Source organism: Bradyrhizobium retamae, assembly GCF_001440415.1.
Classification (GTDB): domain Bacteria; phylum Pseudomonadota; class Alphaproteobacteria; order Rhizobiales; family Xanthobacteraceae; genus Bradyrhizobium; species Bradyrhizobium retamae.
Window position 1 is genome coordinate 1 of sequence record NZ_LLYA01000035.1, and the last position, 109,283, is coordinate 109,283.

Below are 109,283 nucleotides of genomic sequence, written 5' to 3' on the forward strand. Positions count from 1 at the left end.
TCTTTCCCGGCGCTCTGACCATTCCAGCGTGAGATCGGCATTCTTCACGGACGACTACGTGCTCACCGTGCACAAATCGCAGGGCTCGCAATGGGACGACGTCGTGCTGTTCGACGAGAGTTTTGCGTTCCAAGACAGCCGAGCGAGATGGCTGTACACCGGTATCACCCGTGCGGCGAAGCGGCTGAGCGTGGTGGTGTGACGGTCGCTTGCGTCATTGCGAGCGAAGCGAAGCAATCCAGAATTTCACCGCGGAGTCAGCCTGGATTGCTTCGTCGCTTCGCTCCTCGCAATGACGGCAGCGGCCTATTTCCCCGCCACGAAGTAGAAATCCTCGCGTCCCGGCAATGAGCCGTAGGTGAACGGCTGCTGCGTGCGGTTGGTCGCCTTCCAGACGTCGTCGCGGACGATGTCGAATAGTTTGCGTACCTCGACCTTCGGCTCCCTGATGACGCGCGCGAGGATAGTGGCAAACGGGCTGTTGAGGGAATCGCCGTCAAGCGCGGTCTCGCCGTGCTTGGCGGCGTAGACCACCATGAAGCCGGCTTCCGGCTCGATGTTGGAGAAGCCGCGGTTGAACAGCTTTAGCGAAATCGTTCGCTGCATGGTCTTTTCGAAGGGATTGTCGCGGCAGGCATCGAGCATCACCAGCCGCAACTTTCGTGCGCCGGCGACCGCGGCGATCACCTGCTCGAGCGCGACCGCCTGCGTCTCCGCATCGCTGTCCGTTTTCAGCCTGGCATCGACCGGGATCAGGTAATTCACGCCGCCGATCTCCATGCCATGGCCGGCATAGTAGACGACCGCCCAATCCGCCTTTTCGGCCTCCAGGCCGAACTCGTGCAGGGCGGTCGAAAAATTTGTCCCGGCCAAGGTCGGGAGCCAGCGTCACCGTGGCAAAGCCGAGTTCGCGAAAGGTCGACGCGATCAGTTTGGCATCGCGCGGCGGATTATCCAGCGGGGCGACATTCTTGTATGCGCCGTTGCCGACGATCAGCGCGACCTTGCGCGGCCCCGCCGGTTGTGGCGTCGACGGCGAAGCCTTGCCCGCGGGCGACGGCGCGGCGGTGCCCAGCAAGGCTTCCAGCCGCTCCTTCGCGATCCCGCGCGCAAGCGTGGTATCGATATCCTCGCGTCTTGCCGCGACGGCGTTGGCCGCCGAGCGATAGTCGGCGCGGGCGGCAGCAAGGTTGCGGCGTTTCTCGAAAAGCTGCCCGCGGCCGACATAGGCGCGGACGTAGTTCGGATTGATCTTGAGCACCCGGTTGTAGTCGCTGAGCGCGGCGTCGAGATCGCCCTTGCCGAGATAGGCGTTGGCACGGCTGGTCAGCGCGTAAATGTTGTTCGGCGACTTGGCCAGCGTCGCATTGCAGTCAGCGAGCGCGTCATCGAACCTGCCCATGCTGGTGTAGGTAACGCACCGGTAGGCCGGAACATGGGGACCATCGGGATTGACCTTTTGCGCCTCGGCATAGTCGGCGAGCGAGGCCTCGTACAGCTTCATCAATCCTTGCAGGCGGCCCCGGTTGTAGTGGTGCAGATAGCGGCTCTGATCATTGAAGATATGCTTGACCGCCAGGTTGAACTCATCGAGCGCACGCTGCAGCTCTCCCCGGCGCATGAAGATGACGCCGCGGTTGTTGTAGGCGCTGCCGAAGCTCGGGCGCAGCTGCAGGCACAGATCGTAGTCGGCGAGCGCGCGCTCGTCGTCGCCCTTGTAGCTGTAGGCAATGCCGCGTGCGTTGATGACGTTGATATTCTGCGGCGCGATCTCGTGGGACGCGGTAAACGCCGCGAGCGCGCCGTCGTAATCGCGTTTCTTCATCAGTGAATCGCCGCGATACCAGAAGGCGGCTGCCCTGGAGGTCCCCGTGATCTTCTCGTCGGCAATCACGCTTTCGCAGGCTGCGAGCCGGGCGGCCGGTTCCGCCGAGTTATTTCGGCAGGTCTCGACATCGCCCGCGGCCCGCACGGGGCCGGCGGCGACGAGCAAAACGAGACCCGGCAACAAGGCCCGCAACATCGGCGGAACGCTCCGGCGCATTGGATTTTTGGTCGCGGCGCGCGACCACCGATTCATTGTGGAAAGACAGGCCCGCACCGGTCAAGTGACGGAGATCACCCCTCCAAAAACTTGGGTAGATGGCCCTATTCACGAACTCGTGTGGCGCACCCTGTAACAATCCGCAGGCAGCGCCGTATGTTGGGCATCGGCGATAATTGAGCCGATTGCGAAACGCCGTTCCCGCTCTAGACTGCCCAACCAACGCCGAAAGAGGAAACCATGTCCCCTCGCCATTTCAGCCGCCTGTCGCTCGCCGCTGCCGCCATCGGCACGCTGGCCGTCGCGGCCTTCGCCGCCGCGCCTTCGCGCGCCTCGGAACAGGCCGTCGTCATTCCGGCCCCTGCCGTCGACGTTCAGGCTGCCGACGGCATCCAGACCGCCGTGATCGCCGGCGGCTGCTTCTGGGGCGTGCAGGGCGTGTACCAGCACACCGCCGGCGTGCTCAACGCGGTCTCCGGCTATTCCGGCGGCAGCAAGATGACCGCGAACTACACCATGATCGGCACCGGCACGACGGGACACGCCGAGGCGGTTGAGATCAAATACGATCCGAAGAAGATCAGCTATGGCAAGATCCTGCAGATCTTCTTCTCGGTCGTGCACGACCCGACGCAATTGAACCGCCAGGGCCCGGACATCGGCACGCAATATCGCTCGGCGATCTTCACCACCAATGACGAGCAGAAGAAGGTGGCGGAGGCCTATATCGCCCAGCTCAACGCCGCCAAGGTCTACAAGAAGCCGATCGTGACCAAGGTCGGCCCGCTGCAGGCGTTCTACCCGGCAGAAGACTATCACCAGGACTACCTGACGCTGCACCCGAACCAGCCCTATATTGTCTTCAACGACATCCCGAAGATCGAGAATCTGAAGAAGATCTTTGCGGAGAACTACGTTGATCAGCCGACGCTGGTGCGCAACGCGAAGGCTACCAATTAAGGAGGGCAAATGTCCGATACCAAGACATCCGGCAAGGTCGTCAAGAGCGAGTCCGAATGGCGCAAGGAATTGACGCCGATGCAGTACGCCGTGCTGCGCGAGAAGGCGACCGAGCGGCCGTTCTCGGGCGAGTATGAGCACGAGCACCGCAAGGGCACCTATACCTGCGCCGGCTGCGGCCAGACGCTGTTCGAATCCGATGCCAAGTTCGATTCCGGATGCGGCTGGCCGAGCTTTACGCAGCCTGCCGTGGACAGCCATATCGATGAGGAGCGCGATTTCAGCCACGGCATGATCCGCACCGAAGTGCTGTGCTCGAAATGCCATGGCCATCTTGGCCACGTCTTCAACGACGGCCCCGGCCCGACCGGCCTGCGCTACTGCATCAACTCGGCGGCGCTTAAGCTGCAGCCGAAATAAGCTCCGATCCGTTCCGACCGACGAGACGAAGAACTGACGACGTCGTCGTCATTCTCCGATGCGCAATCGCGCATCGTAGATGGTCCGAAGGACCAGACCTCGGATGCGCAATTGCGCATCGGGGAATCTCGAGAGTTCGCATCTTCGACGCGCCCCGGAATGACGGGTGTCCCCTTCTCCATTTCGGTGGACCGACCAAGGACTCGCGGCCCGCGATATGCTTTGATCCCGGCCGCGGCCGTCGTTTTCCGAGAGCCTTGGGGGGAGCAAGCGATGTCGCTTGGAACGATACTCATCATTGTTCTGATTATTTTCCTGCTGGGCGGCTTTTCCGGCCGTTTCGGCGGCTATGGCTATGGCGGGGGCCATTCCGCGATGGGGCTCGGTGGCGTGATTTTAATCGTGCTTCTCATCCTCCTCCTGCTCGGCAAGCTGTAAGCCAGGGAACCCATTGAAATGGCGGAACCCATTGAAATAACTTGATTTAATTTACGCATCCCGCAGCCATGCGTGGATTCATCATCACCCCCGATGTCGGGCCTCAGGGGTCGCATTTTCGTCAAAGAAGCTTATATTAGAGAGCGAAATGACGTGCACGGCGTGGCCCGCCACTGTGGCCCACCGTCATCCAATCCCCATTGCTCACACGAAAAGAGCCGAAAAAGATTGAGGTCACCGTCCATGCGTCCATTCAGCTACAACACCGCCGCCGAACTGTTTCCCGCCGCGATCCGCAAGAAGAAGCGGGCCGGGTTTGCCTATCGGCGTTTTGGCACCGCGGCGGAAGCGGTTCGCTTCGCGATCGAGGAGCTGCCTGCGGACTCGCTGAATGGCGCCTATCTCCAGGTCGAGGAAGCGCGCTTTGACCAGAGCGGCATCCGCTCGCTCTATGAAAGCGAGGCGTTCCCGCTGCCGCGCCGTCCGCGCCCGGCCGCCACCGACGACAAGGCCGACGCGGCCTAAAGCTTCCACCTTCTGAAACAGCGCGTCCCCGGAAGTCATTTCGGGGGCGTTTTTCTTTAGCGCGTTTCCTTAGCGCGGCTGCTTGTCGAGCCAGCGCTTGAGCATGCGGACATTGCGTACGTTGGCGCGGAACATGACGTCGAAGGCGTCGCCCGCGACCGGCACCAGGCCAACCGCGCCGTCAACCGCAACATTGGCAAGCATCCGCGCCGTGATGTGCCAGGGGGCGCCAAGCGCGCGCGCCTCGCGCACCACCCACAGCGAAATCGCCGTCGTGATGATGTCGCCGACCACCGGGATCAGGCCAATCAGCCCGTCGATGCCGTAGCGGAAATTGGTGCCGGGCACGATGAAGGCGACATCCAGCAATTTGGCGATGGCATCAAGCCGCGCGATCCGCTGCTCGCGCGTCAGCTCGCCGAACGGATTGGCGGCGGAATGACCGAAATCGAACCGCATTCCCTCGAACCGCGTATGCAGGTTCGGCTCGGGGAGTTCGCGCCCCTCCTGGTCTATGACCGGCCCACGTCCGGGCGCGCGCGTCCGGGAAGATGGTCCGGAACGCGAACGGGGCGGCGTAAAGATATCGTCGTCTGCCATGGCCATCAGATGGTAACGCGAATGCGAGGCGCAAGTTGCGTCATGCGGTCGCTGCTTTGCGTGGGTCGGATCCGAGAGGTCAGCGCTGTCATCACCCGCCAACGGATCTGGAATGGTGGGCATGACGGGCTTTTCCTGACATCCCCGAACGAGGCATGATTCCTAATATGCCTTGGTTGCGCGCGAGGCAGGTGGAATGCGCGCAGCGGTCCGACCCGCCATTGAAACGCCTTCGGACAAATCAACGGCACGAAGTGAAGACAGATGAAGAAATTCGTCCAGCTCGCAACTGGTTTGTTTCTCGCACTGGGAAGTGCGGCGATCGTAGCCTACGCGATGGCGCACCTCGCGCAACATAGCCTGGGCTTTCCCCGATCCATACTTCGAGAGCAGGCGCTGATCTGCGCGGCTATTCTCCTTGGCCTCGTCACGATCGAGTTCCTCGCAAGCCGAGAGAAATAGCAGGATAGCCGACGATGAGGATCATAGACCTGGCTGTCGCCGTCATCTTCTTTATCGCGAGCGCCGGCGTGACCGCACTCCTGATGGCCGTGTTCGTTCACCACGGATTGGGAGTCCCTCCGGCGGCATTGAGAATGAATGCGCTCATCTCGGCCGGCGCCCTCAGCGTTGTGGTCCTGGTAGCGATGGCGGGGGCTCACGAGAGCGAAGACTAGTTCGCGGTGCTACGGGGAACGGGGGCTGGAATGTTCAGTGGCAGGACAATCGATAATCGACCTTTGGCGTATTGCGTTCCATGCTCGGAAAGGACGCCGCACCGGTACGAACGATGGGGCGTCAACCGACGTCTCACTTCGAAAGCCATCTGCCTGGTCTGCAACAATGATTCGCGTGGCGACACGGGTCACAACAGCGCCACCGAAATCGCATCTGCAAAGGCAGGCACAGTGTAAGCATCATTGTGATTGACAGGTTTTTCCTGACGCGCCGGCACAGGATTGCACTCTAGGATGGCGGTCATTCGTTGGGGCGCCGCGTGCGCAATGGGACGAGGAGCAAGAAGGGTGGGTCGAACCAAACGCAAATTGATCAAGCTGTCTCGGGCCGAGCTGCTGCATGAGCGGGCCGTCTTTTGCAAGCGTCTGGCGATTGGCGCGGCCGATCCAGGATTTGCCGAAAAACTTCAGATACTGGTCGACGAATATGAGGCCGAGGCCGCGCAGGCAGCACTACAAGCGAGCCCGCAGCCTGGATTCTGCGAGGCCCTCAACGCTCAGCCGCAGCATCAGACAGGTTGACGGATTGCAGTGCATGCGGCGTGGTGGCGATATCGCCACTCGGAGACTCTCTGGTTCGGTGATTCCGGCATCCGTGTCGATCGACACACAACATCAGCCCACGGCATGGCAACGCGATACGTTCCCGACGACGTGCGGGCCTTCATATTGAAGCACATCGCTTCGGTGGCGCAGATCGAGGCGCTGCTTCTGATCTGGTCCAACCCGGAAGAGCGATGGGAACTGCGCCAGATTGCGGCTCGCATCTATGCCAGCGACACGGAAACCGAAAGCGCGCTGGCCGGGCTTTGCACTGACGGGCTACTGGTTTGCGAGGCTGGCGTCTTCAAGTTGCGAACCTCAGCGGAAAACGCCGAGATGATCCGAAGGCTTCACGAAGTCTACACCCGCTACCTTGTTGCGGTGACTGACGTCATCCATGGCAAATCGCGCAACATGCTCCGGGCCGCCGACGCGTCCGGACCTGGAAAGGACCAATGAAGGTACAAAGGATTTCCTACAAAATGGCAGGCTGGAGTGCGTTCCTGACGGCTTTGTTCATCGCCCAGCCGTGCATGGCCCAGAAGCTCCATTCTTACGAACCGCTGATGATGGATCCATACTCCACCATCTACGTCGATGATGGCTCCTGTTCGGCTGGCAAGGTCTTGAAGGTGCAGGGCGCAGCGAAGAATCATCGCCGGAAAAAGAGCTGCGTGCCGCTGAGTGATCTGCAGCCCGGCGCGCGCACCGGGTCGGCTAAGTAGCCGGCAGCGAGACAAAGCCGTCGTCCCGGCTTCGAACGCCATGGGCCGCGGACCTTCATCCGCGGCCTCAGCACTGTTCCTATGGGCAGGGATGCCGATAGCCGTCATATCCGAGATAAGTGCCGGATGCGGGGTCATAGGAGCGGTATCGTTGTGCGCAGTAGGCCACTGCATCATTTGCCCGGGCCTGACTGTTGGCGATGGCCCCTCCAATGATAGCGCCGGCGGCCAGTCCGCCGAGCACGGCCGCGCCGGTGCCGTGCTGGCGTCGATGCCAGCCGTGGCGGTAGTGCGGCCCACGATGCCAGCGGCGATACTGCACGGCCTCGACCGGCTGAATCGATGCGGCCAGCCGCTCTGCCCCGGCCACCGCCATCATTGGCGATGCCGCGGCCGGCTGGAGCGGGATCAAGGGCGATATTCCGAGCACAATGGCTGCCGAAACAATTTTCCATGATTTCATCTGATTGCTCCTGTTCTGCGCTCTTGTCCAAGCTCGACCGACAACGCACCCGCGGCCGTATCGTTCTGACAGGTTAATCCTGACGCTTGACATGCCGCAGAGCAGGAATTGGTATTTCCTGTCGCGCTCAGTTTGGAGCAGCGAGCCAGCCCCGCCTGATGCCGTAGCGGACGATATCCGCGCGGCTATGCAGGCCCTTCTTTTCCGATGCTCGTGCCTTGTAGGTCTCGACGCTTTTGACGCTCACCTCCAGCTCGCCGGCGATTTGCTTGTTGCTGAACCCTTGAGCGACCAGCTTGAGCACATCCTCTTCGCGCCGGCTGAGTTCGCCGCCATCGCCGTTATCGGCCGACGTCAGTTCGGGAGCGCTCGTTGACGCCTTGTCGGCGATAGCGGGATCGAGGTAGATGGCGCCCTCGTTGACGGCCCTGATCGCGCGAAGCAGTTCGTCTCCGGCGGATCGCTTCAGGAGATATCCCCGTGCGCCAGCTTCGAGTGCCGGATGAATATAGGCGCGGTCTTCATGCACGGTCAGCGCAATGATCTTTACCGCCGGGCACCGCTTGCTCAGCCGGCGCGCGAGTTCCAGGCCGCTGATGTCGGGCAGCGAAAGGTCGATCACCGCAATGTCGGGGGAGCATTCGCAAATGGCTTTCAGTCCCGTTGTCCCCGTATTCGCCTCGCCGACGAGTTCGACCTCGGGCACGCCTTGTAACAGCGCGCGTATGCCGGCGAGCACGACCGGATGGTCATCGACAAGCGCGATGCGGATGGGCGTCATGCGCCGGTCTCCTGCACTTCCATCTCCTGCCCTTCCAGCGGGATCTGGACAAAGATTGTGCTACCTTTTCCGGGCGCAGATTCCACCGCGATCGTGCCGCCGAGCAGCGCGACGCGCTCCTTCATGCCGGAGAGGCCAAGTCCGGACGGTTGACCGCCGCCCATCGCATTGCGGCTGACGCTTTCCGGATCGAAGCCAACGCCGTCATCCTCGAGAACAAGCGCCAGCCCGTCCGATTTCTTCTCGAGCACGATACTGACCTTGCTGGCGCTGGCGTGCTTCAGGACGTTGGTCAATCCCTCCTGGACCAGTCGATACAGCACCGCCGCGACATCGGGAGGCAGCGAATTGTCCCGCCCGAACGTCTGGATATCGATACGAACACCATAACGCTCTTGCCACTCGGCGGCGTAGGCTTCGATCGCCCTGAAGATTCCGAGGTCGTCGATCGCGGTCGGCCGCAGGTCCGACGCGGTGCGGTGAATGTCCCGGCCGATCTGCGCAGCAAGCTGCTCCAGCCATCGCACCTGCTCGGTGGCTGCTTCCGGGTTGCTGCCTTTCGCCAATCCTTGTTCAAGCGCCTTCAGGCCGAGCGACAATCCCGTCACCGTTTGGCCGATCTGATCGTGCAGTTCTCGCGAAATCCGGCGCTGCTCCTCTTCCTGGGCCGAAGCCAGGCGACGAAGCAAGTGAGAACGCTCCGCCTCCGCGCGCTTGAGGATATCGATGTCGGCAAGCACGCCATGAATCACATGACGCCGGTTGGGCGGACCTTCAGCCCTGCCTGCGGCACGCAACCAGTATTCGCCGCGATCGTCGGATTGAACCGGAAATTCGACACTGCCTGATTTGCCGCTTTCGAGACAAGCGCCGCCGAACGAGGCCAGAGCCGCGCGGTGCGCTGGTTCGAGCAACGCAAAGATCCGGTCCGCGGACCATCTGGTTTCGCCCGATCGGGCGCTCGGCAAACCCAGCAATGCGCCAAAGCGGTTGCAACCGCTGAACTCGTTTGCGGTGAGATCCCAGCGCCATGTACCGAGTTCGGCGGCATCGATGGCAAGCGCGCCGCGTTTTTCGCTGTCCAGCAGCGCTGCGGCCGACTGAAGCGCTTCCATGCGACGCCGCTGCGCGATCTCGCGGGCGATCACCAGTCCAAGCGCGATGGCGAGCCCGACACTCGCCGCCGTTCCTCCGACCAGCAGCCGCAACGAGCGGGATACGGGAGCGTTCAGTTCAACGACTGGAACGCCCACGTGAACCGACCATCCTTCCGTTCCCGCCAAGCCGCGATGGACGGTTTCGACATCCATTCCCTCCCGCGTCTGGGTGCGCAGCGAATTCGAGCCGCCGCGGGCAATGGCTTCCTGCACCGCGGGCGTCTTCGCACTTGCACTGGCGGCTCTGGCATCAGGCGTTCGCGCGACAATCTCGTCCTTGGCGTCAATGACGGTGCCGGCCCATCCGGCGGGCAGACCGGCCTGACCGAGAATGGTGCCGATCTGATCGGGCAACAGCCCGACGGTTAGGATGTAGCGAAGTTCGCCCTCTCGAATAACCGGCACACGCAGTGCCACGAGCCGCTTGCCGATCGAAGCCTGGTACGGCCCCAGCCCGCCAAGGGCTGGCTTACGTGTGCGGAGCACGGCGTCGAAGCTTTCGCTGTCGGTCACCGGCCCGAGCGGCGCACCGAGCGGCCGCAATACGTTGAGGACCTGTTCCCGGTCCGGCTTGGTCAGGAAGGCGGTCTCCCACAGCGGACGCGCGGCGACTATTCGTTTCGCCTCGCGATAGAAGTCGCCCAAATTGCCATCGTCGAGCGCGGCCGAGCTTGCAAGCGTCTCCGCGACCTGTATTTCGTGGGAAATTTCGCCCTCGATCCGGTGCGCCACTTGCGTCAGCGCCTCGGTGGCGGCTTGGCGGGCGTAGCTTCGTTCCTGGTCGGCGGTGATATAGGCCATCCATCCCCCGAACAGCAGGACCGGAATGGCAGCCGTCAGAACCAGCGCGGTGAAAAGCCAGACGGCTTCCTTGCTTCGGCCCGAACCGGAGGAGAGCCTGTTACTTAACTCCGCGATCATGGACGCGCGCATGTTGGTTCGCCGGCGAAAACTGACAACTCTGTGGGTTCCCTTACGCCGCACTTCCCGATCGGACCAGCCTGACGTTCGTCTGCCAAGCGCCATGTTGACGGCAGAGGTCAGGTAATTCCTGACGTTCGGCAGTCTCGCTCCCCGACACGGTCATCTGTGCTTAGTTGGAAGCGTCGCCGTTAGGAGGCAGGCGTGGCATTCGAAAGTCAAGAGAGCGTGCTCCCTCCAACAATCCCGGGGGTTGGTCGGCTGGAATAAGCAGTTTCATTCATCCGAATCGTGCGCCCGCCGATTATCCCGCGCGCGTCACAGCGCGTTTATCAGCAACGCCGAGCCGAAGGCCAGAAACACCAGGACGAATGGAGGGTAGAGCACCAGGGCTGCATTGAACCGCAGGAAGCGGGGACTGGCCCCGTCCTTGTCGGGCCTGCCGGCGTACAATAGCATGGCGGCTACCGCCAATAGCGCGACTCCGAAGCCGTAGTTCATCCTCTGTCCTCTCGACCTGCGCCTCAGCTTTCGGCTGCAGCGACTTGGCGGATCAAACCGCCGATGGCGCTCCGCGTGTTCGCCGCGAAAGCTACTCGCGGACACGGCGCTCGGGTATCCAGACCAAGGGACGAGAAGAGACAGGGACTAAAGTCGAACAAACGCCGGAACGAACATCGGCGCGCGGGGTGAATCACGTCGAATGCACTGGCTGCGGCTCGTCCACGTATCGGTGCGCGAGCCACGACGACAGCGCCGCAGGCACCATGCCGACGATGCCGTAGAGCAGAAACTGCACCACGCCGGTATCCGGTCCGCGCGAACCATAGAGCAGTTCTGACGCGGCAAATCCGATGGCGCCCACGATCAGGATTCGCACCACGTTAGGAATGCGCTTGACGTGACAGAGAATGTCGTCGATGGCGCCGATCATCAGCGCAGGCACGATGCCGAACAGGTAGCTGTATTGCAGCGTCTTGGCGAACGCGCCGAGGAATTTCCCGATCTCCGACCAGTTGGTGTCGGTCCAGTAGCCCGAGGCCACCGTGGTCGCTAACAGCATCAGGAATCCGCCGACAAACGGGCCGATGGCTCCGAAGATCAGATAGCGTTTCATGGAACTGCCTCCTGGCGCTGGTTACCCAATACAGCAGCTCAAGGGCCAAGTAAATTTGTCCGGTCCACGTTCCCGTTGCGCGAGAATTGTCGATAGCGCCAGCATCTGAATCCGGCTGCGCCGAGGGGCGGATGAATGAATGTTCAGCAATATGAAACCGGCTGGACGCAAGCCTGAGGCAACTTCCACACGCTTTCGGACTTATGCTGATGGGAAAAAGTGGCAGACGTGGACGGGAGCCTTCGCCTGTAACGGCCGGTCGGTTGGAAAGTAGTTAGGCCAGCAGGTTCCCGCTCGCAGATGGCGCTGAGGCCTGCGATCGCGATTGCGAACTTGTCGAGATTTGGAGCGCGTGAAGCGGCATTGCCGCAATGCAAGAACTCTAGAAGAATCACAGAGGCGACTTCGATGTCCACGCTCACTTCCGCCGTTCAACGGTCCACTCTCGGGCTTCACACGCTCGAACAGTACGAGCCGCTCATCGGCGCTGCGACGGTCGAGCGCATCGCGGCGAAGGCGGATCGGGTGCGCACGATGCGCGTCGCCCATATCAGTTCGACGTTCTACGGCGGAGGCGTCACCGAACTGCTCACGCCGCTCACGCTCATGATGAACGCGACCGGCATCGAAACCGACTGGCATCTGATCCAGGGAACGCCGGGCTTCTTTGGCTGTACGAAGAAACTGCACAATACGCTGCAGGGCACCAGCCTGGAGTTTTCCGACGCTGAAAAGACGATCTACGAAGAGGTCGTGTTCGAAAATGCCACGCGGCTTCATCTCGACGAATGCGACGCAGTCATCGTGCATGATCCTCAGCCTCTGCCGCTCATCACGCATTTTTCCGATCGGGAAATGCCGTGGCTCTGGCAATGTCACGTCGATCTGTCGTCGCCACACGCCTCGGTATGGACTTATCTGAGCCAGTTCATCGAGCAGTATAACGCAACTATCTTTTCGCTGCCCGAATACGGCCAGGATCTTCAGGTCGGACAGCATTTCGTCACCCCGGCGATTGATCCGTTCTCGGCGAAAAACCGGGAGATGTCCGACCGCGAGAGACGGGAATTCCTCGGCAACTACAAAATTCCGACAGATCGTCCCTTGGTAACGCAGATTTCCAGGTTCGATCGGTGGAAAGACCCGATGGGCGTGATTGAGGCTTTCCGCAAGGCGAGAGAGCAGGTCGACTGCACGCTCGTGCTCGTCGGCAATAATGCCTCTGACGATCCCGAGGGCGGACAAATCCTCGAGACGATCGAGAGCGTCGCCGACGAAGGCATCATTGTTCTCAGCGTCGACGATCCAACCCTGGTGAACGCACTGCAGCGCTCTGCCGCGGTGGTCCTGCAGAAGTCGATCCGCGAAGGCTTTGGTCTCACCGTCGCCGAGGCAATGTGGAAGGGCGCCGCCGTCATCGGCGGCGACGTCGGAGGCATCCGGCACCAGATCAAGGACGGATGGAACGGATTTCTGGTGAGCACGCCCGATCAGGCGGCGGCGAGAATAGTCGAGCTATTGAAGAATCCGAACTTGCGGGAGGAGCTCGGTGCGCGGGCGAAAGAAAGCGTGCGGCAGAACTTTTTGATGAGCCGACTATTAGAGGATTGGCTCGACCTGCTGTCCAAATACGAACGGCCGGTGGTTTGACGGTTTGGTTCGATCTCGATGGTAGAAAGTCCATGCGGATTGCCCAGATAGCGCCTCTGGCCGAAAGCGTCCCTCCCAAGCTTTACGGCGGCACCGAGCGCGTGGTGGCGTGGCTGATCGATGAGCTGGTGAGCCTGGGACATGAGGTGACATTGTTTGCCAGCGGGGATTCCGGGACCGCCGCCGAGCTCCATGCCGTTTGGCCGCGGGCGCTTCGTCTTGGCCGGCCGAAGACGGATCCAATGGTGGCGCAGGCAGCCCTGCTGGAGGCAGTTGCGGGCCGCGCGACCGAATTCGATGTCATTCACGCGCATATCGATTGGCTGCACCTGCCACTCCTGAGCCGGCTCGGCGTTCCGTTTCTAACCACCTGCCACGCGCGCATGGACTTGCCTGGCTTTGCGGACGTGGTCCGCAGCTTTCCCGACGCGCCGTTCGTTTCGATATCGGACAATCAGCGCGTTCCCCTAAGCGAGGCCAACTGGATCGGCACCATTTACCATGGCTTGCCGGCCGACCTGTTTCGACCTTCGTTCGAGGCCGGATCCTACCTTGCCTTCCTGGGCCGGCTGACGGCGGAGAAAGGACCGGAAGCCGCCATCCGGATCGCGCGCGCTGCCAAAATGCCGCTTCGTATCGCCGCAAAGGTGCCGCGCGGCGATAGGAGCTACTTCAAGGAACAGCTCGAGCCGCAGATCGATGGCGAGCGGGTGCAGCTCACCGGCGAGGTCAACGATGACGCGAAGCGGCAATTTCTGGCAGGCGCTGCGGCGCTGTTGTTTCCCATCGATTGGCCGGAGCCGTTCGGGCTCGTCATGATCGAGGCCATGGCGTGCGGCACGCCCGTCATCGCGTTCAAGTCAGGCTCGGTGCCCGAAGTCATCGACAACGGCATTACCGGGTTTGTCGTAGCGGATGAAACAGAAGCGGTCGAAGCGATCGGAAGGCTCGCCGAACTCGATCGAAGCCAGGTGCGCGGGCATTTCGAGAAGAGGTTCACCGCCAGGCGCATGGCGGAAGAATATCTTCGCCATTACACAGCACTGGCTCGCGACCGCGCCAATGAAGCCATTCCGGCATGAGGCGGTGCTGGTGGATATGGACGAGCTACATGCGAACCTGACGTGCTCTTCGTCTGTAAGCTACTTTCTGCCGGCCGCCGCTACAGCCGCCACGGGCTCGCTCTTCTTCCCAAGGATCCGGTCGGAGCCGAAACGAATGGTCCACTGCGCCACCGACAGCAGTAGCGATTCATAGATCGCCACGCACTGCTCGAGTTCCCGCTCGGTGGATGGCGGACAGTTCGGACGGTTGCGGACGATCATCGTCGTTGTCGACCAGCTCAGCAGCGCCGCTTTGCACGCGACGATCAGGCCGTATACCCGGTCGGGCTCGAGCAAGGGTTCGATGGCCTCGATCTTGACGTCGGCCTTCAGGGCGAGCGCTGCGACGACGTGGGTGTATTCACCCCGCACCGCAAACCGGTTCACGATCGAATCGTTGAGCTTGCCCGTGCGATTGAGCGCGACGACTTCGCTTTGCGCCTGGGTATAATCAATCGCCTTCCGGGCCGCGTCACCCTGCCCGGCAGCCCCGGCAGAACCTTGGGTTTTCTTCCGCGCAACAGGTCGCGACGCCGTCAAGAACCGGGCGCGGACCACGTCGGCAACTCTGCCCAGAAGCTCCCGAAGCAGGCTGCCCGGAATGTCCAATCGAAGCCCGAGCTTTTCCGCGAGGACTTCATCACGCTCGGCCCGCCCCACCAGCGTCGCGTAACCGCATTCGGAGAAACGCGCGCCGGCGTTGCGCGCGAGCGCGTTGGAGACGTGGACGTCGCCAAATCGCATCAGCGCGTCGGTCAGCGCCTCATTGAGAATCTTTCTGTCCGATATTGCCAGCAAATGCTGCTGGCTGCGGCTTTTGACGATTTCAAGAAGGTCGGCTTCCAACAGGCAGTTGGAGCATCTGAGAACCGGCGCCGCCAGCAAGTGGTTTTCGTGAAATGCCAGCTTGCGGATGGTCTGGCGCGGGGCGCGGTCGATGATGGAAAGGGCCTCGCTGAGCTGGACCAGGGTTTTCGCGTCCACCCGCTCGATCAGGTGGGCGAGAACGCCATCGACGGCAGCGATCTGCGATTCACCGAGACGATCGACATTGGACAGGAACAGGTCCGTCACTTCCCCGAAAATCCGGGCGTCGTGCTCGGGTCCCTCCTTTTCGGCACCATTCAATTCCGCGCGCAAATTCGGCGATGCAGCAGGCATGGCTATGCCGCCTCCGGCCGGGTCGTGCCGGCTCGCCGCGACGCCTTACGCTCCACCGCGCGGATGACCGGCATCTTGGTGAATCCATCGGCAGCGGCATGAACGCGCATTTGAGTGCCATTCGACAGACAGGCTGGGTCTCGGCGGCTTTTTTCACTTCAACGACAGCAATGAGGCGGGTGCGAGCAATAGCCGCTGATCGTACTCAGCCTTCCCTAACGGGTGGTTGTTGCGGAACGCTGATTTTGCGCATTTTTACGGAGTTTTGGGCAGATGAAGGCGGGCCCGGCCATCTGCCTGGCATTCGGGCCGCGCAGCATCCGCTTCGGGAGGGCCTCACCGGATAACCGAACTCATGGTTGCCGCATCATAAACGGGGCGGCCGCGAATGAGGTTTCGGCGCGGAACGTACGCTCCGTTCGCCGGCCTGTTTGATCATGGCTGAGAGGTTGCCGCTTCTGTTCCTTCTCCGGAACCATCGAGCTGGCATAACGACCTGACAATAAGAAGCGCAGCGCAAAACCGAGTTGTCCCACTTCCGCGCTTCGCTCGACGTGGCGCGCACGCAACAGTCACGAGAAGTGTTGACGCCAGCCATTGCAGCTTCGCAGCGAGCCATTGCAGCTTCGCAGCATTGTCGCATAATTCGCGTGGGGCCGCGCAGCACTTTTCGATTCGGACATCGGCAGAAATCGAGCAACCACACCGGGTGAGTTCCCGGTGATGGACGACGTGTGCGGCAGCGCAAACCGCGTGCAGCGCCCCCAATGAAGAGCGGCCAGCACCGCACGCAACCCTGCACGCAACCCTTGGGGAACGGCTCAATGACTATCCATCGCACAAGCAAGATCGCGCTTCTCTTCGCCATCGCCTTTGCGGCGACGGCACTTTCCGCACGCCCAAGCCTCGCCTTCTCGGAGGCGCAGCAGATGTGCACCGGCGACGCCATGCGGTTCTGCGGCCATGAAGTGCCCAACGTCCAGCGAATCACCGCCTGCATGGTCAGGCACCGAGCGCAGCTCAGTCCGGGCTGCCGCGCCGTGATGGAGCGCGAAGGCGCCGCACGGCGACGAGCCGCCTCCGCAGAGCGATAGGCTGCTTCGCTCGAAGACGAACGCAGAACGGCCTCAGCGGGAGCAATGCTGAGGCCGTTTCACGTTGGACTCTTTGGAGCGTTTTCCAGCGAAAGCCTGCGCCGGACTTGATCCGGGGTGGCTCAAGCTCAGGAGCGCATCTCCTGCGCTCGCAACAGCTACTCCCCCCACAGCGCGAAGGCGTCGTTGAACGCACGTTCGCCCGGAGAGCCCTTTTCGATCGCGATGATGGCGCGGCGCTGGTTGACGTAGACCAGCGGCACGTCGAACCAGGAGCGCTCCTTGAGGAGCTGCAAGTTGCGGGCGCGGTCGGAATCGACATTGGAGAGGCCGACCAGGAAGAAGCCGTCGGTGACTTTCACGGCGAGCCCCGCGAGCGGCGTGCCGCGCGCCTGCTCGTTGGACTTCATCAAAATGCCCGGCACGTTGCCGACGCCGCCGCCGGAAAAATCCTGCGGCAGGATGAAGGTCAATTCCGCGGTGTGGCTCGCCGGCAGCGAGGTATCGGTGTTACGGCGGAACGACATCGTCATCTTGAACTTGCGGTCGGGAATCTCGATGTCGGCGCGCACGGCAACGTCCGGCTTCTGATTGCCGCTCGCCTTGATCGGTTCGGTACGCCAGATCACCGAACCGACATATTGCTTGCCCTTGGGATCGGACGGATCCTCGTCATACAGCACGACGCGCTGCGCCACGGGTGCCACGTTCTCGCTCGACGACGGCTGGCCAACGCGGTCGGGAATCTTCGGGCGCGACTGCGGCGCGGCCGGATCCTTCGGCGCTTCCACCACAGATGAGGATTTGAACAGGCCGCTCACGGCTGTCACGATCGACTTGCCCCAGAGGATGCCGGCGCCAATCAGGATGAGCACGATGCCGACCGCAATCGCGCTCTTGAACGGAAATACCGCGCGCTTCTTCGGCGGCTCACGGTCGCGGTCCTGCGACAGCCGCGGACGGTCGCGCAACGGCGGCGGCGCGTAGCGGTCGGCTTCCGCCTGCGATTCGTCATACGAATACGGCACCTCGGGATCGGCGCCGCGGTCTTCCATGTTCGGCTCGAGCCGGTCGAATTCCGGCGAGGGCGACGGCACGTTGGCATAGGTCTTCCGCGCGTTGCGGTTGGCTTGCGCCGCGGCGCGGCCAAGATCGTCGGCGTCGGCTGCGATGTCGCGGAAGCCGCGCATGCCGGGCGGCTGTGGCGGCGTCGGCGGGCCACCATTATCCGGGCCGCGACGGGGGCCGCGCTCGCGAGGCGGCGGTGGCGGCAAGCCAGCATCCTGCGTCGGAATCTGCGGCGGCTGCGGGCGCGGCGCGCCGGGCGGAGGCGCATCGGCGCGCAGATTGCGCGGCGGGCGTGGCTCCTCGCCAAGCGGCGGACGGCCATCGCGCGAGGGGCCTTGAGAAGGCGGACGCGGGCGCGGAGTCCCCGGCGGCGCGGCAGCCGCTTCCGGCGGGCGCGCATTGGCGCGGCGGAAGGCATCGCCGCCACGCGCAGCCCCGCCACCGCCGGGCCGCGAAGCCTCGCGGGCGCGCTGGGCGGCTTCCGATTCGACCTTGCGCACGGCCTCTTCCAGCGACAACCGCTCGCGGGTGATTTCGGATTCGGAAAGCGGCGGCTGAACGCTGCGCAACTGCGCGATCAGCGCGGTACGCGCCCGCTCATAGAGCGCACGGCGGCTCTCACCTGGAGCATTGGGGTCCAGGCCGGCGATAGCGCGTGCGATCAGCGGGTAATAATCAGCCATTTCTCTTCAATACTGCAGCCCCGGCGGTAACATCCCGTTAAGCCTCAAACGGGTTCTGTACCAGGATAGTATCCTCGCGTTCGGGGCTCGTGGAAAGCAATGCGATCGGACAACCCACGAGTTCCTCGACCCGGCGGACATATTTAATGGCCTGGGCCGGCAGATCCGCCCAGGAGCGGGCATTGGCGGTCGGCTCTTTCCAGCCCTCGATGGTTTCGTAGACCGGCACCACCCGGGCCTGGGCGCCCTCGCCCGCCGGCAGATGGTCGATTTCCTTGCCGTCCAGCATATAGCCGGTGCAGACCTCGATGGTGTCGAAGCCGTCGAGAATATCGAGCTTTGTAAGCGCCAGACCCGTGATGCCGCAAGTGCGGACTGTCTGCCGCACCAAGGCGGCGTCGAACCAGCCGCAGCGGCGCGGCCGGCCGGTGTTGGTGCCGAACTCGCGGCCGCGCTCGCCGATCTTGCGGCCGATCTCGTTGTCCTGCTCGGTCGGGAACGGGCCTTGGCCAACTCGCGTCGTATAGGCCTTGCAGATGCCGAGCACGTAGCCGACCGCGCTCGGGCCCATGCCGGTGCCGGTCGCCGCCTGTGCGGCCACCGTGTTGGACGAGGTGACGTAGGGATAGGTGCCGTGATCGACATCGAGCAGCGCACCCTGCGCGCCTTCGAACAGAATGCGCTTTCCCTCGCGGCGCTTGATATCCAGGAGCCGCCACACCGTTTCCGCATAGGGCAACAGCTTTGGCGCCAGCGCGGTAAGCTCTTTCAGAATGCCGTTGCCGTCGATCTCCTCGAGATTGAGCCCGCGGCGCAGCGCGTTGTGATGCGCCAGCAGCCGGTCGATCTTGTGCGGCAGCGTATCGAGGTCGGCCAAGTCCATCAGGCGGATGGCGCGGCGGCCGACCTTGTCCTCATAGGCCGGGCCGATGCCGCGGCGCGTGGTGCCGATCGCGGTGGCCGTGTTGGCGGATTCGCGGAGCGCATCGAGCTCGCGGTGCAGCGGCAGGATCAACGTGACGTTTTCGGCAACGCGCAGGTTTTCCGGACTGACGGCGACGCCCTGGCCCCTCAGCCGCACCACCTCGTCGAGGAAGGCTTGCGGGTCGAACACCACGCCATTGCCGATCACGGCAAGCTTCGAGGGCCGCAGCACACCGGACGGCAGCAGCGCGAGCTTGTAGGTCTCGCCATTGATGACGAGCGTATGACCGGCATTATGGCCACCCTGGAAGCGCACGACGATATCGGCCTGCTCCGACAACCAGTCGACGATCTTGCCCTTCCCCTCGTCGCCCCACTGGGCGCCGACGACGACAACATTGGCCATTTTTAAGGTGTTCCCTGCAAATCTCTTGGTTCCAGCATGACTTCACCGGAGAACCGGTACCTGTGTTTCCGGACCATGCTCTAAGCTCGCCCAGCCATAATCACGGCCGGGGCCGCTCGCGTGCAGGGCGCCCCACCGGATAAAGGAAGCAGGTGATCTAGGCAAGCAAGAAGGCGGCTTTAAGGGGCCTTAGAACGGCTCCAACCCATTGATATCCCCCTAAAATCCTGGCCATCCCGGCCTTGCGCGGGCGAGAAACGCATTAATGTTCGGCAATGATGGAATGGCCATGTCCAAAACCACCCGTGCGACGCTAGCACTGGAAAAACTCGGCGTGAAATTCGCCCTGCACGCTTACGACTACGACCCGGATGCAGCGAGCATCGGGCTACAGGCGGCGGAGGCGCTCGGCGTGCCGCCCGCGCGCGTGCTGAAGACACTGATGGCCGAGGTCGACGGCAAGCCGGTCTGCGCCGTGGTGCCGTCGGACTGCGAGGTCAGCATGAAAAAGCTTGCGGCCGCGTTCGGCGCTAAGGCGGCGAAGATGATGCGGCCGGCGGATGCCGAACGGCTGACCGGTTATCATGTCGGCGGCATCTCGCCGTTCGGACAGAAGAAGCGCGTGCCGGTCGCGATCGAAGAAGCCGCGCTCGGCCATACCAGCGTGTTCATCAATGGCGGCCAGCGCGGCCTGCAGGTCGAACTCGATCCCAACGACGCCGTGAAGGCTGCGGGCGCAATCGCGCGCGCGCTCGTGGCGTGAGCGGCCTTCGCCGCGGCGGACCCCTATTTGGTGAGTTTGGGCTGCGTCTGCGCCCATAGCATCGCCTCGATGATCGCCCCGCGCAGTTTCGGGCGCTGCTCTTCATCGCATTCGATGAACGCCAGAATGGAATTGGCGCGAACGGCAAACTGGTGACGTGTTTCGGCTTCTTCGGCCGATATCGGCTTGTTCAAGGAATGATCCATCATCTGCAATCTGCAAAAATTCGATGTCACGGACAAACGAAACGCTTGAGAGCGGAATAGCCTGCAAACCGTGGTCCCAGCGATCGAACCAACGCCAACACTGAAAGCAGCCCGGAATAACTCACTGCATGCGCCCGCCGAAAAACAAACCAGGGTTGGGTCACATGAATCAATCGTCCTTTGATTGCATATTTGCCTGCCCGCTGGCAACCCCGAACAGCCAGCAAGACGCGCTGCATGGTCGCGATGCATCTGCACCATTGATGAGCGGCGCAAATCGGTGTCTGTGACCGGGGCCGGGCCACATTCCGGCCCGGCGTCGATCGCCGGGCGGACCGCGGCGCCATGAACCGGGCCCAATCTTGGTTTGACGCGTTTTCTTTACGCGAACCGGTGCCCACCTCGCTCGAAAACGCTATGGACCGCGAATGTCGGCCACCGAACAGAGTTCACCCGCATCCTCCGGGAACTGGCTCGCCAATCAGCCTTATCTGCTGCTCAGCATCACCGCGCTGTGCTGGGCCGGCAATGCCATCGTCGGGCGGCTGGCCGCTGGCCACATTCCGCCGGTGACGCTGTCGTTCCTGCGCTGGTCGTTCGCCTTCCTGATCATCCTGCCGTTTGCCTGGAAGCATCTCGTCAAGGACTGGGCTGCGATCCGCGGCCGGCTCGGCATCATGCTCGTGCTCTCGATCACCGGCATCGGCGCCTTCAACACGCTGCAATACTGGGCGCTCGAGCACACCCAGGCGCTGAACACGCTGTTGTTGCAGTCGGCGGGACCGCTGGTGGTCGCGGTGTGGTCGCTCGTGCTGCTCGGCGTGCGGCTGACGCTGGCGCAGGCGGCCGGCGTCCTGCTCTCTATGGCCGGCGTGCTGGTGATCATCCTGCACGGCGATCTCACAACGCTGTCGAAGATCGACTTCAATATCGGCGACCTGATTTTCCTGGTCGCGCTCGCGATCTTCGGGGTCTATTCGGTGCTGTCGCTGAAGCGCCCCGACATTCATGGTCTGTCGTTCGTCGCCTTCACTTTCGGCGCCGGCGCGGCCTGCCTGATTCCGTTGTTCATCTGGGAATTGTTCGCGCGGCCGCTGATGCAGATCGACGCGGCGAACCTCTTGACGCTCGCCTACGTCGCCCTGTTCCCCTCGACGATCGCCTATCTCTGCTTCAATCGTGGCGTGCAGATGATCGGCGCCAACCGCGCAGCCCCCTTCTTTCACGTGGTACCGGTGTTCGGCACCGTCATGTCGATCATCTTCCTCGGCGAGCATCCGCAGGCGTTCCACTTCATCGGCTTTGCGCTGGTGCTGACGGGGGTGTTTGTCGCGTCGCGGAAAGCGTCCGCGTAAGCGCTCCCTCCCCGCGCTTCGCCCGCAGGGGGCGAGGTTGAGGCTCGCGGTGACTTGCCCGACCAAATCCGCTATCTCTAAAGGCAGCTTCACAAGGCATCCTCGATGAAGGTTCGCGCCAGCAATGTAATGATCGGCACCTTGACCCTGGCTCTGATCGCCGGGTCGCTCACGGCGTGGCTCGGCTACCAGAGGCTCGCCGGGATCAAGCAGAAGGTGCCGTTCCGCGTCATCTTCGAAGGCTCGGCTTCCGGCCTGCGCAACGGCGGCAGCGTGAATTTCGCCGGTATCCGGGTCGGCGAAGTGGTGTCGCTGAAGCTCGACCATCCGCGCCGCGTGGTCGCGCTCGCCATGATCGACGGCAACACGCCCGTGAAGAGCGACACCCAGGTCGGCCTCGAATTTCAGGGGCTGACGGGGATTGCCGCGATCTCGTTTACCGGCGGCACCGATGAGGCGCCGCCGCCGTCCAAGGGCGCGGACGGCATTCCGGAGCTCACCGCCGATCCGGAAGGAACGCTCAACACCCAGGAAAAAATCCGCGTGGCGCTGCGCAACGTCGACCGCGTGATTGCCGACAACGAGGTGGCGATCAAGGATACCTTACGGAATTTCGAGACGTTCACCGCCTCGCTTTCACATAATGGCGCAAAGATCACGTCCATCATCGCGACCGCCGAATCCGGCATCGGCGCGGTCGACGGCGCAATGGACAAGACCAGGGATTTCCTCGGCAGCCTCGCCAGCGACAAATATGGCGGCGAACTGCTGCCGACTGTGATTTCGCTGCGCGAGCTGATCGAAAGTTTCGACAAGAAGTCCGGGCGTGTGATCGCCGAGACGCGAAAAATGCTCGGCGACGTCAGCGAATCCGTCAACAAGGCCGGCCAGAAATTTGGCGGGCCGCCTCCCCGCCGCTAACCCGCCGTTCGCATAACAACCAAAAAATGGAACGCCCGCGTGCTCGACAAATCCGCAAGCTTGACTGCGCCGCCTCCGACCGTGACCCGCACCGGGAGCGCAGTGCCGCGGGCTTTGCAAAAATATCTTTCGCTCGACGATTTCGAGCCCGTGGCGCGGCGGCGGATTCCAAAATTTCTCTACGGCTATATTTCCGGTGGCGCCGAGACCGATGCCGCACTGCGCGACAACCGCAAAGCCTTCGACGAATACGGCTTTGTGCCGCGCGTGCTCAACGACGTCTCCGGCCGCGACCACACGACGACATTGTTCGGCAAGACCTACGCCGCGCCGTTCGGCATTCCGCCAATGGGTTCTTCCGCGCTATGCGCCTATCGCGGCGACATCGTGCTGACGCAGGCCGCTAGGTGCGAGAACGTGCCGATGATCTTGAGCGCCTCCTCGCTGATCACGCTGGAGGATGTCCGCGCCGCCAATCAGGCCGCGTGGTATCAGGCCTATCTCGCCGGCCTCCCGGAGCGGATCGAGCCGCTGGTCGATCGCGTGGCGGCGGCCGGCTACGACACTTTCGTCGTCACCGCCGACGTGCCGGTGCCGCCGAACCGCGAGAACAACATCCGCAATGGCTTTCAGGTGCCGCTCGCGATCACGCCGCGCGTGTTCTGGGACACGGTCACGCATCCGCACTGGCTGTTCGGCACCTGGGCGCGCACCGTGATGAACCACGGCATGCCGCATTTCGAGAACATGGACGCGCAGCGCGGCCCGCCGGTGCTGGCGAAAAACCTGATGCGCAACATCGGCGCCCGCGACCAGCTCGCCTGGAAGCATGTCGAATTGATCCGCAAGAAGTGGAAGGGCAAGCTCGTCATCAAGGGCCTGGTCTCGCCGCCCGATGCGAAGGTTGCGCGCGAGAGCGGCGTCGACGGCGTGATGCTCTCCAACCATGGCGGCCGCCAGCTCGATTACACGATCTCCGGCCTGCGCACGCTGCCGGAGATCGCGGCGGAAGCGAAGGGCATGACGATCATGGTCGACGGCGGCATCCGCCGCGGCACCGACGTGATCAAGGCGCTGGCACTCGGCGCCCATTTCGTCTGGGTCGGCCGCCCCTTCCTCTATGCCGCGATCGCCGGCGGCCAAGCCGGCGTGCAGCGCGCGATCGCACTCTTGAAGGCCGAAATCGATCGCGACCTCGCGCTATTGGGCATCCGCTCGATCAGCGAGATCACGCCGGACCTGGTGCGGGAATTCTAGCCCCGATTCTGATTAAAGGGCGTGAATGACCTATAAATTCAGACTGGTCAGTGGACGTCCGCTTAGCGCGCATTCCGGACTCAGGTCAGACATCACCGCGGGTCCGGCAAGTGCCCCGAAGCAGACCTAGCGCTCTCGCATATTCATTGTGGTTCGAGCGCAGGCTGCGGCAAATGCCGGCCCGCTCGACATCGAGCCGGAGCACAAACGGCCCGGCTACTCTGGCTCAAGCCATGGACTCCGAAGCGGCGCGAGCGCTACCGGAAGCCGAGGCCAAGCAAGAATAAGAGGATGCCGCTTTCCGTGATCACACGCGCGGCGCGGAACGGTCGAATTTAGCGCAGAGCACATTAGCCGACCCGCAGCAATAATATAACTGCCGATTATCTTCTTTGGAACGGCCAATCGCGAGACGCGTTGCGCGGGATAGCTCGGTGCTGTTCCCACAGACAGCTCCGTACCCATGTAGATGAAGGGGGCAAGACTGCAGATGACACCCTCGTCCCAAACCGACGCGGAGAGGTTCCGTAAGGAAGCTGAGGAATGCCGTGAGCTGGCGGAGAAGGCCATGAGCCCTCTGGATAAGGAGGCTTGGGTGCGCCTTGCGGAGGATTGGCTGAAGCTTGCGCAAGAGGCGGAACGGGGCGCCAGGTTTGGACGGACGAGATGATCCGGCTTGCGTCACGGACAAGGCAGGCCTTACAGGTTAACATTTGATTTGGTGGACGACGGTCTCTTCTCGATAAGATCGAGATCGAGGCGACGATTTCTTACGACGGGCTAGCAAGGACCCGTCGTCAGGAGAAATCGCGATGACCGTCAAAGAGCTTATTGTTCGACTGCAGGCGCTTCCCAACCAGGATGCACTTGTAATTTTTGCAAGCGGCAATGCAAACGAGTGGCTGGTGGCCACTGGCCTCGTTGAGCGCGGTATTTCACCGTCACCTGCAAACCCGGACTTTGTCGTACCAGGCAACGATCCTGGCGTGGAGATCATCTAGCCGCTTCTCCTTCCAATGGAATACGGAAGAGGCAGCCCTGAGTACTCGGCCACCGAGGTCCAGCTGACAAATCCAACCAAACCGCTCAGTCCTGTAACACTGTCTGCTCCGGGTACGTCGCTTTGCCTCAATGAGGCTGACACGTCGGCTCGACCCGCCGTTTCCGAAAGCGCCGCGAACGGGCTGACCCTAACCTGATCGCTGTGAGAGCGAATGCTCGAGGAAAAAACGCAGCATTTCCCTTGCTGCGTCCGGTCCTTTCGGATCAGTGTAGGAGCCGGCAGGGTTGCCTCCGGACCATGCGTGTCCAGCTCCGTGGATATCCCAGTGCTCCAATATTCCGCGCCCATGCGCGTCGCTCAGGATCGTGCGGGTATAGGCATGCCCTCCAGGTACCTGGCCGCGACCAACCTTCTTTTTCAGGTTCATCGCTCTCACAGACTGCGCAAGAATTTGATCGCTGTTGTTGGGGTGCACGGTAGTGTCGCGGTCGCCGTGAAAAACAATGGTTGGTACAGGTGGCCCGTCACATAAAGTAACCCTGTGACTGGCTCCGCCACCTTGTCGCATGGCGACCAACGCAGATGGAAGGTCAATGGCGGCCCCGCAGGCAAGGCCGGAATGCACGCCGATTGCTGCGTACAGATCCTTATAGGTATTACCCATGATCGCAGCAGCGGCAGCTCCGGCCGATAGTCCACCAACATAGACACGATTTGGGTCGATCGAAAAGTCGCTCATGACTTGGCGAGTGATGCCCGCGATAAGCGAGGGTTCACCTCTGCCCCGCTGCTGGTCGGCTGGGCGAAACCAGTTCCAGCATTTCGCCTGGTTTGCCTCACTGCGCTGGGCCGGATAGACCACAAAACAAGATTTTTCTTCAGCGATGAAGTTCATCCTCGTACCAGCGGCGAAATCGTCTGGGAATTGAGTGCAGCCGTGTAGCATCACGATCAAAGGAAGCGATTGGTCCTGATAGCGGCTGGGGATGAAAAGCTTGTAGGCACGGCTTCCCGCCGAATTGCTGTAGGTTCCTTCGATAAACCTTGTGCCGTCAGGCATGATGTCTGACGGGGAAAGGGGCTTGCGCTCAATCACAGCTCGCAAGCTGAACCCGGGGCGCTGCCTTGTATGATCGAGAAACTCGCGGAGCATGCGAGGTTCAGCGGATGGAGGCCGCACCCGGTCCGCGCTATCGTTCTCCTCAATAGCATTGGCCTTCGCGTCAATGATCGAGGGCTCTTGTCCAACAACTGTGGGGTGACCGATGCGCGATTCCGGGTCTGGCGCGCTTTCGTCGCGCAGCATGCGTTGAAGGAGCGCGGTGGCCTCCATGAGTCGGCCAGCGCGCGTGAGGCGTGTGGCTTCGCCAACTATGTCCTGTCTGAGCATCGCGTTCACCGTGTTCTATCGACGAGGGCGGCCTTGACCGCCGGACTGGCCTGCAAAGCGCCCAGAACACAGACCGAAGCAATTGCGGCGCGAGCAAGCTCGGGCGTGACATCTTGAGCGATACTGGCCAGGCCCAAAACGTTGATGTGCAGCATCTCCCCGGCTCGCCGCGCCGCTTCGAGATCCTCTCGGCTGAAGTGCCTCAGACCCAGATCCAAACTTTTTCGGGTCGTTGACTGTTTGACGACGTCCGCGTGACGTTCGAGCTGGTTGCGGATTGCCGTTCGAATGAAATCGGTACGGTTCGAGTAGAAACCTTCCTGAACCATCAAGTCGACCTGACCAAGATCGACATAGCCGAGATTGATCGTGATTTTTTCGCTTTCCGGGGGCTTTGGCCGGAGTTCGCGGACGTTGCTCGTCATGGCCCTGCTCCATCCTGTTGCCATCTACATGGATGGTATATGGATGTTAAAGGCGCCTGTCAATGGAGTGGAACGCTGGTGGGTTCTCGAATTTGAAATGCACCCCGGGACGCGAGACGATGTTTCCGATTTTTTCGGTTAGCGACGCCTTTAAAAGGTCAGTTGGCGAAATGCTGGAAAGTGCGGGCTACGGGCCGCATGAAACGGCATGGGACCGCGTCAAGCATCCTGGACGAGTTCGCGCCCAGCGGCCAACTGATCCGAGATGTAGTCCAGCTGCTCTACCGTGAAGACCGATTCGCGCGCGACGAGCTTCATTTGCTTGGGCAGGATGCCCGATCCGACTCGCTGGCCAAAATACCCGTCGCGGCAATTGTCGATCATGCAAGCCGAGTGGTCCCATCCTTGTCGGTCTTAGGAGCGTTGAAGAACCCTTCGATATTTTCGTATGAGCGAGAAATCGGAGTGGCGCTTCAGCACGTGGGACCACTTGTGGGCAGGCAGGCGCATCGAAAAATCTGGCCTGAGTTAATTCATTGGATGCGCGGGCGCCAGCGGTGACGCCGACCTAAGGGCAAATTGTCGATTGCCGCTGCTTCGACAGCGGACGTCGCTCAGGATCAACGTCAGGTCGGCTTGGTGCCAAGCCCGGAAATCGCGCCTGATCGCTCAAGATTGATAATTCTGTTCAGATGCCCCTTAACCCGTTTGGGCTAGTAATCGGCAAATAAGAGGCCCCCAACTGGGGCGGTCTTGCACTGGAAGGTACACTCATGTTGGTTGCTGACCTTGTGTTCTGGCCAGCCGTCGCCTTTCTTGCCGGGTGCAATCTTTATTTTGGACCTAGCATCAGGAGCGCTCGCATGGCTATGCAGTGGCGGCTCGACGGCGAGCCTACTTGGTACGCACCCAATGCAGTGGGGCTTTGGGGCATCGTGGCGTTCGCCCTTTCAGTCCGATTGCTGATTTGGGTCGCCTCAACTTACGCGCCGGAAAAGGTTCACGGCGCTGAAATAGGTTTGCTGCTGTTCTCAGTCATCGTGGCTGTGGTCCATGTGCTGACGTGTAGAAGAGCCGCGCGAGCAAACTAGGCATCGCTCAATTCTAGCCCGCGATGCCCATGACGGGATGGGGCAGCCTCAGATGTTATTCAACTCGAATGTCCGTTCCGGTCATTCGCGTCGATTTTGGCGATCCCAACATGTCCGGTCAGTGCGCGATCTCAGCAATTCCGGGTGTCCGGCTTTATCGGTTGAAGGTATCGGTTTGGGCGTGAAAACGCTACGCTCATCGTTGCCCGTCGTGCACTGAGATCGCATCGACCGAGAGCCCGCCGATGCGCGCGTGCGTTCGGCCGCCAGTTGCCATGACGAGCCCGAACACGATCTCGTCGCGCCGCGGCGCGTCCCAGATCGTCATCTCGGCGGTGCCGAAATGGCTGCGGACGTAAGCCGCCTCGATATGGCCGAGCGGGACCATCAGCCGCGTGCCAATCGCGCCGACGGTCTTGGCGGCGGGCACGATCGCCTTGGCCTGCGCGATCACTTCGCGGATCGCAGCGCCACCCGCCTCATGCCAAACCGCGCCGTGCTCAAGCTCGCCGTCGCCTCCGACGATCGCACCCTTGCCATAGGCTTCGACAACATCCTTGCCGCCCAACCGCTCGCACAACGTCCGCGCCAGTTGCCGGCCGAGATCGCGCAGGCCGGCCTGAAACGGCATCAGGTCCGGCTCGTAGCGGCCGGCATGGGGATTGTTGATCACGGCAAGCGCGGTGCCGATCAATAGCGGCCGTGTCCGGCGCGGCCCGCGCTCGTGCCAGACTTCTTCGATCGAGACTTGCGTCTTCCTGATGTCGTAGACCGTCCCTTGGGCCATCACTGCGCGGCCTCATCGATCACGGGGTTACGCAGCACGCCGATCTTCTCCACCTCGACCTCGACGACGTCGCCGGGCACCAGGAACATCGGCGGCTTGCGCGTAAAACCGACACCGGCCGGGGTACCGGTGGCGATGACATCGCCTGGCATCAGATCGAAGATCTCGGAGGCGTAGTTGATCAGCCGTGGAATCGAGAAGATCAGAAACGAGGTGTCGGACTTCTGTACCGTCTTGCCGTTGATACGGGTCTCGAGCTTCAGCTTGGTCGGATCGGGCAATTCGTCCGTCGTCACCATCCACGGCCCGAACGGCCCGGTGCCGACGAAATTCTTGCCGGCCGCGATCTGTTGGGCGTGCATCTGATAGTCGCGGACGCTGACGTCGTTATAAATCGAATAGCCGGCGACATAGGCCATGGCGTCGGCCTCCGAGATATAGCGGCCGGGCTTGCCGATGATGACGGCGAGTTCGCCCTCCCAATCGAGATGCGTCGACACTTTCGGCCGGATCACCGGCGCGTCATGCCCGACCTGGGAACGCCAAACGCGCAGGAAGATCGGCGGAAACGCCGTGATCTCGCGCTTCATGCCGTGGGCCACCGCCTCCTGGTGGTGGTCGAGATAATTGCGCACGGCGCAGACGATCTTTTCGGGTCGCGGGATCACCGGAAGGTATTTGACGTCGGCGAGCTTCAGGTCGGGCTTGTGGCCGGCCACGAGACGATCGCGCTTCTCGAAATCGGGGCTCGCGATGAAGTCCTGCAGCGTGGCGTGGGGCAGCTTGCTGCCGAGGTCGACCACGCCATCGCCGACGATCGCTCCCCAGGTCTCCCTGCCATTGTTCAGAAATGAAAGCAGCCGCATGGGACGTCTATCCTTCTCGGTTGGGACGGGCTGATTGATTGGAATTTCGTCAGGAGCGACTATTTTCGAAAATCTTGCCGAACGCAACCAAAATCCGCTGCCGGGGCGGCATCCACCGAGCACTTTTATGAGAAAGGCGTCCGCTGCCGGCCGCAGGCGATCAGCCGGCGCTGATCACGCCGGAAGCGTATTTTGCGACATTGTTGGAGGTGGTCTGGATGTGGCTGGCGATCAGATTGCACGCCTGATCGGCGTTGCGCCCGATCGCGGCCTGCATCAGCGCGCGATGCTCGCCGGCCTTGTCGCGCGGGTGCGGCCGGAACATGGCCGACAGATTGCGGTAGCGCTCGGCGCGGTCGAACAGCGAGTTTCGCACGGCAAGCAGCGTCGGCGATCCCGATGCCGAGACCAGCGCCTCATGGAACTGGCGGTGCGCCGCCTTCCATTCGGTATTGCTTGCATAATCTTCCGGGGCCCGCTCCTCGATCCTGGCGAGCCGGTGAAGTGACGAGATAACCCTTATTTCCCAGTCGTCGTCGCCCTTTTCGATCGAGCGTCGCATCAGATCGACCTCGATCAGGATGCGGGCATGCGTCAGGTCGTGCAGGTCCTCGAGCGTCACCGGCGCGACCTTGTAGCCACGCTGCTCCTCGGCGACGACGAGCCCCTCCGCCGCCAGCAACGTCAAGGCTTCGCGCAGCGTCGTGAAGCTCGCGCCGAACGACAGGCGCAGCGCATCGAACTTCAGCGATTCATTCGGCTTGAGCTGGCAGGTGACGATCTCGTTTCGCAGCCGGTGTGCGATGTCGGAGGCGAGCGTCTTGCCGAATTCCTTGCGCGCCTTGAGGGCTGTCGTCGTCATTGATTCTCTCGCGACCCCGGAGCCGCGATCCTAGCCAAAAAGAATCCCGTTGCAATGATTTTCGCAATGATACATATTTTCGAAAATATGTAAAATGGGGAGCACACTCGGATGAAGGCTGTACTGGTGCATCGCCCTGGAGGCCCGGAGGCGCTCGACTATGTCGACGTGCCGATGCCGGCGCTGGGCGAGCGGGACGTTCTGATCCGCGCCCAAGCCTTCGGCGTGGGCCAGCCTGACAAACTGATCCGCAGCGGCGTCTACAAATGGATGCCGCCGCTGCCGGCCAATCCTGGCAATGATGTCGCCGGAATCCTGGAAGCCGCGGGTGCGCAGGTGAGCGGCCTTGTCGTCGGCCAGCGGGTGCTCCTGAGCGCGCGCGACCTTACCCAGCGCGGCGGCTGCTACGCCGAATATGTCGCAGCGCCGGCCGACGCGGTGCACGCGTTGCCTGATAATGTCGCGTTCGAGGACGCGGTGTGCCTGCCGAACTACCAGGTTGCCTGGGCGCTGCTGCACAATTGCGGCTCCGCTACGCCGCCCCACTCGGCCCTCGTCATCGGCGCGGCCGGCGGGGTCGGGACGTCGCTGGTGCAACTCGCAAAACTCGCCGGGATGAAGGTGATCGGCACCGTCTCCACGCCGGAGAAGGCCGCCTTCGCGCGAAAGATGGGCGCGGACGAGATCATCTATTATCGCGACGAGGACGTGGTCGCCCGCACCCGCGCGCTGACCGGCGGACACGGCGTTAGTCTCGTCCTCGATCACGTCTGCGGCCCCGAATTCTATTCCTATTTCGGCGCGCTCGACAAATGGGGCACCATCGTCTCCTACAACGCGTTTGCCGGACTGCCGACGGAAAACTTGATGGGCGAGATGCGGAAATACCTCGACATCTGCCCGGCGATCCGCTGCTTCTCCTTCCACATCTACGATAACGACCGCGAAGGCCGGCGCGACATCATGCGAAAGGTGATCGGCTATCTCGCAGAGCGCGCCATTCGCCCGTCGATCTCTAGGCGCTTCAAGCTCTCCGAAGTTCGCGCCGCGCATGAACTGCTCGATTCCGGTGCGGCGTTCGGCAAGATCGTGATGACCCCGGATTGAGCTGATGCCCGCACAGCCCAAACATTCTGCCTGAATTCAGGAGGTCACGAGATGATCAAGGTCAAGCGGCTGCGACACGTCACTTTCACCAGTCCGAACATCGAGGCGCAGCTCGACTATTACCAGTCCATCATCGGGCTCGGCGTCATCCAGCGCAGCGACGGCCGGATCCTGCTCGGCACCGAGTCCGAGGAGCTGACGCTGGTTCTCGAACGCGGCGCGGCCTCGCAATTGACTTCCATCGCCTATGAAGTTGCGCCCAACCTCGATCCGGCCGACCTGCAGAAATCGCTGGCAAGCCTCGGCATCAAATCGGAGATCAGGAGCGACACGGCGCCGGGAACAGCGAAGGCACTCGTCTTCGACGATCCGGACGGACACCGGATCGAATTGTTTTCCCGATGGGAGTTCTGCAAGGCCGTCGAGCCGATCCGTGGCCTTGCCGTCGCCAAGCTCGGCCACGTCGCGCTCCATACGCCCGATCCCGGGCGAACCGCCAAATTCTTCGGCGATGTTCTCGGCTTCCGCGTCTCCGACCGCATCGAGGAAAATTTCGTCTTCCTGCGCTGCGGCCCGGAACATCACGCGATGAATTTTGCCCGGGGCACCGACGGCCGTCTGCATCACCTCGCCTTCGAGCTGCGCGACGCCTCGCACATGCACCAGGCCTGCGACCTGCTCGGCCGCAACAAGTTTCAGATTCTCTGGGGACCGGTGCGGCATGGACCCGGCCACAACGTGGCGGTCTACCATTACAACCCCGACGGCTACCTGATCGAGCTCTATTACAGCATGGATCTGATGCTCGACGAAGAGCTCGGCTATTTCGAGCCGCGTCCCTGGCACCACGATCGTCCGCAGCGGCCGAAGACCTGGATCGGGTTGCCGCGCGACGTCTGGGGCGTCGGCCCGGCCAAGGAAGCAACCGAATTTTCTCCGGAGATGCGCGGCGTGAAGTAATCGCACGCGCCGCCACCAGCCGGAACAGACATTCAAAAAGCAAAACACCAGGGGTGAAACACAAATGGCTCGATCGTTGAACGTCCTGCGCGGACGGTTGCTTGCTCTGCGCTGCTGCATCGCTGCCGCAGCGCTTAGCCTCACCTGCCTGGCGCCTTCCATTGTCGCCGCGCAAACCTACCCCAACCGGCCGATTCGGCTGCTGCACGGCTTTGCGGCGGGCGGCGCCGCCGACACCATGGCGCGCATCGTCTCGGACGGGCTTTCCAAGCGCCTGGGACAGCCGGTGGTGGTGGAAGCCAAGCCAGGCGCCGGCGGCAATCTCGCTGCGGACGCCGTCGCCAAATCCGCGCCTGATGGCTACACGATCGGCCTCGTCACGGGCGCACATGCGATCTCGGGCGCGCTGTATAAGCAGCTCGCCTATAGCCCGATCGACAGTTTCGATACGTTGTCGACGATGGTCTACTACGCGCTGGTGATCGCGGTTCGCGCCGACCATCAAGCCAAGACGCTGGCGGACCTGATTGCGATGGCGAAAGCCAAGCCCGATGCCCTGAGCTACGGCTCCGTCGGTTTCGGCAGCACGCATCATCTCGCGGGCGAGCTGTTGAACGTCACCGCCGGCACCAAGATGGTGCACGTCCCCTATCGCGGTGACTCACTAACCGTCACCTCCCTGCTCGCCGGAGACGTTCCCGTGATCGTCGGGACCACCGTGCTGCTCGCAGGCCAGATCGAAAGCGGCGCCATTCGCGGCCTCGCCGTCACCTCGCCCGCGCGCACCAAATTGCTTCCGAACGTGCCTTCCGTTCAGGAAGCGGGCGTCAAGGACTTCGACGTCCGCACCTGGGCCGGGCTGGTGGCTCCAAAGGGCACGCCGCCCGATATCGTGAAGCGGCTGAACACGGAGATTCAGTCGATGCTGGCCGACCCCGCAACGAAGACGGCGCTGGAGACGGCAACCGGCGGCGAGGTCCGCGGCAGCACGCCGGAGCAAATGCGCGCGCTGATCACGTCGGAGATCGAAAAGTGGTCGAAGGTGATCAACGACGCAGGCATTCCGCGTATCTGAGGGGGTTGCTGCGGGGTTGGCGGAAAGCTCTAGGCGCACCGCGCTGCGACGAGACTGTCGTCACCCGCCTTGTGCGCAATTGCGCACTGGGGCGGGTGATCCAGTATTTCAGAGACGTTCGCGGTCAATCGAGAAGCCGCGGCGTACTGGATACCCCGCTTTCGCGGGGTGTGACAGCGGGGGTGCTTCGCGCAGCGCCGTCGCAATTTCCCAGCGCTAAAGAAGGAACAAGCGCAAACTGATGCGCAAGGCATTGTAGCATTGCGCGCGCAGGACTTGTCGCGCGGCGGAATTTTCGCCCTACTCGCCTCGCGACCATGACCAAACCTGCACCAGCGCCGCCTGCCTTCCATCCGGTCCGGTGGCTGACCAACCAGCCTTACCTGCTGCTGAGCCTGACTTCGCTGTTCTGGGCCGGCAACATCGTGCTCGCGCGCCATGTGGCCGGGCACGTACCGCCGTTGACGCTGTCCTGCGTCCGCTGGATCGGCACCTTTCTGATCCTGCTGCCGTTCGCCTGGCCGCATCTGAAGCGGGACTGGCCGGTGCTGCGCGCGCATCTGCCGATGATGCTGTTCCTGTCGCTGGTCGGTTTCGCCTACAACAATGCGATCTCCTACTGGGCGCTGCAATATACCGAGGCGCTGAACGCGCTATTGATCCAGTCGGCGGGGCCGTTGTTTGTCGCGCTGTGGTCGCTGGCGCTGTTCGGCATCCGCCTGACCGGCGCGCAGCTTGCCGGCATCACCATCTCGCTCGCCGGCGTGCTGACCATCATTTTGCGCGGCGATTTCGGCGCGCTCGCCAACATCAGCTTCAACCGCGGCGACCTGATGTTTGCGAGCTCGCTCGTGTCGTTCGGATTGTATTCGGCGCTGATCCCGCGCCGCCCGGTGACGCACGCGCTATCGCTGATTTCATTCACCACCTGCTGCGGCGCGCTGATGCTGGTGCCGTTCGCGATCTGGGAATTCTCGACCGGCGCGACGTTGAAATTCGACATGATATCGATGGCGACGCTGGGCTATGCCGTGATCTTTCCCTCGACGCTGGCGTACCTGTTCTTCAACCGCGGGCTGGCGCTGATCGGGCCCAATCGTGCAGCGCCATTCTTCCACCTGGTGCCGGTGTTCGGCTCAGCGATGGCGATCCTCTTGCTCGGCGAACAGTTGCGGTTATTCCACCTGGTGGGCTATGCGCTGGTGCTGGCCGGCGTGGTGATCGCTTCAAGGCGGGCTTCGGCGAAGGCATGAGAGCTTGCGCGTCCCGGACGCGGTGCAGCGCGTCAGCGCTGCTACCGGGGGCGCGGCACATGGCGTGGCGTCCTGCGGGCTTCCACTTTGTCCCTCGGCAGGCTAGCTTGCCGGCCATTTCAACAGAAGAACAAACCGAGGAAACAACTATATGTTCGCGTTATTGAAGCGGTATCGGCCCGTCGCCGCAGCGGCTCCCCTGATGCTGGCGATGATCGCCACGGCTGCCGCGCAGGCCCCCTACCCGAACCGCAACATCACGCTGGTGCTGCCGTTCGCGGCCGGCAGCGGCACCGATACCACCACGCGCATCATTTCGAAGGAGCTCGGCACCGCGCTTGGGGTCGGGATCGTGATCGAAAATAAGCCGGGCGCCAACGGCTCGCTCGCGGCAAGCCAAGTGGCCCGCTCCGCGCCGGACGGCTACACGCTGATGGTCTCGACCAACACACCGCATTCGGCAAATCCTTACTTGATGAAAAACATGACCTACGACCCGGTCAAGGACTTCACGCCGATCGCGCGCAGCGGCGACCTCCCGTTCATGCTGGTGATCCACCCGGATATTCCGGCGAACTCGGTGGCTGAACTGATTGCGCTGGCGAAGAAAGAGCCGGGCAAATACTCCTATGCCAGCGGCAGCTCGGCTGCGATCGTCTCCGGCGCAACGTTTGCCCGCCTCGCCGGCGTCGATCTGCTTCACGTCCCCTATAAGAGCTCGCCGCCCGCATTGACCGATCTCATCGCCGGCCGCGTCTCCATGATGTTCATCGACGTTCCGACCGGCCTGCCTCACGTCAACGCCAAGGCGCTGAAGGCGCTCGCGGTCACCACCAAGCAGCGCTCGGCATTGTTGCCCGATCTCCCGACCATGAACGACACGGTGAAGGGTTTTGACATCACCTCATGGCAAGGCTATTTCGGCCCCGCCGGCATGCCGAAGGATATCGTGACCAGGCTGAACGCGGAGATCCGCAAAGTCGTCGAGCGGCCCGATATCAAGAGCCAACTCGCCGAGCGCGGCATGGAGGCGTTCTCGGGTACACCGGAAGAGTTCGACACCTTCGTGAAGGAGCAGCTCGTGGTGTGGGAGAAGCTGATCACGGCGGCAGGGATCGAGAAGCAGTAGGGGCCGCGCCGCGTAGGTGCGTAGGGTGGGCAAAGGCGCCTTGGCGCCGTGCCCACCATCTATCCGTTGGACTGTCTTTGTGAATGGTGGGCACGCTTCGCTTTGCCCACCCTACAATTCTACATATCCTGGCCTTACGCCACGCGCACCTTGCCCAAGAACTCATCCACCGCGCTGCGCAGCATGCCGGACTGGGTGTCGAGTTCACGGGCGCTCGCCAGCACTTCGGATGCTGCCTTGCCGGTTGCGGCTGCCGCTGTGCTGACGCCGCCGATATGAGCCGAGATCTCGTTCGATCCGGCCGCCACCGACTGAATGTTGCGGGCGATTTCGCGGGTGGCGCCGCCCTGCTGCTCGACGGCGGTCGAGATCGAGACGGTGATCTCGCTCATCTGCGCGATGGTCTCGGTGATGCCGCCGATCGAGGCCACGGCTTCGCTGGTGGACGCCTGCATGGCCGCGACCTGCGAGGAGATTTCCTCGGTCGCTTTCGCGGTCTGGTTGGCGAGCGCCTTCACTTCCGACGCCACTACCGCAAAGCCGCGCCCGGAATCGCCGGCGCGCGCCGCTTCGATAGTGGCGTTCAGCGCGAGCAGATTGGTTTGGGCTGCGATCGAGTGGATCAGCTTGACCACCTCGCCGATCTTCTCGGCGCCGGTCGAGAGCGCGCCGACGGTGGCGTTGGTACGCTCGGCGTCGCTGACCGCCTTGGCGGCGATCTCGCTGGAGCGAGTCACCTGGCGGGAAATCTCGGTGACGGAGCTGGAGAGCTCTTCGGCGGCGGATGCCACCGTGCCGACATTGTCGGACGAACGCTGCGACGCCGCGCCGACGGTCGCCGCGCGTGCGCTGGCGTCGCTGGCGGTCGTGGTCATGGATTGCGCCGTGCTCTGCATGCCGGCGGCCGCCGTCGAAACCGAGCGGACGATGCCGGTCACGCTGCGTTCGAAGTCGCTGGCGATACTTTCCATCGCCGCCCGCCGTTCGGCCTCGGCGCGCGCCTGCACCTCGGCTTCCTTCTGCTCGAGCCCGCGGATTCGAACCGCGTTGTCCTTGAAGATCTGCACGGTCGCGGCCATCGCGCCGATCTCGTCGCCGCGGCCGATGCCGGGAATTTCGCCGTCGAGCCGGCCCTCGGCGAGGTCCTGCATGCGGGCGCCGAGCTGACCGAGCGGCTTCGAGATACTGCGGCCGATCATCCAGGCGATGCTGCCCGCAACCAGCGCGATGCCGAGAATGGCAAGCCCGAGCACCGCCGCGATCGGCTTCATCTTGGCGTCGAGGTCGTCGAGATAGGCGCCGGTGCCGACGAACATGTTCCAGCCCGGGATCGGAACCGCGTAGGAGAATTTGCGGATCAACTCGTCTTGTCCGGGTTTGCGGAATTCATAGCGGAGCATGATTTCGCCGTTCGCCGCGATGCCGTCGCGCAGTTCGCGCACTAGCTTTCGGCCACCGGTGTCGATATCCATACGGTTCTGGCCGATCTGGCTGGGAACCGGGGCCAGCACGGCGACGCCATCCATGGTGTAGGCGAATACGTAACCGTTGCCGTTGTCGAAGGTCAGCGTATTGCCGCGCTTGCTGAACTCGGCAATCGCGGCCTCCTTGGTCATCTGGCCGGCGGCAACCTGCTTCTGCAGGCCGAGTGCCATGTTGCGCGCCATGTCGACGATCGCCTTGGTCTGCTCGATCCGCGCATTGACCATTTCACGCTGCATCAAATAGCCCGCGAGCACACCGGCGACGCAGAGGCCGAGCAGGGTCACGCCCACCAAAATGCCGAGCTTGGGTGTGATCTTGAGATTGGTCAGCTTCACGGGGATCTCCGGAAATAGGCGCGTGGCACGCGATTGGCCGATTGATTCGGCGCACAATATCGTGAGACCCTTTAGCGCTTTGTTACGAAGGCCAGCGGAAATCCCGCAGAAAACCGCGCTGCCGATCAAGCAGCAACCGGTGATTGTAGCAGAAGCAAGTCAAGTCGCGTAAAAGGTGAAAGTACGTCAACGATGAAGTGGCGGCGCCCGCCGCCTCAAACCAACACCGAAAAATAAAATCGGGAGCAGGAAATGCCGAAATTCAGGGTGGTGACGCCGAAGGGCGCGAGCTTCACGGTCGCCGGCGGCGGCTATGACTATGAGAAGGAAGCGCTCGATCCGATCGGGGCCGAAATCATCGAGGCGCCGGCCAACGAGGCGGAATTCATCGCCGCCGCAAAAACCGCAGACGCGATCTACGCCAAGGGCATGCCGATTACCAAAGCCGTCATTGACGCGCTCGAAAATTGCAAGGTGATCACGCTCGGCAGCGTCGGCGTCGACAGTGTCGACGTCAAGGCCGCCACCGCCCGCGGCATTCCCGTCACCAACATTCCCGACACCTTCATCGAGGAAGTCGCCGACCATGCCATGATGCTGCTGCTGGCGGGCTTTCGGCGGCTGGTCGAGCAGGACAAGATGGCGCGCACCGGCCGCTGGTCGGAGGGCCGGCCTGCGCTGTTGAAGATCCCGCGGCTGATGGGCCAGACGCTCGGCTTCATCTCGTTCGGCCGGGTGGCGCGCGCCGTCGCCAAGCGCGCCGCGCCCTTCGGCCTGCGCATGATGGCCTATGACCCGTTCATCCAGGAAACGCTGATGTACGACCACGGCGTGATCCCGGCGACGCTGTCGGAGGTGCTGCAACAGTCGGACTTCGTCTCGATGCATGCGCCGGCCCGGCCCGAGGTGCACCACATGCTGACCGAGAAGCATTTCCGCCAGATGAAAAATTCCGCCATCTTCATCAATACCGGCCGCGGCGCCACGGTGGACGAGGAAGCGCTGATCAAGGCGTTGCAGGAGGGCTGGATCGCGCACGCCGCCCTCGACGTGCTGGAAAAGGAGCCGCCGTCGCACAACAATCCGATACTTTCGATGGAAAACGTCACCCTGACCGCCCATGTGGCGTCGGCATCGGCACGTTTTGACGAGGCGCGCAAGCGCCGCGTAGGCTACGAATTGTCACTGGTCCTGTCCGGCATGTGGCCGGTAAGCTGTGTCAATCCGTCGGTACTGCAAAACACCTCGCTCCGCCGCTGGCAACCCGTCAGCATGGATCGCGGTCCGAACAGCTAGCGCCGGCAAAGAAGCGTTTCGAACGACAGGTTAACCGGCGATTCAACGCCGGGAACCGATACAGGGAGAGCACCATGAGGAACGACATCACCCGTCGCGATGCGTTGGCTTTGGGCGCCTCGGCAGCGGCTCTGGCCGTGACCGGCGCTTCGGCGCAGACCACATCGCCAATTAAAGCCGCCGACGTCCCGCCCCCCAAATTCGCAATCGAAAAAGGCGCGTCCCTGCGCATGCTGCGCCCGGTGCGCTTCGTGCAAGCCGACGAGGACGTGTTCCGCGCCAACGCGGCCAAATTCACCAAGGAGACCGGCATCGAGGTCAAGGTCGACTTCGTCGGCTGGGAAGACATCAGCCAGCAGACCGCGGTGACCTCGAACTCCGGCGCCGGCCCGGATATCATCATCGGCTTCTCCGATGCGCCGCACATCTATGTCGACAAGCTGGTCGAACTGAACGACGTCACCGATTATCTCGGCAAGCGCTACGGCGGCTGGCTGCCGCTGGCGCAGACGTACGGCAAGCGCAGCAAGAGCGACAAATGGATCGGATTGCCGTTCGGCGCCACTGCCGGCCCGCTGATCTACCGCAAGTCAGTGTTGAAATCGATCGGCTACGACAAGGTCCCGGAAGATCATGCCGGAATTCTGGACCTCTGCCAGAAGCTGCACAAGGCCGGCAAGCCGGCCGGCTTCGCGCTGGGCAATGCCAAGGGCGACGGCAACGGTTTTGCCAACTGGGCGCTGTGGTCGCACAACGCTTCGCTGCTCGATGAAGAGGGTAACATCATCATCAACAGCAAGGAGACCATCGAAGCGCTGAAGTGGGTCAAGGCAATATACCCGACCTTCATCGCCGGCACGTCGTCGTGGAACGACGTCAGCAACAACCGCGCCTACTCCTCGCAGGAAATCTCGCTGACCGCCAACGGCGTCTCGCTGTACTTCTCGCTGAAGAACGACCCGGCGACCAAGGCAATTGCCGAGGACAGCGAGCATCAACTGCTGCCGAAGGGCCTCGCCAAGGTCTCGCCGATGGCCGGCCTGACGCTGAACGCGATGCTGTTCAAGCACAGCCCCTATCCCAATGCCGCAAAGGCGTTCCTGCAATTCATGATGGAAAAGGAACAGTACGAGCCGTGGCTCAACGCCAACTCCGGCTACTGGTCGCAGCCGCTTGCCGCCTATGCCGACGCCGCGGTCTGGTCCAGCGACCCCAAGGTCTCGATCTTCAAGAACACGATGCAGAGCACCTACTACGATGGCTACAAGGGGCCGATTTCGACCGCAACCGGTGCGGTCAGCGCCGACTACGTGCTGATCCAGATGTGCGCCGCGGTCGCGACAGGTGCCCAGACGCCGGAGGCCGCCGCCGCGGAGGCGGAGCAGCGTGCGAAGCGGTACTTCCGGCGCCAGGGCCGGTAAGCCGCAGAACCGTAGATCCTGATTAACCGTCATTGCGAGCGAAGCGAAGCAATCCATAGCGCCACAAAGGAAGAATGGATTGCTTCGTCGCTTCGCTCCTCGCAATGACGACGGTGGATAAACATTCAATGTCCGTAACTACTCTACCATCGCGCGGCGTGGCGCTCCGGCAACCGAACTGGATCGCGCGCTTGTTCGACTACAAGCCGTTCCTGATCGTGATGTGCCTTGCGCCGGCGATCGGGCTGCTGACGGTGTTCCTCACCTACCCGCTCGGCCTCGGCGTCTGGCTTGCCTTCACCGACACCACGATCGGCCAGCGCGGGATCTTCATTGGCCTGGAGAACTTTCAGTACCTGTGGACCGATCCCTTGTGGTGGGGCGCGGTGTTCTACAGCGTGTTCTACACGGCGATCGCGACCTTCGGGAAATTCGCGCTCGGCTTCTGGCTGGCGCTCCTGCTCAACAACCACTTCCCGCTCAAGAGCCTGTTGCGCGCCATCGTGCTGTTGCCGTGGATCGTGCCGACGGTGCTGTCGGCGCTGGCGTTCTGGTGGATCTACGATCCGCAGTTCTCGATCATCTCCTATCTCCTGGTCGATGTGCTGCACATCCGCTCGACCAACATCGACTTCCTCGGCACGCCGTGGCCGGCGCGCTTCTCGCTGATCGCCGCCAACATCTGGCGCGGCATTCCGTTCGTGGCGATCTCGCTCCTGGCGGGCCTGCAGACCATCTCACCCTCACTCTATGAAGCCGCGATGCTGGACGGCGCCACCGCCTGGCAGCGCTTCCGCTACATCACCCTTCCGATGATGATGCCGATTCTGGCGATCGTGATGACGTTCTCGATCATCTTCACTTTTACCGACTTCCAGCTCGTCTATGCCATCACCCGCGGCGGTCCGGTCAATTCCACGCACCTGCTGGCGACGCTGGCGTTCCAGCGCGGCATCGCCGGCGGCGAGCTTGGCGAGGGTGCAGCGATCGCGGTCTCGATGATCCCGTTCCTCGTGTTCGCGACGTTGTTCAGCTACTTCGGCCTGGCGCGCCGCAAATGGCAGCAGGGAGAAGCCAATGACTGACGTAGCTGCCCAATCCACCAACGCCGCCAGCGCCACGCCGGACACCATGGCGTGGGATTCGCGCGCGCGGCGGGTGATGATGATCTACCTGCCGCTGGCCTGCTTCGTGCTGATCCTGCTGTTCCCGTTCTACTGGATGGCGATCACCTCGTTCAAGCCGAACGCGGAGCTGTTGAACTACAAGCAGCACAATCCGTTCTGGATCTCCTCGCCGACGCTGGCGCACATCAAGCATCTCTTGTTCGACACCGCCTATCCGACCTGGCTCAAGACCACGATGTTCGTGGCGATCGGCTCTACCTTCCTGTCGCTGTTCGCTTCGACGCTCGCAGCTTACGCGATCGAGCGCTTGCGCTTCCGCGGCAGCCCCTATGTGGGCCTGGGGATCTATCTCGCCTATCTGGTGCCGCCCTCGATTCTGTTCATTCCGCTAGCGACCGTGATCGTGCAGTTCGGACTGTTCGACTCGCCGATGGCGCTGATCCTGGTGTATCCGACCTTCCTGGTGCCGTTCTGCACCTGGCTATTGATCGGCTATTTCAAGTCGATCCCCTATGAGCTCGAGGAATGCGCGCTGGTCGACGGCGCCACCAGGCTGCAAATCCTGCGCCGGATCACGCTGCCGCTCGCCGTGCCCGGGCTGATCTCGGCCGGCATCTTCTCCTTCACGCTATCGTGGAACGAGTTCATCTACGCACTCGCCTTCATCCAGAGCGGCGCCAACAAGACGGTGCCGGTCGCGATCCTGACCGAACTCGTCACCGGCGACGTCTACCAGTGGGGCGCGCTGATGGCCGGCTCGCTGCTCGGCTCGCTGCCGGTCGCGTTGTTTTATTCGCTATTCGTGGATTACTACGTGTCGTCACTGACCGGCGCGGTGAAGGAGTAACTAGCGAAGCCCAAACGACACCGGCATGGTGAAGCTCATCGAAGCCTGCTTCATGTCGGGCGGAAACGGCGGGAATGGTTGCGCCCGACGAAGCGTCGCCAGACTCTCCGCGTCGAGCGCCGCATGGCCGGTTGATCCAACCAATTTGCTCGCCGTCACCTGACCGCTGCGACTCAGGGTGAAATTCACCCGGCCTACGCCCTGTTTGCCGGTGGCCTTGGCCTCCGGCGGATATTGCTTGAAGCGACGCAGGTGGGCGAGGACGAGCTGGTTGTAGGAAGCAACGGCCGCTGCTGACGCGCCAGAGCTGACCGCCGACGCAGCCGGTGCCTGACGCTCGGCCCGAGGGGAAGCCGTTGTGCGCGGCGCGGGCGGAGCCTCCGCCGGCTTCTTTGCCTCCGCACGCACTACCTTTGGCTTTACCGGCGCTGGCTTTTTCTCGAGCTCGACCTTGGCGGGCTCGGGCTTCGGCGGGGTCGGCTCGGTCTTCTGCTCCGGCGGGGCGACGACCTCCGGTTTCTCCTGTGGCGGTGTCGGCGCAATCTGTTCCGGCACGACCTCCTGCTGCACCGCCTCGGGCGGGGGCGACGCGTCGGCCTGCTGCATCACCGGTCCCGGTGCGAGATCCATCGGTGTCGGCTGCGGCGCGGAAGAGACCGGCGCCATGTCGACCATGATCGCCGGCATCGAGACGCCGGGCGTGGGCCGCTGCGTCGCCCAGTTCACCGCCAATGCGATCAGCGCGACATGCGCCGCCGCGATCGCAAACGCCGATGCGCCCCAGCGCCGGACGCCGGCCTGGTCGGAGATATCATGCAGCGCGAACGCGTTCATGGTGCTTAGCTTCGGCCGTCGAGGCCGACCAGCGCGATCTTGAGATAGCCGGCGTTGCGCAAGAGGTTCATCACCTCCATAAGGTCGCCATAGCTGACGGCCTTGTCGGCGCGCAGAAAGATGCGCTCGTCCTTTTTCCCCTGCGTGGCGCTATCGAGCGTGGAGGTCAGCGCATCTCGCGCAATGACGTCCTCGCCAACCGCAACCGACAGGTCCGGCCTCACGGTGACGAACACCGGCTTGTCCGGGCGCGGCGACGGCTCGACCGCACTCGCCGGGAGATCGACGCCGAGATCGACGGTTGCAAGCGGAGCGGCAACCATGAAGATGATCAGCAGCACCAGCATCACGTCGATGAACGGCGTGACGTTGATCTCGTGATTCTCGACAAGATCGTCGCCGCCGCGCGCGCGTCCGCCGACAACATGTCCGAGCTTCGCGCCCATTGGCTACTCCGCAGCGCGCGCCAGGCGGAACGAACTGCGGTCGCCCTCGCGGCTGATCAGGAGCAGCACCAGCGCCGAGGCATCGCCGAGCAGCGCGCGATGGGCTGAAATCGTGCGGGTGAGATGGTTGTAGATCACGACCGCCGGGATCGCCGCGACCAGACCGAGCGCGGTCGCGAGCAATGCCTCCGCAATGCCGGGCGCGACCACGGCGAGATTGGTGGTCTTGGCTTCGGAAATGCCGATGAAGGAATTCATGATGCCCCAGACCGTGCCGAACAGGCCGACGAACGGCGCGGTGGCGCCGATGGTAGCAAGCACGCCGGTGCCGCGCGCGATCTGCCTGGACATCGCCGCCTCGACCCGCTCAAGCCGCAGCGCGACCCGTTCCTTGAGGCCGTCGTCGAAATGACCGCCGGAGAGACTGGCCTCGCGCGCGGCGGACTGGATGATCTGCGCGACGGCATCGTTGCCGCCACGGGTTTCCTGCTCGGCCTTGGCCAGCACCGTATCGGTTTCCAGCATGCCGAGGCGCCGCCTGGCGGTCGCCGTCTTGCGGCGGATTTCGACGGTCTTGGCCAGCCAGATCGTCCACGTCACCAGCGAAGCGAAGGCCAAGCCCACCATGACCGCCTGCACAACGATGTCCGCATTAACGAACATGTTCCAGGGCGACAGGTTGCGCGGCAGCAGCGCAACATCGGTGGCGGCGAGCGCCGCGCCCGGCATTCCAGCCACGCCGGCAACGCCGCACCAACGGATCATAACGTTCAGCATCGTTCGCTGCATGATCGCCTCCCGGGCTGACAATGCGGATCGGTTACGCCGCGCGGGCGGGCGCGATCCTTTCCGCCAACGCATGAAAGCGCTGCAACTGGTCGCTGCGCAGCGCGCGCTGCTCGTCGCGGCCGACAAACACCTTGAACATGATGCCACCGTCGACGTTGATGAACGCGATGAAGGCCGACGACTTGCCCATGAAGGGCCGCTCGACAAAAGCGATGGCTCCGCAGCGCTCGTGCCGGAGGTGGCCGTGCAGTCCCTTCGGCTGCATCAGGTTGAAGTAACCGCGGCCGATCTCGCCGGCGGGGACGGCGCCGGTGAACTCGAAGATCGCATCGTCGGTGTGGACGATCAGCGTCACCTCGCCCCATTGCGCGACGTCATTCATCGCGGCGGCGAACTCACCGCCGGGGCCGAGGCGCACCATCGTGTCCGGCAGCGCCTCGAGCACGGCGCGCGGCGTGACCTTGCGCTCCCGCGCCACGTCCTCGATCACCGCACCGGGATTCTCCGCCATATGCGCCTTGAGATCGGCAAGGTCCGTGCTCAGCATCGCAGCCTCCCTTACGCGGCGGCGCTGGATTTGCGCTCGCTCAGGATCACCTCGAAACCTTCGAACTTGGGATGGCCGAGGTAGAGGCTTTCGCCGGTCTTGTTGTCGGCGCGGGCATGCGCGCGGCGGAACTCTTCCGATTTGGTCCAGGCTTCGAACGCCACCTTGTCGACCCAGACCGTATGCGACGAATACAGCGTGTGATCCTCGGCAACGGGCCCCTTGAGCAGGTGAAACTCGACGAAGCCGGCCATGTTGCTGAGATAGGACTCGCGCGAGCGCCAGACATTCTCGAAGGCCGCTTCAGAGCCAATCTTCACCTGGAACCGGTTCATCGCGATAAACATTTGAAATCTCCTTGCTGGGTTGCTGGGGTGCGCCTGGCGTACCGTTTGAGTTGGTTGGAAACATGGATGCACCGAAGCCGCGCTGGAGCATCAGCGCGGCTTGGTGCGTTTGGAGGTGATGGTCTCACGCGAGACCCTTGGATTCTTCGTGTCAGGTTCCTCCGAAGTGATATCTGAGGCCGCCCTTGAAGACGATGCCGGCGCCAGCGCTGGCCCATTTGACGTCGTTCTGCGTGTCGCCCGTGCTCCCGACCGGAATAGCGTACGGCCGATAGTACTGGTTGAGAAGATTCTCGACCGAGAAATTGAAGGTGAGATCCCGCGTCGGCTGATACTGCAGATACAGATTGACGAGGTCGTACGACGTTGCCGGCGTGTAGGTCGGAGGAATGTTCCTGTTTGCGATCGCCGACGTCCACAGCATGGAAAGAATGAGCGTCCTGTCGAGCAGCCTGATGCCGGCCGTCGTGGTGATCTTCTGCGGCGGGACGCTATACAGTCCAAATCCTGTCTGCAAGTTCTTGCCATCCTGGAAGGAGCCGGAAATCCCCGCGTACCAGAGGCCGGCGTCATACACCGTCTCGGCCTCGAAGCCCTGAATTCGTGCCGACGCGACGTTCTGATACTGCAGGAACGGCAGGGCGCGGAAAATCGGGTGTGGCGTACCGAACGCAACCTGGTCGATGAAGTCGGTGATATCGTTGCGGAAGAAGTTGATCTTGCCGCGGAAGCTGTCGCCGGCGATGAACAGGTCGTTTTTCCTGATGTTGAAGCCGATCTCTTTGTTTTTCCCGACCTCGGGGCGCAGGTTCGGATTAGGCAGGAAACAGAAGGTGGAGTCCGCGCCCGGCCCCGGCGTACCTGACGGACAACGGAAGAATGAATCGAAGGCGGTAGCGCCGGCATGCGGGCCGTTGACCAGCGTCTCCGTGATCGACGGCGTGCGGTAGCCTTCTGCATAACTGGCATAGGGCGTCACCACCGCCACTGGCATCAATGCGACCGTGATCTTCGGCGACAGCCGGTCGCCCCCCGAAGACGTTGCACCCGACTCCAGGCTGTAGTTGTCGTAACGCAGTGCGCCGATCGTCTCCAACAGCGTGCTGTATGTCGCTTTCCATTGGACAAACCCGCCGGAAACCGTGCGCCGCCCGCCTGGAGTCGTGACATCCGAGGTACCGCGCCGGTCGGCCGTCTTCACGTTGTCCTGGAACGCATCGGCGCCGTAGGTGACCGCATGGTGCCAATCCGCATACTCGAAGCGCGAGGTGTTGTGTGCGTCGAAACCGACCGTATCGAGCAGATAACCGCGGTTGTCGCCGATGCAGCCGGAGACCGGATTGCCCGGCACGCCGCCACAAAAGGCGGAGGGAGTCGTGTTGATGTGGAACGTCTTGATCTGGTCGTTCTCGGTGCGATTCCAATAAACCTTCGCATCCCAGTCGAACACCTTGTCGTCCGGCTGCGAGTATTTCCAGCCGAGCGTCGTCGTGTAGTTCTTTACGTCCGTCCTGTAGATCGACGTGCCGTTAAGGTTATTGGTCCCGTTCGGATTGGTGGAATTGGGATCACCGGCGCGGCGCGGCGGCTGACCTACGTTGTAAAGGTCTTCCTGGAATATCGTGCCGAGCTTGACTTCGTGTCCGTCAGCAGGACGCACGGTCAGCTTGGCGAGGCCAGCGGTGAGCCGGTTTCCAGTATTGGCGACTTCGAAACCAGTGCCGTCCTTGTAGCTTTCCTGCGTGCTGTAGGTGCCGCCGGCAAAGAAATCCACGTTAGGGGTAACGTGGACACCGCCGAACAGCGAACCAAGGGCGCGCCCCTGATTGGTTCCGAGTATGGTCTTTGCGTCGACACCCCAACGCTCGCCCGGGCGAACGACGTCGTCGATGTCCTTGGTGCGGAACGACGCAACGCCGCCGATCGCGCCCGAACCGTAGATGTTGGCCGTCGGCCCCCGCACGATGTCGATGCTGCTGACCAATTCCGGGTTGAGGAAGAAGGAGCCGTTCGCGAAATGGCCGGTGCGCTGATAGTTCTGCCGTGCGCCATCGACCACCACGGCAACGCGACCAAAATCCTGCAAGCCGCGAATATTGATCGAGGTCGACGGCTCGTCGCCGCGATCCTGCACCCACACGCCGGGAATGTTGTAGAGGAGACCGCCGAGCGTGCTGGCTTGGCGGCCCTGGATCTCTTCCAGCGTCACCACGCTGACCGGCGCCAGTGCGTCGATCGCGCGCTCCTCGGTCTTCGACGCCACAACCGTAAGGGTATCCAGCGACTGCACCGGCGCGGCTCCAATCTGCGCCCGCGCATTCATCACCGGCGCCGTCGGCTGTTGCTCCTGCGGCGGCTTCGCCGGCTTGCGCCGCGACTGCTTCTGGCGCTCGGACGCGCCGCTTGCGGCCTGCGTACCCGCCGTCTGCGCGTTGCCGGCTTCCCCGACCAGCAATGCAATTGAAAACACCGACGCGCCCAACAAGAGGGCACGCGAAATCCTAGCCCCGTCAGCCATACAACCCCAGCCCCGATATCTGTTCTTTTGGGTCTGGCTGGCGGGCGCTGCGCGTAACTTGCGAGCTGCTTGCTGGCTGCCACATGGATGCAGGCATTATGCCAACGTCGCATCATGCTTGGTTACGTGGCGGTTCCCGGGCGGTCAAGAACCGCATTCGGCACTTTATATCAATTGTAAAGTGCAGTGGTTGGATTGCGGCCCCGCCCAACTATACAAGCGTGGATCGATTGAATTTTCGGGGCACCAAAGCACAAAATGTCCGCGACAACAGGAGACAAGCTCGGAAGCACCCGGACGCAAGCCGGCAATCCCGCTTCCGCAGCCAGATCGCTGGCGATCAGCGGCAACCGGATCGACAGCCGCGAACTGTTCGCCACCGAGCGCGAAATCATCATCGCGCATGGCGAGGAGCATTATCGCCTGCGGCTGACGTCGCAGAACAAGCTGATCCTGACAAAGTGACCGACCTGGTGAACCCGCAATGACAGTTTGTCGCACGATTGCAGTGTCGGCCGCCGCGGGCTGTTTCCTGCTCGGCGGCGTCGCGCTCGCTGCGGCCGTTACGGTGCATGATGCCCGTGATCGCGACGTCACGATCGCAGACCCCGCGCGGATCGTCTCGATCGGTGGCGCGATCACGGAAATTCTCTATGCGCTCGGCTTCGAGGATCGCCTCGTCGGCGTCGATTCGACCAGCCTCTATCCCGCCGCGGCGCGCGAGAAACCGGATGTCGGCTACATGCGCCAGCTTTCGGCAGAGGGCGTGCTCGGGCTCAATCCCTCCCTGGTGCTGGCCGCGCAAGGGTCCGGGCCGAAGGAAACCATCGACGTGCTGGAGGCTGCCAAGGTGCCGCTGGTGCTGGTGCCCGAAACCTTTTCGGAAGCAGGCCTGCTCGACAAGATCAGGCTGGTCGGCCACGCCATGGACGCGGATAAGCGCGCCGAATGCCTGACCGCGGCCGTGTCGGACGATCTGGCGCAACTGCGCGAGCTACGCGCCAAGGTGACGAAGCCGGTGCGCGTGATGTTCGTGATGTCGCTGTTGAACGGCCGGGCGATGGCCGCCGGAAAGAACACCGCGGCAAACGAGATCATCGCGCTTGCCGGCGGCATCAACGCCATCGACAGCTATGAAGGCTACAAGATCATCAATGACGAGGCGATCGTCGCGGCGAAGCCCGAGGTCGTGCTCTCGATCCAGCGCGGCAAGGATTCGGTGGTCGCGGAGACGGTGTATCTTCATCCGGCCTTCGCGATGACCCCCGTTGCGGCCAACAAGGCCTTCATCTCGATGGAAGGCCTTTATCTGCTCGGCTTCGGGCCGCGCACGGCGGCCGCCGCCCGCGATCTCTCGATCAAGCTCTATCCGGCGCTGGCGCCGCAGGCCGAGAAATTCAAGCCTGCGGCACTCACCGCCGACTGCCGGAAATGACCGTTCTGACCGAGGGTAACGCCAAGCGCCGCAGCGGATACGCGTTGCGCCCTCCGGCCTCACTGACCCTCATTTGCCTGTTCGCCGCGCTGGCCGGTGCAGCGCTGATCGCGCTGACGGTTGGCGCCGCCGGAATTCCGCTGGCGCGGCTGCCGGCCGCGCTCGGCCTGTGGGGTGACGCCGCGGCTGGTCCAAGCCTCGCGCGCGACCAGCTCGTGCTGTGGTCGATCCGGATTCCACGGATCGGTGCGGCCGCGATGATCGGAGCGCTGCTCGCGGCATCGGGCGCCATCATGCAGGGGCTGTTCCGCAACCCCCTCGCCGACCCCGCATTGGTCGGCGTTTCCTCCGGCGGCGCGCTGGCGGCGGCGGCTGCGATCGTCTTCACCGACAGCCAGATCGGCCAGAACTTCCGCTTCATGCAGCATCAGTTGCTGCCGATCGCGGCGTTCGCCGGTTCGCTCGCGACCACCGTCATTCTTTATTCGATCGCGAGCCGCTCCGGGCGGACGTCGATCGCGATTTTCCTGCTGGCCGGCATTGCCATCGCTGCGATCGCCAATGCCGGCATCGGGCTCCTCGTGTTCATCGCCGACGATCGCCAGTTGCGCGATATCACGTTCTGGCTATTGGGCTCGCTGAGCGGCGCGACCTGGCCCAAGCTCGCCACGCTGGCGCCGGTGCTGGGCTTGGCTGCGATCGCCTGCCTCTCGATCGCGCGTGGGCTCGACGTGCTGGTGCTGGGCGAGGCCGAGGCGTTCCATAGCGGCGTCGACGTCGAGCGGCTGAAGCGGATTTCGATCGTGCTGGTGTCGGCGATGACGGGCGTGGCGGTTTCGGTCTGCGGCGTCGTCGGCTTTATCGGCATCGTGGTGCCGCATCTGTTGCGGCTGGTGATCGGGCCGGCGCACCGGTTGCTGCTGCCCGCTTCCATGCTGCTGGGCGCGGTGCTGCTGGTGGGCGCCGATACGCTGGCCCGCACCATCGTGGCGCCCGCGGAAATGCCGATCGGAATCCTGACGGCTGCGATCGGTGCGCCGTTCTTTCTGGCGATGCTGCTCCGCCAGCGCGGGCTGGTTTCGCTATGACCGCCATTCTCGAAGCGCAGTCGGTTTCAATGGTCGTTGGCGGCGCCACGCTGGTCGATGGCATCGATCTTTGCGTCGCCCCCGGCGAGATGGTCGCGATCGTCGGCCCCAACGGCGCCGGCAAATCGACGCTGCTACGGATGCTGTCAGGCGATCTCCGCCCGACGCGCGGCCAGATCAGGCTGAAGCAGCGCGACATCGAAAGCTATCCGCCGCGCCTTCTCGCTTTCCACCGCGCGATGCTGTCGCAGCATGTCAACGTCACCTTCCCGTTCACGGTCGAGGAGATCGTCCATATGGGCGCGGGTGATGCCGGCCGCGCCGCCGCGCAGCGGCTGGTCGATGCGGCGCTCGGTGAGGTCGATCTGGCGCATTTCAGCCAGCGGCAATTACCGACGCTCTCCGGCGGCGAACAGCAGCGTGCGCATTTCGCCCGCGTGCTGGTGCAGCTCGCCTGCGGCGAGGCGCAGCATGGGCCGGGCCTCTTGCTGCTGGACGAGCCGACCTCGAGCCTCGACATGCGCCACCAGATCGACCTGGTGGAAACGGCGAAGCGGCGCGCGCAGAACGGCACGGCCGTTATCGCCGTGCTGCACGACCTCAATCTCGCCATGCGCTTCGCCGATCGCATCGTGCTGTTGCATCGGGGTAAGCTCGCCGTCGATGGCGGCCGCAGCGATGCGATCACAGCCGAGACCATCCGCCGGATCTTTGAGGTCGACGTGAAGATCGACTATACCGACGCCGGCGTGCCGTTCCTGCTGCCGCAGACCATGCGGCCGGCTGCAGTGCAGTAACGCCTAAACCGCAGCCTTATCCAACGCCGTTACGCGGCTTTCACAAAACTGTCAGCCGGCTGTAACAGCTGCTGCGCAAGACACACCGCATCGCTATTCAACAGGAGATCCGCCATGCGCGTGTCATTGCTCTGCTCCGTCGCATCCATGTTTCTGGCTGGCGCCGCCTTCGCTCAAGGTGAAGGCGAGTTTCCCGCCACGCTGAAGGGCCACGCCGTGCTGCCGGCGCAGACCTTTATCGACGCGCCTGCTGATGCGCCTGACGATCTCAAGACATCAGGCAAATACACCACCGGCCGCCGCATCGACGCCGTGGGCACTTTGATGGGCAAGTCCTACGAACGCCCGACCGGCGTTTCGCTGCCGTTCAAGGGCCAGCCGCTGCAGGGCCATTCCGGCATCAAGGTGATGCCGGACGGCTCGTTCTGGCTGCTCACCGACAACGGCATGGGTTCGCGTTACAACTCGGCCGACTCGATGCTCTATCTCAACCGGCACAAGATCGATTGGGCGAGCGGAAAGATCGAGCGACAGGAAACCGTCTTCCTGCACGATCCCGACAAGAAGGTGCCGTTCCGCATTCTCCATGAAGACACCGCCAAGCGCTATCTCACCGGCGCCGACTTCGACACCGAAGGTTTTCAGATCATCGGCGACAGCTTTTGGATCGGCGACGAGTTCGGGCCCTACGTGCTGAAGGCCGACAAGACCGGCAAGGTGCTGGCGGTATCTGAGACGACCGCCGACGGCAAGCCGGTGCGCTCGCCCGATCACTGGTCGGTGCAGTCGCCTGCAGTTCCAGGCGCCAGCTACACCACCGTCAACCTCCGCCGCTCCAAGGGTTATGAAGGCTTTGCCGGCTCGAAGGACGGCAAGTTCCTCTACGGCCTGCTCGAGGGCCCGCTGTGGAATGCCGAGAAGAAGGACGCTGAAAAAGTCGACGGCAAGGAAGCCGCGAGGATCCTCGAATTCGACGTCGCGGCGGAAAAATTCACCGGCCGTTACTGGCACTATGTGTTCGAGCAGAACGGCAACGCCATCGGCGATTTCAACATGATCGATGCGACGAGCGGCCTGATCATCGAGCGCGACAATGGCGAAGGTACCGCCGACAAGGCTTGCCCGGCCGGCCAGCGCGGCGAGAACTGCTTTGCGGACCTCGCCAAATTCAAGCGCGTCTACAAGATCGAGCTCTCCGACGCCAATGTCGGCAAGCCGGTGCGCAAGATCGCCTATGTCGACCTGATGAAGATCAAGGATCCCGACAAGAAGGCGCGCAAACCGCTCAATGACGGCGTGCTGACCTTTCCGTTCTTCACCATCGAGAACGTCGAGCGCGTCGACGAGACGCATATCATCGTCGGCAACGACAACAATCTGCCGTTCTCGTCGAGCCGCGATCCCAACAAGGCTGACGACAACGAGTTCGTGCTGCTGGAGGTGGGGGAGTTCTTGAAGGCGAAGTAGGTCATCTCCCTCTCCCCGCCCTTCGCGGGAGACTTGACTCCCTCTCCCCGCGAAAAGCGGGGAGAGGGAGCAGAGAAGAGCGCTACGGCATCACCGTCTTGCGCCGCCCGATCGCATCAGATCGTGACATCCACTCCGGCAGCGGTGCACCATCCCGATGCCGTCCGCCGGCGCAAGCTGCGGCCCAGGTGGCGACGGCGCCGAGCAAAATCGCGGTCGCGACCGAGAAGGCGAGAATGATGCTGCTGCGCCGTGATCGCGTAATCGCAGTCTTGGCGCTGGCGACGACGCTATCGACGCGCCGCTCCGCATCCGGCGCGGAAAGGCCTGTAAGGGCGCCGACCTGCTGAATTAGATAGGTGCGGTCGTCCGCGCTGAGCCCGCTGTGGCTGGACGTGGTGAGCAGGATGCGCCCTGCTTCGGCCCGCTCCGCGCTAAGATCGACATTGGGTGCTCGGCGACCGGCGCGAAACAGCCGGTCCAGCTCATAGCTCAACAGCGGCTCTGCCGTACTGGCCTGCGCAGAACTGCGCATCGACGGCGTCCGGCTGATCGTGGCCACGCTCACCAGGGCGGCGAGCAGCACTCCCAGGATCACGGCGAGGGACCAGACGCCCAGGCCATGGACGCCGTCTGCCCGTTCAGTGTCCTCCACGGATGCAGCGGCGGTCGCGGTGCGAACGCGGCCGGCGACATAACCGCCAAGGCCGAAGCTCACGATGGCCTGCAGGATGAGGTAGATGCCCGACAGGATCGCGAGCGCTGCGGACGCATCGCGCCATGTCGGCGCGGTCGATGTAACGCCGAGACCGATCGTGGCGCCAAACGTCAGCAGCACGAAAGAAAGCGCGGTCGCCGCAAACGCGCCAAGCACGATCGGCGACCATTGCAGGAAACGCGGCGCGATATCGCTGCGCACCGCAGGAGAGGCGTTTTCCATCGACCCCTCCATGCGTTAGCGAAGGCCGAAGAAGGACAGAATTGCCAGGATCACGACAATGAGACCGACGAGATAGATGAGCCCATGCATGGCTTTCTCCATGTGCCCCGCCGCCATTTCTCATCGACAATCGGTCGGCATTGGCAAAGTTCCTCCCGTCGGCAGGAAAAAGATGCAATCGACGCGGCGCAGCAGAAGTCCTTCGCTCGCTATGAACGCAATGTCCGCTCGTCGACACTTTGCCTGCCGCCCTTGCTTGCCCATATTCAGTGCATACGCCCAAGCACTGGGACCAAGGATTGACCGGACAGCTCGCACTATTTCCCGAAGGCCGGCCCGATGGCCTGCAATACGCGGCCGAATTCATCTCGCGCGAGCTTGAGCGCGAGCTCATTGGCCATGTCTCGGCGTTGCCGCTGCAGCCATTCCAGTTCGGCGCGTTTGAAGGCAGGCGCCGCGTCGCGTCGTTCGGGTTCCGCTACGATTACACACTGCAGCGATTGCAGCCGGCCGAGCCGATTCCGGTATGGCTCGGTCCGCTGATCGAAAAGGTCAAAGCGTATGGCGGGCCCTCGACGCACGTCGCGCAGGTTCTCTGCACCGAATACGATACCGGCGTCGGCATTGGCTGGCACCGCGACAAGCCGCATTTCGGCAGGATCTTTGGCCTGTCGCTCGGATCGTCCTGCAAGTTCCGGTTTCGCCGGGCGGCGGGCGAAAAATGGCAGCGCTACATGCTCGAGGCCGCGCCGCGCTCGGTCTATATGATGTCCGGCGAGTCCCGCGAGGTCTGGGAACACAGCATTCCTCCGGTCGAGGCGAAGCGCTATTCGATCACGTTCCGCACGATGGCTGATCGAAAGACCTGACGGCTCGGCTGCTTGGTCTGATAAGCTGGCTACCGATTCAGATACCGCAGGATGCGATGGCAAGACGTACCGGCAGCGCCGACTTACCCCTGCATGGCGGGCGCGTACCCGCCTGGCTCGGGGTACGCATGTCCTCGCTCGGCGCAATCGTCACCCAGGCGATCGTGCATCATTACGGCCGCGACGAATTCCTGCGGCGGCTATCGCATCCGTTCTGGTTTCAGTCGTTCGGCGCTGTGATGGGCATGGACTGGCATTCGTCCGGCATCACCACCAGCGTGATCGGCGCGCTGAAGCGCGGGCTCAAGCCGCTGGAGAGTGAGCTTGGGATTCATGTCTGCGGCGGCCGTGGCCAGCACTCCCGCAAGACGCCGGACGAGCTTCGCTTGCTCGGCGAACGAACCGGCTTCGACGCTCCCCAATTGGTTCGCGCCAGCCGCCTCGTTGCCAAGGTCGACAGCGCCGCGGTCCAGGACGGTTTTGACCTTTATCTTCACGGCTTTTTCGTTACCGATGACGGCAAATGGACGGTCGTGCAGCAGGGCATGAACGGAGACAAGCGGCAGGCGCGGCGTTACCATTGGCATTCCGAGCAGCTCGAAAGCTTTGTCGACGAACCGCATAGCGCAATCGACGGCCCGCAGCAGGGCGAGATCGTCAACCTCACCGACCACCGTGCCGGGCGGTCGCGCGCGGCGCAGCTTGAATTGCTGAGAGAATTGGGGCCGGATGGCATCGCCAATGAACTGGCGGTTATCGAACGCAAGGAGCCGGCCCAAGCCTTGCTGCCGCATCTGGTGATGCCGGCGCATCATGACGTCAGGTCAAGCGATGTCTTCAGCCGGCGCCTGCACGGCACGCTTGCCGCCGCCGCCGAGCGCGGGCCGGTCGATTTTCCGGAATTGCTGCTGACGCCCGGCGTCGGCCTGCGCACGGTGCGTTCACTGGCGATGGTTGCCGAAGTCGTCCACGGTGCGCCGTATCGGTTCAGCGACCCGGCGCGTTTCTCGCTGGCGCATGGCGGCAAGGACCGCCACCCGTATCCGGTCCCGCTCAAGGTCTACGACGAGACCATTCGCGTGCTGAAGTCCGCGGTGCAGAACGCAAAACTCGGACGCGACGAGGAAATGCAGGCGTTGAAGCGCCTCGATGACCAGTCGCGCCGGCTCGAATGCTCTGCGGAGGGGCCGTCGCTGGACGCGTTCATCGCACGAGAGCGTGCGGCCTCTCCAGAGCTCGACGGCCGCTCGGTGTTCGGATGGGAAGCGGAGTTGAGCGCGCGCAAGAGCAAATGAGCACGGGCTCTCCCTTTCCCGTGAAGAACGGGGAGAGGGAAAGTCGCGCGCCGCGGCGCCAGGCCGCGCTCCATAAATGTGTGCCGCAGCCTCAGCCCGCCGGCAGCATCACCACGCCCTTGTCCCTGGGCCAGCGTATCCGCCAGGCGAAGTTGATGTCTCTCAGCTCACCCGGCTTGGCCTCGAATGCCCACTCCAGCACGCCGCGTCTGTCGCGGATGTTGCTTGCGGTCGGCGGCGTCGTGGACGACAGCATTTCGACCTGGATTTCCTCGTTCTCGCTGACCGGCAACTGGTCCTCGATCGCGATCCGGATAGGGAAATCATGGCCGTTGCGCACGGTGGTCTTGAACGCGCGCTCGTCGGTCTTTGAGGTTGTCACGATCAGGCCAGCCGATCCCTCGTTGCGCTTGAGAACCGCGCGTTCGATCTTGATCTTGTCGTCGGCGCCGAAGCCGAGCCGCACGGTCTCGTCCTTGGCCGCGGCGGCCATCTGCCCGCGGCCGACAAACACGCCGTCGCGGTAGATCGAGACGCGTCCCGGCAATAGCGGCGCGTCCTCGTTCTGCTTGAAGCTGGCTTCGAGGAATGCGGTCGGGTCCTTCACCGGCGCGGCGCGGACCGCGAGATCGGGGGCGATGGTTGCGGTGGAAATGCGCAGACTCTTGGCGCCTTCGCTGGCGCCGAGGCTGACGCGACCGGGAATTTTGAACACCACCTGGAAGCCGCTGACATCGGCCGCGGCCTGCTGTTCGTCGGCACGTTCGGCGAGGGATTCCGCCACCTTTGCGGCAGGCGCCGAGCGCAATCTATTATCCATCGCGCCGCTGACGGACGCTTGAGGCCGCGGCGGTTGCGGGTACTGCACGATCAGCGGATTGAGCTCGGGCGCGCTGCCGCCGCGCGCGGTCCGCACGGTCGACACACTGAGCGCGACGTTCGACCAGTCCTCGCCGGTGGCCTGCGTGATTTCGGCGCGGCGCACCAGTTCGAGCGCGGGCTTGCGATCTTTCGCGCCGGTATCGAGACGGGCATCATAGAGCGGCGTCCAGCGCGCACTGCGCACCGCATAGGTCACGCGCAGCGTCGCCTTGCTCGCGGCGGCCGCTGCGAGCTCGATCCGCACCTCCAGCTTGTTCGGCGGCTTCTGGGCCTTGTCCTGTTCGAGGCGTGCGATTTCGCGGTCGAGGTCGCGCTGCTTGCGCTCGGCATCGCGGATCGCGGCGTCGGTGCTGGCGACTTCTTCGCCAACCGCGGCAAAGGCCGCGCGCCATTCAGATACGGGCCGCGCCTCGCCTTTTTCGCCGATCCCGACCGGCGCGGTATCCGCAAATCGCTCGGCGAATTTGCGCCGCGCTCTCGCCGCATCGATTACGCCCTGCAGGTTGACGCGCTCGTCCTTCAGCGCCTCGATGCGCTTGTCGAGTTCGGGCAAGTTGATCGGCGGCGCCGCGCGCGGCGACTTGGCGTCGATCGCGCCGATCGTGAGCTTTGCGCCGGCCTCACCCTCGACCCGCAGCGACGTGGGGTCGAGCGTCAGCGGAAAATCCTTGAGAAGAGCGGAATTTTCACCGGCCGGCAGATCGAGCGTGACGAGGCGCGTTACGCTGGCGCCGTCGGGATAGACGGTGACAGCATCGACCGCCGAGCTCGCGGCGATGTCGGCGGCCTGCGCCTCACCGGCGGCAAGCGCCGTCAGAACGACGAGGCTCGTCGTCAAAAAGCTGTTCGCAATCAATCGCATGGATACCCTCCTGAACCGCCCGCCGGATGGCGGCGGACAAACAACGCCCACCACTCCCGGTCATGAGACGCAGCGAAGAAGGAATCGGTTCGATCGGGATTTTCGCCGCGGCAGCACCGCGGCGAAGGATCTTCCCCCCCCCGGAAGGAATGGGATGCGCGCTTTAAAACGCCAGCGCCTTGGCCTGCTTCACCTGCGGCAGCGCCTGCACCTTGGCAAGCACGTCGGCCGGCACCGGGCCGTCGATCTCGACCAGCGCGATGGCGTCGCCGCCCTGCTTGACGCGGCCGAGATGGAAGGTGGCGATGTTGATCTTGGCGTCGCCGAGCAGGCTGGCGAAGCTGCCGATGAAGCCGGGCTTGTCCTCGTTGGTGACATAGATCATCGACTTGCCGAACTCGGCATCGACCCGGATGCCCTTGATGTCGACCAGCCGCGGCTTGCCGTCGTGATAGACGGTGCCGGAGACGGATCGCTCCTGCCGTTCGGTGGTGACGGTCACCGTGATCAGGCTTTCGTAATCGCTCTGCGCCGCGCGCACGATCTCGTCGACCACCATGCCGCGCTCTTTCGCGACGACCGGCGCGGAGACCACGTTGACTTCGCCCAGCATCGGGCGCAGCAGGCCCGACAGCACCGCCGAGGTGATCGCCTTGATCTTCATCTCGGCGACGTGTCCCTCATAGGTAATCTGGACTTTCAGGATGCCGCTCTCGGTGAGCTGGCCCGCGAAAGAGCCGAGCTTTTCGGCGAGCTCGATGAACGGCTTCAGCTTCGGCGCTTCCTCCGCCGTGATCGATGGGAAGTTCACCGCATTCGAGATCGCGCCGGTCAGGAGATAATCCGACATTTGCTCGGCAACCTGCAGCGCGACGTTCTCCTGCGCTTCGGTGGTGGAGGCGCCGAGATGCGGCGTGCAGATCACGTTGGGATGGCCGAACAGCACGTTCTTGGTGGCGGGCTCCTCGACGAAGACGTCGAAGGCGGCGCCGGCGACATGCTTGGAATTCAGCGCATCGAGCAACGCCCGCTCGTCGACCAAACCGCCGCGCGCGCAGTTGATAATGCGCACGCCCTTCTTCATCTTGGCGAGCGCCGCCGCGTCGATGATGTTCCTGGTCTTCTCGGTCAGCGGCGTGTGCAACGTGATGAAGTCGGCGCGCCTCAGCAATTCGTCGAGCTCGACCTTCTCGACGCCGATATCCTTGGCGCGCTCCGGCGACAGGAACGGATCGAACGCGACGACCTTCATTTTCAGGCCGAGCGCGCGGTCGGCGGCGATCGAGCCGATATTGCCGCAGCCCACCACCCCTAAGGTCTTGCCGGTGATCTCGACGCCCATGAAGCGGTTCTTCTCCCACTTGCCGGCCTGCGTCGAGGCGTCGGCCTGCGGAATTTCACGCGCCAGCGCCAGCATCAAGGTGATCGCGTGTTCGGCGGTCGTGATCGAGTTGCCGAACGGCGTGTTCATCACGATGATGCCCTTGGCGGTCGCCGCGGGAATCTCGACATTGTCGACGCCGATCCCGGCGCGGCCGATCACCTTGAGCTTCTTGGCCTTGTCGATGATCTTCGCGGTCGCCTTCGTCGCGGAGCGGATCGCCAGGCCGTCGTAATTGCCGATGATCTCGGCGAGCTTGTCCTTGTCCTTACCGAGATTGGGCTGGAAGTCGACCTCGATGCCGCGATCTTTGAAGATCTGGACGGCGGCGGGAGATAGCGCGTCGGAAATGAGAACTTTGGGTTTGGTCATCTGAATGTTTCCTTCAGGAAATCGATCGTCGTCCGGCCGAAGCGCCTCTTGGCGCGTAGAGCCGGGATCCATACTCCGTGCTGTGGTTATGGGTCCGGCTCGCGCTTCGCTTGGCCGGGACGACGGCTAAACAGGAACTAAGCCGCCTTTGGCAGCGCGGCCTTGGTCTCGGCAAACGCCCAGTCGATCCACTGCGTGAGCAGCGCGACGTCGGAGGCCTCCACCGTGGCTCCGCACCAGATCCGCAGGCCCGCGGGCGCATCGCGGTAATAGGCGAAGTCGTAACCGGCGGCTTCCTTCTCCACCAGCGCAACCAGCTTCTTGGAGAACTCGGCCTGCGCGTCGGCGGTCAGTGAGGTGATCGCGGGATCGACGAACTTCAGGCACACCGAAGTGTTGGAGCGGATCGATGCATCCTTGGCCAGGAAGTCGATCCACGGCGTTTTCGCCTTCCAGTCCGACAGCACCTTGGTGTTGGCGTCGGCGCGCGCGATCAGGGCTTTCAGCCCGCCGATCGATTTCGCCCAGTTCAAGGCATCGAGATAGTCCTCGACGCACAGCATCGACGGCGTGTTGATGGTCTCGCCCTCGAAGATGCCCTGGTTGAGCTTGCCGCCCTTGGTGAGGCGGAAAATCTTCGGCAGCGGCCAAGCCGGCTTGTAGGTCTCGAGGCGCTCCACCGCGCGCGGTGAGAGGATCAGCATGCCGTGCGCGGCCTCGCCGCCTAGCGCCTTCTGCCAGGAGAACGTCACCACATCGAGTTTTGCGAAATCGAGTGCTTGCGCAAACGCAGCCGACGTCGCGTCGCAAATCGTGAGGCCTTGGCGGTCCGCGCTGATCCAGTCGGCGTTCGGCACGCGCACGCCTGAAGTCGTGCCGTTCCAGGTGAAGACGATGTCGGAAGCCGGATCGGCTTTGCTCAAATCGGGAAGATCGCCATAGCCGGCGTGCAGCTTGGTGACGTCCTTGAGCTTCAATTCCTTGACGATGTCGCTGACCCAGCCCTCGCCGAAGGATTCCCAGGCGATCGTGGTGACGGGGCGCGCACCGAGCAGCGACCACAACGCCATTTCGACCGCGCCGGTGTCGGACGCCGGCACGATACCGATCTTGTAGTCGGCCGGCACTTCCAGCACTTCGCGCGTCAATTCGATCGCGAGCTTGAGCCTCGCTTTACCGATCTTCGCGCGGTGCGAGCGGCCAAGGGCTGCGTCCTTGAGATTTTGGGGATTCCAGCCGGGGCGCTTGGCACAGGGGCCGGAGGAAAAGTGCGGCACGTTCGGCCGCGAAGCGGGCTTCGCTACGGTCATGAATCTATCCTTCCAGATAGTAAGCCTCCCGTTGGGGGGAGGTGTCCCGCCGCGGTCATTAGGGGAATCGGGCCCGATCGTCAAGAAGCTTCGGGCGCTTCACGCTCGATTGATGCTCCTCGTCCACGCAGGGAGCCGGCTCGTGCTGCAGAAGTTCGGCGGCATCGGTGACCAGTTTGGCGGCCTCTTGCCGGCTCGAGACCTTCAAAATGCTGATGTCCCCGGCCTGCACGACATATTCGCTTCCGATCCGGACAATCGAATATTTTTTCATTGGAAATCCCCAAGCTGCCCAAAGCCCCCATGGGAGAGCCCGGCATAGCGGAGACGTTCGGGTCCGTAAAATCACGGACGCATGCGTAGTTTATCGGTTGTTAACCGGATCGCACAGCGACGACTACCTCAGGCATTCGTCGCAAGCACGCTTCAACCGCGGTTGGCTGATCTTTATTCTGACGCGTTTTCTTTGCGCGAACCGGATGCCATCCCGCATCAAGTGCGGGACAGGCTTCGCTCGAAAACGCCACAGCGATCAAAATCGCAAGGTCATGCCGACATGGCTGCGCGCAAAGCCGAGCCGCTCGTAAAACCGCTGCGCGTCGACGCGGGTGTGATGCGTCAGCAATTCGACCAGTCTGCATTCCCTCGCGCGCGCCTCCACAATCGCCCACTGCACCATTTGCTCGCCGATGCCGCGGCCGCGGCAGTGGCTGGCGACGCGGACATCCTCGATCAGGCCACGCGATGCGCCCTGCGAACTCAGCCCGGGCAGAATGCATAGCTGCAGGCAACCGACCACGGCGCCTTCGCCGTCGTCGGCGACGACGAGAAGGATGTTCGGGTCGAGCTGCAGCCTTTCAAATGCCGTGACATAGGATTGCGGCAGTGGGTCTTCGATCCGCTCACGCGCACCGCCGAGCGGATCGTCAGCTAGCATGGCGATGATGGTGCCGACGTCCTCGCGGCGCGCGGCGCGGATGGTGACCTCAGGGATGGCAGACATGACGATTTCCGGTGAAGTCAGCGCGCCGATGGCAGGCCGAGAAATTTTTCGATCTCGGCGATCCAGCGGCGCACTGCGGCATAGCCGTCGAGATGAAAGCCGCCTTCGTGCGCCACGCGTGTATAGGCCAGGAGCGAGACGTCGGCGAGCGTAACGGCCTCGCCGACCAGAAACGGCGTCAGCGCAAGCTGGTGCTCCATCCGCGTCAGCGCCGCATAGCCGCGCTTGACCTTTTCAGGGTCGAGATCGGATGCCGGCTTCTTCAGGTAGAACATCTGGAAGCGGCAGACGGCGATGTAGGGCTCGTGACTGTATTGTTCCCAGAACAGCCACTCGTCCATCTTCGCTTCCGCGAACGCATCCTGCGGAATGAGACGAGAACCGCGGGCGAGATAGCGGATGATGGCGTTGGATTGCGCCAGCGTGCGACCGTCGTCGAGTTCGATCGTCGGCACCTGGCCGGCGCCATTGCGCTTGAGAAATTCCGCCGTCCGCGTCTCGCCCTTGAGCGTATCGAGCGCCATCCAGGTGTAGGGCAGCGCGAGATGGTCGCACACCCACTTCACCTTCAGGCAATTGCCGGAATTGGTATCGCCGTAGACCTTCATGCGCCGCCCTCGTTAGGGCGATAGTGCAACAGGCGGCGGCAATTCTGTCAACGGCGCCGGAGCGGCGCCGCCGTAGCGGGATCAGAATTTGTAGCCGAGGCCAGCGCGGACCGTGTTGATGGTGGTATCGACGCTCGAAGTAAACCGGAGATACTCCCACTCGGCGCGAAGGAAAAGGCCCGCGTATAGCATCACATCGACGCCGACACCGCCGGCGAAACCGGTGATGAAATGAGAGTTGGCGTTGTCCGTCAGGCTACCACCTCCCGAGTAGTTGGGCAGCGGTGGAATGGCCGAGCCGACATATTGATAGTTAGCGGCATAATCGGCCCTGCGGTTGATATTCGCCTGCCCCATTGCAATGCCGGCAAATCCATAGGGCAAGAAGTTGTCGATAGCGTATCCGCCGCGCACCCGCAGCGAGCCGTAATCGGTGACTTTCATCGACGCGCTCGAGGATATCGCAACGGTGGACACATAGTCGGCCGGATACTGAAACGAGCGGGCTTGCGCGCCGCTGTTGGCTCCAAAAAAATTGCCATGGGTGTAGTTCAGTTCGATGGCGACGACGGCTTCGGTCCACTGCCAATTATACCCGATGAACCCGCCAAAGCCGCTATTTTGCATATGGGCCTTGCCGTGCACCGGCCACCTCGAGATGCTGAACTCCGATTCCAGATCGAGATTGTTCATCAGCTTGGCGAGCAAGTCCTGGCCGGAATTGGTGAAGTCCATGTCCGCCGCGCCGTGAGAAGCGTGGCCACCGATATAGCCGCCGCCCCAGTTGACGTTGCTTGCGCTCAGTCCGTCGGTGAAGCTGCCGCGGAGAAACGGCATATCAGCCGCCTGCGCACCACTTACCGCTCCACACATCACCGCAACAAATAAAAAACGACGCATCGCAACGCTCCATCGCCCCACTCTGAACTTGCGCTGATCATCGCCTGTTAACCTTAACCAATGGTTGTCGCGCCTTCCGATTGGCGCAATCTTACCGAAAAGCGGGCGAATATTTTTCGTCAGCCGCCGCGTGCGCATCGGCACGCGCAAAAGCAAAACGGCGCGGGAAGCTCCCGCGCCGTCTGCAAATATTAACGAGTGAAGGTCGCGATTAACCTTTGCGGATCAGCGGCGGCGGTGCGTAGACCTGCGGAGATTCCAGATTCCAACGCACGCCGAGCTTCAGATCATGCGAGGTGATATCCTTGAACTTGAAAACATTGTTGGTGGTTACCCCGGTGTAGTCCGAGAGGATGCCGGTTTGTCCTTCACCCAGATTGACATAACTGTAGGCAAGTTCGAGCACGAGATTCGGATTGACGTTATAGGCAAGACCAGCGTGGGCTGCCCACGCGAAATTCCACTTCGAGCCGGTCGGCGCGCTCGCGAAACTCGTCGTTGTGAATGGCAGGTTGTTCGTTCCCGTATCCGTAAAATTCGAGATCGTCACGCGCGCGCCCCCGACGCCGGCACCGATGAACGGGGTAATGCACCACCAGGTGCCGAGATCGACATAGGCATTGGCCATCACCAGCCACTCGGACTTGCTGCCACCGTAATTGTCGATCCCACTATAAGCGATGCCGCCGGCAGTTCCGGTGAAGCGGTCGGTCGCTTTAAAATTGGCGTTGCCACGATACTGCCCGGTCACGTCAGCACGGAACCAGTTGTTGAGCCGGTACCCGACACCGATTCCATAGATGCCTGCAGTGTCGAACGCAGACTGCTGCTCGAACGATGTCAGCTCCGAATAGGCGGATTCACGGCCATAGTGAACGTCCTTCACTTTCTGATTGCTGAAGCCGATGTCGCCGCGCAGATACCAGCCGCCGAAATCCTCGACCACCGGGGCCGGAGCGTACGGAGGGGGCGCAATCGCCATGTCGGCAGCAAACGCCGCCTGGGACAACAAAGTGGCCGCACCGGCGGCAATGAAAGACTTAACGCTACGCATGGGTTCGTCCTTTTGTCCGGTGAGGCTGAACTGCAAAGGGGCCCCACTTCAAAATCCACGGACGAACGATGGCATCAAATGCTTAAACGGCGCTTAACCCTAATTTTTAAGGTTGATAATCTCTGACTTTTTTCACGGCGCCGCTTGCGACGCGAGTCTCGATGCACTGCACACGACACATGAAGCGAAAGCGCCATACACCCTAACGATATATCGAGAATCAGCGCGCTGCCGCGCCGTTAAGACTTTGTTGATGCGGCGAGCTACGCCCTCGCCTCGCGGTAACTCGTCAGCGCACGTGCTTTGGCATCTTCGGCAGGAACACCGCGAGCAGGCCGAGCGCGGGCAGGAATGCGCAGAGGTGATAGACGAAGGCGATGCCGGTGTGATCGGCAAGCTTGCCGAGCACCGCCGCGCCCAGTCCGCCGATACCGAAGGCCACGCCGAAGAACACGCCGGAGATCATTCCGAAGCGATGCGGCATCAGCTCCTGCGCGAACACGATGATGGAGGACGTCGCTGACGAAATGATCAGGCCGATGAACACCGTCAGCACGGCGCTCGCGTAGAGGCCGGCATAGGGCAGCGCCAGCGTGAACGGCAGCGCGCCGAGGATCGAGAACCAGATGACGTATTTGCGCCCGAAGCGATCGCCGAGCGGCCCGCCGAAAAATGCGCCCACCGCATTGGCGGCAAGAAACAGGAAGAGATAGAGCTGGGCTGCCTGCGTCGACACCTGAAACTTTTCGATTAGATAGAAGATGTAGTAGCTCGACAGGCTCGACACGTAGAGCTGCTTGGAGAACAACAGCGCAACCAGCACCGCGAGCGCGATTCTGACGCGCCGGGAATCCGGCAGGTCCGGATGACGTTCCACCGCCGCCGCTTTCTTCGTCGTGATCTGCGGCTTGTACCAGACCCCGATCCGCCACAGGATTACGATCGCCAGAAACGCGATCGACGAAAACCAGGCGATCGAGGGCTGGCCGAACGGCACCACGATCAGCGCCGCCAGCACCGGTCCCATCGACGTACCGAAACTGCCGCCGAGCTGAAACACCGATTGCGCGAAGCCGTAGCGCCCGCCGGAAGCCAGCCGCGCGATCCGCGCCGACTCCGGGTGAAACACCGCAGACCCAAGTCCGACCAGCGCCGCCGCGATCAGGATGATCGGATAGAGATGCGCGACGCTGAGCAATAGCAAGCCGAAGAACGTAAAGCCCATGCCTATCGCAAGCGAGAACGGCTGCGCCTTCTTGTCGGTGAAGTGCCCGACGACGGGCTGCAGCAGCGACGCGGTGAACTGAAACGCCAGCGTGATCATGCCGATCTGCGCGTAGTCGAGCGCGTAGGCGTCCTTCAGGATCGGATAGACGGACGCAATCAACGACTGCATGGTGTCGTTGAGGAAATGCGAGAAGCTGATGCCGGCAAGCACGATGTAGGCCGGCCCTGCCGCCGCCGCTTTCGCGGCAAGCCCCGGCGCCGCGTCCGACACGACCACCGGCGCGGTCGCGGTTTCCTCAGTTACGATGACGGGCTTGTTCAACGGCGCATTCCGAAAAGGATTCGTGGACGCAATGCCGCGTTTTTACGCCGCACGCCCAGTTGCGACCAGCAGCAATAGCCGATAGCTGCGATGCGCTCCTGCGCACCGCAGATCAGCAATCGCGCGTCCTTTGGATAAAGCGTGCTTATGCCGCGGCGGCGTGGCCGAGCGCGTTGACGATCTGGTCGACGACTTCCTCGACCAGGAGGCGGTCGTCGCCCTCGCCCATCACGCGGATCACAGGCTCGGTGCCGGACGAACGCACCAGCAGCCGGCCGTGGCCGTTGAGGCGATTCTCGCCGTCCATGATCGCCGATTTCACCTCGGCGTGGTCGAGCGGCTTGCCGGAGCGATAGCGTACGTTCTTCAGAATCTGCGGCAGCGGATCGAAGCGGTGGCAGACCTCCGACACCGGGCGGCGAAGCTTTTGCACCACGGCCAGCACCTGCAGCGCTGCGACGAAGCCGTCGCCTGTCGTGGCGTAGTCGGAGAGGATGATATGGCCCGATGGCTCGCCGCCGAGATTGTAGCCCTGCGACAGCATCTGCTCGAGCACGTAGCGGTCGCCGACCGGCGTGCGCACCATGCCGAGGCCCTGCCCCTCGAGGAAGCGCTCTAGCCCGAGATTCGACATCACGGTAGCGACGATGCCGGGCTTGGCAAGACGGCCGTCTTCCTTCCAGCTTTGCGCGATCACCGCGAGCAACTGGTCGCCATCGACGACGTGGCCGCGCTCGTCGACCAGGATGACGCGATCGGCGTCGCCATCGAGCGCAATGCCGATATCGGCGCGCATCTCGCGCACCTTCTTGGCGAGCGCCTCCGGCGAGGTCGAGCCGCACTCCTTGTTGATGTTAAAGCCGTCGGGTTCGACGCCGATCGCGATGACGTCGGCTCCGAGCTCCCACAGTGCTTCCGGCACCACCTTGTAGGCCGCGCCGTGCGCGCAATCGATCACAACGCGCAGGCCGTCGAGCGAGAGCTCGCGCGGTAGCGTCCGCTTGGCGAATTCGATATAGCGGTCGTGGACGCCGTCGATGCGGCGGGCGCGCCCGAGGCTAGCGCTCTGCGCCAAGCGACGGTCGATCGGCTCGTCGAGCAGTTGCTCGATCTGCTTCTCGACGTCGTCGGACAGTTTGAAGCCCTGCGGACCGAACAGCTTGATGCCGTTGTCCTCGAACAGATTGTGCGACGCTGAAATCATCACGCCGAGATCGGCGCGCATCGACTTGGTCAGCATCGCGACCGCCGGCGTCGGCATCGGGCCGAGCAGCAGCACGTCCATGCCGACCGAGGTAAATCCGGCCACCATGGCGTATTCGATCATGTAGCCGGAGAGCCGCGTGTCCTTGCCGATCACGACGCGGTGGCGATGGTCGCCACGCTGAAACACCAGGCCGGCCGCCTGGCCCACCTTGAGCGCGAGCTCCGGCGTGATCAGACCATTGGCGCGGCCCCGAATTCCGTCGGTACCGAAATATTTGCGACTCATGTGACCCCCAGCCATTCCGGGATTTCTTCATGGCCTTGCGACCACGAACCCGAATGCCTCCATTGTAGCGTGCTGGGGGTTATAATCCTTCGCCCGCCAAAATGGCTTCAAAAAATATGATGAATCATTACGGCCATTGGCGGCCAAAAGGCAATATAACTATTTGGTATATTTGGATATTCACGACAAGCAGCCATCGGCCTGCCGGCTCAACCGCCCCGTTTGATGTGCTGATCGCCTTTCGAAGGCGCCGGCTGGGTGACATTGACCGGATCGGATGCCGGAAAGGTCTCTTGCAGACCCTCCTCCAGCGCATCATCGAGCCGGCGCTTTTCCTCGGGATCGGCCGGGCCGGTCTCGACGGGGGCGGCTTTGCGCGGTCCGATCATGGGGATGTCCTCCCGGGAATGGCGCCGCCAGATGCGATTTGGCTGGCCATCCAACCATGCTAGATGACGACGCAGCGGAGAAGTTCAAGAAGGGCCGGGACGTCCATGAAGCATATCACCTGCATTGAGGATCTGCGCCAGTTGCACAAGCGCAGGGTTCCCAAGGCGTTTTTCGACTACGCCGACCGCGGCTCCTACACCGAGGACACGCTGCGGGCCAATTCGGAGGATCTGCAGCAGATCAAGTTCCGCCAGCGCATCCTGGTCGACGTCTCCAAGCGCGATCTCTCCACGACGATCCTCGGCGAGCCGGCCGCGATGCCATTGATCCTGGCGCCGGTCGGCCTGCTCGGCATGCAGCATGGCGACGGCGAAATTCATGCCTGCCGCTCCGCGCAGGCCGCCGGCATTCCCTTCACCCAGAGTACAATGTCGATCTGCTCGATCGAGGATATCGCCGCCGCCGTCGACAAGCCGTTCTGGTTCCAGCTCTACGTGATGAAGGACCGCGGCTTCATCAAATCGCTGATCGAGCGCGCGATTGCGGCGAAATGCTCGGCGCTGGTGCTGACCGTCGATTTGCAGGTGATCGGCCAGCGCCATCAGGACATCAAGAACGGCATGACGGTGCCGCCGGAATGGTCGCTGTCGAAGCTGCTCGATTTCGCGAGCAAGCCGTCATGGGTCGCGGGCGTGCTGCGCGGCAAGCGCCGCACCTTCGGCAACATCGTCGGCCACGTCAAAGGCACCGAGGATCTCACCAAACTCTCGGAGTGGACCGCGTCGCAATTTGATACCTCGCTGAACTGGAGGGACATCGACTGGATTCGCTCGATCTGGCCGGGCAAGCTGATCCTCAAAGGCATTCTCGACGTCGAGGACGCCGAAATCGCGGCCAAGACCGGCGCGCAGGCGATCGTGGTCTCCAACCATGGCGGCCGCCAGCTCGACGGCGCGCCGTCCTCGATCGAGGTGTTGCCGGAAATCGTCGATACCGTCGGCTCAAAGATGGAGATCATGTTCGACGGCGGCATCCGCTCCGGCCAGGACGTGGTGCGCGCGCTCGCGCTCGGCGCCAAATCCTGCATGATCGGCCGCGCCTATGTCTATGGCCTAGGGGCCGGCGGCGAAGCCGGCGTCGCCAAGGCGCTCGACATCCTGGCTAAGGAAATGCTCACCACGATGGGGCTGTGCGGCGTCAATACGATTGCCGAGATCGACGATCGCGTGCTGGCGGTTTGAGGGAAGCTCCTCGCCGGTCGTCCCGGACAACCGCCTTACTTCCTTCTCCCCTTGTGGGAGAAAGGAAGAAAGAGAGCCCTTCGCGTCACATCGGCGGTGTGATGCCGTCGCGGCCGACATTGACGCGGTTGGCTTCGAGCGTGCCGTCGTCCTTCTTCACCGCACCGAAGATGATGATCTTCGCGCCCGGCTTCAGCTCGGACTTGTCGCCGGCGACGAAGGTGACAACAGGCGTATCCGGCGGCACCACGACTTTCTTTTCGCCGTCTTTGTATTTGACCAAAATATTCTGCCCGTCGGTGCCCTTCACCGTCTGGGCGACGGTGGCGTTGGTCATGGTCGAGTTCGGTCGCTGATCCCATGGCCGAAAGCCTTCGGCCGCGCCGCGCTGGTTCTCCGGGAAGATATGCACCGCGACCGCCTTCTGGGTGCCGTCCGGCTCCGGCATGCCGGTGACGCCGATATAGGAGCCTTCCTTGATCTCCGACAGCGCGGTCTTCGCCACGCCGAACACGGCGACATCGTCGGTGAGGCGGACCTTCATGTCGGCGCCTTCGCGCGACTTGATCGATAGCATGGACCCATCGACTGCCTCGATGGTGCCGCGAATGCGCACCGTCGGTGGCTGCTGTGCCAGGACCTCCGCTGCAAACAGAGCGACAAGGCCCAGCGAAACCGCAAGCATCGGCGGCCATGAAGAAGATTTCGACATGATGTTCCTCCCAAAGTTGGATCGGCGCCCAATCCAACGCCAACACCGGGAGGAAATGCCTATTCCACGGCTGGCGCCCCGCCTACCGATCATCAAGGCGTGATCGGGTTTAGGCGCGCCAGCGGCGATCATGTATTCGTGAGATCGGCTTCGACGAGCGCACGAAGCTCCGGCGTCACCTCGGGACGCCGTCCGAACCACAATTCGAATCCCCGCACCGCCTGATGCAAGAGCATGCCGAGCCCGTCGGCCGTCTTCAGCCCGCGCGCGCGCGCAGCGGTCAGCAGCGGCGTGTCGAGCGGCACATAAACGAGATCGGCGACGACGGCGCGTGACGGCAGCCGGCCGACATCGAGTTCGAGCGGCGGCTGGCCCTTCATGCCGAGCGAGGTGGTATTCACCAGAAGCCCGGCGCTCGGCAGGAGATCGCCGAGCGTATCCCACGCCACGGGCAACACGCTCGCACCGAACTGATCCGCCAACGCGCTCGCGCGCGCCATGGTGCGATTGACGAGATGAATGCGCTTGATGCCGCGCTCGCGCAGTCCAAACACGACGGCGCGGGACGCACCGCCGGCGCCCAGCACCACCGCATCCTCGCACTTGTCCCAGCCGCCGGCACAGGCGTCGAGATTGTTGATAAAGCCTTCGACGTCGGTATTGGTCGAGCACAATTCGCCGTCTGCGAACCACAGCGTGTTGGCGGCGCCGACCGCGCGGGCGCGCTCATCCGGCTTCGACAGCGCAAGCGCGCGCTCCTTGTGCGGAATGGTGACGTTGGCGCCGACAAAGCCGCGCAGCGACAGGCGGAAGATGAAATCCTTGAACTCATCGGGCGGCACCGCCTCGATGACATAGCCGCCCTCGATGCCCAGCGTGCGCAGCCAGTAATGATGGATCAGCGGCGAGCGCGAATGCGCGGCCGGCCATCCGATCAGGCACGCGGCGGGGGGTTTAGGCACGGCAATAGCCTCCAAAGACGTCAATGGCCGGGATAAACCCGGCCACGATTATCAATTTATCTTTCGCTTAAATGAGTCAAGCACCGGTCGCCGCAGACGGAGCTGCGGCGGCCGACCGCACAGCTACGCCGCGACGCGATGCGCGGCGATGATCTGGTCGGCGGCGCGGCCGGTGACCTCGGCCATGCGGTCGAACTGGCGGGTGAACCCGCCGGCGCCGGCGGTGGCCGAGCGCAACTCCACGATCAGATCGCCGATCTCCGCCTCCGGCATGGTGGCGCGGACGCAGTCCCATCCCGGCCATCCCTCGCGGGTATCGAAGCCGAGAATCTGGCCGCGTCGCGCCGACAGGATCGCGTTGATCTTCGCCGTTGCTTCCGTGGGGCAGACGATCTCCACCATGTGGATCGGCTCCAGCAGCACCGGCGCGCACTGCGGCAGCGCCTCGGTCATGCCGATACGGGCCGCAGTGCGGAACGCGAGGTCGGATGAATCGACGCTGTGATACGAGCCGTCGATGAGCGTGACCTCGACATCGATGACGGGAAAACCGAGCGGACCCTTGACGAGGCCGTCGACCACGCCCTCTTCTACCGCGCCGATATAATTTTTCGGCACCGCGCCGCCGACCACCTTTTCGCGGAACTCGAAGCCCGAGCCGCGCGGCATCGGCTTGATTTCCAGCACCACGTCGCCGAACTGGCCGTGGCCGCCGGATTGCTTCTTGTGGCGGCCGCGCTGGGTGATCGGTTTGCGGATGGTCTCCTGATAGCCGATCGCCGGCGGCTGCGATTTGACGTTGACGCCGAAGCGGTCGCGCAGACGCTCGAGCGCGACGCGCAGATGCATCTCGCCCTGCCCCCACAGCACGACATCGTGGGTGCGCTGGTTCTGGATCATCGTCAGCGACGGATCCTCCTCGTTCAGCCGCAACAGCGCTTGGCCCAGCTTGACGTCGTCCTTGCGGTCGGCCGCCGATAGCGACATCGCCAGCACCGGCGGTGTCGGCGCGATCTGCACCAGTGCCGCCGGTGCGGTCTTGCCGCTGGACAGCGTGTCGCCGGTCTTGATCGCGTCGAGCTTGCCGAGCGCGATCGTCTCGCCGGCTTCCGCCGCGGCACGCTTGGTATCGTGCGCGCCGTTGACTGCGAGAATGCCGGACACCCGTCCGGCTTCGCCGGAGGAGGATTGCAGCGTCGCGCCGTCATCGAGGTGACCGGCGAGCAGCCGCGTCAACGACAGCTTGCCGCCGTGCTGCAGATGCAGCGTCTTGAACACATAGACCAGCGCCTCCTTTTGCGACGATGCGCCGAGGCGTTTCGCCGTTTCAACGACGCCCGGCGATTCATGGCGCAGCGCCTTCATCAGCCGCAGCACGCCGTTTTCGCGGCTCGCGGCGCCCAGCAGCACCGGGCAGATCAGCCCTTCGCGCAACTCGCGGGCGAGATCGTCGAACACCGCATCGCGCGGCGGCTGGATGTCCTCCAGCAACTGCTCCATCAACGCGTCGTCGTGGTCGGCGAGCTTTTCAAGCATCGAGAAGCGCGCTTCCTTCTCGCGGTCGAGATCGCCGCCTTGCAGCGCGATCACTTCCGAAGGCTTGTGCTCGCGATAAACAAAGGCGCGCTCCAGTGCGAGGTCGACAAAGCCTTCGATCAATTCGCCGTTCCAGATCGGAATCTGCCGCAGCACCAGCGGCACGCGCGAGGCCGGCTGCAGGGTCGCCAGCGTTTCGCGGATGCGCTTGTTGGCGCGGTCGATCTTGTTCAAAAACAGAAAACGCGGAATGCCGAGGTCTTCCAGCTCGCGCAGGATGATCTGCAGTTGCGGCAGCTTCTTCTCGTCCGCTTCGCAGACCACGACCGCGGCATCGACCGCGGGCAACGCGGCGCGCATGTCATGCGCGAACTCGACCGAGCCGGGACAATCGATAAAGGTGTAACTGTCGCCCATGAAGGTGGTGGTGGCGGCGCTTAAGGCCACGCCCATCTTGTGATGGCGCGCTTCGGGGCTGGCATCGCCGACGGAAGTTCCGGCATCGACGCTGCCGGCACTTTTAATGGCGCCCGTTCGCGCCAGTATCGCTTCTAGAAGTGTGGTTTTACCGCTCTGGAAAGGGCCCACCAGCGCAATGCACCGTGGACCTTGGGGACTTCTGACGTCTTGTCCCATTGCCGCCTCCCTGTTTTGGAGCTCGGCCCGTGATTGGGTCGGCGACCTGTGATGCTCCGCCTGTCGCAACGATTTGGCAAGCGGGAAAACGTCGCTGCGGTGCGAGGTGGGGTGTTCGGGGCGCCGCCCGCCGTCATTGTGAGTGAAGCGAAGCAAATCCACCTCCCCACTCCGGGAAAGAATGAATTGCTTCGCAATGACGGGGAGAAAGGCGTGATTAAGAATTAACGCCCAGGCCTGAGTTCCAAACTTTCCAATCCGGCAGCAATGCTGACGCCTACCTGGCCCTGCACGCTCAAGGGCTGCAGCGCGATCGAATTTGCGGAGCCGCCGACGCTGCCACGGCGCTAAGCACCCGCGGGAGCGCAGCGAAATGCGGGACAAGAACCAACCAAGGAGCACCGGATGTCGCGATGCTCATCCGGCTACGCTCGATTGGCCGGAGCGACGGTCGATGAACTCCGCAAGTAGGCCCGTGATCTCAGTTGGCCGCTCCAGGCTCGGTAGATGAGCAGTGCCGGTCAACATATGGTCCGCCCCCTTCAAGATCGTCGTTGCAATATGGCGGCTTCGTTCCTGAATGTGCGGAAAATCGAGGTCACCCCAGATCACAAGCGATGGTGCTGATATCTCGCGCAAGCGATGGAAGGTGGGCACGACATCGAGGTTCGACCCGGCCGGTGGCGACCGTAGCGCAATGGCGTTCATGTCGAGGAACAGCCGGCGCGCCTCACCTGTGACACGCTCCTCGGGCTGCAGTGGACCGTCCAGCCAAAGATGAGCCTTGATTGCGTTCACGCGATCCAAATCGCCGGCTTGCTCGGCGTCCTTGAGCTTGGCCATCAGCCCTCGATCTCCGGCGGATAGATCGGCTCCGGTCCGCCGCTCACAGCGGGCGCAATGAGAACGAGGGCGCGGACATAGGATGGATGCAGAAGAGCAGTGTCGAGCGCGATCCGTCCACCCTGAGAGCATCCAACAAGGATCGCCGGCGCGCCGTTCCCGACGGCGTCAATCACCGCCAACAAATCTGCGACTGCAGAAAAGTCCCCCTTTTCCGCGCGAGTCTCGCCAAAGCCCCGCCGATCGTACGCGATCGCCTTGTTGCTTGCGCCGAGTGCATCCAGTTGCGCGCGCCACATGCGACTATCGCAGACCGCGGCATGCAGAAAGACGACAGGGTCGCCGTGGCCGACGACTGTCGCGGCCAACCTGGCCTGGCCGGACGCAATCTGATGATTCGAAATCATGATTGATGCTAGTCCCGTTGGCTCGCAATGATGGAGCCAAGCCGCCCCGATCAGCGCCCCGGCCGCAGCTCCAGACTTTCCAATCCGGCGGCGATGCTGACCCCTACCTGGCCTTGCAGGCTGAGCGGCTGCAGCGCGATCGAGTTCGCGGAGCCGCCGACCAGTACGTTGCCGCCGACACCGACGCCAAGCGTCGCGCTGCCTTGCGCGCCGACATAATCGCCGGAAAGGCCGCCCGGCCCGAGCCGCGCGACAGGTGCGAACACGCCCCAGGCCAGCGCAGATTCCTGGGTGATGCCGAGATCGAGTCCGACTTTGCGGATGGTGGCGACATAGCGATCTTCCGGCATCCCTTCTGCGCGCAGCACGCAACCGAGATGAGTGACGGAACCGACGACGAAACCGACGCTGGCGCCGCCGCGACACTCCAGCACGCCGACCTGCACGCGCTGCCCCTGCTGCGCATTGGCGCCGATGGATGAAGCCAAAGCGGCGAGCACGGAAGCGGCAAGGATGAGGGAACGACGCATGAAGTATCTCCGGCTGAAAAACGGTGATGCGAGAAGAGAATTAAGAACAAGGCCGTGCCCGCGGCGCTCGCCGTTCTATGCCACAACATCACAGACCGTGCCAGATTGGCGGGAGCTGAAGGCGAGCCGTCTCCATTCGCTCGTCATTCCGGGGCGATGCGCAGCATCGAACCCGGAATCTCGAGATTCTCAGGTGCGCAATTGCGCACCATAGTTCGTCGCTCCGCGCCGCCCCGGAATGACATCAACAAAAAAGGCCCGCTTGCGCGGGCCTTTCCTTTAACGTGTCATGCTCAGCCGCGGTGACGATGGCGGCGATGGCCTTGGCGTCGCGGGCCGTTGCCGTAGAACGGTTGCAGCTCGAGGCCGGCGATGCCGGCGGCGACGTTCAATCCGGTCTGGCCTTGCAGGCTGATCGGCTGCAGCGCATAGGCATTCGCCGGACCGCCCACCAGGAAGTTGCCGCCGCCGCCGACGCCGATCGATGCATTGGCGCCGACGCCACCATAGCTGCCGGCGAGTTCGCCGCGCCCGAGCCGGCTGTTCGGCGCACTGACCGCCCACGACAACTGGGTCTGCTCGGTGACGCCGAGATCGAGACCGATGCGCTGCACCTTGGCGATGTAGGGTTCAGGCCGGCGGCCTTCGCTGCGGAACACGCATTCGAGGCTCGTCACCGAACCGACCACGAAGCCGACATTCTGGCCGCCCTGGCATTGCAGGATGCCGGCGCGAACCGGCGGCGCCGCGCTGGCGCTTGCGATCGGCGCGATCAGTGCCGCCGCGGCGAGTGTCGATGTCAGGAGTCGCATGTGTCCCAGTCTCCGCATGTTGATGAACAAATTTAGCGGAGCGGACAGGATGGAAGTGCCGTGTCGAAAACATGGCGCTTCATCAAGAAGCCGTCAAAACATTGCGTGTTCGTTTACGCGCGATGTGATTTGACGGCCGTCCTTTTGACGCGATTGCTCGTTGCGAACCGCGGCCCGTCCCGCATCAACTGCGGAGCGGGCTTGCGCGGCGAAACGCCTATCTCAAATTGCCGCAGAAGCGCTGGATGCGCTTGCAAGCGTCTTCGAGGTCGGAGGTCTTGGTCGCATAGGAGATCCGGAACGCCGGGCCGAGGCCGAACGCGGAACCCTGCACGACGGCGACGCCTTCGCTCTCCAGCAATTCCGTGACGAAATCCTCGTCATTGGCAATCACCTTGCCCGAAGGCGAGGTCTTGCCGATGGTGCCGGCGCAGGACGGATAGACGTAGAACGCGCCTTCCGGCCGCGGGCATTCGATGCCCTTGGCCTGGTTCAGCATCGAGACCACGAGGTCGCGGCGCTCCTTGAACATCTTGTTATGCACCGGAATGAAATCCTGCGGACCGTTCAACGCTTCGACGGACGCCCACTGCGCGATCGACGACGGGTTCGAGGTCGATTGCGACTGAATGGTCGCCATCGCCTTGATCAGGTCGGCCGGACCGCCGGCGTAACCGATGCGCCAGCCGGTCATGCAATAGGCCTTCGACACGCCGTTCACCGTCAGCGTGCGCTCGTAGAGTTTCGGCTCAACCTGCGCAGGCGTGGCAAACTGAAAGTCGTCATAGACCAGGTGCTCGTACATGTCGTCGGTCATCACCCAGACATGCGGATGCTTCACCAGCACGTCCGTGATCGCCTTGAGTTCGGCGCGCGTGTACGCGGCACCGGTCGGGTTCGACGGCGAGCACAGGATGATCCATTTGGTCTTCGGCGTGATCGCCTTTTCCAGATCCTCGGGCCGCAGCTTGAAGCCGCTCGACGCCGGGCACACGACGGGGACCGACTCGCCGCCGGCCAGCGCGACCATTTCCGGATAGCTGACCCAGTACGGCGCCGGGATGATCACCTCGTCGCCGGGATTGAGGGTTGCCATCAGCGCATTGTAGAGCACCTGCTTGCCGCCGGTGCCGACGATGATCTGGTTCGGCTTGTAGGTCAGGCCGTTCTCGCGCTGGAACTTGTTGATGATGGCTTCCTTCAACTCGGGAATGCCGCCGACATCGGTGTACTTGGTCTTGCCGGCCTCGATGGCGCGGATCGCCGCCAGCTTGATGTTGGCGGGCGTGTCGAAGTCCGGCTCGCCGGCGCCGAGGCCGATGACGTTGCGGCCCGCCGCTTTCAGCGCGCGCGCTTTGTCCGTGACCGCGATGGTCGCGGACGGCTTCACACGGGCGAGCGAGGCAGACAGGAAGGGCATCATCATCTCCTGGCAAACGTCGTGACTTCTGAAATTCACGACTCGTTTTGATGGGAACGCCGCACCCTAAGGCGCAGGGCGCTGCATCGCAAGAAGCTTGGCCAAATAACGGCGAACTTTAGGGACGTTAAAGCTGGCTCGGTACGGTCGGAGCAATGTCGGCGCAATAATCGTAAAATTCCGCGGTGAGATGACTCATATCTGGCAAGGGTTGCGATCCGGCGAGTGGCTGACGGCTTCGCGCATGCGCGCCTAAAGCCTGATCCTGCTCGGCCTCTCGGTCCTGATCTTCGCCGGGTGGATCGCTGTTTCCGAGGGCCTCATTGACCGCACGGGCCAGCCGATCGGGGGACTGGCGCTCTGGCTGGTCGCCAGTTTTGCCGCCTACCTCGCAACGATCCGCGCCATCCTGCCGCGTCAGGAAACGTTGCTGGTCGCCGCCGCCTTCCCCGCCGTGCTCATCAATGTCGGCCATGGCCAGAATGGATTTCTCACAGCAGCCCTGCTCGGCGGCGCGCTGCACTGGCTCGACCGGCGACCATGGCTTACCGGCGTGCTGATCGGCCTGCTCGCCTACAAGCCGCAATTCGGCGTGCTGATTCCGATCGCGCTTCTGGCGGGCGGGCGCTGGCGCACGATCGGCGCCGCGGCCGCCACCGTCGTCGCGCTGGTCGTGGTCAGCTTCGCGATGCTCGGCAGCGGCATCTGGCATGCCTTTGCCGATTCCATGAATTTCACGCAGACGGTCGTGCTCGAACAGGGCGGCACGGGCTGGCACAAAATCCAGTCGATCTTCTCGGCCGTCCGCGCATGGGGCGCGAACGTGCCGACAGCCTATGCGGCGCAGGCCTCGTTGTTCGCCTTGCTCGCCACCAGCCTCGCTTGGCTGTGGCACAGCGATGCCGCCTTCGAGCTCAAGGCGGCGGCGCTGGCGCTGGGCAGCCTGCTCGCAACACCCTATGTGCTCGATTACGACCTCGTGGTGCTCGCGGTCACGATCGCATTCTTTGCGCGGCACGGGCTGAACAACGGCTTTCGCGATTTCGAGATCAGCCTGCTCGCCGCGGCCTGGATCGTGCCGCTGCTCTCGCGCAGCATCGCCGGCGTCAGCTACATACCCCTGGGCCTGTTCGTGGAGCTGGCCTTCTATGCGCTCATATTGCGGCGCGCGGCCCTCGACCGTGCGAGCCATGCGCTCGGTGGGACTCGCGTCGCGCAAGCGTGATCTTTGTTGTTCCGGCGTGTTGATGGAATCATTCTGCGCGTGTGCAGTGCGGTAGAGGTTTTCGACTTTTTCCATTCCGCGGGACTTGCGACGTAGTGATATCGGCATCATTGTTTAGCCGCGTTGCGGTGCGAACCGCTGACAGCGCGGGCGCGCAACTGCGGTGTGCGTGCTTCCTCGATCGGGGTGAAATCCAGGACGATGTACAAGCTCTATTCGATGCAGCGCTCCGGCAACAGCTACAAGGTCCGCCTTGCGCTGGCGCTGCTCAACGCGCCCTATGAGGCGATCGAAATCGACATTCTCCGTGGCGAAAGCCGCACGCCGGAGTTTCTGGAGAAGAATCCGAGCGGACAGGTGCCGCTGTTGGAGGTCGCCGAAGGACGCTACCTCGCCGAGTCCAACGCCATTCTCTGGTATGTCTGCGGCGGCACGTCGCTGGCGCCGGAGTCGCGGGTCGAGCGCGCCGAAGCGCTGCAATGGATGTTCTTCGAACAGCACGCGCTGGAGCCCAATATCGGCGCCGCTTACTTCTGGCTGTCGCTGGTCAAGGGCGGCCGCGACCTGCAGACCCATGCGCTTGAGGACTGGATGGAGCGCGGCTACGCCGCGCTTCAGGTGATGGAAAACCATCTCAAGACCCGCGCCTATTTCGCGGCCGGACAACTCACGGTCGCCGATATCGCACTGTACGGCTACACCCATGTCGCCGACCGCTGCGACTACGACCTCGCGACCTTCCCCGCCATCCGCGCATGGCTGCGGCGGGTCGAACAGACCCCCAGTTTCGTGACGATGGACTGGCAGCCGGCGACCGAGGTCGACGATCAGGCCGACATCGCCGCCGGCGCATAGCCACCCTCGCTCTTCTCACTTTCGCGCGAGCACGCCGCCAAAGGTTAATAATAGCGGGCATAACGTTAACCTTTGCCGCGATTCCGCCATTTTCAGCCTCCGGTCGCCGCAATGTTGCCGGTGATCGCTGCAAGATTTTTCCCGACGTCGTGAGTCGCGGGTGATTCGTCCCGCGTTACAAGGATTTAGGCTATGATGCGGTCACCCGGCGCGGTCGGCTTCGAGAGCAGCCGCGCGCCCGTCGCTTCTTCCCGCTTGCTTGGTGCCATCGCCACCTCGCTTGCGATCGGCACGCTATCGCTTTGCCTCGTGGTCACCCTGACGGTGCTATCGATCAAGGCCACCATCGCGATGCCCATTCCGTGACTGGTCCAGCCTTTTTGTTTGCATTATTGGACTAGCGAAACGCGATGATCAGCATCGCGATGTAGACCAGAATGAAGACACCCGTCGGCCTTGTGACCGTCGCCTTGGCGGTAGCGATCCTGCTCGCCGTCTCCTTCCTGATCGCCACCGGCACGCGCGGCGAAGGGCCGGCGTTCGACTCGTCGGCGGGCGAACTCGAGGTTCGCACCATTGCGAGGGGCCTCGTCAATCCGTGGGCGCTGGCATTCTTGCCCAATGGAACGATGCTGGTGACCGAGCGTCCCGGCCGCATGCGCCTCGTCAGCACGGAGGGCCAGGTCTCGCCGCCGCTCAAGGGCGTGCCTGACGTGTGGGCCTCAGGCCAGGGCGGCCTGCACGATGTCGTCACCGACAAATCCTTTGCACAGAACCGGACCATCTATTTCTGTTACGCCGAACGGACCTCGGGTGGCGGCCGCACCACGGCCGCGCGCGCGAAACTGAGCGACGACAATGGCCGCCTCGACGAGGTCAAGGTCATCTTCCGCCAGCAGGGCCCGCTATCGTCAGGCAATCACTATGGCTGCCGCATCGCGCAGGCCGACGACGGCAATCTGTTCGTGGCGCTCGGCGATCACTTCACCCATCGTGACCAGGCGCAGAATCTCGGCAATCATCTCGGCAAGCTGATCCGGATCGCGCCCGACGGATCGGTGCCTCCAGGCAATCCGTTCGCCGGCCGCACTGATGCCAAGCCGGAAATCTGGAGTTACGGGCACCGCAACGTGCAGGCGCTCGCGATCAACCCGGCGAGCGGCGAGCCCTGGGAAATCGAGCACGGCCCGCGCGGCGGCGACGAGGTCAATCTCGTCGGCAAGGGCAAGAATTACGGCTGGCCGGTGATCGGCTACGGCATCGATTATTCCGGCGCGAAAATCCACGAGAGCACGGCCAAGGATGGCATGGAGCAGCCGCTCAAATATTGGGTGCCGTCGATCGCGCCGTCGGGCATGGCCTTCTACACCGGAAAGCTGTTTCCGAAATGGAACGGCAGCCTGTTCACCGGCGCGCTGCGCAGCGCGATGCTGGTGCGGCTGACGCTGAACGGCAACGCGGTGACGTCGGAGGAACGCCTGCTGCAGAACCTGCACGAGCGTATCAGGGACGTCCGTCAGGGGCCGGACGGCGCACTGTGGCTGCTCACAGACAGTTCGAACGGACGGATTTTGCGGGTGGCGCCGGCCTCGAAGTAACGATACCTCTGAACAAAAACACGCTCACCATTTGTGAAAGATCAGAAACGCGCCGATCGCGATGAAGAGAAAGCCGAGCGCGTGATTCCACGCCAGCGGCTCCTTCAGATAGAGCACCGAGAAGCAGGCGAACACCACCAGCGTGATCACCTCCTGCATGGTCTTGAGTTGCGCTGCGGAATACACCGTGCTGCCCCAGCGGTTGGCCGGCACCGCCAGCCAGTATTCGATGAAGGCGATCCCCCAGCTCGCCAGCACCACCATTGGCAATGGGCTTTCCTTGAATTTCAGATGGCCGTACCAGGCAAAGGTCATGAAGATGTTGGAAGCAAACAGCATCAGGATCGGCAGCAGCGTCGGCGAGACAGTGGGCATCGATGTCCTCTTGCAAAAATGTCGAGCAGCTCAATGGTTGGGTGCGGTACGGCGTTCCTTAACTCGATATCATTTGATTTCAAAAATGCGAAAGTCTTACGCATGCGCGCAACGCTCTCTTAGGACTGGCGGCAGAAAGGCGTGCACAATCGCAACAATCAGGCATGCTTGCGTCTTATTCCCGGCAAGTAGCGAGAACGGGCATGCAGTTAGACTGGCGCGCAATCTCCGGTCCGGCTCTCACGACAGCGACGGCGATGATTGCCTTCGTTGTCGACCGACACTTCGTTGCAGTCCCCAATCCCGCGCCGCTATTCGTCTGCATCGTCGCCTTTGCCGCTTCCATCAGCGGCATCGTCTCCGGCATGGCCAGCGCCATCATAGCGGTGGCGTCGTCAGCGCTGTTCTTCCTCAACCACCGCGCTACGCCCGGTTACGACATGTCCGACCTGGCGCGCATGCTGCTGCTGGCGGCGACCGCCGGCGGCACCGCGCTGATCACCGGCTTGTTGCGGAAAAGATGGGTCGATGCGTTCGCGTGGGAGAAGAAGCATCACGCTACCGCGGACCGCCTGTCGGCCGCGCTCGATCAGGTCGATATCGGCATCGTGCTGCTCGATTCCGCCACCCGCGCCGAGTTCATCAATCGCGCGTTCCGCGATTATTTCAAGCTGTCCGACGAGCAGGCCGACAGCAAGCCTCCCTTCATTGCGCTGATGTATCACGGCCGCGACACCGGCGCCTGGCAACTGCCGGAGGACGAGTTGAGCGCCTTCATCGCCAAGCGCACCGAGATGATACGAACAGGCGATTCCACGCCGATCAACCTCGATCTTGCGGACGGACAGGTGCTGCGCTTCACCTGCACGGCGCTTCCCGACGGCGGACGCATGCTGAGCTACACGCCGATCACCGACCTCGTTCGCCACACCGACGATCCCGGCCGCGCGGAGTATTATCGCGCGCTGCGCGGCAGCCATCGCAGTCTCGCCAAGCACCTCGGCGCCGCGGAGTAGCGAAGCGATAAGTTGATCGTCTGCTGCCACATCTGTATTAATCAACAGGCATCCCTCCTTCCCGCGTCCCTGACGCGCCATCTCTTAACCAAAACGGAATCGCGCATGCCCGGCGACCTCACTATTCGCTTCGTCACCCGCCAGGACTACGCGCAATGGCTTCCGCTATGGGACGGCTACAACGCCTTTTATGGCCGTTCGGACGCGACCGCGCTGGCGCCCGAGATCACGGCGATGACATGGGCGCGCTTCTTTGATGCCTATGAGCCGATGTATGCGCTGGTGGCCGAGAGCGGCGGCGAGTTGCTCGGGCTGACGCATTATCTGTTTCACCGCTCTACGACCATGATCGAGCCGAACTGCTATCTGCAGGACCTCTTCACCAGCGCCGCAGTGCGCCGCAAGGGCGTCGGCCGCGTCTTGATCAACGGCGTGTACGAGCAGGCGAAGCTCGCGGGATGTTCCCGCGTCTATTGGCAGACGCACGAGACCAATCACACCGCGATGCAGCTTTACGACAAGGTGGCCGAGCGTTCCGGCTTCGTCGTTTACCGCAAGATGCTCTGAGGCGCGGCTTTCGGCCGGCCTGTGGATAAATCCCAGCGTCACGCGCGCGTAACAAAGCGCAGCTAGCCTGCCCCTGCGTCTGATCAGGCCCCCGTCTCGGATCACGCGCCCCAGCGGTCCCCGTCAGTCGCCGCGTCTGACCGGGGCCGCATCTTTTTGTGCCGCATGGCTGCCAAGCGCGGGCGCTGGTCCGCTTTTCTTGCGGGCCGAAGCCGCGCGCGCCACAATGCGCCCTCCCCGCTCTTCCCACAGGATCGATCCATGCAAATTCGCAACCTCGGTGGCTCCGGCCTGCGTGTTTCCGCCGTCGGCCTCGGCTGCAACAACTTCGGCCAGCGCACCGATCTGGAGACCTCGCGCAAGGTCATCCACAAGGCGATCGACCTCGGCATCACGCTGTTCGACACCGCCGACATCTATGCGGGCATGGGCGGCTCCGAGACCGTGCTCGGCACCGTGCTCGGCGACCGCCGCAAGGATATCGTGCTGGCGACGAAGTACGCGAAACCGATGGCGGCCGACGGCACCAGGCAGGGCGCCTCGCGCCGCTACATCATGTCCGCGGTCGAGGCCAGCCTGAAGCGGCTGAAGACCGACTACATCGATCTCTACCAGCAGCATGAATACGATCCGCTGACGCCGATGGAAGAGACGCTGCGCGCGCTCGACGATCTCGTGCGCCAAGGCAAGGTCCGCTACATCGGCAATTCGAACTTTCCGGCCTGGCGCATTGCGGAGGCCGAAATGCTGGCGCGGCAGATGAACGTCAACCGCTTCGTCTCCTGTCAGGATGAATACAGCCTCGTGGTGCGCGGCATCGAGAAGGATTTGCTGCCGGCGGCGCAGGAATACAAGCTCGGCCTGCTGCCGTTCTTTCCGCTGGCGAGCGGCCTTCTCACCGGCAAGTACAAGCGTGGCACTGATGCCCCTGCCGACACCCGCTTCGCCAAGGCGCCGGCGCTGAAGGACCGCTACGTCACCGCGCGCAATGAGGACATCGTCGAAAAGCTCCAGGCGTTCGCGACGGAGCGCGGCCACACCATGCTCGAACTCGCCTTCTCCTGGCTGGCCCAGCGCCCGCAAGTCGCAAGCGTTATCGCCGGTGCCACCCGCGTCGAACAGGTCGAGCAGAACGTGAAGGCGACCTGCTGGACGCTGAGCGCGGAGGAGCTGGCGGCGGTGGATCGGATTACGAAGTAGGTCTTGGTTGCCGTCGCTCCCTTGCGAACGCAGGGACCTATACCGCGTGATCCGTCGATGATGCGCGGTGGCCGATACCGTAGCATGCCACAAACACCTGTGGTTATGGGTCCCTGCGTTCCGCAGGGACGACACTGCCGTTGAGGCTGGCGCTAGGTCACCAGCCCCTGCATCGGCTTTACCGTGGCACTGTCCGGGAACACGCTCTCCGCCAACACCTTCTCAGCCAGCCCGAACTGATCCTTCAGCACGCCTTTCATCACCGCGCGCAGATCGGTGGTCGGCGCGAGGTCGCGGCCCTGATGGAGGCTCGCCGGCTTCAACCCCGGCCAGTCCGCGATCACCCGCCCGCCGTTCACCGCGCCGCCGGCGAGCAGCGCGACGGTGCCGGTGCCGTGATCCGTGCCCTGCGTGCCGTTGATGCGCGCGGTGCGGCCGAACTCGGTGGCGACGACGATCACCGTGTCGCGCCAGCGCGGTCCCAGCGCAGTTTCGAATTCGGCGAGTGCGCCGTCGAGCCCGCCGAGCAGTTGCGCCAGCCGGCCGACCGAGCCGCCTTCATTGGCATGCGTGTCCCAGCCGTCGAAGGCGAGCGCGCCGATCCGCGGACCATTGTCGGCCGCCATCAATCGGGCCGCGCCGCGTGCCGCCAGCCGCATTGCGGCCACGCCGCCGGTGCCGGGCTTTGGTTTCATGTCGTCGCCCTGCGCGGCCTTGTCGAAGGCGAGGCCCTGCTTCAGCGCCGAACCCAGTGCGGCGTCGCGGTGCTGATAGAGGTCGAGCAGCCGCATCGCGGTGTCCTCGCTGGCCTGCGGCAACGCGAGCGGCGCCCAGCCGACGGTCGGTGCCGCGCCGCGCAGCACCAGCGGCGTGATCGGGCCGACTGCGAGCCCGCTCGTCACCCGCTCGCCTTTCGGCAGGCCTTCCAGCGCGCGGTTGAGCCAGCCGGACTGTACCCGGCCGGGGCCGGCAAAGCCGCTTTCGAGCACGTCCTGTCCGTCGAAATGCGAACGGTCGCGATAGGGCGTCGCCACCGCGTGGATCACCGCGGCCTTCTTCTCGCGATACATCCGCGAAAATTCCGGCATCGCCGGATGCAGTGAGAAGAAATTGTCGAGCGGCAGCGCCGCGTTCGGCCCGCTCGACGACAGCGCGATCGCACCGTGCAGGCCGGCGTAGTCAGGGTCGCCTGTTGGAGCGACGGTGGCGAGCCCGTCGAGCGCGCCGCGAAGGATCACGAGCACCAGCCGCGGATCCCGGCCGTCGGCCGCGCGCGCGAACTTCGGCAGGTAGGCCCACGCCGCAAAGGACGCGCCGGCGAGCAGCGCGGCACGCCGCGTCGTCGGCAATGACCGCATCTCTTCGCAGCAACCCGTTGTCGTTTCCATGGACGTCATCTCCTCTGGAATTCCGGCGACATCAACAACAGCGCCAGCGCCTGCTGCCGCGATTCCGCGCGTTCGATGGTCCGCCGCGTCTCCACCGACGCCGTGTCGGCGGCCGCGAGTTCGAGCAGATCGCGCGGATCGACGCCCTCGGCGAGCCTCGATGCAATCTGGGTGGAGATATCGAGGCGCAGTCTCATGCCCTCCGGCGCCAGCCACGCAGCGTTGCTGTCGGGAAAGCCGTTCGGCCCGGCCGGCGACCATAATGGCTGACCGAGCGCCCTCAGGCCGGCGAGATAGAGGTTGGGATTGTTCGGAATCTGCGCCAGCAGCCGGCCGGCCGCGACGAGAAATTCGTAAGGCGAGCGGATCTTGGTGAGCGGCGCCGTCCAGGCCTCGTTGGAATCGACCAGCGCCAGCGCCTTTAGATCGCCGTCGGTTTTCGTGAAGACATCGGCGAGCCGCGCTAGCAGCGCGGCCGGCGGATCGTCGGCCACGAAATGGCGCGCGAACTTTGCCGCGATGAATTTCGCGGTCGAAGGATGCCGCGCGATATCCGCCAGCACCGCCTCGCCCTGCGCCACGCCTTCGGCATGGTAGACCTTGCCCATCACCCGCTGCGCGCCCGGCTGGTGCGCATTGGCATTGAACACGAAGGTGCCGGGCGCGCCGAGTTGGCCCAACCTTCCCGCATAGGTCCAGCCCGTGATGACGTTCGCCAGCGACGTCACGTCGTCCTGCGAATAGCCGCCGCCGACGCCGAGTGTATGCAACTCAAGTATCTCGCGCGCGAGATTCTCGTTCAGTCCGCGGTTGCGGTTTTTGCCGGCGCGCGAATGCGGGCCCAGCGATTGCTGGTTATCGAGGAAGAACAGCATCGCCGGATGCTGTTCGACCGCCTTCAGCATGTCGGCGAAGCGTCCGAGCACGTGTGGCCGGATCGCCTCGCGCTCGAACGAGCCGGCCCACATCCGCGCCGGCCCGCCCTTGTTGGCGGAAATGCAGAAATGATTCGACCAGAACACGACAAGCCGCTCGGCAAATCCGCCATCGGCGATGACGGCGCACTGCAGCCGCGCCAGCGCCTCGGCGCGAAAGGTTTTCTGGATGATGTTGAGCGGTTGTGGCGGCGGCTTTAGCGCATTGAGCTGCGTCGCTTCCGCCGGTGCCATCGCGCCGGGATTCTCCGCAGACTTGGCCTGTGGCTCCCTGGGTGACTCCTTGGGCGCCATCTCCATGGCGATGCCGTTGAGCGACAGGTTTCGCCGTTGGCCGTTGGCCTCCGGCCGCGGTGAAGCGCCTTCGCCCCTAGCCGGCGGCGCGGCCGATTTTGCGGTGTCGCGCGCCTGCTGGATTTCGAACTGATAATCGAACAGTGCCTTGCCGAGCGCGGGCGTCGACTGCAGCCGCGGCGCTTCGAGCAGCACGCGATTGGGACGGCCGAGTTCCGCCTTGACGAAACCGCGCGGATCGGACGCGGCGTTGAGAACATCGCCGGATGCCCCGCCGCGCGCGCCGAAGCCGAAGCGATTGAGCGCAACGAGGGCTGCTTGCGAATCGCGGGTCATCGGATTTCCCTTAGAATTTCCCAGGCGTATAGTGATGAAGTATAACGCGCCTCAGTGTGATCCCGGATTAATTCCGCGTCAGGATTCAGCCTCGTTGATGACAGATCGTTTGGAAAATGCGCCCACGCGCCGCCTTGCCTGCGCCGGCTGCGGCACCGAATTCGGCTGCAACCTGTCCGGCCCCTGCTGGTGCAACGACGAGACGTTCCGCCTGCCGATGCCGGTGGACGGCAGCGATTGTCTCTGCCCTGACTGCCTGCGCAAATTCGCTGGCCAGCGCACCGGCGTGGGTGCGGCATGATCGGGAAATGGAACGTCAGCGCCGTCCTGCTCGACATGGACGGCACGCTGCTCGACACCGAACGGGTCTATTTCGACAGCCTGGTCGCGGCGCTCACCGCGCATGGCTACACCGACGACGCCGTAACGCTGTGCCAGGCGATGGTCGGCCTGCCCGGTCCGGAGTGCGAGGCCCTGCTGCAAGCGCGCTACGGAGATGGCTTTCCGCTTGCGGAGGTCAGCCGTGCCTTCGTCAGCAACCGCAATGAAATTCTCGGCGCAGGCCTGCCGCTGAAGAGCGGCGCGATCGAACTTTTGGATGCGCTGCGGGCGGCCGAATGTCCGATGGCGATCGTCACCTCCTCTTCGCTGCGCACGGCGAATGCGCATCTAAAGCTCGCGGGTATCCGCCACCGTTTCGAAACGCTGCTGACCCGCGACGACGTCGCCCGCGGCAAGCCCAATCCCGATCTCTATCTGCTCGCGGCATCGCGGTTCGGCCTGAAGCCGGAGGCGTGCGTGGCCGTGGAGGATTCCAACCACGGCGTGACCGCCGCGCATGCCGCGGGCGCGATTACCATCATGGTGCCCGACATGGTGACGCCGACCGAAGAGTCGCGGGCGCGATGCGCGGCGGTGGTGCCGGATCTGAATGCTGTGCTGGCAATGCTGCGCGAGCGTGGCGCGTTAACGCGAGGCCGCTAGCAGCCATCGCGAGAAACGCGACTTGTCCGCCGAAGCCTTGGCGAAGGCGGAAGCCGCCAGCCATAGCGCCGCAACGGAGGCATGGATTGCGCCGCCGTTCCCCGCGGAACGATTTCGCCAAGGCCAGCGTTGTCGTTTTCCGTTGATAACGGAGACCATGATGACAAAGACCGCGCCTCCGATTCCCCCGGACAATCGGAGCCCCAAGGGCCCCGGCAGCGCGCCCCACGTGCCCCTCGACACCACCAAAGGCCATCGCGACGACGAGAAAAACAACATTCGCGAACAGGGCGCACACGGCAATCTGACGCAGAACACCAGCCACCGGCGGTCGGGGTGACAGCGCAGTCGCGCTTTTCGGATTCGAATGTCAAACAACTGGTTCGCTTGTCGTCACCCGCGAAAGCGGGTGATCCAGTATTCCAGAGGCACTTCGTGCTTGAGCCCAAGCGTGGTCAGTTCCTCGCTTTCATACGGTGTCATATCCCGCGCGCCGCAATGCGGGCATGTGTCGTCGCACATGCAGGACCATTCATCGGCCCATCGGCGTCTGCAGCGGTCGCACTTGTAGTGATTCAGAAACCACGCCATGGCCGGGCTCCCTAGTGTCGCAAGCGATAATTCCCGCGCGAAACGAATTCAATAAACCCGCGATCCCGCAAATATTGAAGCTGCTGCCGAATCTTCGGTCTGACGTTCTGGTTGCCGGGATAGAGATCGCCGAGGTGCCGTTCGAAAGCATAGACCTCGTCAAGGGTGAAGTCCCGCTTGCCGAGCGACTCCACGCACTTCATCACATCCAGCAACCAGCCACGCGTTTCCGGAGATTCGTTTCTGAGGAAGAGTGTCTTCTGCCAATCGGCGAGAACGATGTCCTTCGGACGAACGACGCCGTCCTTCACGATATGAATCTTGCCGGATTCGGGCACGCGAGACAGGATGATATTCGATCCTATCCAGCCAGCCCGTCTGGCCGTAGCGGCAAGGGGCTTCCGCTCTTCGATGATCTCCCGGACGAAGAAATGTTTCGGTACGATCAGGAGATTGACGACAGAAAATGATTTGGCATCGTAGTTCATCAACAGCAAGTTCGGATTGTTGCTGGCCGCCAGCCGCTCGCATTTTGTCTTGTGGGCGCCATCGGCGACCTTCGCACCGAACTTGCCCTTCTGGTTTTTCAGTTCGAATTCCTCACTGCACGATCCGCAAAGGAAATCCGCGAGTGGGCTGTTGTTCGGAAATTGCGACATCTTCGTATTGCCGCAGTGGGGGCAATACGCTTGTGCGCTGACCCAGGCTTCAGTCCATGCGCGCGCCTTCTGCGTGCCGCTAGTGTAGGCCAATTGGGATTCTTCGAAGCCGAGTTTCATGCGCGGAGGGTAGCGCATTCAGGCCGGATTGCGATAGGATCTCGGCTTTAGATTGAATCGAGAAGGTTGAGGTTACGTCATTGCGAGGAGCGATAGCGACGAAGCAATCCATGCGTCCGCTTGTGGTGAGATGGATTGCTTCGCTGCGCTCGCAATGACGGTCGGCCCTACCTCTTCTTCCACCCGCCGCGATGCCCCGGTGCGCCGCCGGTTGATCGCGGGGCAGGCCCGAACTCCGGTCCCGACTGCCGCGAGTCCGTTGGCTGGAAGATTTTGCTGCCGCTGCCGCTCTCGGGCTTGCGCGGTTTGGCGCCGCTGGGCCGGTAGGGCAAGGATTCCGGGCCGTGCATTTCGTCGAGGAGGGGTTTGTGGACCTTGGAGGTGGAAGAACCGCCGCTGCGGCTCACCCCGCCCCGACCGCCTGCGGCGGTCGACCCTCCCCCTCCAGGGGAGAGTGGAGAGGCGCCGCGCTTCTTCATCGCTGATGTCGGCAAGTTCGCTGCCTCGCCGTACTTCTTCGTCCCCGCGTACGCGCCAGCCTTGCCTTGCACGGTGCGCTGCTTTGCGGTGGGGTCGTCGACCACGGCCATTTCCGTGGCGCGGAGGCGTTTGACTTCGTCGCGGAGTCTGGCGGCTTCCTCGAAGTTCAGATCGGCGGCGGCTTCGCGCATGCGAGTTTCGAGGTCGTTCAGCACGGCCTCGAAATTGTGGCCGATCGAGATGACGTCGTCCGCCATGCCGCCGTCGCCGATCTCGACCAGCACGTGGTCGCGCTCGTAGACAGAGTTCATGATGTCGCCGATCGACTTCTTGATGCTCTCCGGGGTGATGCCGTGCGCGGTGTTGTATTCGACCTGCTTCTCGCGGCGGCGGTCGGTCTCGGCGATGGCGCGCTCCATCGAGCCGGTCATCTGGTCGGCGTAGAGGATCACCTTGCCGTCGACGTTGCGCGCGGCGCGGCCGATGGTCTGGATCAGCGAGGTCTCGCTGCGCAAAAAGCCTTCCTTGTCGGCGTCGAGGATCGCGACCAGCCCGCATTCGGGAATGTCGAGGCCCTCGCGCAAGAGGTTGATACCGACCAGCGCGTCGAACGCGCCGAGGCGCAAGTCCCGGATAATTTCGATGCGTTCGATGGTGTCGATGTCAGAGTGCATGTAGCGCACGCGAATGCCCTGCTCGTGCAGATATTCGGTGAGATCTTCCGCCATGCGTTTTGTCAGCACCGTGATCAGCGAGCGGTAGCCGGCCGCCGCGGTGGCGCGGACTTCGCCGACGAGATCGTCGACCTGCGTGCGCGCCGGACGAATGTCGACCGGCGGATCGATCAAGCCCGTTGGACGAATCACCTGCTCGACGAACACGCCGCCGCTTTCGTTCAGCTCCCAGCCGCCCGGCGTTGCCGACACCGCAACCGTCTGCGGGCGCATCATGTCCCATTCCTCGAACCGCAGCGGGCGGTTGTCCATGCAGGAGGGCAGCCTGAAACCGTATTCGGCGAGCGTCGCTTTGCGCCGGAAATCGCCGCGGAACATGCCGCCGATCTGCGGCACGGTGACGTGGCTTTCGTCGGCGAACACCAGCGCGTTGTCGGGCACGTATTCGAACAGCGTCGGCGGCGGCTCGCCGGGGCGGCGCCCGGTCAGGTAGCGCGAATAGTTCTCGATACCGGCGCAGCTTCCGGTCGCTTCCATCATTTCGAGATCGAAGGTGGTGCGCTGCTCCAGCCGCTGCGCTTCTAATAGCCGTCCCTGGTTGTTGAGCTCGTCGAGCCGCAGCTTCAGCTCGGACTTGATCGACTTGATCGCCTGCACCAGCGTCGGCCGCGGCGTCACGTAGTGCGAGTTGGCGTAGATCTTGATGAATTCGAGATCGTCCTGCTTGTGGCCGGTGAGCGGATCGAACTCCTCGATATTTTCCACGGTGTCGCCGAACAGGTTCACGCGCCAGGCGCGGTCCTCATAGTGCGCCGGGAAGATGTCTATGACGTCGCCGCGGACGCGGAACGTGCCGCGGGTGAAATCGGCCTGCGTGCGCTTGTACTGCAGCGCGACGAGGTCGGCGATCAACTGCCGCTGGTCGATGCGCTCGCCCTTCTTCAGCGCAAAGGTCATCGCGGTGTAGGTCTCGACCGAGCCGATACCGTAGATGCACGACACGGACGCCACGATGATGACGTCGTCGCGCTCCAGCAGCGCGCGCGTCGCCGAATGGCGCATGCGGTCGATCTGCTCGTTGATGGACGAATCCTTTTCGATGTAGGTGTCGGTGCGCGGGACGTAAGCCTCGGGCTGGTAGTAGTCGTAGTAGGAGACGAAATATTCCACCGCGTTGTCGGGGAAGAAATTCTTGAATTCGCCATAGAGCTGCGCGGCCAGCGTCTTGTTCGGCGCGAGAATGAGCGCCGGGCGCTGCGTCGCCTCGATCACCTTGGCCATGGTGTAGGTCTTGCCCGAGCCGGTGACGCCGAGCAGCACCTGGGTGCGGTCGTTGCGGTTGATGCCCTCGACCAGTTCGGCGATCGCGGTCGGCTGGTCACCCTTCGGCTGGTATTCGGATTTGATCTCGAAGCGCACGCCGCCTTCGGATTTTTCCGGGCGCGGCGGCCGGTGCGGCGTCCAAACTTTGAGCTGGCCATTGTCCCCGCGAAATTCGGGACGGCCATCGCGGATCAGGCTTTCAAGCGCATCGGCGGTGGCCTTTACGCCGAGCGCTTCCATCTTGTTGCGCGGTGGGCGAGCGAGGGCTTCCTCGTCGTCTTCCGCGGTCGGCAGGCCGAGCTGGCGCGCGAGCTCAGGGTCGAGGGTCGGGATGGTGGCCGCGGTGCCGTAGTTGGCTTGGGGGGATTCGTCGAATCCTTGTTTCGAAGCATCGCGCTTTGCAACGTCACCGCTTGTACCGCGGGTCGAGGCCCGCGCCCTGTGCAGGGCGGCCTCGCCACCGGCGCGGCGGTCCCAGGAATTGTCCGGCGGCGGCTGCAATCCGGTGCCCGAGCCTGTGCCCGCGTCGCCGCGGTTGATGGCGGGATTGAGCAGTTCCGCCAGCGCCGGTCCGATTGGTTGCACCTCGGGCCGGTGCGCCTTGGATTTCGGGGTTTTGCCTGATTTTCGGGGAGCGTCCGGTTTCTTCGCCATCGCCCGAATATGGGACGAGTCAGTCGGTGAGAAAAGGGCAAATGGCGGCGCGAAAGCGCGCGGCTTCGCCTGTCAGCAGATGTCAGCAAGACGCAATCGGGAACCGTCGTGCGCCTCAGACGCGGAGATCGCCATTATCCGCTCTGACCGGCGCTGCCTTGACGATATCCAGATGAATCCCGCCGCAGCGCGTGCATCGCATGGTCCAGTACTCGGCACCGGCGCGGCCAGGGATGATACGCAGCACCGCGAGCGCAGCGCTGCAATCCGGACAGGTCGAAAGCAGCGGCGTGGCTTGCAGGGTCTGTTCGGGAGGGGGAACGGAGATTCGGCCGGCCAGCACGCTTACCGATTCGCGAACCGCGGCATGAAACGATCGATATGGGCTTTCGCATCCGCGATCGCCGCTTCCGGATTCGACCAGGCGAAGCCGACCTCGAGCGTCGGAAACGCCAGGCCATCGATCACGACCGGCTCCTGGTCGGCCCGTTGAATCCTGGCGTGCCATAGCCCTCTCCCCGCTTCGAACGACTGAATTTCAAAGCCGCCATAGATCATGGCGCGTCCCCCGGAATTGCGCATGGCGCGAACAGAGCACGGCGCGGCGGAGGCAGATGTGAAGGGGTTCACATCTGCTGAATTTTTTCAGACAGAAGAAACTGTCATCGTCCGCCAACGGGTCGCGCGAATGCGCGCCCGATGACAAGCTCCGGCGGGCGATCCAGTATTCCAGAGTCGTCGCGGTCCAATCCATTGCTGCCGCGGCGTACTGGATAACCCGCTTCCGCGAGGTATGACGACGTGCTTGGGTTACGAGCACCAAAGAACGAAAGATCAGCGCCGCGCCAAAATATGATCCGCGAGCACCACGGCATCGTCGCCGACGCCTGACAGGAACGAGGAGTTCATCTTCGACAGCCATTGCAGGCCGAGGAAGTACAGGCCGGATACGGCCGAGATGCCGTTGCGATGAACCGCTTCGCCGCGGGCGTCGAGGACCGGGATATCGATCCAGCCGAAATCGACGCCGTAGCCGGTGGCCCAGACGATCGAAGAGATGCCCTCCGCGGCGAGGTCGAGGCGCGTGAGCGGCGCGGTGACGCAAGGCGGGTCGGGAAGCGTCGCGCGGGCGCCGGGTTCTTCCGGCAGCTCCAGGCGGCGCCGTTTCACATATTCATCGACGGTGTCGAGGAACGTGGTGAAGGCGATGTCGCCGTCGCCAAGGCTTTTGTCGAGGCCAGGTGCGATGTTGAGCACGCCGCCATCGGCGGCGTCGAGACGTCCGAGCAAAATCATGCCGCGGGCGGCGAAATCGCGGAAATCGATGCTGCGGCCGCCATAGGCGCCCGAAATCACCGGGCCGAGGCGCGCTTGCCCGCGCTCCTCCGGGGTGATCTGGTCGAACTGCATTTCGGCGAGCCACCAGATCAGGTCGCGGCTGCGGTAGCGGCGCGGCAGGCGACGATGCCGTCCGACTGAGAGATAGACGCGCCGCCCGGCCTGCAGCAATTCCTCGGCGATCTGCGCGCCGGACGCGCCGGCGCCGGCCACCAGCACCGCGCCCGGCGGAAGCTGTTCGGGATTCCTGTAGTCGGCGGCACGCACCTGAAATACCGGATGATCGCGCAACAGGTCCGGGATGACGCTGCGCTGATAGGGTCCGGTGGCGACGACGACATTGTCAGCTTCGATCGTGCCGTCCGTGGTCTCGGCGATAAAGCGCCCGCCGTCGCGCTGCGACAGCCGCGTCACAGCGACGCCGCAGCGGATCGGCGGCGCGACGAAATCCGCATAGGCCTCGATAAATTTGATGATGGTGGCCGTATCCGAGAACCCATCCGGATCGCTCTGCGGAAACGGAAAGTCCGGCAGCCGCACTGACCAGTTCGGAAACTGGAATATCAATCCGTCCCAGCGTTCGCTGCGCCAGCGTTCGGCGATCCGGTGGCGCTCGAGCACCAGATGCGACAGTCCGCGCTGCTTGAGGCGGTGGCTCATCACGAGGCCGGCCTGGCCGCCGCCGATCACCAGCGTTTCGATCTTCTCATCCGGCATGTCTGTGGCCCCTGCGGCGCGTGGCGGGCTCCGCTGCCGCGCGAACGATCCAGCGCCGGAACGCGGCAAAATCGCGCTGCCCGGTGCTGAAGCCGCGATAGACCAGATACCAGCGCATGCCTTTCGGCACACTTAACGCAAACGGCGCGACCAGCCGGCCGGCCGCAAGGTCATCGTCGATATAGGGTCGGATGCCCATGGCGATGCCAAGTCCGTCGACGGCGGCCTGCAGCGCCTGGCCGTAAAACTCGAACTCCGGCCCGCGGGCGCTGATGCGGGCGGTGCCGGCGGCCTCGAGCCATGACGGCCAATCGTCGGGCGAATGCGCCACCCGCAGCAGCGTCGGCCCCTTCAGATCGCCGGGACGTTTGAGCGCACCCGCAAGGCGCGGCGCACAGACCGGGAGCAGATCGGCCGCAAACAGCGGCTCGGCGATCAGGCCGGGCCATTCGCCGTCGCCGAGCTTGATGCCGCAGCTCCAGTCCTCGCCGAACGGCACCGCGGCGCCGCCGGTGGTGATACGGACGTCGATATCGGGTTCTTCCTTGCGGAAATCCGCCAGCCGCGGGATCAGCCATTTCATCGCAAAGGTCGGACCGACGCCGATGGTCAGCACGCGGACGCTTGCGGGCGCCGTCACCTGCGCGGTCAGGCTCGCCAGCGCATCGAAGATCGGCGTCAGCCCGTTCTGGTAGGCGCGGCCGGCGGCGGTGGTCACGAGTCGGTTGGCCTTGCGCTCGAACAGCGCCACGCCCAGCCGCTCTTCCAACAGATGCACCATCCGGCTGACGGCGGCGGCGGAAACGTTGAGCTCAGTCCCGGCGGCGGCGAAGCTGCCGGTGCGCGCTGCCGCTTCGAACGCCTTGATGCCGTTGAGAAAGAGCAGCCGCCGCACATGACCCTCAGGAAATCTGATGCCAGGGCAAGATAACTCGGTTTGCACGCGCCGTCCAAGCGCGGCAGGAATATGATTGTGGAGATTGCCGATGACGGCCCTGATGATCGCAGCGCTCGGTGCCTTGATGGTCGCGACAGCCTTCCTGTCCGGCCTGTTCGGCATGGCCGGCGGGATGATCCTGATCGGCGTGCTGTTGATGCTGATGCCGCTGCCGACCGCGATGGTGCTGCACGCGATCACGCAGATGGCTTCCAACGGCTGGCGCGCGTTTCTGTGGCGGGCGCATATCCGCTGGCGGCCGGTGTTCGTCTATCTGATCGGCTGCGCGCTGGCGCTCGGCCTCTGGTCGCTCACCCGCTACGTGCCGGACAAGCCGATTGCATTGCTGTTGCTCGGGGCCACGCCGTTCATGGCGCGGCTGATGCCGAAGAACCTCAAGCCGAATCCGGACAGCATCTGGCAGGGCTCGTTCTACGGCTTCGTCTGCATGGGCCTGATGCTGATGACCGGCGTGTCTGGTCCCTTAATGGACACGTTCTTTCTCGGCGGCAATTTCGGCCGCCGCGAGGTGGTCGCCACCAAGGCAACCTGCCAGGTCGTCAGCCATCTCACCAAACTGATCTATTTCGGCGGCATCATCGACCAGGCAGCGACGCTCGATCCCGTGCTGGCTGCGGTCGCGATCGCGGCCTCGATGCTCGGCACCACGCTGGCGCGGCGGATTCTTGAGGCGATGAGCGACGCGCAGTTTCGTACCTGGGCGAACCGGCTGATTACGACGGTGGCCGCCTATTACATTCTCTACGGAAGCTGGCTGCTGCTGGTTCACGGCTCGGTTGCTTCCTTCTGAAGGGAGAGGGCTGATGTCGGATGCTGCAGATCCACTGGTGCTCGACTTCGTCGAATGGGTCGCCCGCGAGCCGCGGAATTACGCAGAGGTGGTCGCGACCTGGCGGACCTCCTGTCCGCGCCTGACGATCTGGGAAGACGCTTCCGATCGCGGCTACGTCGTGCGCGAAACCATCGCCGGAACCGGACTGATGGTGACCGTCACCGCATCAGGCGAAAAGCTGCTGCGCGAGCACGGCCGCGTCGGCGTGCCGCAACGCTAATCCGCGTCATCACATTTCCGCGCTACGGCGCCTGCCTGCATTGACTTGGCACGTCAGCCCGATCAAATTCATGCAGTCGCATCTTTCTTGCGAAACAGGAAACCAACGCAAGGATCGTCCCATGATCGACCTTCACTACTGGACCACGCCGAACGGCCACAAGGTCACGATGTTCCTCGAAGAGACCGGGCTGCCTTACAGGATTTTTCCGGTCAACATCGGCAAGGGCGAGCAGTTCAAGCCGGAGTTTCTGGCGATTGCGCCAAACAACCGGATTCCGGCGATGGTCGATCACGAGCCGAAGGGCGGGGGAAAGCCGATCTCGATTTTCGAATCCGGCGCGATGCTGCTCTATCTTGCCGAGAAGACCGGAAAGTTTCTGCCCGCCGATCTCTACGGCCGCTACGACGCGATCCAGTGGACGTTTTGGCAGATGGGCAATCTCGGCCCGATGGCCGGGCAGAACCATCATTTCGCGAACTATGCGCAGGAAAAAATCAAATACGCCATCGACCGCTACGTGAACGAGACCAACCGCCTCTATGGCGTGCTCAACAAGCGCCTGGCGGACCGCGAATTCATCGCCGGCGATTATTCGATCGCCGACATGGCGAGCTATCCCTGGGTGGTGCCCTACCAGAACCAGAGCCAGAACATCGACGACTTCCCGCATTTGAAGCGCTGGCTCGAAACCATTCGCGCCCGGCCCGCCACCGAGCGCGCCTATGCCAAGGCGAAAGAGGTCAATCCGAATTTCGGCCAGCCGGTGAATCGCACCGAGGAGGAACGCAGGATCCTATTCGGGCAGACGGCGGCGGCGGTGAGGTAGCGGTTGCCCTCTCGCATTCGGCTCGCTTTCTCTACTCCATCTCCCGTCCTTCACGGGAAAGGGTTGGGTGAGGGCTCTCTCCGTGAGCCGTGAGCGACGTGAGACCTGTGCCCCCTCACCCGGATTGCTTCGCAATCCAACCTCTCCGCAAACGGGGCGAGGTTGGAGACGCGGCGAGATTCCTCTCAAGGCAACGATCGACCCGTCGTCGCTTGCGCTTCTCGCAGTGTCGGCTAGGCTGGCTTCGTTTTCGGAGCAGACCCTATGCCTCTCAAACTCTACGAACTCGTCGGTACCGATCCATCCCGTCCGTTCAGCCCATTCTGCTGGCGAACGCGGATGGCGCTGGCGCATAAGGGGCTGTCGGCGGAGACGATTCCCTGGTGCTTCACCGAGAAAAGCGCGATCGCGCCGCATGGCTCGGAGAAGGTGCCGGTGCTGCTCGACGGCGACAGCGCGGTCGTCGATTCCTGGACCATCGCCAACTATCTCGAAGACAAATATCCGGACCGGCCGTCGCTGTTCGGCGGTGAGGGCGGCCGCGCCATGGCGCGGATGCTGAACTGGTGGGGCGACGGCGTGATCGGCGGCATGTTTCCGCTCATCATCGCCGATGTCCCGCTCAACCTGAAGCCGGAGGACGCCGCCTACTTCCGCACGTCGCGCGAGGCGCGCTTTGGCAAAGAGCTGGAAGACATCATGGCCGGCCGCGACAAGGCGGTCGAAGATTTTCGCAAAAGCCTCGATCCGCTGCGACTGACATTGCGGACGCAACCCTTCCTGGGCGGCACGGCAGCGAACTATGCGGACTATATCGTGTTCGGCGCGTTCCAGTGGGCGCGCGTGGTCAGCCCGTTCAAGCTGCTGATGGAGGACGATCCGGTCTATGCCTGGCGCGAGCGGCTGCTCGACGCGTTCGATGGGTTAGCGCGCAAGTCACCGAGCTATCACGCTTAATCAGCGACCGGCATAGTTCGGCCGTCGGCGTTCAATCCACGCGGCGATCCCTTCGCCGAGATCGTGGCTTGGCACGAGCGCGGCGAACTGCTCGCTCTCGACCTGCAACCCTTCGCCGATGCCCATGTTCAATCCGCGCGTGACGGCGGTGATGATACCGCCGACCGCGAGCGGCGAGTGCCTGATGATGCGGCCCCCCAGCTCGCGCGCGGCTGGCAGCAATTCCTCATGTGGCACCACCATGTTGACCAGGCCGATCTCCAGCGACCGTTGTGGCGAGAAAGCATCGCCGGTCAGCAACAATTCAAGCGCGCGCTTGCGCCCGGCGAGGCGCGGCAGCCGTTGGGTGCCGCCAAAAGTCGGCGGCATGCCAAGATTGATTTCCGGCTTGGCGAAACGCGCGCGCTCGCTGGCGACGGCGAGGTGAACGGCTTCGGTGATCTCACAGCCTCCGCCGAACGCCAGCCCGTTGACCGCCGCGATCACCGGTTTCTTGAACGCTTCAAGCCGAGCGGTCATGGCCTGTCCGCGCCGGACAAAGTCCCGCACCGCCGCATTTGGACCGCGGCGAACGCTGTTCGAGAATTCGTGGATATCGGCGCCAGCGGAAAAGGCGCGTTCGCCGGCGCCGGTCAGGATGACCGCGCGGACGCTGGCGTCGATTTCGACGCTATCGAGCGTCGCCATTAGACTGTCGATCAACGCGTAGTTCAGCGCATTAAGCTTGTCGGGCCGGTTGAGCGTGACCAGCGCGATCCCGTCGGTGATTTCGGTCAGAATGGGCTCGGACATCTCCAGGTCTCCGCAGGCTCGATGGGTTGCACGCACCGTAGAAGACGGTCCGAATTGTGTATATTCACTGGATAGTATACATAAGGGCATGGCCCGATCCGGCATCCCGACGCGCGAACGCATCATCTCGGCGGCGAACGCGCTGTTCTACAATGACGGCATTCGCGGCGTGAGCGTCGACGCCGTCGCTGCGAGGGCCGGCGTTACCAAGCGCACGCTGTATTACCATTTCAGGAGCAAGGACGATCTGGTGGCGGCGTATCTCGCCGGCCGCGATCAGCCCAATCTGGCATTGTTCCGGCAATGGTTCGGCGAGAAGGATGACGGCTTGCCGGCGCAGGTCGAACGCGTCTTTCGCAATCTCGCCCGCTCGGCGCGGCATCCGAAATGGAAGGGCTGCGGTTTCCTGCGCACGTCTGCCGAACTCGCCAACATGCCCGGTCATCCCGCGATGAAGATCGGCGCCGCGCACAAGAAGAGGTTCGAGGAATGGCTGCGCGTGACGTTTGCGGCCGAGGGGATCGCCGATCCCTTGCGCCTCGCACGGCAAATCCTGCTGCTGCTCGACGGCTCATTCGCCGTTGTGCTGCTGCATCGCGATCCCTCCTACATGGAAACCGCCGGTCAGGCCGCGCATGCGCTGGTCGAGGCAGCGCTCGCAGGCCGCGCGAAGCCGCAGTCGCGGCGGGCGCGCTAGCTCTGCGTCATTGCGAGGAGCCAACGGGTCCCGCGAATGCGCGCCCGATGACAGGCTCCGCGACAAGCAATCCATGCCGCCGCTTGTGGCGCGATCGATTGCTTCTTCGCTCGCAATGACGGTTGCAACAAACGGCTTTCGAACTGCTATCGCGTCCGCAGCCCTTCCTGGGCGGCACGGCAGCGAACTATGCAGACTATATCGTGTTCGGCGCGTTCCAGTGGGCGCGCGTGGTCAGCCCGTTCAAGCTGCTGATGGAGGACGATCCGGTCTATGCCTGGCGCGAGCGGCTGCTCGACGCGTTCGACGGGCTCGCGCGCAATTCGCCTAGCTATCACGGCTAACGCAGGCGGACGGCGCTCGATCTCTGCGGAGCGAGCAGCCATTATCACGGCTGCGGGCCGGACAAGTTCATTTCACGCTCGGCCCGGAAAACATTGCTGTGCAGGTTTGCTATCCATTGCCGTCCGCTCGACGTGACATTGAGATAGCGTATTGCGGTCTGGATCTGCGGGGCGACGTTGTTCCAATAGAATTGCGGATATTTGTAAACGACGTCTGCCGGCGTCTGGTAGCCGAGCGTTTTATTCATGCCGACTTCTTCGAATTCGTAGAACAGGGCATTGGCTTTTTTCAGGTAGTTGGGGTCGCCGAGCTGCCCGATGAGGTCGGCCGCGCGCAGCAACAGGCCCTCCTCTTCGATTAGCTCGTCGTTCGACGATGAATCAACATAGGGAAATCGTGTATACTCGATTGCCCTGGCGATCCGGCTCGCATCGACCTCGTCGGCGGTGTCGAGCCGCTCGAAGACGAACAGCTTCGAGCGGTCCACATGGTAGGCTCCCAGCGCGGCATCGGATGAACCTCGTGCCAGGCGAATGGTACGGCCGCTGAGATCTGCGACATAGGAATCCCCGTCATCTCCCTGGACAATTCCACGAACGTATCCGATGTCGTGGGTGAGGCACGCCACGATGAAATTGGCGTAGTCGTCTGGCGTCGTTGGCCGCAGCATCCCCCGGCCCATGAGTATGTCGTGCCCGGCAAGGGTCACGAGCATTGTGTGTTCGATGTTGTGATAGAGGGCATCGCTGTTGCCGATGCATTCCAATGTGAGCCTGGCTGCATAAGGGAGAAATTCAGCCAGCCGGGCCTGGGAGGAGCCAAACCTGCTCCTGGTATCCGAGGCCAGAAATGACCCCAAGGCTTGCGCCACCAGTTCCGGGATTGTGATCATCTGAGCACCGCGTCTCATGTGCGACGTTGGCGTCGGCATGATAGCACATCGCCGTTCTTTCCGGTGGCAAATGTCTGCTCTCGCCACCAGCAGACGCGACCCAAATCTGTATCAGGTGCACGGCACTCAAAGCGCCCGTTGATCGCTGAGAGCCGGCGCTCCTCGGCGCGCCTCTCTCCGGATAGCCGGCCAGGAGGCTTTGCCTCGCTTGGGAATGATTGACGTTTCCCGAGACAAACTACCAGGCAATGATTGCCAGAGCGTCCGCGCAATCGCCGAGGCTTTAAATTAGTTCTATCCAATAACGATGTTAGCCGTGACGTAAAATGAAGGCGTAAGCTGATCCCCTTGGTGGCCGTTAGGGGAGACGCGTCATGACCGACCTTGAAGCCAAATTGGAGCGGTTCGAGACTCTCGCTGCCGAATGCGATTTGATCGGCAAGTTGACATCGGATGGGGCGAAGCGCGAGCTATACCTGCGCCTCGGATTGCACTACCGCGAACTGGCCGACGACATCCGAGCGGTGATCGCAACCAAAGACGCCGCTTAGCCGGCGGACAGGGGCGGCAGCAGGATACTGGCCTGGCCGCTATCTTGCCGTGTCATAAGCCCTCAATGGTGAGGAGCGCCAATGGGTCCGCGCGCAGCGCGGCCCGATGACAGGCTCCGCGCGTCTCCGGACGATGCTTCGCATCGCCGGGAGACCCATGAGGCACCTGTCTGTGGCCTAACAGGTCCCTGCGTCTTCGCTGTCGTCGCATCGCGGGCGGCAGTGAACCTTTTGGAAACCACCACGTCACATACTGTAGGTTGCTTTTGCTGATTGGTCCCTCCGCCCTTCCCTTCACGATGGACTGGCCCCAGAGCGGATCGAACCCAGACGGGGTGGACGAATGACCGAGGAATCCCATCGTCAGCGCGTACTGGATTTCCTCAACATCCTGTATTCCGGCGACGTCGAAGGCGCGCTGGCGCGCTGCACCGACGACATCGAGTCGCTCGCCAACGCCCCGATCGACATCCTGCCGCATATGGGCCATCGCCGCGGCAAGGCCGAAATGCGCGAGATGTGGAACGCCGTCCGCGCCCGCTATTCCGAACTGCGCTGCGAGGTGCCGATCCTGGTCGTCGAGGGCGACAAGGCGGCCGCGTTCATCCGCGTGTTCTTCCGCAAGAGCATCAACCAGCGCATGGTGCAGTTCGACATCGCCGGCTTCTACACGCTGCGCGACGGCAAGATCAGCCAGATCAGGGAAATCATCGACACATTCGATCTGGTCCAGCAACTGCTCGAACGCGACGTCGCCGCGATCCTGACTGGTAGAAGGCCGGAGCCGATTTAGCGATTGTGTTGGGCTGTCATTCCGGGATGGTCCGTTAGGACCAGACCTCGGATGTGCAATTGCACATCGGGGAATCTCGAGATTCTCAAATGCGCAATTGCGCACCATAGTTCTCGCACGTCGTGCGCCCCGGAACGACTTGGTGCTGTTCTCCCCACCGCATTGAACCTGATCGCGCCGGCCGTGACACACCACAAGGTTTTTTCCGGACAGAAGATCATATGAAGATCGCGTTGCTGGCTTTGCTTGGTTTGGCGCTGGGGGCGTTGGGAGGCGCGGCACTGGGCATCGGGGCGGGTCTCGCCTGGGTGGAAACCTTCAAAACCACTGGTTTTGAAGGCTATAGCAGCATGCTGGTGTTCTTCACCTTCATGCCTCTGGGGGCCGCGATCGGCGGAATCGGCTGTGCCCTGCTGTTCGGCATCATCGCCATTCGCGACGCCGAGATCGCCATCGAGCGCGAGCCGGTGCGCCGCCACGACCGATAATGCGGCCAAAACAGTCGCATTTGTGCATTGCAAAAACGACAATTGCATTCTGGCGAAACTGCTCTATTTCTGGCTGCAACGGTGAAGTTCGGCATTTCGGCCCCGGCGTCGATGGAGACGCCCGGTTGGGCGCGATTGCCGTTTTGAAATCCAGTTTTAGGACCAAATCAAAATGACAGAGCATAGTCTCTGGCGTTTTTCGCGCGCGTTGTATCGTGCGATCAATGAACGCCAGCCCGCCGACCTCGAAGCCCTGCTCGACGAGGAGGTCGACTGGGCAATCTATGGACCGATCGATATGTATCCGTTCTTCGGCCAGCGCCGCGGCAAGGTGGCCGTGATGGAGGTGATCAGGCAGATCGCGGACAATTTCCGCGTCCACCGCTTCGACCGCGAATCGATCATGCTGGGAGTGGATACGGCCGCCTCGATGATGCGCTATTCGCTGACCGCGCTGGATTCGAACAAGCCGATCAGCCTGCGCACCGCCCATTTCGCCCAGTTCAGGGCCGGCTGCCTGACCAACTTGCGCGTGCTGGTCGACACCTTCGATCTGGTCGAGCAGACCGTGGGCTACCCGATTCACCTGCCGCGGATGGCGGTGTAGCGCTCCAATCGGCTTCGCCTCTTCGTCATGCCCGGGCGAAAGCGCGAAGCGCGTCTTCGCGCTGGATGTCCCGGGCATCCACGTCCTTTGTTCACCAGCCCCGACAAGAACGTGGATGGCCGGGAGCGCAGACAAGTGTACGTAGTCACGCGCAAGGCAGACTACTACGCCCGGCCATGACGACCACCTGCAAGCGCGCGCGGTCATAATTTCGCACCAAAACAAACGCATTCTTGGCGCGACTTCGAATGCGGGCGGGCAATGATTCCGAAAATGCGGTTTGGCTTGGCGCGGCTGCCAATGCTGGCGGCCGGCGTAAGTTTGGCTTCGATATTGGCGGTGGCGGCACAAACGCCGCCGACCGACGACGAGCCGGAGATGCAGGAGGCTGAACAAGCCGAGGCCGCTCCCAGCGTTAACGATGCCGACATCATGAAGGACATCGACGTCGAAAAGCTCGACTGGAGCCAACTCAACGTCGATACATCGACCCTGACCGGCCCAGCGCCGAAGGGAGGCAACTCGTCGAAAGGCGCTGCCAGCGCGGATGCCTCATGGTCCGCCAATGAAAGACCGAACGGCATCTCCGCGGTATCGGTTAAGCAATCCATATCGCCGTTCTGGGATGCGCGGATCGGCGCCGACATGACGGTCGCGCGGCAAGGCACGGTGACGACGTCCGAACTGCTCTCGGAAAAACTTGCCAATGGTGGCAGCCTGCCGCAATCGTCCGGTACCGCGTGGGCTGCGATCACGGCCCCAGGCGTTGGCTCGATTTGGGACACGACCGCGGTCGAGGCCCGGGTCGATCCCGGATCCGAGCAGAGCAAGCTCGGCACATCCTTGAGCAAGTCGCTGGCGATCAGCGAGCAGTATTCGTTGACCCTGAAGAACGACTACAACCTGATCCAGCAAGGTATCGTGCCGGTGCCCGGCATCGTCGGCCACTCAGCACACAGCTACGAGACCGACCAGTCGGCAAAGCTCAGCATTGCCGACACCGGCACCAGCTTGATCGCCGCTCAGACGCTATCGACATCCGACGACAAGTGGCTGCGCAAGGTCGGCGCCGAGCAGAAGCTGTTCGACGGCGTCACCATCTCCGGCTCGATCGGCGAAACGCCCTCGGGTGCCGCCAACAAGAGCCTCAGCGCGGGCTTCAGGCGTAGCTGGTGAGGGCCGAAATCGTCCCAGTTTGACGCGCTTTCCGATATCGAGGGCACCGCCCCAGAGAATGAACCATCATTGCCGCAGATTGGCCAAGATGCGGACAAAATCGGCGGGACAGATGAGACCCGCTCCACTTCGTCGTGCGGGGGACGTCCGCGCTCGCCTGAAAGCGAAACAGAGGAATAGCCGATGAACGCCACCATTCGTTCCGAACAAGCTGATTCGAACCCGGAAGTCGACGGCGATCTCGCTGCCGTATCCGAAGTCGAGGCCGGCATCCGCGATTTCGTTCGCAACGATATCGCCTATCTGCGTCGGCCCGCAGTGGCCCCGGACACCGTGCCGATTGATGCCAATGCCGAAGCGACCGTCAACAACGTCAACTCGCTGATCCAGCGCGTCGCCGGCACTTCGCTGGCGGAAATCGAGAAGCTGATTTCCGAACTCGAAAGCCTCCGCGACTTGCTCCATGCCGAAGGCCAGCGCGTCCAGCGCGAGATCTCCGGCTATGCGCAGCTCAGCCAGGCGGCGATGAAGTCGACGCGCATGATTGCCGACAACGTCACGCAGTGGAAGCGCGCCGCCGACGGCCTGCGCAACGCCTAATCTGATCGTTGCAAAAATCTGACACTCCGCCGCGTTCCGTACGGGAGCGCGGCGGTTTTGTTTGGCTGTGTTCGATCTGAACTTTATAAGCACGGTCGCGTCCAAGGACGGATGTCGTCACTTGGCGGCAGGCACCTTTTTGGGGACACACCGGCGATGCAAAACGTTCAGCCAGACAACATGGATTCAATGCCGTTGCGGCAATCGTCGCATAGCATGGGCACGCTCGTAATCCGCTTCGTCGGATTGCTGACGCTTGCGGTCGTGGCAATGACGTTGATCTGGAGCCGCTGAATCTTTCCGAGATTCGGCGTCTATGCTTGCCCGATCCGCAACTACTGGCGGACGAACGCGGTGTCCTCGATCGTGTAAACGCCGTCGGCATAGGATTTCACCACCATCGTGGCGGTGAGCATCACCGCCATCGTGACGGTTGCGAAGACAAAGCCGACGAATTTCAGGCCGCTGCGATCTGCCATTTTCATCCCCTCGGTACTTCCCCTGAGACGCATTTGGCAGGCAGAAAGTTCAAAATGCGTTAGCAAAAAACGGTTTCATGGGGTCGTGGATTACGAAGCACTAACGAAACAATTGGCTAACCATGTTTCGCCGGACCACAATTAACCGGCATTCCGTCGCGGCACGAACGCGGTGGCGAGGAACGAGAATACGACTTCGTTGCGCTGGTTGGTGCCGGTATTACGGGCCTGCAGGATGCCCCATTCGGGACGCTTCTCCGAGGTTCGCTTGGTTTCAACCTGGTTGGAAAAGCTGACGGTATCGCCCGCCAACACTGGCCTGACCCAGCGCAATTCACGAAAACCCGGCGACGGCCCCCACACCGCGACCTTCTCACCGCGCGCGGCGGCCTCGGCCGTCAATCGTTTGCCATCGGCGACCAGGAGCTTCATGCACACCGCCGCAACGTGCCAGCCCGATGCGGCCAGCCCCCCGAACAGGGATTTGCGCCCCTCCTCCTCATCGAGGTGAAAGCGCTGCGGATCGAACTGTGCGGCAAACCTCTTGATGTCGTCGGCCGTGAAGGTAAACGAGCCAAACTCGCGCTGCGCGCCGATCTCGATGTCCTCGAAGAAACGCATCGCTACTCCGCTCCCGCTTCAAGGCGCCGGCGCACGATGATCGGGGACTCCATCTCGCACAGTACGATCCCGGCCGCGTTGCGGATCGTGCCCTTGAAGGTCACGATGCCGGTCTCGGGTCGGCTTTTCGAAATCCTGGCCTCGGCAACGTTGACGTCCAGCGTCAGGTCATCGCCCGGGCGCAGCGGCGATAGCCAGCGCATTTCGTTGACACCGGGCGAGCCGAGAGAGGCGGTGCGGCCGATAAAGCCGTCGAACAGCATCCGCATCATGAGCGAGCCGAGATGCCAGCCCGAACCGGACAGCCCCTTCAGCATCGACGCGTTGGCGGCAGCCTCGTCCAGATGCATCGGCTGCGGGTCGAATTCAGCGGCGAACGCCAAAATCTCCTCGCGGGTGACGTGGCGCGGTCCGAACGTGCCGAAATGGCCGGGCGTGAAGTCTTCGAAGGTCAGCGTTGTCATTGATCGACGATTTGGATTGAGGATAGCGGCGGAGAAGCCCGATTGTGGCCGTTATTTGCGGCAATCTCAATCCGCCCACCCGCATGGCTCGTTCGCCACGGGCGAGTACCGTCGCCGGCGCTCGCCCTGACTTGCCCGAAGCAGTTTTCGGGGCTAGCCCTGTGCCGTCTGGGACCAGGTTTCTTGACCCGCCGGAGAACCATCGATGTTCGATTTTCAGGATCTATTTCAGTGGGACCGTTTCATCACGCCCACGATTATCAAGACTTTCTACTGGCTGGTCATCGGCTTGATCGTGCTGTTCGGTATCGCCGGCATTTTGTCGAGCCTGTCCATCATGGCCATCAGCCCCTTCTATGGATTTGTCCTGCTGTTGTCCTCGATCGCCGGCGTCGTGGTCGGCGTGGTGTTTTCGCGCATCGCCGCGGAATTCATCCTGATCGTCTTCCGCGTCAACGAGCATCTCGGCGCGATCCGCGACCAGGGCGGGATGAGGTAGTCGCGCAGGAGTCGTAGGGCGGGCAAGGCGCATTGCGCCGTGCCCACCATCTTTCCGGGGTCGCGAGAGACATGGTGGGCACGCTGCGCTTTGCCCACCCTACAAGATTCTCAGGTATTAAACCTGAAATGCATCACGTCGCCGTCGGCGACGACATATTCCTTGCCTTCCAGCCTGAGCTTGCCAGCGTCGCGGGCCCCGGCTTCGCCGTTCAGCGCGACGTAATCGGCATAGGCGATGGTCTCGGCCCGGATAAAGCCCTTTTCGAAATCGGTATGGATCACGCCGGCCGCAGCCGGCGCCTTAGTGCCGCGGTGGATGGTCCAGGCGCGGGCTTCCTTGGGGCCTACGGTGAAGTACGTGATGAGATCGAGCAACTGGTAGCCGGCGCGGATCAGGCGGTCGAGGCCGGCCTCTTCCAGGCCGAGCGTCTCGAGAAATTCGGCGCGCTCCTCGCGTGACAGGGTCGCGATCTCGGATTCGATCTTGGCCGAGATCACCACGGCGACCGCGCCTTCCTTCTTGGCGTGATCGAACACCTGTTTTGAGAAGCTGTTGCCGTCCTTAGCCGAACCTTCCTCGACGTTGCAGACATAAAGCACCGGCTTCGACGTCAGGAGGCCGAGCATGCCGAAGGCGCGCTCTTCCTCCGGCTTGCGCTCCAGAAACCGCGCCGGTTTGCCCTCGCGCAGCAGCACCAGGGCGCGGTTAACGAGGTCGAGCGCTTCCTTGGCGTCCTTGTCGTTGCCCTTGGCCTTTTTCGCCAGATTGTCGACCCGCTTCTCCAGGCTGTCGAGATCGGCGAGCATCAGTTCGGTCTCGATGGTCTCGATGTCGGCCAACGGCGCGATTTTGCCTTCGACATGGGTGATGTCGGAATCTTCGAAACACCGCACCACATGTGCGACCGCGTCGACCTCGCGGATAGTGGCGAGAAACTGGTTGCCGAGGCCCTCGCCCTTCGAAGCGCCGCGCACGAGCCCTGCGATATCGACGAAGGTCAGTCGCGTCGGGATGATCTGCGCCGAGCCTGCGATCGCCGACAGCTTGTCGAGCCTGGGATCAGGCACGGCGACTTCGCCGACATTCGGCTCGATGGTGCAGAACGGATAATTCGCCGCCTGCGCCGCCGCCGTCTCGGTCAGCGCGTTGAACAGCGTCGACTTGCCGACATTAGGCAGGCCAACGATACCGCATTTGAATCCCATAACTTGTCCTGAAGTTCGTTGCTGACGGTCGACAACGCGTCACGCCGCACCATCATCACCCTTGTCGAAAAATCCCTTGGCCTGCAGCGCCAGATGCACCTTGTTCGCGAACGAGGAATCGTGCCCTGCGACCAGCAAACCGGCGTTGTCGGCCACCGCTGCGCACAAGGCTTCCACCCAGGCGCGGTCGCTCTTGGCGAAATCCGAGAGCACGTGGCCGTGCACCAGCTCCTTGATGCCGGGATGGCCGATCCCGAGCCGCACCCGGCGATAGTCGTTGCCGATATGCGAGGTGATCGAGCGCAGCCCATTGTGGCCGGCGATACCGCCGCCGACCTTGACGCGGACTTTCGCCGCCGGCAGTTCGAGCTCGTCCTGAAACACGGTGACGTCGGAAGCGCCGAGCTTGAAGAAATTCGCGGCTTCCTGAACCGCGCGCCCGGACTCGTTCATGTAGGTGGTCGGCCGAAGCAGAACGACCTTCTCGCGATCGAGCGTGCCTTCGGATGTCTCGCCCTGAAAACGGCGGCGCCACGGTGCGAAACCGTGACGCCGCGCAATTTCATCAACGGCCATGAACCCGATGTTGTGCCGGTTGTTCGCGTATTTCGAACCGGGGTTACCTAGGCCAACAAACAGGCGCATAACGCGGCATCCTGCCGCTGCTTACTTCTTCTTGTCGCCACCAGCCGGCGCCTTCGCGCCAGCCGCCGGAGCGGCAGCTCCCGCCGCAGGCGCGGCAGCAGCAGCTGGAGCGGCACCCGCCGCCGGAGCGGCCGTGCCTGCAGCCGCGGCAGCCGCCGCAGCTTTCTGTTCTTCGGCGTAGCCGGACGGCGGCACGATGGTCACGAGCGTCGCGTCTTCGCGCGAGAGCGCCTTCACGCCCGTCGGGAGCTTGATGTCGGAGAGATGCAGCGAGTAGCTGATTTCCAGCGCGCCGGCATCGGCTTCGAGGTACTGCGGGATGTTGTCGACCGAGCATTCGAGGTCGACGGTATGGGTGACGATGTTGATGGTGCCGCCGCGCTTGACGCCGGGCGAGGTTTCGCCGTTCACGACGTGCAGCGGAACGCTGACGCGGATGGTGGCGCCTTCGCCGAGCCGCAGGAAGTCGACATGAATCGGGAAGTCTTTCACCGGATCGAGGTGGAAGTCGCGCGGAATCACGCGGTGCTTCTTGCCCTCGAGGTC

Annotated in this window: 119 protein-coding genes and 4 pseudogenes (1 of these 123 running past the window's edge); 59 read left to right on the top strand and 64 right to left on the bottom strand. The window is 63.1% G+C overall.

All coding sequences use genetic code 11. The features are described from left to right. On the top strand, positions 1-202 hold a 202-nt coding region (locus tag CQ13_RS06280), incomplete at its 5' end, for an ATP-binding domain-containing protein (RefSeq protein ID WP_057842141.1). 104 nt (positions 203-306) lie between these two features. Here the strand turns inward: CQ13_RS06280 and CQ13_RS46725 are convergent. Together CQ13_RS46725 and CQ13_RS46730 are read right to left on the bottom strand one after the other, a co-directional pair. Continuing rightward, positions 307-873, bottom strand: a complete 567-nt coding sequence (locus tag CQ13_RS46725; RefSeq protein WP_347337013.1) for a caspase family protein — start codon at positions 871-873, stop codon at positions 307-309. A 55-nt stretch (positions 874-928) separates the two neighbouring features. After that, positions 929-2,080, bottom strand: a pseudogene (locus CQ13_RS46730) (tetratricopeptide repeat protein); the annotation flags it as partial. A 204-nt stretch (positions 2,081-2,284) separates the two neighbouring features. Here CQ13_RS46730 and msrA point away from each other — a divergent pair. The 4 genes from msrA to CQ13_RS06300 all read left to right on the top strand — a co-directional run bounded on the left by msrA (position 2,285) and on the right by CQ13_RS06300 (position 4,387). Beyond that, positions 2,285-3,004 carry a peptide-methionine (S)-S-oxide reductase MsrA gene (gene msrA / locus CQ13_RS06290; RefSeq protein WP_057842142.1) on the top strand — a complete coding sequence of 240 codons (720 nt, stop codon included), beginning with the start codon at positions 2,285-2,287 and terminating at the stop codon, positions 3,002-3,004. A gap of 9 nt (positions 3,005-3,013) precedes the next feature. Further along, a complete protein-coding gene (msrB, locus tag CQ13_RS06295; protein ID WP_057842143.1) occupies positions 3,014-3,424 on the top strand; it encodes a peptide-methionine (R)-S-oxide reductase MsrB in 411 nt (136 codons plus the stop codon). A 273-nt stretch (positions 3,425-3,697) separates the two neighbouring features. Beyond that, positions 3,698-3,862 (top strand): DUF3309 family protein, encoded by a 165-nt coding sequence (locus CQ13_RS40595; protein ID WP_082637343.1) that lies wholly within the window; start codon positions 3,698-3,700, stop codon positions 3,860-3,862. 243 nt (positions 3,863-4,105) lie between these two features. After that, positions 4,106-4,387: a hypothetical protein gene (locus CQ13_RS06300; RefSeq protein ID WP_057842144.1), complete on the top strand. Its 282-nt coding sequence runs from the start codon at positions 4,106-4,108 to the stop codon at positions 4,385-4,387. 69 nt (positions 4,388-4,456) lie between these two features. Here the strand turns inward: CQ13_RS06300 and CQ13_RS06305 are convergent, their stop codons facing one another. Further along, positions 4,457-4,993, bottom strand: a complete 537-nt coding sequence (locus CQ13_RS06305) for a DUF4112 domain-containing protein (RefSeq protein ID WP_057842297.1) — start codon at positions 4,991-4,993, stop codon at positions 4,457-4,459. 258 nt (positions 4,994-5,251) lie between these two features. On the opposite strand from CQ13_RS06305, the gene CQ13_RS06310 reads away from it, so the two are divergent. From CQ13_RS06310 to CQ13_RS06330, 5 genes are all read left to right on the top strand, one after another. Beyond that, positions 5,252-5,449 carry a hypothetical protein gene (locus tag CQ13_RS06310; protein WP_057842145.1) on the top strand — a complete coding sequence of 66 codons (198 nt, stop codon included), beginning with the start codon at positions 5,252-5,254 and terminating at the stop codon, positions 5,447-5,449. 14 nt (positions 5,450-5,463) lie between these two features. Beyond that, positions 5,464-5,664, top strand: a complete 201-nt coding sequence (locus tag CQ13_RS06315; RefSeq protein ID WP_057842146.1) for a hypothetical protein — start codon at positions 5,464-5,466, stop codon at positions 5,662-5,664. A gap of 294 nt (positions 5,665-5,958) precedes the next feature. After that, positions 5,959-6,246, top strand: a complete 288-nt coding sequence (locus CQ13_RS06320; RefSeq protein WP_156433538.1) for a hypothetical protein — start codon at positions 5,959-5,961, stop codon at positions 6,244-6,246. Positions 6,247-6,351: 105 nt separating this feature from the next. After that, positions 6,352-6,726 (top strand): hypothetical protein, encoded by a 375-nt coding sequence (locus tag CQ13_RS06325; RefSeq protein WP_057842148.1) that lies wholly within the window; start codon positions 6,352-6,354, stop codon positions 6,724-6,726. Further along, a complete protein-coding gene (locus tag CQ13_RS06330) occupies positions 6,723-6,992 on the top strand; it encodes a DUF6719 family protein (RefSeq protein WP_245309054.1) in 270 nt (89 codons plus the stop codon). The genes CQ13_RS06325 and CQ13_RS06330 overlap by 4 nt, the downstream gene beginning before the upstream one ends. 79 nt (positions 6,993-7,071) lie before the next feature. Here the strand turns inward: CQ13_RS06330 and CQ13_RS06335 are convergent, their stop codons facing one another. The 5 genes from CQ13_RS06335 to CQ13_RS06355 form a co-directional block, all read right to left on the bottom strand. Then, complete coding sequence (locus CQ13_RS06335) at positions 7,072-7,455, bottom strand: BA14K family protein (protein ID WP_057842150.1); 384 nt, start codon at positions 7,453-7,455, stop codon at positions 7,072-7,074. Positions 7,456-7,582: 127 nt separating this feature from the next. Then, positions 7,583-8,236 (bottom strand): response regulator, encoded by a 654-nt coding sequence (locus CQ13_RS06340; protein WP_057842151.1) that lies wholly within the window; start codon positions 8,234-8,236, stop codon positions 7,583-7,585. Beyond that, positions 8,233-10,326: a sensor histidine kinase gene (locus CQ13_RS06345; protein ID WP_057842152.1), complete on the bottom strand. Its 2,094-nt coding sequence runs from the start codon at positions 10,324-10,326 to the stop codon at positions 8,233-8,235. Before CQ13_RS06345 ends, CQ13_RS06340 begins: the two co-directional genes overlap by 4 nt. 306 nt (positions 10,327-10,632) lie before the next feature. Continuing rightward, positions 10,633-10,815 carry a hypothetical protein gene (locus tag CQ13_RS06350; protein WP_057842153.1) on the bottom strand — a complete coding sequence of 61 codons (183 nt, stop codon included), beginning with the start codon at positions 10,813-10,815 and terminating at the stop codon, positions 10,633-10,635. A gap of 193 nt (positions 10,816-11,008) precedes the next feature. Next, positions 11,009-11,431: a DUF5413 family protein gene (locus CQ13_RS06355; RefSeq protein WP_057842154.1), complete on the bottom strand. Its 423-nt coding sequence runs from the start codon at positions 11,429-11,431 to the stop codon at positions 11,009-11,011. 408 nt (positions 11,432-11,839) lie between these two features. Between CQ13_RS06355 and CQ13_RS06360 the strand changes: the two genes are divergently transcribed. Continuing rightward, a complete protein-coding gene (locus CQ13_RS06360; RefSeq protein ID WP_057842155.1) occupies positions 11,840-13,081 on the top strand; it encodes a glycosyltransferase in 1,242 nt (413 codons plus the stop codon). A 32-nt stretch (positions 13,082-13,113) separates the two neighbouring features. Continuing rightward, positions 13,114-14,163 (top strand): glycosyltransferase family 4 protein, encoded by a 1,050-nt coding sequence (locus CQ13_RS06365; RefSeq protein ID WP_057842156.1) that lies wholly within the window; start codon positions 13,114-13,116, stop codon positions 14,161-14,163. Positions 14,164-14,223: 60 nt separating this feature from the next. Here CQ13_RS06365 and CQ13_RS06370 read toward each other — a convergent pair whose 3' ends face one another. Beyond that, complete coding sequence (locus tag CQ13_RS06370) at positions 14,224-15,258, bottom strand: DUF2336 domain-containing protein (RefSeq protein WP_197427261.1); 1,035 nt, start codon at positions 15,256-15,258, stop codon at positions 14,224-14,226. Positions 15,259-16,169: 911 nt separating this feature from the next. Here CQ13_RS06370 and CQ13_RS06375 point away from each other — a divergent pair. Then, the gene (locus CQ13_RS06375; protein WP_057842158.1) at positions 16,170-16,439 is read left to right on the top strand and encodes a hypothetical protein; all 270 of its coding nucleotides are present in this window, start codon (positions 16,170-16,172) and stop codon (positions 16,437-16,439) included. Positions 16,440-16,597: 158 nt separating this feature from the next. Here the strand turns inward: CQ13_RS06375 and CQ13_RS06380 are convergent, their stop codons facing one another. Beyond that, on the bottom strand, positions 16,598-18,190 hold the full coding sequence (locus CQ13_RS06380; RefSeq protein WP_057842159.1) for a hypothetical protein: 1,593 nt from the start codon (positions 18,188-18,190) through the stop codon (positions 16,598-16,600). A gap of 37 nt (positions 18,191-18,227) precedes the next feature. Continuing rightward, positions 18,228-19,520, bottom strand: a complete 1,293-nt coding sequence (locus CQ13_RS06385; protein WP_057842160.1) for an adenylosuccinate synthase — start codon at positions 19,518-19,520, stop codon at positions 18,228-18,230. A 289-nt stretch (positions 19,521-19,809) separates the two neighbouring features. Here CQ13_RS06385 and ybaK point away from each other — a divergent pair, with 289 nt between their 5' ends. Further along, complete coding sequence (ybaK, locus tag CQ13_RS06390; RefSeq protein WP_057842298.1) at positions 19,810-20,283, top strand: Cys-tRNA(Pro) deacylase; 474 nt, start codon at positions 19,810-19,812, stop codon at positions 20,281-20,283. Positions 20,284-20,306: 23 nt separating this feature from the next. On the opposite strand, the gene CQ13_RS06395 is transcribed toward ybaK, so the two are convergent. Continuing rightward, entirely contained in the window at positions 20,307-20,492 is a 186-nt protein-coding gene (locus tag CQ13_RS06395; RefSeq protein ID WP_057842161.1) for a hypothetical protein, read from the bottom strand. Between the two features lie 425 nt (positions 20,493-20,917). Between CQ13_RS06395 and CQ13_RS06400 the strand changes: the two genes are divergently transcribed. The 4 genes from CQ13_RS06400 to CQ13_RS06420 all read left to right on the top strand — a co-directional run bounded on the left by CQ13_RS06400 (position 20,918) and on the right by CQ13_RS06420 (position 25,023). Then, entirely contained in the window at positions 20,918-21,844 is a 927-nt protein-coding gene (locus tag CQ13_RS06400) for a DMT family transporter (RefSeq protein WP_057842162.1), read from the top strand. Between the two features lie 105 nt (positions 21,845-21,949). After that, positions 21,950-22,765 (top strand): MlaD family protein, encoded by an 816-nt coding sequence (locus CQ13_RS06405; protein ID WP_057842163.1) that lies wholly within the window; start codon positions 21,950-21,952, stop codon positions 22,763-22,765. A gap of 102 nt (positions 22,766-22,867) precedes the next feature. After that, positions 22,868-24,022 carry an alpha-hydroxy acid oxidase gene (locus CQ13_RS06410; protein ID WP_057842299.1) on the top strand — a complete coding sequence of 385 codons (1,155 nt, stop codon included), beginning with the start codon at positions 22,868-22,870 and terminating at the stop codon, positions 24,020-24,022. A gap of 812 nt (positions 24,023-24,834) precedes the next feature. Beyond that, positions 24,835-25,023: a hypothetical protein gene (locus CQ13_RS06420; protein WP_057842165.1), complete on the top strand. Its 189-nt coding sequence runs from the start codon at positions 24,835-24,837 to the stop codon at positions 25,021-25,023. Positions 25,024-25,212: 189 nt separating this feature from the next. Here CQ13_RS06420 and CQ13_RS06425 read toward each other — a convergent pair whose 3' ends face one another. The 3 genes from CQ13_RS06425 to CQ13_RS42595 all read right to left on the bottom strand — a co-directional run bounded on the left by CQ13_RS06425 (position 25,213) and on the right by CQ13_RS42595 (position 27,224). Beyond that, positions 25,213-26,415 carry an extracellular catalytic domain type 1 short-chain-length polyhydroxyalkanoate depolymerase gene (locus tag CQ13_RS06425; protein ID WP_057842166.1) on the bottom strand — a complete coding sequence of 401 codons (1,203 nt, stop codon included), beginning with the start codon at positions 26,413-26,415 and terminating at the stop codon, positions 25,213-25,215. 5 nt (positions 26,416-26,420) lie between these two features. After that, positions 26,421-26,840 (bottom strand): CopG family transcriptional regulator, encoded by a 420-nt coding sequence (locus tag CQ13_RS06430; protein WP_028349427.1) that lies wholly within the window; start codon positions 26,838-26,840, stop codon positions 26,421-26,423. 219 nt (positions 26,841-27,059) lie between these two features. Next, a complete protein-coding gene (locus CQ13_RS42595; RefSeq protein ID WP_156433540.1) occupies positions 27,060-27,224 on the bottom strand; it encodes a hypothetical protein in 165 nt (54 codons plus the stop codon). A 479-nt stretch (positions 27,225-27,703) separates the two neighbouring features. Here CQ13_RS42595 and CQ13_RS06435 point away from each other — a divergent pair, with 479 nt between their 5' ends. Continuing rightward, the gene (locus CQ13_RS06435) at positions 27,704-27,931 is read left to right on the top strand and encodes a hypothetical protein (RefSeq protein ID WP_057842167.1); all 228 of its coding nucleotides are present in this window, start codon (positions 27,704-27,706) and stop codon (positions 27,929-27,931) included. 196 nt (positions 27,932-28,127) lie between these two features. Here the strand turns inward: CQ13_RS06435 and CQ13_RS06440 are convergent, their stop codons facing one another. The 3 genes from CQ13_RS06440 to CQ13_RS06450 all read right to left on the bottom strand — a co-directional run bounded on the left by CQ13_RS06440 (position 28,128) and on the right by CQ13_RS06450 (position 30,446). After that, the gene (locus CQ13_RS06440; protein ID WP_057842168.1) at positions 28,128-28,718 is read right to left on the bottom strand and encodes an amino acid synthesis family protein; all 591 of its coding nucleotides are present in this window, start codon (positions 28,716-28,718) and stop codon (positions 28,128-28,130) included. After that, positions 28,718-29,584: a fumarylacetoacetate hydrolase family protein gene (locus CQ13_RS06445; RefSeq protein WP_057842169.1), complete on the bottom strand. Its 867-nt coding sequence runs from the start codon at positions 29,582-29,584 to the stop codon at positions 28,718-28,720. Before CQ13_RS06445 ends, CQ13_RS06440 begins: the two co-directional genes overlap by 1 nt. Before the next feature lie 160 nt (positions 29,585-29,744). Next, complete coding sequence (locus CQ13_RS06450) at positions 29,745-30,446, bottom strand: GntR family transcriptional regulator (RefSeq protein ID WP_057842170.1); 702 nt, start codon at positions 30,444-30,446, stop codon at positions 29,745-29,747. A 111-nt stretch (positions 30,447-30,557) separates the two neighbouring features. Between CQ13_RS06450 and CQ13_RS06455 the strand changes: the two genes are divergently transcribed. The 5 genes from CQ13_RS06455 (at position 30,558) to CQ13_RS06475 (ending at position 35,970) form a co-directional block, all read left to right on the top strand. After that, on the top strand, positions 30,558-31,553 hold the full coding sequence (locus CQ13_RS06455; RefSeq protein WP_057842171.1) for a zinc-dependent alcohol dehydrogenase family protein: 996 nt from the start codon (positions 30,558-30,560) through the stop codon (positions 31,551-31,553). Between the two features lie 51 nt (positions 31,554-31,604). Further along, a complete protein-coding gene (locus CQ13_RS06460) occupies positions 31,605-32,513 on the top strand; it encodes a VOC family protein (RefSeq protein ID WP_156433541.1) in 909 nt (302 codons plus the stop codon). Between the two features lie 64 nt (positions 32,514-32,577). Then, positions 32,578-33,588 carry a Bug family tripartite tricarboxylate transporter substrate binding protein gene (locus tag CQ13_RS06465; RefSeq protein ID WP_082637345.1) on the top strand — a complete coding sequence of 337 codons (1,011 nt, stop codon included), beginning with the start codon at positions 32,578-32,580 and terminating at the stop codon, positions 33,586-33,588. 317 nt (positions 33,589-33,905) lie between these two features. Beyond that, positions 33,906-34,841 (top strand): DMT family transporter, encoded by a 936-nt coding sequence (locus tag CQ13_RS06470; RefSeq protein WP_057842173.1) that lies wholly within the window; start codon positions 33,906-33,908, stop codon positions 34,839-34,841. A gap of 202 nt (positions 34,842-35,043) precedes the next feature. Beyond that, positions 35,044-35,970, top strand: coding sequence for a Bug family tripartite tricarboxylate transporter substrate binding protein (locus CQ13_RS06475; protein ID WP_430649662.1), 927 nt, complete (start codon positions 35,044-35,046; stop codon positions 35,968-35,970). A 134-nt stretch (positions 35,971-36,104) separates the two neighbouring features. On the opposite strand, the gene CQ13_RS06480 is transcribed toward CQ13_RS06475, so the two are convergent. Next, positions 36,105-37,790, bottom strand: coding sequence for a methyl-accepting chemotaxis protein (locus CQ13_RS06480; RefSeq protein ID WP_057842301.1), 1,686 nt, complete (start codon positions 37,788-37,790; stop codon positions 36,105-36,107). Positions 37,791-38,042: 252 nt separating this feature from the next. Between CQ13_RS06480 and CQ13_RS06485 the strand changes: the two genes are divergently transcribed. From CQ13_RS06485 to CQ13_RS06500, 4 genes are all read left to right on the top strand, one after another. Continuing rightward, on the top strand, positions 38,043-39,086 hold the full coding sequence (locus tag CQ13_RS06485; RefSeq protein WP_057842175.1) for a C-terminal binding protein: 1,044 nt from the start codon (positions 38,043-38,045) through the stop codon (positions 39,084-39,086). Between the two features lie 74 nt (positions 39,087-39,160). Then, complete coding sequence (locus tag CQ13_RS06490) at positions 39,161-40,507, top strand: ABC transporter substrate-binding protein (protein WP_057842176.1); 1,347 nt, start codon at positions 39,161-39,163, stop codon at positions 40,505-40,507. Positions 40,508-40,635: 128 nt separating this feature from the next. After that, positions 40,636-41,592 (top strand): carbohydrate ABC transporter permease, encoded by a 957-nt coding sequence (locus CQ13_RS06495; RefSeq protein WP_057842302.1) that lies wholly within the window; start codon positions 40,636-40,638, stop codon positions 41,590-41,592. Continuing rightward, complete coding sequence (locus CQ13_RS06500) at positions 41,585-42,481, top strand: carbohydrate ABC transporter permease (protein WP_057842177.1); 897 nt, start codon at positions 41,585-41,587, stop codon at positions 42,479-42,481. The genes CQ13_RS06495 and CQ13_RS06500 overlap by 8 nt, the downstream gene beginning before the upstream one ends. Here CQ13_RS06500 and CQ13_RS06505 read toward each other — a convergent pair whose 3' ends face one another. The 6 genes from CQ13_RS06505 to CQ13_RS06530 all read right to left on the bottom strand — a co-directional run bounded on the left by CQ13_RS06505 (position 42,482) and on the right by CQ13_RS06530 (position 47,962). Beyond that, positions 42,482-43,315, bottom strand: coding sequence for an energy transducer TonB family protein (locus CQ13_RS06505; RefSeq protein ID WP_057842178.1), 834 nt, complete (start codon positions 43,313-43,315; stop codon positions 42,482-42,484). Between the two features lie 5 nt (positions 43,316-43,320). Next, the gene (exbD, locus tag CQ13_RS06510) at positions 43,321-43,761 is read right to left on the bottom strand and encodes a TonB system transport protein ExbD (RefSeq protein ID WP_057842179.1); all 441 of its coding nucleotides are present in this window, start codon (positions 43,759-43,761) and stop codon (positions 43,321-43,323) included. Between the two features lie 3 nt (positions 43,762-43,764). Further along, positions 43,765-44,526: a tonB-system energizer ExbB gene (exbB, locus tag CQ13_RS06515; protein ID WP_430649663.1), complete on the bottom strand. Its 762-nt coding sequence runs from the start codon at positions 44,524-44,526 to the stop codon at positions 43,765-43,767. 55 nt (positions 44,527-44,581) lie between these two features. After that, positions 44,582-45,097, bottom strand: coding sequence for a heme utilization cystosolic carrier protein HutX (hutX, locus tag CQ13_RS06520; RefSeq protein ID WP_057842180.1), 516 nt, complete (start codon positions 45,095-45,097; stop codon positions 44,582-44,584). 11 nt (positions 45,098-45,108) lie between these two features. Next, positions 45,109-45,444: a heme-degrading protein HmuQ gene (hmuQ, locus tag CQ13_RS06525; RefSeq protein WP_057842181.1), complete on the bottom strand. Its 336-nt coding sequence runs from the start codon at positions 45,442-45,444 to the stop codon at positions 45,109-45,111. A gap of 151 nt (positions 45,445-45,595) precedes the next feature. Beyond that, entirely contained in the window at positions 45,596-47,962 is a 2,367-nt protein-coding gene (locus CQ13_RS06530) for a TonB-dependent hemoglobin/transferrin/lactoferrin family receptor (RefSeq protein ID WP_057842182.1), read from the bottom strand. A gap of 258 nt (positions 47,963-48,220) precedes the next feature. Here CQ13_RS06530 and hemP point away from each other — a divergent pair, with 258 nt between their 5' ends. From hemP to CQ13_RS06555, 5 genes are all read left to right on the top strand, one after another. Then, positions 48,221-48,427, top strand: a complete 207-nt coding sequence (gene hemP / locus CQ13_RS06535; RefSeq protein ID WP_057842183.1) for a hemin uptake protein HemP — start codon at positions 48,221-48,223, stop codon at positions 48,425-48,427. Positions 48,428-48,446: 19 nt separating this feature from the next. Then, positions 48,447-49,397, top strand: a complete 951-nt coding sequence (locus CQ13_RS06540; protein ID WP_057842184.1) for a heme/hemin ABC transporter substrate-binding protein — start codon at positions 48,447-48,449, stop codon at positions 49,395-49,397. Beyond that, positions 49,394-50,485, top strand: a complete 1,092-nt coding sequence (locus CQ13_RS06545; RefSeq protein WP_057842185.1) for a FecCD family ABC transporter permease — start codon at positions 49,394-49,396, stop codon at positions 50,483-50,485. The genes CQ13_RS06540 and CQ13_RS06545 overlap by 4 nt, the downstream gene beginning before the upstream one ends. Next, positions 50,482-51,282 (top strand): heme ABC transporter ATP-binding protein, encoded by an 801-nt coding sequence (locus CQ13_RS06550; RefSeq protein WP_057842186.1) that lies wholly within the window; start codon positions 50,482-50,484, stop codon positions 51,280-51,282. The genes CQ13_RS06545 and CQ13_RS06550 overlap by 4 nt, the downstream gene beginning before the upstream one ends. Positions 51,283-51,396: 114 nt before the next feature. Beyond that, positions 51,397-52,749 carry an esterase-like activity of phytase family protein gene (locus CQ13_RS06555; RefSeq protein ID WP_057842187.1) on the top strand — a complete coding sequence of 451 codons (1,353 nt, stop codon included), beginning with the start codon at positions 51,397-51,399 and terminating at the stop codon, positions 52,747-52,749. An 82-nt stretch (positions 52,750-52,831) separates the two neighbouring features. Here CQ13_RS06555 and CQ13_RS06560 read toward each other — a convergent pair whose 3' ends face one another. Further along, complete coding sequence (locus CQ13_RS06560) at positions 52,832-53,689, bottom strand: hypothetical protein (protein ID WP_245309056.1); 858 nt, start codon at positions 53,687-53,689, stop codon at positions 52,832-52,834. A gap of 299 nt (positions 53,690-53,988) precedes the next feature. Between CQ13_RS06560 and CQ13_RS06565 the strand changes: the two genes are divergently transcribed. Together CQ13_RS06565 and CQ13_RS06570 are read left to right on the top strand one after the other, a co-directional pair. After that, positions 53,989-54,558, top strand: a complete 570-nt coding sequence (locus CQ13_RS06565; RefSeq protein WP_057842189.1) for an alpha-ketoglutarate-dependent dioxygenase AlkB — start codon at positions 53,989-53,991, stop codon at positions 54,556-54,558. A 56-nt stretch (positions 54,559-54,614) separates the two neighbouring features. Next, positions 54,615-55,853: a DUF763 domain-containing protein gene (locus CQ13_RS06570; RefSeq protein WP_057842190.1), complete on the top strand. Its 1,239-nt coding sequence runs from the start codon at positions 54,615-54,617 to the stop codon at positions 55,851-55,853. 91 nt (positions 55,854-55,944) lie between these two features. Here the strand turns inward: CQ13_RS06570 and CQ13_RS06575 are convergent, their stop codons facing one another. The 11 genes from CQ13_RS06575 to CQ13_RS06625 all read right to left on the bottom strand — a co-directional run bounded on the left by CQ13_RS06575 (position 55,945) and on the right by CQ13_RS06625 (position 67,655). Next, entirely contained in the window at positions 55,945-57,597 is a 1,653-nt protein-coding gene (locus CQ13_RS06575) for a mucoidy inhibitor MuiA family protein (protein WP_057842191.1), read from the bottom strand. 163 nt (positions 57,598-57,760) lie between these two features. Beyond that, positions 57,761-59,350 (bottom strand): phosphoglycerate dehydrogenase, encoded by a 1,590-nt coding sequence (gene serA, locus CQ13_RS06580; protein ID WP_057842192.1) that lies wholly within the window; start codon positions 59,348-59,350, stop codon positions 57,761-57,763. A 137-nt stretch (positions 59,351-59,487) separates the two neighbouring features. Then, positions 59,488-60,660: a phosphoserine transaminase gene (locus tag CQ13_RS06585; protein WP_057842193.1), complete on the bottom strand. Its 1,173-nt coding sequence runs from the start codon at positions 60,658-60,660 to the stop codon at positions 59,488-59,490. A 58-nt stretch (positions 60,661-60,718) separates the two neighbouring features. Further along, complete coding sequence (locus CQ13_RS06590) at positions 60,719-60,934, bottom strand: hypothetical protein (RefSeq protein WP_057842194.1); 216 nt, start codon at positions 60,932-60,934, stop codon at positions 60,719-60,721. Positions 60,935-61,192: 258 nt separating this feature from the next. Further along, the gene (locus tag CQ13_RS06595; RefSeq protein WP_057842195.1) at positions 61,193-61,663 is read right to left on the bottom strand and encodes a GNAT family N-acetyltransferase; all 471 of its coding nucleotides are present in this window, start codon (positions 61,661-61,663) and stop codon (positions 61,193-61,195) included. A 17-nt stretch (positions 61,664-61,680) separates the two neighbouring features. Further along, the gene (locus CQ13_RS06600) at positions 61,681-62,271 is read right to left on the bottom strand and encodes a glutathione S-transferase family protein (RefSeq protein WP_057842196.1); all 591 of its coding nucleotides are present in this window, start codon (positions 62,269-62,271) and stop codon (positions 61,681-61,683) included. A gap of 81 nt (positions 62,272-62,352) precedes the next feature. Beyond that, the gene (locus CQ13_RS06605; protein WP_347337014.1) at positions 62,353-63,327 is read right to left on the bottom strand and encodes an outer membrane protein; all 975 of its coding nucleotides are present in this window, start codon (positions 63,325-63,327) and stop codon (positions 62,353-62,355) included. Between the two features lie 55 nt (positions 63,328-63,382). After that, the gene (locus tag CQ13_RS06610; RefSeq protein WP_082637347.1) at positions 63,383-64,225 is read right to left on the bottom strand and encodes an outer membrane protein; all 843 of its coding nucleotides are present in this window, start codon (positions 64,223-64,225) and stop codon (positions 63,383-63,385) included. 289 nt (positions 64,226-64,514) lie between these two features. Then, complete coding sequence (locus CQ13_RS06615) at positions 64,515-65,774, bottom strand: MFS transporter (protein WP_057842198.1); 1,260 nt, start codon at positions 65,772-65,774, stop codon at positions 64,515-64,517. 145 nt (positions 65,775-65,919) lie between these two features. Continuing rightward, positions 65,920-67,266 (bottom strand): phosphoglucosamine mutase, encoded by a 1,347-nt coding sequence (glmM, locus tag CQ13_RS06620; protein WP_057842199.1) that lies wholly within the window; start codon positions 67,264-67,266, stop codon positions 65,920-65,922. Positions 67,267-67,475: 209 nt separating this feature from the next. Next, positions 67,476-67,655: a hypothetical protein gene (locus CQ13_RS06625; protein WP_057842200.1), complete on the bottom strand. Its 180-nt coding sequence runs from the start codon at positions 67,653-67,655 to the stop codon at positions 67,476-67,478. 105 nt (positions 67,656-67,760) lie between these two features. Here CQ13_RS06625 and CQ13_RS06630 point away from each other — a divergent pair, with 105 nt between their 5' ends. Next, positions 67,761-68,897, top strand: a complete 1,137-nt coding sequence (locus CQ13_RS06630) for an alpha-hydroxy acid oxidase (protein WP_057842201.1) — start codon at positions 67,761-67,763, stop codon at positions 68,895-68,897. 85 nt (positions 68,898-68,982) lie between these two features. On the opposite strand, the gene CQ13_RS06635 is transcribed toward CQ13_RS06630, so the two are convergent. The 9 genes and pseudogenes from CQ13_RS06635 to CQ13_RS06665 all read right to left on the bottom strand — a co-directional run bounded on the left by CQ13_RS06635 (position 68,983) and on the right by CQ13_RS06665 (position 76,755). After that, complete coding sequence (locus CQ13_RS06635; protein WP_245309064.1) at positions 68,983-69,582, bottom strand: single stranded DNA-binding domain-containing protein; 600 nt, start codon at positions 69,580-69,582, stop codon at positions 68,983-68,985. A gap of 155 nt (positions 69,583-69,737) precedes the next feature. Then, positions 69,738-70,577 carry a shikimate dehydrogenase gene (locus CQ13_RS06640; RefSeq protein WP_156433551.1) on the bottom strand — a complete coding sequence of 280 codons (840 nt, stop codon included), beginning with the start codon at positions 70,575-70,577 and terminating at the stop codon, positions 69,738-69,740. Positions 70,578-70,694: 117 nt separating this feature from the next. Then, positions 70,695-72,743: an elongation factor G gene (locus CQ13_RS06645; protein WP_057842203.1), complete on the bottom strand. Its 2,049-nt coding sequence runs from the start codon at positions 72,741-72,743 to the stop codon at positions 70,695-70,697. Positions 72,744-72,967: 224 nt separating this feature from the next. Then, positions 72,968-73,078, bottom strand: a pseudogene (locus CQ13_RS40600) (DUF992 domain-containing protein); the annotation flags it as partial. Positions 73,079-73,160: 82 nt separating this feature from the next. Continuing rightward, positions 73,161-73,586: an alpha/beta fold hydrolase gene (locus CQ13_RS45355; protein WP_245309057.1), complete on the bottom strand. Its 426-nt coding sequence runs from the start codon at positions 73,584-73,586 to the stop codon at positions 73,161-73,163. Beyond that, a complete protein-coding gene (locus tag CQ13_RS45360) occupies positions 73,586-73,993 on the bottom strand; it encodes an alpha/beta fold hydrolase (RefSeq protein ID WP_245309058.1) in 408 nt (135 codons plus the stop codon). The genes CQ13_RS45355 and CQ13_RS45360 overlap by 1 nt, the downstream gene beginning before the upstream one ends. Before the next feature lie 50 nt (positions 73,994-74,043). Continuing rightward, entirely contained in the window at positions 74,044-74,523 is a 480-nt protein-coding gene (locus CQ13_RS06655; RefSeq protein ID WP_057842204.1) for a DUF992 domain-containing protein, read from the bottom strand. 293 nt (positions 74,524-74,816) lie between these two features. Beyond that, a complete protein-coding gene (locus CQ13_RS06660; protein WP_057842205.1) occupies positions 74,817-75,335 on the bottom strand; it encodes a DUF992 domain-containing protein in 519 nt (172 codons plus the stop codon). Positions 75,336-75,552: 217 nt separating this feature from the next. Next, the gene (locus CQ13_RS06665) at positions 75,553-76,755 is read right to left on the bottom strand and encodes a pyridoxal phosphate-dependent aminotransferase (RefSeq protein ID WP_057842306.1); all 1,203 of its coding nucleotides are present in this window, start codon (positions 76,753-76,755) and stop codon (positions 75,553-75,555) included. A 190-nt stretch (positions 76,756-76,945) separates the two neighbouring features. Between CQ13_RS06665 and CQ13_RS06670 the strand changes: the two are divergent. The 4 genes and pseudogenes from CQ13_RS06670 to CQ13_RS06680 all read left to right on the top strand — a co-directional run bounded on the left by CQ13_RS06670 (position 76,946) and on the right by CQ13_RS06680 (position 80,433). Further along, a pseudogene (locus tag CQ13_RS06670) lies at positions 76,946-77,980 on the top strand (glycosyltransferase family 87 protein). A gap of 201 nt (positions 77,981-78,181) precedes the next feature. Continuing rightward, positions 78,182-78,835, top strand: a complete 654-nt coding sequence (locus CQ13_RS06675) for a glutathione S-transferase family protein (RefSeq protein ID WP_057842206.1) — start codon at positions 78,182-78,184, stop codon at positions 78,833-78,835. A gap of 192 nt (positions 78,836-79,027) precedes the next feature. After that, complete coding sequence (locus tag CQ13_RS44250; protein WP_197427262.1) at positions 79,028-79,201, top strand: hypothetical protein; 174 nt, start codon at positions 79,028-79,030, stop codon at positions 79,199-79,201. A 71-nt stretch (positions 79,202-79,272) separates the two neighbouring features. Beyond that, a complete protein-coding gene (locus CQ13_RS06680) occupies positions 79,273-80,433 on the top strand; it encodes a PQQ-dependent sugar dehydrogenase (protein WP_057842207.1) in 1,161 nt (386 codons plus the stop codon). Between the two features lie 24 nt (positions 80,434-80,457). Here CQ13_RS06680 and CQ13_RS06685 read toward each other — a convergent pair whose 3' ends face one another. Then, the gene (locus CQ13_RS06685; protein ID WP_057842208.1) at positions 80,458-80,808 is read right to left on the bottom strand and encodes a DMT family protein; all 351 of its coding nucleotides are present in this window, start codon (positions 80,806-80,808) and stop codon (positions 80,458-80,460) included. Between the two features lie 203 nt (positions 80,809-81,011). On the opposite strand from CQ13_RS06685, the gene CQ13_RS06690 reads away from it, so the two are divergent. The 3 genes from CQ13_RS06690 to CQ13_RS06700 all read left to right on the top strand — a co-directional run bounded on the left by CQ13_RS06690 (position 81,012) and on the right by CQ13_RS06700 (position 83,591). Continuing rightward, positions 81,012-81,824 carry a PAS-domain containing protein gene (locus CQ13_RS06690; RefSeq protein WP_057842209.1) on the top strand — a complete coding sequence of 271 codons (813 nt, stop codon included), beginning with the start codon at positions 81,012-81,014 and terminating at the stop codon, positions 81,822-81,824. A gap of 105 nt (positions 81,825-81,929) precedes the next feature. Next, on the top strand, positions 81,930-82,391 hold the full coding sequence (locus CQ13_RS06695; protein ID WP_057842210.1) for a GNAT family N-acetyltransferase: 462 nt from the start codon (positions 81,930-81,932) through the stop codon (positions 82,389-82,391). 261 nt (positions 82,392-82,652) lie between these two features. Beyond that, positions 82,653-83,591, top strand: a complete 939-nt coding sequence (locus CQ13_RS06700) for an aldo/keto reductase (RefSeq protein WP_057842307.1) — start codon at positions 82,653-82,655, stop codon at positions 83,589-83,591. 152 nt (positions 83,592-83,743) lie between these two features. Here the strand turns inward: CQ13_RS06700 and CQ13_RS06705 are convergent, their stop codons facing one another. Together CQ13_RS06705 and CQ13_RS06710 are read right to left on the bottom strand one after the other, a co-directional pair. Next, entirely contained in the window at positions 83,744-84,988 is a 1,245-nt protein-coding gene (locus tag CQ13_RS06705; protein WP_057842211.1) for a DUF1501 domain-containing protein, read from the bottom strand. Further along, entirely contained in the window at positions 84,985-86,544 is a 1,560-nt protein-coding gene (locus tag CQ13_RS06710) for a DUF1800 domain-containing protein (RefSeq protein ID WP_057842212.1), read from the bottom strand. Before CQ13_RS06710 ends, CQ13_RS06705 begins: the two co-directional genes overlap by 4 nt. A gap of 97 nt (positions 86,545-86,641) precedes the next feature. Here CQ13_RS06710 and CQ13_RS06715 point away from each other — a divergent pair, with 97 nt between their 5' ends. The 3 genes from CQ13_RS06715 to CQ13_RS06725 all read left to right on the top strand — a co-directional run bounded on the left by CQ13_RS06715 (position 86,642) and on the right by CQ13_RS06725 (position 87,868). After that, positions 86,642-86,845 carry a cysteine-rich CWC family protein gene (locus CQ13_RS06715; protein WP_057842213.1) on the top strand — a complete coding sequence of 68 codons (204 nt, stop codon included), beginning with the start codon at positions 86,642-86,644 and terminating at the stop codon, positions 86,843-86,845. Beyond that, positions 86,842-87,528 (top strand): HAD family hydrolase, encoded by a 687-nt coding sequence (locus CQ13_RS06720; protein ID WP_057842214.1) that lies wholly within the window; start codon positions 86,842-86,844, stop codon positions 87,526-87,528. Before CQ13_RS06715 ends, CQ13_RS06720 begins: the two co-directional genes overlap by 4 nt. A gap of 160 nt (positions 87,529-87,688) precedes the next feature. Next, the gene (locus CQ13_RS06725; RefSeq protein WP_197427263.1) at positions 87,689-87,868 is read left to right on the top strand and encodes a hypothetical protein; all 180 of its coding nucleotides are present in this window, start codon (positions 87,689-87,691) and stop codon (positions 87,866-87,868) included. 53 nt (positions 87,869-87,921) lie between these two features. Here CQ13_RS06725 and CQ13_RS42605 read toward each other — a convergent pair whose 3' ends face one another. The 7 genes from CQ13_RS42605 to CQ13_RS06755 form a co-directional block, all read right to left on the bottom strand. Then, positions 87,922-88,119, bottom strand: coding sequence for a hypothetical protein (locus CQ13_RS42605; protein ID WP_156433544.1), 198 nt, complete (start codon positions 88,117-88,119; stop codon positions 87,922-87,924). 11 nt (positions 88,120-88,130) lie between these two features. Beyond that, a complete protein-coding gene (locus CQ13_RS06730; protein ID WP_347337015.1) occupies positions 88,131-88,916 on the bottom strand; it encodes a DpnI domain-containing protein in 786 nt (261 codons plus the stop codon). 149 nt (positions 88,917-89,065) lie between these two features. After that, entirely contained in the window at positions 89,066-92,029 is a 2,964-nt protein-coding gene (gene uvrB, locus CQ13_RS06735) for an excinuclease ABC subunit UvrB (protein WP_057842215.1), read from the bottom strand. 115 nt (positions 92,030-92,144) lie between these two features. After that, a complete protein-coding gene (locus tag CQ13_RS06740) occupies positions 92,145-92,372 on the bottom strand; it encodes a hypothetical protein (RefSeq protein WP_430649658.1) in 228 nt (75 codons plus the stop codon). 2 nt (positions 92,373-92,374) lie between these two features. After that, entirely contained in the window at positions 92,375-92,611 is a 237-nt protein-coding gene (locus CQ13_RS06745) for a hypothetical protein (protein WP_245309060.1), read from the bottom strand. 252 nt (positions 92,612-92,863) lie between these two features. Beyond that, positions 92,864-94,084 (bottom strand): NAD(P)-binding domain-containing protein, encoded by a 1,221-nt coding sequence (locus tag CQ13_RS06750; protein ID WP_057842217.1) that lies wholly within the window; start codon positions 94,082-94,084, stop codon positions 92,864-92,866. Further along, positions 94,074-94,979, bottom strand: coding sequence for a LysR substrate-binding domain-containing protein (locus tag CQ13_RS06755; protein ID WP_057842218.1), 906 nt, complete (start codon positions 94,977-94,979; stop codon positions 94,074-94,076). Before CQ13_RS06755 ends, CQ13_RS06750 begins: the two co-directional genes overlap by 11 nt. Before the next feature lie 91 nt (positions 94,980-95,070). On the opposite strand from CQ13_RS06755, the gene CQ13_RS06760 reads away from it, so the two are divergent. The 4 genes from CQ13_RS06760 (at position 95,071) to CQ13_RS06775 (ending at position 97,880) form a co-directional block, all read left to right on the top strand. Beyond that, positions 95,071-95,832 (top strand): sulfite exporter TauE/SafE family protein, encoded by a 762-nt coding sequence (locus CQ13_RS06760; RefSeq protein ID WP_057842219.1) that lies wholly within the window; start codon positions 95,071-95,073, stop codon positions 95,830-95,832. 13 nt (positions 95,833-95,845) lie between these two features. Continuing rightward, complete coding sequence (locus CQ13_RS06765) at positions 95,846-96,094, top strand: hypothetical protein (protein WP_057842220.1); 249 nt, start codon at positions 95,846-95,848, stop codon at positions 96,092-96,094. 121 nt (positions 96,095-96,215) lie between these two features. Further along, positions 96,216-96,923, top strand: coding sequence for a glutathione binding-like protein (locus CQ13_RS06770; RefSeq protein WP_057842311.1), 708 nt, complete (start codon positions 96,216-96,218; stop codon positions 96,921-96,923). A 264-nt stretch (positions 96,924-97,187) separates the two neighbouring features. Beyond that, positions 97,188-97,880, top strand: coding sequence for a glutathione S-transferase family protein (locus CQ13_RS06775; RefSeq protein WP_057842221.1), 693 nt, complete (start codon positions 97,188-97,190; stop codon positions 97,878-97,880). On the opposite strand, the gene CQ13_RS06780 is transcribed toward CQ13_RS06775, so the two are convergent. Further along, positions 97,881-98,672 (bottom strand): crotonase/enoyl-CoA hydratase family protein, encoded by a 792-nt coding sequence (locus CQ13_RS06780; protein ID WP_057842222.1) that lies wholly within the window; start codon positions 98,670-98,672, stop codon positions 97,881-97,883. It abuts the gene before it with no gap. A gap of 88 nt (positions 98,673-98,760) precedes the next feature. Here CQ13_RS06780 and CQ13_RS06785 point away from each other — a divergent pair, with 88 nt between their 5' ends. Together CQ13_RS06785 and CQ13_RS06790 are read left to right on the top strand one after the other, a co-directional pair. After that, the gene (locus CQ13_RS06785) at positions 98,761-99,369 is read left to right on the top strand and encodes a TetR/AcrR family transcriptional regulator (protein WP_057842223.1); all 609 of its coding nucleotides are present in this window, start codon (positions 98,761-98,763) and stop codon (positions 99,367-99,369) included. A gap of 152 nt (positions 99,370-99,521) precedes the next feature. After that, positions 99,522-99,713, top strand: a pseudogene (locus CQ13_RS06790) (glutathione S-transferase family protein); the annotation flags it as partial. Between the two features lie 44 nt (positions 99,714-99,757). On the opposite strand, the gene CQ13_RS06795 reads toward CQ13_RS06790, so the two are convergent. Then, a complete protein-coding gene (locus tag CQ13_RS06795; protein WP_057842312.1) occupies positions 99,758-100,606 on the bottom strand; it encodes a hypothetical protein in 849 nt (282 codons plus the stop codon). A 374-nt stretch (positions 100,607-100,980) separates the two neighbouring features. Here CQ13_RS06795 and CQ13_RS44255 point away from each other — a divergent pair, with 374 nt between their 5' ends. From CQ13_RS44255 to CQ13_RS06820, 6 genes are all read left to right on the top strand, one after another. Then, positions 100,981-101,157: a hypothetical protein gene (locus tag CQ13_RS44255; RefSeq protein ID WP_197427264.1), complete on the top strand. Its 177-nt coding sequence runs from the start codon at positions 100,981-100,983 to the stop codon at positions 101,155-101,157. Positions 101,158-101,500: 343 nt separating this feature from the next. Next, on the top strand, positions 101,501-101,950 hold the full coding sequence (locus CQ13_RS06800) for a nuclear transport factor 2 family protein (RefSeq protein WP_057842225.1): 450 nt from the start codon (positions 101,501-101,503) through the stop codon (positions 101,948-101,950). Between the two features lie 221 nt (positions 101,951-102,171). Next, positions 102,172-102,438 carry a hypothetical protein gene (locus CQ13_RS06805; RefSeq protein WP_057842226.1) on the top strand — a complete coding sequence of 89 codons (267 nt, stop codon included), beginning with the start codon at positions 102,172-102,174 and terminating at the stop codon, positions 102,436-102,438. Positions 102,439-102,610: 172 nt separating this feature from the next. Continuing rightward, a complete protein-coding gene (locus CQ13_RS06810; protein WP_057842227.1) occupies positions 102,611-103,045 on the top strand; it encodes a nuclear transport factor 2 family protein in 435 nt (144 codons plus the stop codon). A gap of 273 nt (positions 103,046-103,318) precedes the next feature. Beyond that, entirely contained in the window at positions 103,319-104,221 is a 903-nt protein-coding gene (locus CQ13_RS06815; protein ID WP_245309061.1) for a hypothetical protein, read from the top strand. Between the two features lie 183 nt (positions 104,222-104,404). Beyond that, the gene (locus CQ13_RS06820) at positions 104,405-104,821 is read left to right on the top strand and encodes a hypothetical protein (RefSeq protein ID WP_057842228.1); all 417 of its coding nucleotides are present in this window, start codon (positions 104,405-104,407) and stop codon (positions 104,819-104,821) included. Between the two features lie 335 nt (positions 104,822-105,156). On the opposite strand, the gene CQ13_RS44260 is transcribed toward CQ13_RS06820, so the two are convergent. From CQ13_RS44260 to CQ13_RS06830, 3 genes are all read right to left on the bottom strand, one after another. After that, positions 105,157-105,300, bottom strand: coding sequence for a hypothetical protein (locus CQ13_RS44260; RefSeq protein ID WP_197427265.1), 144 nt, complete (start codon positions 105,298-105,300; stop codon positions 105,157-105,159). 141 nt (positions 105,301-105,441) lie between these two features. Continuing rightward, positions 105,442-105,921, bottom strand: a complete 480-nt coding sequence (locus CQ13_RS06825; protein ID WP_057842229.1) for a MaoC family dehydratase — start codon at positions 105,919-105,921, stop codon at positions 105,442-105,444. Positions 105,922-105,923: 2 nt separating this feature from the next. After that, positions 105,924-106,385 carry a MaoC family dehydratase gene (locus tag CQ13_RS06830; RefSeq protein ID WP_057842230.1) on the bottom strand — a complete coding sequence of 154 codons (462 nt, stop codon included), beginning with the start codon at positions 106,383-106,385 and terminating at the stop codon, positions 105,924-105,926. 205 nt (positions 106,386-106,590) lie between these two features. Between CQ13_RS06830 and CQ13_RS06835 the strand changes: the two genes are divergently transcribed. After that, positions 106,591-106,884 (top strand): DUF4282 domain-containing protein, encoded by a 294-nt coding sequence (locus CQ13_RS06835; protein ID WP_057842231.1) that lies wholly within the window; start codon positions 106,591-106,593, stop codon positions 106,882-106,884. Between the two features lie 110 nt (positions 106,885-106,994). Here CQ13_RS06835 and ychF read toward each other — a convergent pair whose 3' ends face one another. The 3 genes in view from ychF to CQ13_RS06850 are tightly spaced (at most 39 nt apart) and all read right to left on the bottom strand, a layout consistent with a single transcriptional unit that may run on beyond the window. Further along, positions 106,995-108,092, bottom strand: coding sequence for a redox-regulated ATPase YchF (gene ychF, locus CQ13_RS06840; protein ID WP_057842232.1), 1,098 nt, complete (start codon positions 108,090-108,092; stop codon positions 106,995-106,997). Positions 108,093-108,131: 39 nt separating this feature from the next. Beyond that, the gene (gene pth, locus CQ13_RS06845) at positions 108,132-108,737 is read right to left on the bottom strand and encodes an aminoacyl-tRNA hydrolase (RefSeq protein ID WP_057842233.1); all 606 of its coding nucleotides are present in this window, start codon (positions 108,735-108,737) and stop codon (positions 108,132-108,134) included. Positions 108,738-108,758: 21 nt separating this feature from the next. Then, a protein-coding gene (locus CQ13_RS06850; RefSeq protein WP_057842234.1) for a 50S ribosomal protein L25/general stress protein Ctc crosses the window boundary here: on the bottom strand, positions 108,759-109,283 show its 3' portion. 198 nt of this gene lie beyond the right edge of the window; 525 of the gene's 723 nt are visible here — the last part of the coding sequence; its start codon lies beyond the right edge, outside the window; its stop codon occupies positions 108,759-108,761.

What these genes read in the sequence shown, in the direction of transcription:
- msrA (WP_057842142.1), top strand. Translation starts at nt 2,285, where the DNA reads ATGTCCCCTCGCCATTTCAGCCGCCTGTCGCTCGCCGCTGCCGCCATC.
- msrB (WP_057842143.1), top strand. Translation starts at nt 3,014, where the DNA reads ATGTCCGATACCAAGACATCCGGCAAGGTCGTCAAGAGCGAGTCCGAA.
- CQ13_RS40595 (WP_082637343.1), top strand. Translation starts at nt 3,698, where the DNA reads ATGTCGCTTGGAACGATACTCATCATTGTTCTGATTATTTTCCTGCTG.
- CQ13_RS06300 (WP_057842144.1), top strand. Translation starts at nt 4,106, where the DNA reads ATGCGTCCATTCAGCTACAACACCGCCGCCGAACTGTTTCCCGCCGCG.
- CQ13_RS06305 (WP_057842297.1), bottom strand. Translation starts at nt 4,993, where the DNA reads ATGGCCATGGCAGACGACGATATCTTTACGCCGCCCCGTTCGCGTTCC.
- CQ13_RS06310 (WP_057842145.1), top strand. Translation starts at nt 5,252, where the DNA reads ATGAAGAAATTCGTCCAGCTCGCAACTGGTTTGTTTCTCGCACTGGGA.
- CQ13_RS06315 (WP_057842146.1), top strand. Translation starts at nt 5,464, where the DNA reads ATGAGGATCATAGACCTGGCTGTCGCCGTCATCTTCTTTATCGCGAGC.
- CQ13_RS06320 (WP_156433538.1), top strand. Translation starts at nt 5,959, where the DNA reads ATGGCGGTCATTCGTTGGGGCGCCGCGTGCGCAATGGGACGAGGAGCA.
- CQ13_RS06325 (WP_057842148.1), top strand. Translation starts at nt 6,352, where the DNA reads ATGGCAACGCGATACGTTCCCGACGACGTGCGGGCCTTCATATTGAAG.
- CQ13_RS06330 (WP_245309054.1), top strand. Translation starts at nt 6,723, where the DNA reads ATGAAGGTACAAAGGATTTCCTACAAAATGGCAGGCTGGAGTGCGTTC.
- CQ13_RS06335 (WP_057842150.1), bottom strand. Translation starts at nt 7,455, where the DNA reads ATGAAATCATGGAAAATTGTTTCGGCAGCCATTGTGCTCGGAATATCG.
- CQ13_RS06340 (WP_057842151.1), bottom strand. Translation starts at nt 8,236, where the DNA reads ATGACGCCCATCCGCATCGCGCTTGTCGATGACCATCCGGTCGTGCTC.
- CQ13_RS06345 (WP_057842152.1), bottom strand. Translation starts at nt 10,326, where the DNA reads ATGCGCGCGTCCATGATCGCGGAGTTAAGTAACAGGCTCTCCTCCGGT.
- CQ13_RS06350 (WP_057842153.1), bottom strand. Translation starts at nt 10,815, where the DNA reads ATGAACTACGGCTTCGGAGTCGCGCTATTGGCGGTAGCCGCCATGCTA.
- CQ13_RS06355 (WP_057842154.1), bottom strand. Translation starts at nt 11,431, where the DNA reads ATGAAACGCTATCTGATCTTCGGAGCCATCGGCCCGTTTGTCGGCGGA.
- CQ13_RS06360 (WP_057842155.1), top strand. Translation starts at nt 11,840, where the DNA reads ATGTCCACGCTCACTTCCGCCGTTCAACGGTCCACTCTCGGGCTTCAC.
- CQ13_RS06365 (WP_057842156.1), top strand. Translation starts at nt 13,114, where the DNA reads ATGCGGATTGCCCAGATAGCGCCTCTGGCCGAAAGCGTCCCTCCCAAG.
- CQ13_RS06375 (WP_057842158.1), top strand. Translation starts at nt 16,170, where the DNA reads ATGACTATCCATCGCACAAGCAAGATCGCGCTTCTCTTCGCCATCGCC.
- CQ13_RS06380 (WP_057842159.1), bottom strand. Translation starts at nt 18,190, where the DNA reads ATGGCTGATTATTACCCGCTGATCGCACGCGCTATCGCCGGCCTGGAC.
- CQ13_RS06385 (WP_057842160.1), bottom strand. Translation starts at nt 19,520, where the DNA reads ATGGCCAATGTTGTCGTCGTCGGCGCCCAGTGGGGCGACGAGGGGAAG.
- ybaK (WP_057842298.1), top strand. Translation starts at nt 19,810, where the DNA reads ATGTCCAAAACCACCCGTGCGACGCTAGCACTGGAAAAACTCGGCGTG.
- CQ13_RS06395 (WP_057842161.1), bottom strand. Translation starts at nt 20,492, where the DNA reads ATGATGGATCATTCCTTGAACAAGCCGATATCGGCCGAAGAAGCCGAA.
- CQ13_RS06400 (WP_057842162.1), top strand. Translation starts at nt 20,918, where the DNA reads ATGTCGGCCACCGAACAGAGTTCACCCGCATCCTCCGGGAACTGGCTC.
- CQ13_RS06405 (WP_057842163.1), top strand. Translation starts at nt 21,950, where the DNA reads ATGAAGGTTCGCGCCAGCAATGTAATGATCGGCACCTTGACCCTGGCT.
- CQ13_RS06420 (WP_057842165.1), top strand. Translation starts at nt 24,835, where the DNA reads ATGACCGTCAAAGAGCTTATTGTTCGACTGCAGGCGCTTCCCAACCAG.
- CQ13_RS06425 (WP_057842166.1), bottom strand. Translation starts at nt 26,415, where the DNA reads ATGCTCAGACAGGACATAGTTGGCGAAGCCACACGCCTCACGCGCGCT.
- CQ13_RS06430 (WP_028349427.1), bottom strand. Translation starts at nt 26,840, where the DNA reads ATGACGAGCAACGTCCGCGAACTCCGGCCAAAGCCCCCGGAAAGCGAA.
- CQ13_RS42595 (WP_156433540.1), bottom strand. Translation starts at nt 27,224, where the DNA reads ATGATCGACAATTGCCGCGACGGGTATTTTGGCCAGCGAGTCGGATCG.
- CQ13_RS06435 (WP_057842167.1), top strand. Translation starts at nt 27,704, where the DNA reads ATGGCTATGCAGTGGCGGCTCGACGGCGAGCCTACTTGGTACGCACCC.
- CQ13_RS06440 (WP_057842168.1), bottom strand. Translation starts at nt 28,718, where the DNA reads ATGGCCCAAGGGACGGTCTACGACATCAGGAAGACGCAAGTCTCGATC.
- CQ13_RS06445 (WP_057842169.1), bottom strand. Translation starts at nt 29,584, where the DNA reads ATGCGGCTGCTTTCATTTCTGAACAATGGCAGGGAGACCTGGGGAGCG.
- CQ13_RS06450 (WP_057842170.1), bottom strand. Translation starts at nt 30,446, where the DNA reads ATGACGACGACAGCCCTCAAGGCGCGCAAGGAATTCGGCAAGACGCTC.
- CQ13_RS06455 (WP_057842171.1), top strand. Translation starts at nt 30,558, where the DNA reads ATGAAGGCTGTACTGGTGCATCGCCCTGGAGGCCCGGAGGCGCTCGAC.
- CQ13_RS06460 (WP_156433541.1), top strand. Translation starts at nt 31,605, where the DNA reads ATGATCAAGGTCAAGCGGCTGCGACACGTCACTTTCACCAGTCCGAAC.
- CQ13_RS06465 (WP_082637345.1), top strand. Translation starts at nt 32,578, where the DNA reads ATGGCTCGATCGTTGAACGTCCTGCGCGGACGGTTGCTTGCTCTGCGC.
- CQ13_RS06470 (WP_057842173.1), top strand. Translation starts at nt 33,906, where the DNA reads ATGACCAAACCTGCACCAGCGCCGCCTGCCTTCCATCCGGTCCGGTGG.
- CQ13_RS06475 (WP_430649662.1), top strand. Translation starts at nt 35,044, where the DNA reads ATGCTGGCGATGATCGCCACGGCTGCCGCGCAGGCCCCCTACCCGAAC.
- CQ13_RS06485 (WP_057842175.1), top strand. Translation starts at nt 38,043, where the DNA reads ATGCCGAAATTCAGGGTGGTGACGCCGAAGGGCGCGAGCTTCACGGTC.
- CQ13_RS06490 (WP_057842176.1), top strand. Translation starts at nt 39,161, where the DNA reads ATGAGGAACGACATCACCCGTCGCGATGCGTTGGCTTTGGGCGCCTCG.
- CQ13_RS06495 (WP_057842302.1), top strand. Translation starts at nt 40,636, where the DNA reads ATGTCCGTAACTACTCTACCATCGCGCGGCGTGGCGCTCCGGCAACCG.
- CQ13_RS06500 (WP_057842177.1), top strand. Translation starts at nt 41,585, where the DNA reads ATGACTGACGTAGCTGCCCAATCCACCAACGCCGCCAGCGCCACGCCG.
- CQ13_RS06505 (WP_057842178.1), bottom strand. Translation starts at nt 43,315, where the DNA reads ATGAACGCGTTCGCGCTGCATGATATCTCCGACCAGGCCGGCGTCCGG.
- exbD (WP_057842179.1), bottom strand. Translation starts at nt 43,761, where the DNA reads ATGGGCGCGAAGCTCGGACATGTTGTCGGCGGACGCGCGCGCGGCGGC.
- exbB (WP_430649663.1), bottom strand. Translation starts at nt 44,526, where the DNA reads ATGATCCGTTGGTGCGGCGTTGCCGGCGTGGCTGGAATGCCGGGCGCG.
- hutX (WP_057842180.1), bottom strand. Translation starts at nt 45,097, where the DNA reads ATGCTGAGCACGGACCTTGCCGATCTCAAGGCGCATATGGCGGAGAAT.
- hmuQ (WP_057842181.1), bottom strand. Translation starts at nt 45,444, where the DNA reads ATGTTTATCGCGATGAACCGGTTCCAGGTGAAGATTGGCTCTGAAGCG.
- CQ13_RS06530 (WP_057842182.1), bottom strand. Translation starts at nt 47,962, where the DNA reads ATGGCTGACGGGGCTAGGATTTCGCGTGCCCTCTTGTTGGGCGCGTCG.
- hemP (WP_057842183.1), top strand. Translation starts at nt 48,221, where the DNA reads ATGTCCGCGACAACAGGAGACAAGCTCGGAAGCACCCGGACGCAAGCC.
- CQ13_RS06540 (WP_057842184.1), top strand. Translation starts at nt 48,447, where the DNA reads ATGACAGTTTGTCGCACGATTGCAGTGTCGGCCGCCGCGGGCTGTTTC.
- CQ13_RS06545 (WP_057842185.1), top strand. Translation starts at nt 49,394, where the DNA reads ATGACCGTTCTGACCGAGGGTAACGCCAAGCGCCGCAGCGGATACGCG.
- CQ13_RS06550 (WP_057842186.1), top strand. Translation starts at nt 50,482, where the DNA reads ATGACCGCCATTCTCGAAGCGCAGTCGGTTTCAATGGTCGTTGGCGGC.
- CQ13_RS06555 (WP_057842187.1), top strand. Translation starts at nt 51,397, where the DNA reads ATGCGCGTGTCATTGCTCTGCTCCGTCGCATCCATGTTTCTGGCTGGC.
- CQ13_RS06560 (WP_245309056.1), bottom strand. Translation starts at nt 53,689, where the DNA reads ATGGAAAACGCCTCTCCTGCGGTGCGCAGCGATATCGCGCCGCGTTTC.
- CQ13_RS06570 (WP_057842190.1), top strand. Translation starts at nt 54,615, where the DNA reads ATGGCAAGACGTACCGGCAGCGCCGACTTACCCCTGCATGGCGGGCGC.
- CQ13_RS06575 (WP_057842191.1), bottom strand. Translation starts at nt 57,597, where the DNA reads ATGCGATTGATTGCGAACAGCTTTTTGACGACGAGCCTCGTCGTTCTG.
- serA (WP_057842192.1), bottom strand. Translation starts at nt 59,350, where the DNA reads ATGACCAAACCCAAAGTTCTCATTTCCGACGCGCTATCTCCCGCCGCC.
- CQ13_RS06585 (WP_057842193.1), bottom strand. Translation starts at nt 60,660, where the DNA reads ATGACCGTAGCGAAGCCCGCTTCGCGGCCGAACGTGCCGCACTTTTCC.
- CQ13_RS06590 (WP_057842194.1), bottom strand. Translation starts at nt 60,934, where the DNA reads ATGAAAAAATATTCGATTGTCCGGATCGGAAGCGAATATGTCGTGCAG.
- CQ13_RS06595 (WP_057842195.1), bottom strand. Translation starts at nt 61,663, where the DNA reads ATGTCTGCCATCCCTGAGGTCACCATCCGCGCCGCGCGCCGCGAGGAC.
- CQ13_RS06600 (WP_057842196.1), bottom strand. Translation starts at nt 62,271, where the DNA reads ATGAAGGTCTACGGCGATACCAATTCCGGCAATTGCCTGAAGGTGAAG.
- CQ13_RS06610 (WP_082637347.1), bottom strand. Translation starts at nt 64,225, where the DNA reads ATGCGTAGCGTTAAGTCTTTCATTGCCGCCGGTGCGGCCACTTTGTTG.
- glmM (WP_057842199.1), bottom strand. Translation starts at nt 67,266, where the DNA reads ATGAGTCGCAAATATTTCGGTACCGACGGAATTCGGGGCCGCGCCAAT.
- CQ13_RS06625 (WP_057842200.1), bottom strand. Translation starts at nt 67,655, where the DNA reads ATGATCGGACCGCGCAAAGCCGCCCCCGTCGAGACCGGCCCGGCCGAT.
- CQ13_RS06630 (WP_057842201.1), top strand. Translation starts at nt 67,761, where the DNA reads ATGAAGCATATCACCTGCATTGAGGATCTGCGCCAGTTGCACAAGCGC.
- CQ13_RS06635 (WP_245309064.1), bottom strand. Translation starts at nt 69,582, where the DNA reads ATGCTTGCGGTTTCGCTGGGCCTTGTCGCTCTGTTTGCAGCGGAGGTC.
- CQ13_RS06645 (WP_057842203.1), bottom strand. Translation starts at nt 72,743, where the DNA reads ATGGGACAAGACGTCAGAAGTCCCCAAGGTCCACGGTGCATTGCGCTG.
- CQ13_RS45355 (WP_245309057.1), bottom strand. Translation starts at nt 73,586, where the DNA reads ATGGCCAAGCTCAAGGACGCCGAGCAAGCCGGCGATTTGGATCGCGTG.
- CQ13_RS45360 (WP_245309058.1), bottom strand. Translation starts at nt 73,993, where the DNA reads ATGATTTCGAATCATCAGATTGCGTCCGGCCAGGCCAGGTTGGCCGCG.
- CQ13_RS06655 (WP_057842204.1), bottom strand. Translation starts at nt 74,523, where the DNA reads ATGCGTCGTTCCCTCATCCTTGCCGCTTCCGTGCTCGCCGCTTTGGCT.
- CQ13_RS06660 (WP_057842205.1), bottom strand. Translation starts at nt 75,335, where the DNA reads ATGCGACTCCTGACATCGACACTCGCCGCGGCGGCACTGATCGCGCCG.
- CQ13_RS06665 (WP_057842306.1), bottom strand. Translation starts at nt 76,755, where the DNA reads ATGCCCTTCCTGTCTGCCTCGCTCGCCCGTGTGAAGCCGTCCGCGACC.
- CQ13_RS06675 (WP_057842206.1), top strand. Translation starts at nt 78,182, where the DNA reads ATGTACAAGCTCTATTCGATGCAGCGCTCCGGCAACAGCTACAAGGTC.
- CQ13_RS44250 (WP_197427262.1), top strand. Translation starts at nt 79,028, where the DNA reads ATGATGCGGTCACCCGGCGCGGTCGGCTTCGAGAGCAGCCGCGCGCCC.
- CQ13_RS06680 (WP_057842207.1), top strand. Translation starts at nt 79,273, where the DNA reads ATGAAGACACCCGTCGGCCTTGTGACCGTCGCCTTGGCGGTAGCGATC.
- CQ13_RS06685 (WP_057842208.1), bottom strand. Translation starts at nt 80,808, where the DNA reads ATGCCCACTGTCTCGCCGACGCTGCTGCCGATCCTGATGCTGTTTGCT.
- CQ13_RS06690 (WP_057842209.1), top strand. Translation starts at nt 81,012, where the DNA reads ATGCAGTTAGACTGGCGCGCAATCTCCGGTCCGGCTCTCACGACAGCG.
- CQ13_RS06695 (WP_057842210.1), top strand. Translation starts at nt 81,930, where the DNA reads ATGCCCGGCGACCTCACTATTCGCTTCGTCACCCGCCAGGACTACGCG.
- CQ13_RS06700 (WP_057842307.1), top strand. Translation starts at nt 82,653, where the DNA reads ATGCAAATTCGCAACCTCGGTGGCTCCGGCCTGCGTGTTTCCGCCGTC.
- CQ13_RS06705 (WP_057842211.1), bottom strand. Translation starts at nt 84,988, where the DNA reads ATGACGTCCATGGAAACGACAACGGGTTGCTGCGAAGAGATGCGGTCA.
- CQ13_RS06710 (WP_057842212.1), bottom strand. Translation starts at nt 86,544, where the DNA reads ATGACCCGCGATTCGCAAGCAGCCCTCGTTGCGCTCAATCGCTTCGGC.
- CQ13_RS06715 (WP_057842213.1), top strand. Translation starts at nt 86,642, where the DNA reads ATGACAGATCGTTTGGAAAATGCGCCCACGCGCCGCCTTGCCTGCGCC.
- CQ13_RS06720 (WP_057842214.1), top strand. Translation starts at nt 86,842, where the DNA reads ATGATCGGGAAATGGAACGTCAGCGCCGTCCTGCTCGACATGGACGGC.
- CQ13_RS06725 (WP_197427263.1), top strand. Translation starts at nt 87,689, where the DNA reads ATGACAAAGACCGCGCCTCCGATTCCCCCGGACAATCGGAGCCCCAAG.
- CQ13_RS42605 (WP_156433544.1), bottom strand. Translation starts at nt 88,119, where the DNA reads ATGGCGTGGTTTCTGAATCACTACAAGTGCGACCGCTGCAGACGCCGA.
- CQ13_RS06730 (WP_347337015.1), bottom strand. Translation starts at nt 88,916, where the DNA reads ATGCGCTACCCTCCGCGCATGAAACTCGGCTTCGAAGAATCCCAATTG.
- uvrB (WP_057842215.1), bottom strand. Translation starts at nt 92,029, where the DNA reads ATGGCGAAGAAACCGGACGCTCCCCGAAAATCAGGCAAAACCCCGAAA.
- CQ13_RS06745 (WP_245309060.1), bottom strand. Translation starts at nt 92,611, where the DNA reads ATGCGCAATTCCGGGGGACGCGCCATGATCTATGGCGGCTTTGAAATT.
- CQ13_RS06750 (WP_057842217.1), bottom strand. Translation starts at nt 94,084, where the DNA reads ATGCCGGATGAGAAGATCGAAACGCTGGTGATCGGCGGCGGCCAGGCC.
- CQ13_RS06760 (WP_057842219.1), top strand. Translation starts at nt 95,071, where the DNA reads ATGACGGCCCTGATGATCGCAGCGCTCGGTGCCTTGATGGTCGCGACA.
- CQ13_RS06765 (WP_057842220.1), top strand. Translation starts at nt 95,846, where the DNA reads ATGTCGGATGCTGCAGATCCACTGGTGCTCGACTTCGTCGAATGGGTC.
- CQ13_RS06770 (WP_057842311.1), top strand. Translation starts at nt 96,216, where the DNA reads ATGATCGACCTTCACTACTGGACCACGCCGAACGGCCACAAGGTCACG.
- CQ13_RS06775 (WP_057842221.1), top strand. Translation starts at nt 97,188, where the DNA reads ATGCCTCTCAAACTCTACGAACTCGTCGGTACCGATCCATCCCGTCCG.
- CQ13_RS06780 (WP_057842222.1), bottom strand. Translation starts at nt 98,672, where the DNA reads ATGTCCGAGCCCATTCTGACCGAAATCACCGACGGGATCGCGCTGGTC.
- CQ13_RS06785 (WP_057842223.1), top strand. Translation starts at nt 98,761, where the DNA reads ATGGCCCGATCCGGCATCCCGACGCGCGAACGCATCATCTCGGCGGCG.
- CQ13_RS06795 (WP_057842312.1), bottom strand. Translation starts at nt 100,606, where the DNA reads ATGATCACAATCCCGGAACTGGTGGCGCAAGCCTTGGGGTCATTTCTG.
- CQ13_RS44255 (WP_197427264.1), top strand. Translation starts at nt 100,981, where the DNA reads ATGACCGACCTTGAAGCCAAATTGGAGCGGTTCGAGACTCTCGCTGCC.
- CQ13_RS06800 (WP_057842225.1), top strand. Translation starts at nt 101,501, where the DNA reads ATGACCGAGGAATCCCATCGTCAGCGCGTACTGGATTTCCTCAACATC.
- CQ13_RS06805 (WP_057842226.1), top strand. Translation starts at nt 102,172, where the DNA reads ATGAAGATCGCGTTGCTGGCTTTGCTTGGTTTGGCGCTGGGGGCGTTG.
- CQ13_RS06810 (WP_057842227.1), top strand. Translation starts at nt 102,611, where the DNA reads ATGACAGAGCATAGTCTCTGGCGTTTTTCGCGCGCGTTGTATCGTGCG.
- CQ13_RS06815 (WP_245309061.1), top strand. Translation starts at nt 103,319, where the DNA reads ATGCGGTTTGGCTTGGCGCGGCTGCCAATGCTGGCGGCCGGCGTAAGT.
- CQ13_RS06820 (WP_057842228.1), top strand. Translation starts at nt 104,405, where the DNA reads ATGAACGCCACCATTCGTTCCGAACAAGCTGATTCGAACCCGGAAGTC.
- CQ13_RS44260 (WP_197427265.1), bottom strand. Translation starts at nt 105,300, where the DNA reads ATGGCAGATCGCAGCGGCCTGAAATTCGTCGGCTTTGTCTTCGCAACC.
- CQ13_RS06825 (WP_057842229.1), bottom strand. Translation starts at nt 105,921, where the DNA reads ATGCGTTTCTTCGAGGACATCGAGATCGGCGCGCAGCGCGAGTTTGGC.
- CQ13_RS06830 (WP_057842230.1), bottom strand. Translation starts at nt 106,385, where the DNA reads ATGACAACGCTGACCTTCGAAGACTTCACGCCCGGCCATTTCGGCACG.
- CQ13_RS06835 (WP_057842231.1), top strand. Translation starts at nt 106,591, where the DNA reads ATGTTCGATTTTCAGGATCTATTTCAGTGGGACCGTTTCATCACGCCC.
- ychF (WP_057842232.1), bottom strand. Translation starts at nt 108,092, where the DNA reads ATGGGATTCAAATGCGGTATCGTTGGCCTGCCTAATGTCGGCAAGTCG.
- pth (WP_057842233.1), bottom strand. Translation starts at nt 108,737, where the DNA reads ATGCGCCTGTTTGTTGGCCTAGGTAACCCCGGTTCGAAATACGCGAAC.